This is a genomic window from Nocardia sp. NPDC060255 (assembly GCF_042727395.1).
Classification (GTDB): Bacteria; Actinomycetota; Actinomycetes; order Mycobacteriales; family Mycobacteriaceae; genus Nocardia.
In genome coordinates this window covers 1-112,599 of record NZ_JBHXAU010000003.1, presented here as the reverse complement: position 1 = coordinate 112,599, position 112,599 = coordinate 1, and the positions used below count along the sequence as shown (strand labels likewise).

Sequence of the window (112,599 nt, the reverse complement as noted above, 5' to 3'; positions counted from 1 at the left end):
CGACAGCTCGCCGAGGTCGAGCGGAACGTCCGTACCACCGTCGGACTTGGTTTCGGAGGGAGGCAGCAGCACCAGCACGAGCGATAACGGTAATGCGCTGTGAACATCGCTCGGCCAGCGACTACCCTGTGCATCCGTGATCACCCGCCTCTCTCGCCTTTTCCTGCGTACCCTGCGCGACGATCCCGCCGACGCCGAGGTGCCCAGCCACAAACTGCTCGTCCGCGCCGGATACGTGCGGCGCATCGCGCCGGGCGTCTACTCCTGGCTGCCGCTCGGCCTGCGGGTGCTGCGCCGGGTGGAGAACGTGGTGCGCGAGGAGATGGACGCGATCGGCGCCCAGGAGATCTCGCTGCCCGCGCTGCTGCCGCGCGACCCGTACGAGACCACCAACCGCTGGACCGAGTACGGCGACAGCCTGTTCCGCCTGCAGGACCGCAAGGGCGCGGACTACCTGCTCGGCCCGACGCACGAGGAGCTGTTCGCGCTCACCGTGAAGGGCGAATACAACTCGTACAAGGACCTGCCGGTCACGCTGTACCAGATCCAGAACAAGTACCGCGACGAGGAACGGCCCCGCGCCGGCATCCTGCGCGGACGCGAATTCATCATGAAGGACTCCTACTCGTTCGACCTGAACGAGGACGGCCTGAAGGCGAGCTACGCCGCGCATCGCGAGGCCTATCAGCGGATCTTCGACCGGCTGCAGGTCAAGTACGTCATCGTGGCGGCCACGTCCGGCGCGATGGGCGGTAGCGCGTCCGAGGAGTTCCTCGCCGACAGCCCGGTCGGCGAGGACACCTATGTGCGCTGCCTCGAATCCGGCTACGCGGCCAACGTGGAGGCCGTGATCACGCCCGCGCCCGCGCCGCTGCCCCTCGAGGGACAGGCCGAGGCCGTCGTGCACGACACCCCGGACGCCCCCACCATCGCGACGCTGGTCGACTGGGCCAACAGTGCCGGGATCGCGGAGCAGTTCGGTCGTCCGGTGACCGCCGCCGACACCTTGAAGAACGTGATGGTGAAGCTGCACCACCCGGACGGCAAGTCCGAGATCGTCGGCATCGGCCTCCCCGGCGACCGCGAGGTCGATGACAAGCGCCTCGGTGCTTCGGTCGAACCCGCCGAGGTCGAGTTGCTCACCGAGGCCGACTTCGCCGCCAACCCGTTCCTGGTGAAGGGCTACATCGGTCCGAAGGCGTTGCAGGCCAACGGTGTTCGCTATCTGGTCGATCCGCGTGTGGTCACCGGCACCGCCTGGATCACCGGCGCGGACGCGAAGGGCAAGCATGTCGTCGGCCTCGTCGCAGGCCGTGACTTCACCCCCGACGGCACCATCGAGGCCGCCGAGGTCCGCGACGGCGATCCTTCGCCGGACGGTCGTGGCTCGCTGGTCGCGTCCCGCGGCATCGAGATCGGCCACATCTTCCAGCTCGGCCAGAAGTACACCGACGCGTTCGACGTCGACGTGCTCGGCGAGAACGGCAAGCCGGTGCGCCTGACCATGGGCTCCTACGGCGTCGGCGTCTCCCGCATGGTCGCGGTGATCGCCGAGCAGCAGCACGACGACAAGGGCCTGCGCTGGCCCGCCGAGGTCGCGCCCTACGACGTGCACGTCGTCATCGCGAACAAGGACGACGCCGCCCGCGCCGGTGCCGAGGAGGTCGTGGCCGGCCTCAACGCCCAAGGCCTCGACGTCCTCTTCGACGACCGCACCGCATCCCCGGGCGTGAAGTTCAAGGACGCCGAATTGCTCGGCATGCCACTGGTTCTCGTGGTCGGCCGCGGCTGGGCCGAGGGCAAGGTCGAACTCCGCGACCGCTTCACCGGCGCAGCCGACGAGATCCCCGCCGACTCGGCCGTCGCCGCCGTCGTCGCCAAGGTCCGCGGCTAGCCGCCAACCACTCTGCGCGGCCCCGATGGACTATCCATCGGGGCCGCACTGTTTGCCGGGTGTAACAGACCGGGGGACCTACGGTCGCGTAGGGGAGATTTGCTGTGTGAAGTACGACAGACCCGCTCCGGACTGCGATTACCCGCTGGTAAGTTAACGGCATGACGAGCACCGACGCGTTGTTGTTCAACCCGGCCACCTACGACCCGCAGCAGTTCGATGCCGAGACTCGGCGGCTGCTGCGCGCGACCATCGAGTGGTTCGAGTCGCGGGGTAAGCAGCAGCTGCTGGCCGATGATGCGGACGCGGTGTGGACGGCGGACTTCCTGGACTTCGTCGCGAAGGAGAAGCTGTTCGCGACCTTCCTGACCCCGGCCGCGTACGCCGACGGTGATGAGAACCGGCGCTGGGACGCGGCGCGCAACGCGGCGCTGTCGGAGATCTTCGGCTTCTACGGTCTGGCGTACTGGTACGCCGAGCAGGTGACCATCCTCGGCCTCGGCCCGATCTGGCAGAGCGAGAACAAGGAAGCCAAGCAGCGGGCGGCCGCGGACCTGGCCGACGGACAGGTGATGGCGTTCGGGCTGTCCGAGCGCGAGCACGGCGCCGACATCTACAACACCGACCTCGTGCTCACCCCGAGCGAGCCGGGCAGCGCCGACGCCGAGGCCGGAATCCTGTTCCGCGCCAACGGCGAGAAGTACTACATCGGCAACGGCAATGTGGCGAGCATGGTTTCGGTGTTCTCCCGGCGCGACGACATCGAGGGCGCGGACGGCTACGTCTGGTTCGCCGCGGACAGCAGGCACGAGAACTACCGGCTGCTCGGCAACGTGGTGCACCAGCAGATGTACGTCAGCACTTTCCGTTTGGAGAACTACCCGGTGCGCGCGCAGGACATCCTGCACACCGGACCCGAGGCGTTCTCGGCGGCGCTGAACACCGTCAACGTCGGCAAGTTCAACCTCTGCCACGGCGGCATCGGCATGGTCGAGCACTCCTTCTACGAGGCGATCACGCACGCCAACAACCGCATCCTCTACGGCAACCCGGTCACCGAGTTCCCGCACGTGCGAACGAATTTCGTCGACGCCTACGCCCGCATCGTGGCGATGAAGCTGTTCAGCGACCGCGCCGTGGACTACTTCCGCAGCGCGAGCCTGGAGGACCGGCGCTACCTGCTGTTCAACCCGATGACGAAGTCCAAGGTGACCTCCGAGGGCGAGACCGTGATGACGCTGCTGCTGGATGTGCTGGCGGCCAAGGGCTTCGAGAAGAACACCTACTTCGCCGAGGTGGCCCGGCTGATCAACACGCTGCCCCGGCTCGAGGGCACCGTGCACGTGAACGTCGGGCAGATCCTGAAGTTCATGCCGAACTACCTGTTCAACCCGAAGGACTACCCGGAGATCGGCACCCGCCAGGATGCCGCCGACGACGAGTTCTTCTGGCAGCAGGGCCCGGCGCGCGGCGCGGGCAAGGTGCAGTTCGCCGACTGGACCCCCGCCTACCAGCAGCACGCCGACATCCCGAACGTCGGTCGCTTCTTCGAGCAGGCCCAGGCGCTGCGCACGCTGCTGAGCACCGCCGCCCCGAGTGCTGATCAGCAGAAGGACCTGGACTTCATGCTGACCATCGGCCACCTGTTCTCCCTGGTGGTCTACGGCCAGTTGATCCTGGAGCAGGCGGCGATCACCGGCCTGGATCGCGATCTGCTCGACCAGATCTTCGACTTCCAGATCCGCGACTTCAACGCCTACGCCACCGCGCTGTACGGCAAGCCGACCGCCACCCCTGACCAACAGGGTTGGGCCGCTTCGGCTTTGCGTCCGCCGGTCGCCGACCGTCCTCGTTTCGACCGCGTGTGGGCCGAGGTCGCGTCCTACGACGGTGCGTACGCGATGCGCCCGTAGCCATCGACGCGAAAAGGCCGGTCCCGCAGCGGGACCGGCCTTTTGTGCGTAGTGGGTCAGGCTTTGCCCGGAAAGGCGATCGTCGGTGGGTTGGTGCCCAGGATCGACTGCCAAGTGGCAAGCCGCACAGCACTTTCCGTCAATGCCTCGACGCCCATCCGCCGGACGGGTTCGGAGTCACCACGTTCGACCACCGAACGCCACGCGACGGCGGTATCGGTTTCGACCGTCGCGGCCAGGTGCGCGGCCGGAATCGGGTCGTTGACCGGAAACGGGACCGTGTAGGCGGCGTCCGACGGCGGCGCGGTGACACCGGCGGCCGTTAGGGCGTCGATCGTGGCGTCCCGGCGGGCGCGGTGCGCAGCGGTGTTCTCGGCGACAAGGCGACCACGTTCCGGCGAGGCGTACGCGGCGATCACCCCGTAGGCATACACCGCCCCGTATTCGGCACGCAGCGCATCGAGCAGCGCTTGACGTTCGGCATCGGTCATGCGAGCAACACTCCTGCCTGAACGGCGCACGCCGCGCTGATCGAGGCGAGCAACCCCGCCCGATAGCCGGACTGACTGTGTGCCAGCTCGGCGGCCGACTGCTGCGATTTGGTGAGCTGAGCGCGCAGCACCTCGACCGACGGCGGCGGGCTGGGCGGAATCGCCGTCCCGGATGCCACCGCGGACGGTCCGGAAGCCTGCCCGGGCCCGTTCGTCCTGGTGCGATGGACCGGCTTGGTGCCGTCACCGTAAACGCCGATCAGCCGATCGACCTCGGCCTTCAAAGCGTCTGCGTGCGCGGTCCTTTCGGTCGCGATCGCGGTCAACGCACTGTGCCGCTGCGGTGCCAACGCGATGGCCGCGGTCGCCGCCGCGGCATCGGTGCGGGCTTGAACCTCTTGGGCGGCAAGCGGATCCGGCTCGTACACCGTGTCATCGCTGCAACCGGTCACCGCGCCGAGCGCGAGCACGCCGACCGCGCCGCCACCGGCGAGCCGTAACATGCCGCGACGGTCCATGGCGAACCGGGAAGCGTGCCGGTCGGAGGGGATGCCGGAGGTGCACAGGACGATCGGCTGCGCGGGAAGGCGGATGGGCACGGCACCATCGTGCCAGATTCGCGAGGCGCCCCTGGACCAGGCATAGACGTGGCGCGCGTAGTGCCTGCCCGTTGGTCCTTTACACTCTCTGGGCGCGTTACGCTAGACCTTCGGTAGAAAATTCCCACCGCTAGCGACTGCTTGCAGGTCGCTCGAAACAACACAGCGTGCGACTGCTTGCAGGTCGCTCGAAACGACACCGCCGTGACAACTGAACCAGGAGCCGCCCCATATGCCGATGCCGACCGAGGAAAGGCTGAGCCAGCTGGTAGCTGGACTCGTCGAACGCCGAGGATTCGACCTCGAGGGCGTCGAGATCTCGACGACCGGCAAGCATGCGGACGCGCAGGCTCGATTGAAGGTGACCGTCGACAGCGACGGCCCTTCCGATTTGGACACCATCGCCACTCTCAGCACCGAACTTTCGGAGTTGCTGGACGAGGCAGGCGATTTCGGCGAGACGCCGTATCTGCTGGAAGTCACCACACCGGGCGTGGACCGTCCGCTCACCGCCGACCGGCACTGGCGTCGCGCGCGCGGGCGCAAGGTGCGCGTCCACCTACGCGAGGGTGCGCAGGCTCCCGAACCGGGCGGCTCGGCGAAGTTCGAGGCGAGGGTGGGTGAGCTGAGCGGCGATACAGTTGCCCTGGTACTCGGCGGCAAGCACAAACCCCACGTGGTGCAGGTCTCGCTCGCAGATATCGCGGAGGCCGTAGTGCAAGTGGAATTCTCCAAGCCGGGCGCCAAGGAATTGGAACTCGCCGGGGGCATCATCCCCGGCCGCCCGGTACCTGGCCAGCAAGATGATGAGCCGGCGGTCGACGCCGCGGATGTTCGAGGATCAACACCATTACTACCCGAATCAGTAACAGCGTCCGATTCGCCGACCGAAGGGATCGTGGAATGAACATCGAAATCGAAGCCCTGCGCGCGATCGTCGCCGACAAGGGGATCTCGATCGAGACCGTGATCTCCGCGATCGAGTCGGCGCTGCTCACCGCATACCGGCACACCGAGGGCCATCAGCCCAACGCGCGCATCGACATCAACCAGAAGACCGGCACGGTCCGGGTGATGGCGCGCGAGCTGGACGCCGACGGCAACATGGTCTCCGAATGGGACGACACCCCAGAGGGTTTCGGCCGGATCGCGGCGACCACCGCCCGCCAGGTGGTGCTGCAGCGACTGCGCGACGCCGAGAACGAGAAGTCCTTCGGCGAGTTCTCCACGCACGAGGGCGACATCGTCGGCGGCGTGGTGCAACGCGATGCCAGAGCCAACGCCCGCGGCACCATCGTGGTCCGCATCGGCAGCGAGATCAACGGCGCCGAGGGTCTGATCCCGCCCGCCGAGCAGGTGCCCGGTGAGACCTACGAGCACGGCGACCGGATCAAGTGCTACGTCGTCGGCGTCTCGCGTGGCCCGCGTGGCCCGCAGATCACCCTCTCGCGCACCCACCCCAACCTGGTGCGCCGGCTGTTCGCCCTCGAGGTACCCGAAATCGCCGACGGCTCTGTCGAAATCGTCGCGGTGGCCCGCGAGGCCGGGCACCGCTCCAAGATCGCGGTGCGCAGCACCGTGTCCGGCGTCAACGCCAAGGGCGCCTGCATCGGCCCGATGGGGCAGCGGGTGCGCAACGTGATGAGCGAACTGGCCGGCGAGAAGATCGACATCATCGATTACGCGGAGGATCCGGCGACGTTCGTCGGCAATGCGCTGTCGCCGTCGAAAGTGGTGTCGGTCACCATCGTCGATCCCGAGGCGCGCGCCGCGCGGGTCGTGGTGCCGGACTTCCAGCTATCGCTGGCCATCGGCAAGGAGGGGCAGAACGCCCGCCTGGCCGCCCGGCTGACCGGCTGGCGGATCGATATCCGCAGCGACGCCGCCCCGGACATGGGCGGCGGCTCGGTGCGGACGGAGGCGCACCGGAGTTGACCGGAACCGACGCGGCACACCGTCCGTTGGATGTCCCGAGTCGGGAATCGGACCGTCGGGATGACATGTTGGTAACTTCCGCAGGGGAGCGGTTCGTTGATCCGACCGGGTCGGCGGTAGAGTGGACACAGGTTCAGCACGCGCAACCGATTCGGACCTGTATCGGGTGCCGGAAGCGCGAGTTGGCCGCCGATCTGTTGCGGATCGTCGCACGGGAAACGGATACCGGAAACGGTCCGCCTTCCGTCACGATCCTTCCCGATCCGCGGCGCAGACTTCCCGGACGGGGTGCCTGGTTGCACCCCGTCTCGGCTTGTCTGACCGCGGCAGAACGGCGCCGAGCATTCGGCAGAGCACTAAGAGTGTCCGGAAATCTGGATATCTCAGCCCTGGAGCAGTACCTCGAGAACAGGCACGAGCACTCATGAGCACACCGTGAAGCACCAACGATGAACGTCCATCGGAGATAACCCGAGGTCGTGCGGGCCCCGTCCCTGAACAACGGGTGCACCTGCTCGACCTCTCAGTGAGGAGAGCAGTGGCAGGCAAGGCCCGCGTGCACGAGTTGGCCAAAGAACTCGGTGTCACCAGCAAGGAACTACTCGCACAGCTCAAGGAGCAGGGCGAGTTCGTGAAGTCGGCGTCCTCGACGGTGGAAGCACCCGTCGCGCGCCGGCTGCGTGAGTCGTTCGCATCCAAATCAGCCCCCGCGAACGGCACCAAGTCGGGATCACGCCCCGGCCCGTCCTCGTCGGCCCGTCCGGCCGCGAAGCCCGCAGGAAACGGTCCCCGTCCGGGGCCGCGTCCGCCGGCTCCCGCGCCCGCCCCGGCAGCGGCGGCTCAGCAGGAAACCGTCCGCGAAGCCCCGCGGACCAGCGAGGGACCGGCCGTGAAGCCGGGACCCGCAGCACGTCCGACCCCGGCTCCGGCCCCCAAGCCCGCCGCCGCCCAGGAAGTCGCACCGGCACCCGCCGCGGCGGCGTCTACCGAGGCGACCGCGAGCGCCGCGCCCGCGGCACCGGCCGGGCCGCGCCCGACGCCGAACGCCGCGCGTCCGGGTCAGCAGCAGCAGCGTCCCGGTGCTCCGGCACAGGGTTCGCCGCGTCCCGGTGGTTCGGGTCCGCGTCCGGGGCCGAAGACCCCGCGCGTCGGCAACAATCCTTATTCGTCGGCTCCCGAGCGTCCCGCGCCGCGTCCGGCCCCCGGTCAGGGTGGCCCGCGTCCGGGTCCGGCCCAGGGCGGTCCCCGTCCGGGTCCGGCTCAGGGTTCGCCCCGTCCGGGTACTCCGGCACAGGGTGGCTCGCGTCCGGCTCCCGGCCAGGGCGGTCCCCGTCCCGGCGGTCCGCGGCCGAGCCCCGGCTCGATGCCGCCTCGTCCTAACCCGGGTGCGATGCCGTCTCGTGCGGCACGTCCGGGCGGTGCCGGTGGACCCGGTGCCGGTCGTCCGGGTGGTCCCGGCGGTCGTCCCGGCGGCGGTGGCGGCGCGGGTCGTCCCGGTGGCGGCGGCGGTGGCGGTGGCTACCGCGGCGGCGGCGCTCCCGGTGGTGGCGCGGGTGCCGGCACGGGTGCGCCCGGTGCCGGTGGCGCTCCCGGTGGTTTCCGCGGTCGCCCCGGTGGCGGTGGCGGCGGTCGTCCGGGTGGTCCCGGTGGTCGTGGCGGAGCGGCCGGCGCGTTCGGTCGTCCCGGTGGCGCACCGCGTCGTGGCCGTAAGTCGAAGCGGGCGAAGCGCGCCGAGTACGAGAGCATGCAAGCGCCCGCCATCGGCGGCGTCCGGCTGCCTCGTGGCAACGGCGAGATCATCCGTCTCGCCCGCGGCGCCTCGCTCTCGGACTTCGCGGAGAAGATCGACGCGAACCCGGCTGCCTTGGTACAAGCCTTGTTCAACCTCGGCGAAATGGTCACCGCGACCCAGTCGGTGAACGACGAGACCCTCGAGCTGCTCGGCAGCGAGATGAACTACGTCGTGCACGTGGTCAGCCCGGAGGACGAGGACCGCGAGCTGCTGGAATCGTTCGACCTGACCTACGGCGAAGACGCGGGCGGCGAAGACGATCTCGAGCAGCGTCCGCCGGTGGTGACCGTCATGGGTCACGTCGACCACGGTAAGACCCGACTGCTGGACACGATCCGTAAGGCCAACGTCCGTGAGGGCGAGGCCGGCGGCATCACCCAGCACATCGGTGCCTACCAGGTGATGACCCACCTCGGCGAGAACGACCGCCTGATCACCTTCATCGACACCCCGGGTCACGAGGCGTTCACCGCCATGCGTGCCCGTGGTGCGAAGGCCACCGATATCGCGATCCTGGTGGTCGCCGCCGACGACGGCGTCATGCCGCAGACGGTGGAGGCGATCAACCACGCGCAGGCGGCCGACGTGCCGATCGTGGTGGCGGTCAACAAGATCGACAAGGAAGGCGCGAACCCGGACAAGATCCGGCAGCAGCTGACCGAATACAACCTGGTGGCCGAGGAATACGGTGGCGACACCATGTTCGTCGACATCTCCGCGCGGGAGAACATCAACATCGATGCGCTCCTCGAGGCCGTCCTGCTCACCGCGGACGCGGCGCTGGACCTGCGGGCGAACCCGGACATGGACGCGCAGGGTGTGGCCATCGAGGCGCACCTCGACCGCGGCCGTGGCCCGGTGGCGACCGTGCTCATCCAGCGCGGCACGCTGCGCGTCGGCGACTCGATCGTGGCGGGCGACGCCTACGGTCGCGTCCGGCGCATGGTCGACGAGCACGGCGAGGATGTCATCGCGGCGCTGCCGTCGCGGCCGGTCCAGGTCATCGGCTTCACGTCGGTGCCCGGTGCCGGTGACAACCTGCTGGTTGTCGACGAGGACCGGATCGCTCGCCAGATCGCCGACCGCCGCAACGCACGCAAGCGCAACGCGCTGGCCGCACGCAGCCGCAAGCGGATCAGCCTGGAAGATCTGGATGCCGCACTGAAGGAGACTTCGGAGCTCAACCTGATCCTCAAGGGCGACAACTCGGGTACCGTCGAGGCCCTCGAAGAGGCGCTGCTCGGTATCCAGATCGACGACGAGGTGCGCCTGCGGGTCATCGACCGCGGTGTCGGTGGTGTCACCGAGACCAACGTCAACCTGGCGTCGGCGTCGAACGCGATCATCATCGGGTTCAACGTCCGGGCCGAGGGCAAGGCCACCGAGCTGGCCAACCGCGAAGGCGTGGACATCCGGTACTACTCGGTGATCTACCAGGCCATCGACGAGATCGAGAAGGCCCTCAAGGGCATGCTCAAGCCGATCTACGAAGAGGTCGACCTGGGCCGGGCGGAGATCCGCGCGATCTTCCGTTCGTCGAAGGTCGGCAACATCGCCGGCTGCATGGTGCTCGAGGGTTCGGTCAAGCGCAACGCCAAGGCGCGCTTGCTCCGCGACAACGTGGTGGTCGCCGAGACGGTCACGATCTCTTCCTTGAAGCGGGAAAAGGACGACGTCACCGAGGTCCGTGAGGGCTTCGAATGCGGTTTGACGTTGACCTACAACGACATCAAGGAAGGCGACATCATCCAGGCCTACGAGCTGCGCGAGAAGCCGCGCGACTGAGTTCACTCGCCGCACGTCACGCCGGGTACCCGCCCGGCGTGACGTGCGGGATGAGTTCTCGAAAGCTCGGGCCTGTTCGACACAAAGAGGTGCGTAGTTGTTCCTGGGGGCACTCGAGTTCGACCTCCTGCTCGGAGACGTGCACTCGCTCAAAGAGAAGCGTTCGGTGATCCGGCCCATCCTGGCCGAATTGCAGCGCTTCGGGGTGAGTGCCGCCGAGGGCGGAGAGCAAGACCGCCATCGTCGTTCACTGCTGGGGGTGGCCCTGGTCAGTTCCGGTATGGATCACCTGACCGAGGTGCTCGACCGCTGTGAGCGGCACGTCGCGGCACGTCCGGAGTTACAGTTGCTGGCAGTGCGCCGCAGGATCTTCGGACCCGAAGACTAACTATCTAGTGAGGAAGGTTCAGCCATGGTGGATCAAGCCAGGGCACGCCGACTCGCCAAGCGGATCTCCTCGATCGTGGCCACCGCGATCGAGTACGAGATCAAGGATCCGCGGCTGGGTTTCGTGACCATCACCGACGCCAAGGTCACCGGCGATCTGCGCGACGCGACGGTGTACTACACGGTGCTCGGCGAAACCCTGGACGCCGAACCGGACTATCCGGGCGCGGCCGCGGGCCTGGAGAAGGCCAAGGGGGTGCTGCGCTCGAAGGTGGGTGCGGGCACCGGCGTGAAGTTCACGCCGACCCTGGCGTTCGTGCTCGACAAGGTGCCCGAGGTAGCCAAGGACATGGAAGAGCTACTGGCCAGAGCCAAGGCCGCGGACGAAGAGGTGGCGAAGGTGGCCGCCAACGCCAGGCACGCCGGCGACGCCGACCCGTACAAGGTCGAACGCGACGACGCAGAGTGACATGCGGTAGACGATGACGACAATGCGGGACGCGGTCGACCTCGAATCTGCCGTCGAGGCGTTGAACGCCGCCCGTTCGGTCACCATCGTCTGCCATGTACAACCGGACGCCGACACCGTCGGCAGCGGTCTCGCGCTGGCGTTGATCCTGCATCGGCGCGGGGTGCCGGTGTGGGTATCGTTCGCCGAACCGGCCGAGCTGCCCGAATCGATGCGGTCGCTGCCGGGTGTGCATCACCTGGTGGCGCCGGCCGACGTGCCCGCCGAGGTCGACCTGCTGATCGCGGTCGATTGCGGTAGCGCCGGACGGCTCGGTGCGCTGGTCGATCGAATGGCCGGGGCGGCAAAGACTTTGGTGATCGATCACCATCGCTCCAATGATCGGTTCGGCACGATCAATGTCGTCGACGCCGGTGCGGAATCGACGACCAGCCTGATCGTGCGGTTGCTCGACGTGTGGGGCGTGGCGATCGATCCCGAAGTGGCGCATTGCCTTTACGCCGGTCTGGTGACCGACACCGGCTCGTTCCGGTGGGTCCGGCCCGGTACCCACGAGCTGGCCGAGCGGCTGTTGGCCACCGGCATCGACGGCGCCGAGATCGCCAGGGCGCTGCTGGACACCCATCCGTTCGGGTGGCTGACCATGCTGTCCCGGGTGCTCGGCACCGCGCAGCTCGTGCCGGGGGTGCGCGGCGGCATCGGGCTGGTGTACGCGTTCGTGCGGCTCGATGACATCGCCGGGGTGAGTTCGGAAGAGGCGGAGAGTGTTATCGACATCGTCCGCACCACCTCGGAGGCGGGGATTGCTGCGGTGTTCAAGGAATCCAGTGCCGGAGGGGACCGGTGGACGGTGTCGCTGCGTGCGCGCGACAGTCGGCCGGGGGCGGATGACGGGGTGGACGTAGCGGAGATCGCGGCCGCGCTCGGGGGTGGCGGGCATCGGTTCGCCGCCGGGTATACGGCCTACGGGGCTGCGGACGAGCTTGTTGCTACCTTGCTGGCCGCGCTGGGTTGAGTGCTATCCGCATCCACACGATCGGCTCTGCGTGCACGTCACGGCGGCTTGGCGTCCGGCGGCATATCGCTGACGCCGCGCGTCCGCCTAAGCGATCTGCGAACAGCGACGGGGTGTGTGAAGTCGCTGGTCTGTCGGTGCCGCATGGCAGGGTAGCGGGAGTAGTCGCTGTCCGGCTTGCGGTGCCGAGGCACGATGATCGCGACCCGGCCGCTGTGCCGGGCCGGCGACCTGTTCGCGTGGGATGCGTTGTGGTGAGGGAGGTTTCATGAGCGGCACGGTGTCGACCGAGGGCGACCCGGCGGAGGGTGCTGCGCCGTCGACGGTTGCCACCGGTAACGCCGGCCTGGCGGCCGAGGCCGGGCCGGGACGGATACTCCGGCTCGCGGTGCCGACCCTCGGCGTGCTCGTCGCCGAGCCGATCTATCTACTGTTCGACCTCGCCGTGGTCGGGCGGCTCGGCGCGCTCGCGCTGGCCGGGCTCGCGGTGGGCGGATTGATTCTGGCGCAAACGAGTTCGCAGTTGACGTTCCTGTCCTACGGCACCACCGCGCGGGCCGCGCGCAGGCACGGTGCGGGCGACGAGCGCGGTGCGGTGGCGGAGGGTGTGCAGGCGACCTGGCTGTCCGTCGTGGTCGGCCTGCTGATTCTGCTGCTGGTTCAGCTCTTCGCGGTGCCATTGACCAGCGCGATCGCCGGTGGTGGCGACATCGCCGCCGAGGCGCGCGACTGGGTTCGGATCGCGCTGTTCGGGGTGCCGCTGATCCTGATCTCCATGGCGGGCAACGGGTGGATGCGCGGGGTACAGGAAACTCGTCGTCCGCTCATCTATGTCGTTGCCGGGCTCGGTGTTTCGGGTGTGCTGTGTCCGGTGCTGGTGCACGGGCTGCTCGGTGCGCCACGATTGGAGTTGCCCGGCTCCGCCGTCGCGAACGTGGCCGGTCAGCTGGTGATGGCCGGATTGTTCCTGAATGCTCTGGTGCGTGAGCGGGTTTCGCTCGCCCCACACTGGTCGGTGATGCGCGCGCAACTGGTCCTCGGCCGGGACCTGATTGTCCGCAGCCTCGCGTTCCAGGCCTGCTTCGTCTCCGCCGCCGCGGTTGCCGCTCGGTTCGGCGCCGCGTCGGTCGCCGCGCATCAACTGGTGCTGCAGCTCTGGAATTTCCTTGCGTTGACCCTGGATGCGCTCGCCATCGCCGCGCAGACCCTGGTCGGCGCGGCCCTCGGCGCGGGTGACGCACCCGGTGCCCGCGCGCTGGCCCGTCGTGTCACCGGCTGGTCCGAGATCTTCGCCCTCGGACTTGCCGCGTGCTTCGCCGCGGGCGCGGGACTGATCCCGAAACTGTTCACCGACGACCCCGCTGTGTTGGACCGCACCCACGTCACGTGGTGGTTCTTCGTGTGCATCATCCCGGTGGCAGGCATCGTGTTCGCCCTCGACGGCGTCCTGCTCGGCGCGGGTGACGCCGCCTACCTGCGCACCACCACGCTCGGTTCGGCCCTGCTCGGCTTCCTCCCGGCCATCTGGCTGTCGCTGGTCTTCGACTGGGGGATCGCCGGAATCTGGTCCGGCCTGGTCGCTTTCATGCTCCTCCGCCTGGTCGCCGTTTCCTGGCGAGCCTGGTCCGGCCGGTGGGCTCGCGTCGGCGCGGAGGTCCCCGGACACCTTCGAAGCTCCGGATAACTGACGAAACCCCGGACAGCGCCCGGGGTTTCGTGTGCAGCGAATCAGCTGTTGGTCAGGAAGCACTGGTCGTTCGGCAACGACTCGATCGTCGCGGCGGGCACCGTCACCTTGGCGCAGGCCAGCGTCGGGTACGAGCTCGGCGTATCGGAGCCGAGCGGGAAGTCGGCGCAGTAGGTGAGGGCCAGATGCTCGCCCGCGGCCAGCTGGCGGGTCAACGTGAAATCGGCGGGTGCGGGCTGCCTGGGGGACAGGATGTTCTGCCGCGGGTCGCCGTCGACCAGCAGCGTGCACTGCACGGTGCCGCCGATCAGGTCGGTGCTGATCCGGCTCGGCGTCGCGGTGAGGGTCTCCCCGGCTACCCGCAACGATGCGGTACTCGGCGGACTGATGGTTGCCCCGGCCAGACCTGGAACGGTGAGGCAGGCTGCCGCAGCCGATGATGCCACGACAATCCCTCGGAATGTGTTGCGTGCGATCATGTTCGAACAACATAGTGGGTCGTGCGCGCAGATTTGCGCGGGTTGCCTGTTCCGAGATAAATGCCTCATTGCAGTTTGGCCGAGCTCTTGATGGTTACTCGCAGCTGCGACGAACTCTCGTCGGCGGGCGACGCGCGGCGGGGTGGCGGGCGCGGATCGGGTCGGGTGTGCCAAGGTAGGTGTGGTGATACCCAAGTTGATGGCGGTGAGCGACATTCACGTCGGGCACCAGGGGAATCGGCCGGTGGTCGAGCAGATTCATGCCGACTCGCCGGAGGACTGGCTGATCGTGGCCGGGGACGTGGGGGAGAAGACCGACGACATCCGGTGGGCGCTCGAGCTGCTGCGCGGCCGGTTCGCCAAGGTGATCTGGGTGCCCGGCAACCACGAGCTGTGGACGACGGCGAAGGACCCGGTGCAGATGACCGGCGTCGCGCGCTACGACTACCTCGTGTCGATCTGCCGGGATCTGGACGTGCTGACCCCGGAGGATCCGTTCCCGGTGTGGGAGGGCGCGGGCGCCGAGCAGCACGGCGGCGCGGTGACGGTGGCCCCGCTGTTCCTGCTGTACGACTACTCGTTCCTGCCGAAGGGCGCCACCACCAAGGCGGAGGGGCTCGCCATCGCGCGGGACCGCAACGTGGTGGCCACCGACGAATACCTGCTCTCCTCGGACCCCTACCTCACCCGTGATGCCTGGTGCCATGCCCGCGTGCAGGTCACCAAGCGCAAGCTGGATGCGCTGCCGGAAGGCACGCCGCTGGTGCTGATCAACCATTTCCCGATGGTCCGCCAGCCCACCGACGTGCTGTTCTATCCCGAGTTCGCGCTCTGGTGCGGCACCGAACTGACCGCTGACTGGCACACCCGCTACAACGTGCTCTGCTCGGTCTACGGCCACCTGCACATCCCGCGCACCTCGCACTACGACGGCGTCCGCTTCGAAGAGGTCTCCCTCGGCTACCCCCGCGAATGGCAACGCCGCGGCCTCCCCGAACGCCTCCTGCGCCAAATCCTCCCCGCCCCGGAGTACCCGCCCGGCTCCCTGAACGACTGGGGAGGCCACTTCAAGGTCACCCCCGAAATGGAAGCCGCCGCCGCCGAGATGCGCGCCAAAGCCGAGCGGCGCCGCGGGGTCTGATCAAGCAGCGCCTTGGCAGGGGCGTGCGCGTTTCGTCTAGGCTCGTCGTCAATGATCGAGACAATTTTGCCCGCGGGTGTCGCGTCGGCTGAGCTGCTGGAGTATCCGGAGGACCTGAAGGCGCATCCGGCGGAGGAGCATCTCATCGCGAAGGCGGTGGAGAAGCGGCGCCGGGACTTCATCGGGGCCAGGCATTGCGCGCGGCTGGCGCTGGCCGAACTCGGTGAGCCGCCGGTGGCGATCGGCAAGGGCGAGCGCGGCGCGCCGATCTGGCCGCGCGGGATCGTCGGCAGCATGACGCACTGCGACGGATATCGGGCCGCGGCGCTGGGGCACAAGATGCGCTTCCGCTCGATCGGGATCGACGCCGAGCCGCATGCGGCGCTGCCCGAGGGTGTGCTGGATTCGGTGAGTCTGCCGCCGGAGCGGGAGTGGTTGAACACCACCTACTCCGGGCTGCACCTGGACCGGTTGCTGTTCTGCGCCAAGGAAGCCACCTTCAAGGCGTGGTGGCCGCTGACCGATCGCTGGCTCGGCTTCGAGGACGCGCACATCACCTTCGAGATCGAGGACAGCACCGAGCGGTCCGGCCACGGCACCTTCCACAGCGAGCTGCTGGTGCCGGGGCAGACCAATGACGGTGGGGTGCCGCTGGTTTCGTTCGACGGCCGGTGGCGGATCGCCGACGGGTTCATTCTCACCGCGATCGTGCACGTCTGATGGACGGTCTCGGCGGATTGCTGATCGTCGACAAGGGCAGTGGCATGACCAGCCACGACGTCGTCGCGAAGTGCCGGAAGCTGCTGCACACCAAGAAGGTCGGGCACGCGGGCACGCTCGACCCGATGGCGACCGGTGTGCTCGTGCTCGGCGTGGAACGGGCCACCAAACTACTCGGCCTGCTCACCCTGACCACCAAGGCGTACACCGCGACCATCCGCCTCGGCCAGGCCACCACCACCGACGACGCCGAGGGCGAGGTGCTCGCGACCGCTCCGGCCCTGCAGCTCGCGGATGCCGAAATCGCCGCGCACACAGCGAAACTCACCGGCGACATCGAGCAGGTGCCCGCGACCGTGAGCGCGATCAAGGTGAACGGCGAACGCGCCTACGCCCGGCACCGCGCGGGCGAAGAAGTGCAGCTGGCCGCCCGCCCGGTCACCGTGTCCCGCTTCGACATCCTCGCCCGCCGCGACGTCGCCGACGGCGAATTCGTCGACCTGGACGTGATCGTCGAATGCACCTCCGGCACCTACGTCCGCGCCCTGGCCCGCGACCTCGGCGCCGCCCTCGGCGTCGGCGGCCACCTGACGGCCTTGCGCCGCACCAGAGTCGGCCCGTTCACCCTCGAACACGCCCGCACCCTAGCCGAATTGGCGACAGCCGCCGACTCCGCCGCCCCCATGCTCAGCCTCGACATGGACGAGGCGGTACGAACCGCGTTCCCGCACAGGGAGATCGACGAATCCCAGGTCGACGACCTCCGCAACGGCCGCTGGCTCGACCCCATCGGCCTCCCCGGCATCTACGCCGCCCTAGCCCCCGACGGCCGAGCCATCGCGCTACTCCAGGAAACCGGCAAACGAGCCGCCTCCGTCATGGTCGTCCGCCCGTCGAACCTGTAGGCACCGTCGCGCATCGAGTCGAGTCAAATGGTTGCTATCGAAGATCAATCAGCGACCATATGACTCTATGCGTCTAGTGGGCCGTAGGTGCACGCTGCGCAGGGTGGGCTATGGCGTTGTTCCGGGTGGGAGAGTGCGGCGCGTCTGTGCTGGGCGTCCGCCGTCAACTGGGGAACTGAGCTTGATCGTGCAAAATCTGTTGCAGCACCGCGTTGTTCGACCGGACGGGTGGTGGTTTCGTGCATTAGTGGGAATGGGCCGTTGCTCGTGCGCACGCGTTCGGTGTCGTTGGCGATGATCGGGAGTGAAGTCACTGTCGGCAATTGTGGGTCGGGGCATGCGGTCGGATCGGATAGAGCGGTGACTACTGCGGGGTGGCAGTTGGTGGGAAGTCGGGGCCGAGGATGGGCTGTAGGGCGCCGAGTAGTGAGCCGATGCTTATGGCGAGGAGTTCGGGGCGGGAATAGTGGTGGTTTTCCAGCCATTCGACGGTCAGTATGCGCACGAAGGTGAGCCAGCTCATCAGGATCGAGGAGACCTGGGTTCGGGTGGTTCCTTCGACGCCGAGGGCATCGAGGAGGCGACGGCGCAGCTCGCCGAGTTCGCCGGCGATGATGGCCTGGATGGTGGGATCGCCCGCGAGGACTCGGTTTGCCGCGAGCACCCTGTTGGCGTTGGCCTCGAAGTAGTCGAAGTGGGTGTTGAGCCCGGCGGTCAGTTGCTCGGCGAGCGGGCTGTCGTTGTCGAGTGGCGTGGCGACCAATAGTTGTTCTGCCGCCTGCTCGTAGACCCCGGCGAAGAGGTCGCGCTTGCTCGGGAAATGGCGGTAGAGCAGGGCCCTCGACACTCCGGCTGCCGCGGCGACGTCCTCCATCAGTACCGCGTCGTAGGCGCGCTCGGCGAATAGTCGCGCGCCAGCTTCCAGCAGCACCTGACGGCGCTCGTCGGGGGACAGGCGGCGGCGAGTGCTCATCCCGAAAACTTTAGTTGACGTCTGTCTACTAAGCATCGTAGGGTCTTTTAGTAGACAAACGTCAACTTGCGCGCGGCAGCTGGTTGGAGTGGCGAATTCGCTGTCCGCCAGTAGGATTCGTCGCACACTGCGGAGGGGCAGCATGGCAACCGCACTCAAATGGCTTTCCATGACAATGGGTGTCGCCTGCGTCGCGATCGGCATCTTCCACCTGGCGGCGGGCATCGACGGCATCCCCGACATGGGCGACTCCGGCGTCACCGCCGACAGTCAAACCCGCTTCTTCGGCGCCATCTTCCTCGGCTACGGCGTCGCCTGGATCTGGGCGGGCCGCCAATCTCCGATCCCGTCCACCGTCATCCGCTGGCTCGCGGCCATCTTCCTGCTCGGCGCCGTCGGCCGCTTCATCTCCGTGGCCGTCTACGGCTGGCCGCACTGGTTCCAAATCGTCCTCACCGCCATCGAAGTAGTTCTCCCGCCGATCTACTTCTGGCTCGCCACTGCCGACGAAAAGCGCACCGCCACAACCCCGATGGCCGCCGGAACCACCGGCTGAGTCCCGCGGCGCGAGCGGTTCGGCGCCTGCGCGGTCGGCCAGCCGACTGCGCTGAACGGGCCCGGCGTTCGCGAAGTGCGGTTAGGGCGTCGGTCACGTCCCACTCGCGCGTCCGATGACAGCTGTGCTGCTGGGCGGCAACGGAATCCGTACAGTGTGGATTGGCCGTTCGAAGGGGCGGCAGTGGGAGGCAGTGGCAATGGGTGAACGACCGGTCGACACGTTCGAGCTGTGGGATCGGGACGGAGACGGGCTCGTCTCGGTCGCCGACATCACCGAGGGCATCCGGTCGCTCGGCCTCGAGGTCGATGACGAGGCCGTGGAACGAATGGTCGCCGCCGCCGACACCAACGGCGACTTCCTCGTCTCCCGAGTGGAATTCGATGCCGCGCTGGTCGGCGGCCGCATCGAGGTCACCGATGCCGACGCCGCCTTCAAGGTCTTCGACACCAACCAGGACGGCCGCATCTCCGTCGAAGAACTCGAATCCCTCATCCGCCACGTCGGCGAAGGCCGCATCGACGAACCCGCCGCCGACCTCCTGTCCGCCGCCGACGAAGACAACGACGGCTACCTCTCCCTCCCCGAATTCCGCACCCTCCTGACCTTCCTCTCCCGCTGACCGTCATCGAACGGGACATAGCGGCGGCGACACGCCGATTCGCCCGCCCTCATCTCCCGTTGGGCGATGGTGGGGTGTGCGTCGTCGTGGGATCGCTTGGCCGCCAGGTGAATCGGTTCGCCGAACGGGACGTGGTGGCGGCGACATGCCGGTAGCCGCGCCCTCATGTCCCGTTGGCGAGGTTCAGGGCTCGGTGGGTATGGAGAGCTGGGTGGTTCGGTCGGCGGCTATGGCGCGGACGGCGTCCTGCATGTGGTCGGTCAGTAGCTTGCGGGCGCGGGCGGCGGGGCCGGAGCCGATGGCGGTGCGCAGGTCGACGTGCTCGCGGGCTTGGTCGGTCAAGTCCGGGTTTGTTGTTTGCAAGGCGCCCAGGCACATTCGGGTCTCGATCAGTAGAGTGCGGGCGGCGCGGGCCAGGCGGGGACTGCCTGCGCTGTCTACCAGCGCGACGTGGAAAGCCTGGTCGGCGTCGGAAAGTCCAGCGGCGTCGCCTATTTCGGCGGCCGCGCACATCTGGGTGACGCTGTCGGCGAGTGCCGCGTAGGCGATCTCGCGGCGGCCGTCCAGGATCAGTTCCAGCGCACCGCCTTCGATGGCGGTCCTGGCCTGGTAGATGTCGACGACGTCGTCGATGGTGAGGTCGATGACGAAGATGCCGCGGTGGCGAATGCTGTGCAGCAGGCCCTCGGACACGAGTCGCTGCATCGCCTCGCGCACCGGCCCGCGCGACACGTCGAAGCGGGCCGCGAGGTCGGCCTCGCCGAGCTGGTCGCCCGGCGCGAAGCTGCCGCGCATGATCGCCTCGCGGAGCCGATCGGCGATCACCTCGGCCGTCGATTGTCTACTGACCGGCTCGATCTCAACGAGCGGCATGCGCGTGCCTTTCTGTGAACAGGGTGCCGAGGGCCGGGCAGGTCGCGGCGACGCCGGCCAGCCGCAGCCCCGCCCAGATGGTGACCTGGTTGGCGGTCAGTACCGGCTTGCCGAGGGCCGCCTCGAGTTCCGGCAGCACGGCAAGCGTATGCATGGCGGTATCGGGGATGAGCAGCGCCTCGGCCTCGGGGTGATCGTTGGCGATGGCCAGCTGCCGAACCTGGTCGGCGTCCAAGGTGCCGACCTCGGCGGCGGTGTCGATCCCCGCGCTGCGCATCGAGACCACCCGGATCCCGGCGTCGGCGAGGAATTCGACGAACAGTTCCGCGACGTCGTCGGGATAGCTGGCCGCGATGGCGACGGTGTGCACGCCGAGCGCGCGCACCGCGTCGACGAACGCGAGGCTGGTGCTGGTCGCGGGCACACCCGCGGCCGCGGCCAGCGCGTCGACCTGGTCACGCGCGCCGCGCGGCCCGTAGACGAAACTGCCTGAGGTGCAGGCCCATACGACGGCCTCGGGCGCATGCGGTGCGAGCAGTTCGGCCCCGTGTCGCAGCTTGTCCGGGCTGCCCAGGTCCAGCAGTTCGGGGATGGCGTGTAGATCGGTGCCATAAATATGCGCCACCGGCAGGCCCGCGCCGAGCGCGGCGGCGGCCAGCGGGTAGTCGTCCTCGGCCGCGTGATCCGGGTAGATGAAACCGATGGTGGGTGTCCGCATGTGTTGTTCTCCCGATCAGAAGACGTTCAGTAGCCACTTGCCCGGCCCCATCATCGGCAGCTTCATCCGGCCGAGGCAGGCCCACATGGTGAGCTGGTTCGCGGTGAGCACGGGTTTGCCGAGTGCCTGTTCCAGCGGCTCGATGACGTCGTAGGTTGGCAGGTTGGTACAGCTGACGAAAATGGCTTGGGCGGCCGGATCATCGGCGCCGACGATGCGTTCGGCGATGGTGCGGTAGTTGACTTTCCAGATGCCGCCGCCCAGCCCGAGATGGTCGGAGCGGATGACGCTGCAGCCCGCTTCGCCGAGGAAGTCGTGCAGCTTGTTGGTCAGGATCTCGTCGTACGGGGTGAGCACCGAGACCCGGCTGATGTCGAGATGCCGGATCGCCTCGATCAGCGCACCCGAGGTGGTGACCGCGTCCAAAGCCCCTGCCGCACAGATTGTTTCGCGCAACGATCGCTCATACTCAAGGCCCTTGATGAAGCTGCCCGAAGTACACAGGTAGGCAACCACTTCCGGTTCCACGTGCAGCACGTCGCGCGTCGCGGTGGTCAAATGCGCGGGGTTGGAGACCAGTTCGGCCATCGCCAAGGAGACCGGAACCGGTTCGTACGGCGTTCGGGCCAGATGGAGGCTGACCTCCATCGGCGCCCAACGCCAGAGCTCACGTTCGAGCGCGAGGTCGAACGGAGCGATGATGCCGATGCCCCGTTGTGCGACGGGGCCCTCGATATCCGGGAAGCTGAGTTCCACTACGGCCCCTCTCGCACTCAGCCGGGCAGACCTCCGAGCGGAGTCGGATTGTTGACAATCATACGATGCGATCTTAGTGTGTCAATGTGGAAACGGGCCCCATTGTCACCGTCCTGCACAGTGACCGCGTGCCCGAGGCGGAGCTGCTGGCCGCCGTGTCAGCTCGGGCGACTGTGCGCTACACCGAGGCCGCCGGTCTCGCGGTGGCGCTGCGCGGTGCCGACGTGCTGTTCGTCTACGACTTTTTGACCCGCGCGATCCCCGGCGCGTGGCCATCGGCCGACCGCCTGCAATGGTTGCACATGGGATCGACCGGGGTGGACCCGGCGATGTTCCCCGAACTGCGGGCCAGCGACGTCGTCGTCACCAACACGCGTGGCCTATTCGATACGGCCATCGCGGAATACGTGCTCGGGCAGATCCTCGGTTTCGCCAAGGACCTGCCCGGATCGCTGCGCAGGCAGCTGCGCCACGAGTGGGAGCATCGCGAGAACGAACGGGTCGCGGGCAGCACGGTTCTCATCGTCGGCACCGGCTCGATCGGACGTGCCATCGCGCGACTGCTGCGCGCGGCCGGGATGAACATTCGCGCGGTCGGGCGCCGAATGCGCTCGGCCGACCCCGATTTCGGCACGGTGGGCACCGACCTGCACGCCGAGCTACCGATGGCCGACTATGTGGTGGCGATCGCCCCGCTGACGCCGCAGACCCGGAACATGTTCGGTACCAGCGAATTCGCCGCGATGAAGCCGCACGCGAGGTTTGTCAACGTGGGCCGCGGGGAACTCGTAGTTACCGACGATCTGGTCGCCGCACTCGGCGCCGGATCGATCGCGGGGGCGGCGCTCGATGTGGTCGACCCCGAGCCGCTGCCGCCCGGCCATCCGCTGTGGGATCTGCCGAATGTGTCGATCACACCGCACAATTCGGGCGATTTCCGCGGCTGGCGGACCGATATCGTCACCGCGTTCGCCGAGAACTTCGACAACTGGATCACCGGCCGGCCATTACAGAACGTGGTCGACAAGGAGCTGGGGTACGTGCCCGGCTGAAGGAGCCCGTCTCATGAGCGAGCGTCAGCGAGCGAATCAACAACACAGCGCCCCGCGGGGCATGACGGAACCGAGCGCCAGCGAGGTGCAGGCATGAGCTACCCCGACATCACCATTCCCACCGATCCGGCGGCGATGACCGCCGTCCAGCTGGTCTCGGCGTACGCGGCGGGCGCGCTGTCCCCGGTCGAGGCGACCGAGGCCGTCCTCGACGCCATCGCGACCCGCGATCCGGACGTGAACGCGTACTGCCTGGTCGACCCCGACCGGGCGCTGGTGCAGGCGAAAGAGGCTGAGGCGCGCTGGCATTCGGGCCACGCCCGCGGGCTGCTCGACGGCGTGCCGATCTCTATCAAGGACATCTTCCTCACCGAGGGCTGGCCGACCAGGCGCGGATCCACCTCGGTGGATCCTGCCGGCCCGTGGACGGTGGACAGCCCGGTCGCGGCCCGGCTGCGCGAGGACGGCATGGTGTTCCTCGGCAAGACGACGACGCCCGAGATCGCTTGGAAGGCCGTCACGGACAGCTCGCTGACCGGCATCACTCGGAACCCGGTTGACCCGACGACGACGGCGGGTGGCTCCTCCGGCGGGAGCGCGGCCGCTGTCGCGGGCGGTATGGGCCCCGTCTCGGTGGGCACCGACGGTGGTGGCAGCATCCGTATTCCGGCATCCTTCTGCGGCATCGTCGGTTTCAAGCCCACGCACGGCCGGATCCCGCTGTACCCGGCGAGCCCGTTCGGTCCACTCGCACATGCCGGGCCGATGACGCGAACCGTCGAGGACGCCGCGCTACTGATGGACATCCTGTCCCTGCCCGACCCTCGCGACCCGACCAGCCTCGCCCCGACCCTTACGACCTTCCGCGGACAGGTGGTGCGCGAGGTCCGCGGCCTCACCGTCGCCTACTCACCGACACTCGGCTATGCCACAGTTGATCCCGAGGTCGCCGAACTCGTCGATGCGGCCGTACAGCAGCTAGCCGACGCCGAATTACGCGTAGTCGCAGCCGATCCCGGCTTCACCGATCCCCGCGAGGCCTTCGAACTATTGTGGGCCGCGGGTGCCGCCACCATGCTGTCGAAGTTCCCCGAGGGTTCGCGCGAACGAGTAGATCCAGCACTACGCGAGGTCTGGGCCCAAGGCGACGCCATCCGCGCCGTCGACTACCTCCACGCCCGCAACGTAGCCGCCGAAATCGGAATCACCATGGGCGCCTTCCACACCGCCTACGACGTCCTCATCACCCCGACAATGCCGATCACCGCCTTCGAAGCGGGCCACAACGTCCCACCCGGCAGTGGCCAGACAACCTGGCCCCAATGGACCCCATTCACCTACCCGTTCAACATGACTCAGCAACCAGCCATCAGCATCCCCGTCGGCACCACGAAAGACGGCCTCCCCGTTGGCATGCAAATCATCGGCCCCCGCCACTCCGACGACCTGGTCCTCGCCGTTGCCCGCTACGCCGAACACATACTGACCCCGTAACCGACCGAAGGCGCCCTTCACCCGCCCACACGGGTTGAAGGGCGCCTTCGGCCGGGGTGCGGTTAGGCGCGGGCGAAGGCGAGAGTTTCGCCGGACACTCCGTGTAGCCAGAGGTCGTTGCAGGCGGTGGCGATGTCGGCCAGGCCCTCTTCGATGGTGGCGAAGACGTTGCCGGGGACCCAGCCCATGTCGCCGTTGATGAGTAAGTTGTTGCGGCCGTAGAAGATTGCGAGGTCGGTGGCGCCCTGGTCGTGGTGGGCGGTTGAGCCGGGGTCGTAGCCGTAGGCGGGGTTGCCGATCTCCCAGGGTTCGAAGTCGAAGAGGCAGACGTCGCCGGGGATGGGGGTGACGGTTGGGTTTTCGCGGTGAGGAGCCGCGGTGAGGCGGGGGACCAGGGTGTACACCTCGTTGCGGGCGTACTTGGCGTGGAAGGCGTCCCCTTCCTGGGGGAGCGCGTCCCACACTGCGGCGCAGGTGTGCGGTGCTTCCGTGTCGAGTAGCCGGGCGCGGCAGGTGACGGCGGCCTTGGTCAGGGTGATGGTGATGTAGCGGGCCATCGGTTTCTGCTTTCTGGTCGTCGGTCGGGGTGGGCAGAGCTACGGGGGTCAGAGTTCGGCCAGTACTTCGGTCCAGATCGCGAGCGCGTCCTCGATCTGAGTATCGGTCACGATCAGCGGCGGGATCATTCGCACCACGTTCATGTGCGCGCCGCAGGTGAGCAGCAGCAGCCCCTTCTCGACCGCGCGCCGTTGCGCGGCACTCGCCGTCTCGGTGTCGGGTTCGCCTGTCGCGGTGGTGAATTCGGCACCGGCCAGCAGCCCGAGGCCGCGTACGTCACCGATCGCCTTGGTGGCACTCGCCTTCAGCCCGTTCAGCAGTTGCTCTCCGCGTGCCGCCGCGTTGTCCACCAGATGCTCGGATTCGATGACCTCGAGCGTCGCCACCGCCGCCGCACAGGCCACGGCATTGCCACCATAGGTGCCGCCCTGCGAGCCGGGCCAGGCCTTCGCCATCAGTTCGCGGGAGGCCGCGATACCGGACAGCGGGAACCCGCTGGCGAGCCCCTTCGCGATGGTGATGATGTCCGGCCGCACCTCGAAGTGCTGATGCCCGAAGAACTTTCCGGTCCGCCCGAAGCCGGTCTGGATCTCGTCGATGACGAGCAGGATGCCGTGCCGATCGGCTCGTTCGCGCAGCCCACGGAAGAACGCGGTGTTGCCCGGAATGTATCCACCTTCGCCGAGCATCGGCTCGACCACGAACGCGGCGGTTTCGGCGGGCGAGGTGATGGTGGCGAAGAGGTAGTCGAGCTCGCGCAGCGCGAACGTGGTCGCCTCTTCTTCGGTCCAGCCGTAGCGGTAAGCGGTCGGGAAGGGGGCAACGTGCACACCGGACATCAGCGGACTGAATCCGGCCGAGAATCGGGTGCCCGAGGTCGTCATGGTCGCCGCCGCGACGGTGCGGCCGTGGAAACCGCCGTGGAAGACCACCACATTCGGCCGTCCGGTCGCCTGGCGGGCCAGCCGCAGCGCCGCCTCGATCGCCTCGCTGCCGGAGTTGGCGAAGAACAGCGTGTCCAAGCCGTCCGGCAGCACCGTGCCGAGGCGTTCGATGAGCTGCAGCATCGGCCGGTGCATGACGGTGGTGTATTGCCCGTGAATCAGGCTCGCCACCTGGGCCTGCGCCGCCGCGACCACGTGCGGATGGCAGTGGCCCGTGCTGGTCACGCCGATGCCCGCGGTGAAGTCGAGGTAGCGGCGCCCGTCGGTGCCGTAGAGGTAGCAGCCGGATCCGTGGTCGACGGTCACCGGGGTGGCCTGCCGCAGAACGGGCGAAAGTTCGGTCATGGTGATCCGCCTCTCGGAAAGTGGTGCGCTCGCAACATCCGCAGATTGTCTATTGTCGGATTGTTGACAATATGCATAACATGGCGACAGAGGCCGCAGCAATAGCCCGCGGCCCGCGTCCGGTAGCGAAAGGAGGCCCGCGCCGATGCTCACCGAGACCTTGTCCGCCGCGGAGCGAGCCGTAATCGACACTGTGCCAACGGGTTTGTACATCGACGGCCAGTGGTGCGAGACGAACGCCGAGCTGCCCGTCCACGATCCGGCCACCGGCCAACCGCTGTGCGCGGTCGCCGACGCGAGCTCGCGGGACGGACTCGATGCGTTGGCCGCGGCACACGCGGCCCAATCGGCTTGGGCGGCGACACCGCCCAGGGCGCGCGCCGATGTCCTCATGCGCGCACACCACGCGCTACTCGACGACACCGACCGGCTCGCGCTGATCATGACACTCGAAATGGGCAAGCCGCTCACCGAGGCACGCGGCGAAATCGCCTATGCAGCAGAGTTTTTCCGCTGGTTCGCCGAAGAGGCGGTCCGTCTCGACGGCGGCTACCTGCCCGCGCCGACCGGTGGCGCCCGGTTCCTGGTGACCAAACAGCCGGTGGGCCCAAGCCTCCTGATCACGCCGTGGAACTTCCCGATGGCCATGGGCGCCCGCAAAATCGCGCCCGCCCTGGCAGCCGGATGTACCTCTGTCGTGAAACCCGCTGAGCAGACACCCTTGTCGATGCTCGCGCTGGCCGACCTGCTCGATCGGGTCGGGGTACCGCGCGGGGTCGTCAACGTGCTCACCACCGCCGACCCCGGCGCGCTGATGACACCACTCATCCTCGACACCCGCTCCCGCAAGCTGTCTTTCACCGGCTCGACCGCGGTCGGCAAGCGACTGCTCGAACAGTGCGCGCAGACAGTGATGCGCACCTCGATGGAGCTCGGCGGCAACGCCGCATTCATCGTGTTCGACGACGCGGACCTGGACGAGGCCGTCGAGGGCGCACTCGCGGCGAAGATGCGCAACATCGGCCAGGCCTGCACCGCCGCGAACCGAATCTTCGTGCAGCGCGCCATCATCGACGAGTTCTCGCCCCGCCTCGCCACCCGGATGGCCGCCTTGCCGATGGGCCGGGGCACCGAGCCGGGGATCGTCGTCGGTCCGCTCATCGACGCGGACGCGGTGACCAAGGTGACCGAACTGGTCGCCGACGCACGCCGCCGCGGCGCGCAGGTGCTGACCGGCGGCACCGCGATCGAGGGACCGGGCAACTTCTATCCCGCAACAGTGCTGACCGGCGTGCCCGACGACGCGGCGATGTGCCACACCGAAATCTTCGGCCCGGTCGCCTCGCTCGCCGTCTTCGACACCGAGGACGAGGTCGTCGCGCGCGCCAACAACACCCCGTACGGACTGGTCGGCTACGTCTTCACCGAGCACCTCCGCCGCGGCCTGCGGGTCTGCGAGGCCTTGGAAACCGGCATGGTCGGCCTCAACCAGGGCGTCGTGTCCAACCCCGCCGCCCCCTTCGGCGGCGTCAAAGAATCCGGGCTCGGCCGCGAGGGCGGAGCGATCGGCATCGACGAGTTCCTGGAGACCAAATACATCGGAGTGCGCCTGTGAACGACCCCCGCTACCGCATCGCGACGATTCCCGGCGACGGCATCGGCGTCGATGTCACCGCGGCGGCCGTCCTGGTGCTCGACACCGTGCTGCCCGGCATCGAGTGGACCGAATTCGATTGGTCCTGCGCGAATTACCTGCGCACCGGCCAGATGATGCCCCCGGACGGTCCCGATCTGCTGGCCGGTTTCGACGCGATCCTGCTCGGCGCCGTCGGCTTTCCCGGTGTGCCCGACCATGTTTCGCTGTGGGGGCTGCTGATCCCGTTGCGGCGCGCCTTCAGTCAGTACGTCAACCTCCGGCCGGTCCGATTGCTGCCCGGCACCGAGTCGGCATTGCGCGACCGGACCGCCGCGGACCTGGACATCCTCATCGTGCGGGAGAACTCCGAGGGCGAATACTCCGAGATCGGCGGCAAGCACAATCCCGGCCGGTACGACGAATTCGTGCTGCAGGAGTCGGTTTTCACCCGGGTCGGCTGCGAACGGATCATCCGGTACGCCTTCGAGCGCGCCCGCGAACGCGGCGGCCGCCTGTGCTCGGCCACCAAGTCGAACGGCCTCATCCACTCGATGCCGTACTGGGACAGCGTGTTCGACCAGATCGCCGTCGAATACCCCGACGTGCGGACCCGGCAGATGCACGTCGACGCGCTGGCCGCGGAGATCGTGCTGCACCCGGACCGCCTGGATGTGATCGTCGGCTCGAACTTGTTCGGCGACATCCTGTCCGACCTGGCCGCCGCGGTGACCGGCGGGCTCGGGCTGGCACCGTCGGGCAACATCAATCCCGAGGGCGCCGCGCCGTCGATGTTCGAGGCGGTACACGGCAGCGCCCCCGATATCGCCGGGCAGGGCATCGCCGACCCGGTCGCGCAGATTCTCGCGGGCGCGATGCTGCTCGAGCACCTCGGCGAACACACCGCGGCCGCAGCGGTCGACCGTGCCGTCTGTGACGTACTCGGCGCGGGCCACGTACTGACACCGGACCTGGGCGGCACTGCGACGACCACGGACCTCGCCACGGCAATCGCAAGTCGTGCAGCCGAATTGGTAGGCGCGATAGGTGCCGATTCGCACTGATGCTCGCGCCTGACGCGAGCCGCATGGCGGTGCGCCGCACACTCGAGCGATGAGCCGCCCGACTATGCGGTAAGTCGAATGGTCAGGCGAGGTGCCCCGTCCTCACGCGGTGCGCCGCACCGTCAACCGATTAGCCGCCCCCGCAACCGGTGAGCCGCCCCCGTAACCGGTGAGCCGCCCCCTCAGCTGGTGCGCCGCACCCTCAGGTGGTGAGCCAGATCGCTTCGGCGGCGGGACTCCCCAGGTCAGTAGGCGTTTCAGCGGTCCCGATGCGAATCGCGATGGTACCCGCGAAGTCTCGGCGTTCCACCACGGTGATCGCGGTGTCCAACGCGATACCGACCGAGTCGAAGTACCGCAGCATGTCGGGATCCGAGTCGGAGATGCGCGCCACCCGGCCGGACTCGCCCGCGTGGAAGTCGCTGAGCTGCCGTGCCGGCGGGGTCGGCACCGCGCCGTCGACCGACGGGATCGGGTCGCCGTGCGGATCACGGTCGGGGTAGCCGAGTTTGGCGTCGATCCGGGCCATCAGCAGTTCGGAGACCGCGTGCTCGAGCACCTCGGCCTCGTCGTGCACCTCGTCCCACCCGTAGCCGAGCTCGTTCACCAGGAACGTCTCGATCAGCCGATGCCTGCGCACCATCGCGATCGCGGCCAGGCGCCCACCTTCGGTGAGGGTGATCGAGCCATACCGGGCGTGCTCGACCAGCCCTTGATCGGCGAGCTTGCGCACGGCCTCGGAGACGGTGGACGCGGACACCCCGATTCGCTCGGCGAGCAGCTTGGTCGACACCTTCTCCTGCGACCACTCCTGTGCGGTCCAGATCACCTTCAGATAGTCCTGGGCTACCGAGGAGAGCACGGGCGCGATCGTCGCGGTGCCGCCGGTGGCTTGTCTCGGCGCAGCAGCGTCGGCTAGCTCACGGCGGGTGGCGATGTCTCGTTTACCGGGCACATACTCGAGCTTAAGCACATGCCTCCCGAATGACACAGCTCGCCGCACAGTGGAACCAGGGATTCACCACCCGTACACAACACCGGAAGCGTTGCGTGACATCGCAGGCTTCGGTCGAACCCCGTTCAGCTGCGCGATATAAGCTGCCGACTGTGCAGAGATGGCGAGGTCTGGACGATGTGCCCGCGGACTGGGGCCGATGTGTGCTCACGATCGGCGTCTTCGACGGCGTGCACCGCGGTCACGCGCAGCTGATCAGCAGAGCGGTGAAATCGGCGGCCGCGCGCGGTGTTCCCGCGGTGCTGATGACCTTCGATCCGCATCCGATGGAGGTGGTGCGGCCCGGCTCGCATCCGGCGCAGCTGACCACGCTGACCCGGCGGGCGGAATTGGCCGAGGAATTGGGCATCGACGTGTTCTGCGTGATGCCTTTCACACAGGCTTTCATGAAGCTGACCCCCGCGCGCTACGTGCACGATCTGCTGGTCGAGCGGCTGCACGTGGTCGAGGTCGTGGTCGGCGACAACTTCACCTTCGGCAAGAAGGCCGCGGGCACCATCGACACCATGCGTGAGCTCGGCGGACGCTGGGGCTTCGAGGTCGACGGCGTGAAACTGCTCGGCGAACACGCGGTCACCTTCTCCTCCACCTACATCCGCGCCTGCGTCGACGCGGGCGACATGGCCGCCGCGGCCGAGGCGCTCGGCCGCCCGCATCGGGTCGAGGGCGTGGTGGTGCACGGCGACGGCCGCGGCCGCCAGCTCGGCTTCCCGACCGCGAACGTCGCGCCGCCGATGCACGCCGCGATCCCGGCCGACGGCGTGTACGCGGGCTGGTTCACGGTGCTCGGCCCCGGCCCGACCATCGGCACCGTCACGCCGGGTCAGCGGGCGATGGCCGCCATCTCGGTCGGCACCAACCCCACCTTCTCGGGCCGCGCCCGCACTGTCGAGGCGTATGTGCTCGACGGTGAGGCCGACCTCTACGGCCAGCACGTCGCGGTCGATTTCGTCGACCACGTGCGCGGTCAGCGCAAGTTCGATTCGATCGACGAACTCATCGAACACATGGGCCGCGACGTGGAGACCACGCGCAAGATCCTCGCCGCCGCGGACGACCGATAAACCTGCCGCGCCGATCCCTTTTGTCCGCTCGATAATTGGCTCGAATTCGGACAAAGCCCGGCCGATTCGGTCGGCAGAATCCGATCCGGTAAGGTAGATCCTCGGGTTTGCTGCGGTCCGCGGTGGCACCCGGCCCGGGTAACCGGAACTTCGAGCGCGGGACTGAAATAGGGAGTGGATGCCGCATGGCTCTGACCACTGAGCAGAAGTCGACGATTCTCAAGGAATACGGCCTGCACGAGAAGGACACCGGCTCGCCGGAGGCCCAGATCGCGCTGCTGTCCAAGCGGATCTCCGACCTCACCGAGCACCTGAAGGTGCACAAGCATGATCACCACACCCGGCACGGCCTGCTCGCGCTGATCGGTCGCCGTCGTCGGCTGTCGAAGTACCTGGCCGCCAACGACATCCAGCGCTACCGTTCGCTGATCGAGCGTCTCGGCCTGCGCCGCTGATAGCTCCACACGCCGGCTACCCGAGGTAGCCGGAGACCCGGCCAGCGGGGAGACGTACAATCTCCCCGTTGGCTATTCGTGTATGCGGGCCGCAGTCTTTTGCGTGGGCCCGAAATACGACGACATTGCACAGCCGTGAGCACCCGCCTGCGTGGCGTCGGTCTTCGGTAGTGGCCTCCCGGCAGGGCAGATACCGCCGGCGGGCTTCGATCGATGACCGCCTCCGCGTCGCCGTGATCCAAGGGGATTCGGCCGGGTGCACGTGCCGCAGCCAGGATGGTTGCCGCGCGTCCGTACCAGGTACGGCTGACGAAGAGCCGGATCGCGCCAGATGGCGCTCGATCCGGCGAAGACGAGAGGTTGAGAGCAGAGAATGACCGAAACAACAGAACGCAAGTCCTCGGCCGTAGAGGTCGAGCCCGGTGTGTTCGAATCCGTCGCGCTGATCGACAACGGCAGCTACGGCACCCGCACCGTCCGCTTCGAGACCGGCCGCCTGGCCCGTCAGGCCGCCGGCGCGGTCGTGGCCTACCTGGACGACGAGACCATGCTGCTGTCCGCGACCACCGCGGGCAAGCACCCGAAAGACCAGTTCGACTTCTTCCCGCTGACGGTCGATGTCGAAGAGCGCATGTACGCTGCGGGCCGCATCCCCGGCTCGTTCTTCCGTCGTGAGGGCCGTCCGTCCACCGACGCGATCCTGACCTGCCGCCTGATCGACCGTCCGCTGCGCCCGTCGTTCGTCGACGGCCTGCGCAACGAGATCCAGGTCGTCGTCACGATCATGAGCCTGGACCCGAACGACCTGTACGACGTCGTCGCGATCAACGCCGCGTCCGCGTCCACCCAGATCTCCGGTCTGCCGTTCTCCGGCCCCATCGGCGGCGTGCGGGTCGCGCTCATCGAGGGCCAGTGGGTCGCGTTCCCGACCGTGGAGCAGCTCGAGGGCGCCGTGTTCGACATGGTCGTCGCGGGCCGCGTGGTCGAGTCCGGTGACGTCGCGATCATGATGGTCGAGGCCGAGGCCACCCTGAAGGTCATCTCGCTGATCGACGGCGGCGCACAGGCGCCGACCGAGGCTGTCGTGGCCGAGGGCCTGGAGGCCGCCAAGCCGTTCATCGCCCGTCTGTGCAAGGCACAGCAGGATCTGGCCGAGCTGGCCGCCAAGCCGGTCGGCGAGTTCCCGCTGTTCCCGCCGTACCAGGCCGATGTCTACGAGGCCGTCGAGGGCACCGCCAAGCGTGAGCTGGGCGAGGCGCTCGGCATCGCCGACAAGCAGGAGCGCGAAGCGAAGATCGACGAGATCAAGCTCGACGTGCTGTCCCGCCTGGGCGACGACTTCGTCGGCCGGGAGAAGGAACTGGGTGCCGCGTTCCGCTCGGTCACCAAGAAGCTGGTGCGCCAGCGCATCCTGACCGACGGCTTCCGCATCGACGGCCGCGGTCTCGCGGACATCCGTGCGCTGTCCGCGGAGGTCGCCGTTATCCCGCGCGCCCACGGTTCCGCGCTGTTCGAGCGTGGCGAGACCCAGATCCTGGGCGTCACCACCCTCGACATGGTGAAGATGGCCCAGCAGGTCGACTCGCTCGGCCCGGAGACCAGCAAGCGCTACATGCACCACTACAACTTCCCGCCGTACTCGACCGGTGAGACCGGCCGCGTCGGTTCGCCGAAGCGTCGCGAGATCGGCCACGGCGCGCTCGCCGAGCGGGCCCTGATGCCGGTGCTGCCGAGCCAGGAAGAGTTCCCGTACGCCATCCGTCAGGTGTCGGAGGCGTTGTCCTCCAACGGTTCCACCTCGATGGGCTCGGTCTGCGCCTCGACCCTGTCGCTGCTGAACGCCGGTGTGCCGCTGCGGGCGCCGGTCGCCGGCATCGCGATGGGCCTGGTGTCCGACACGATCAAGAACGACAAGGGTGAGGACGAGGTGCGCTACGTCGCCCTCACCGACATCCTCGGCGCCGAAGATGCCTTCGGCGACATGGACTTCAAGGTCGCCGGTACTCGCGAGTTCGTCACCGCGCTGCAACTCGACACCAAGCTGGACGGCATCCCCTCGCAGGTGCTTGCCGGTGCGCTGAGCCAGGCGTACGACGCACGCACCGCCATCCTGGAGGTCATGGCCGAGGCCATCGACACCCCGGACGAGATGAGCCAGTACGCGCCGCGCGTCACCGCGATCAAGATCCCGGTCGACAAGATCGGCGAGGTGATCGGGCCCAAGGGCAAGGTGATCAACCAGATCACCGAGGAGACCGGCGCCAACATCTCCATCGAGGACGACGGCACGGTTTACGTCGGTGCGACCAATGGCCCCGCGGCGCAGGCAGCGATCGACATGATCAACGCCATCGCGAACCCGCAGCTGCCGAAGGTCGGCGAGCGCTTCCTGGGCACGGTCGTCAAGACGACCGCCTTCGGCGCGTTCGTCTCGCTGCTGCCCGGCCGCGACGGCCTGGTGCACATCTCCAAGCTCGGCAACGGCAAGCGCGTCGCCAAGGTCGAAGATGTGGTGAACGTCGGCGACAAGCTGCGCGTCGAGATCGCCGATATCGACAACCGCGGCAAGATTTCGCTGGTCCCGGTCGAGGAGAACGCCGAAGAGCCGGCCGAAGCCGAGACCGTTGATGCGGGCGCGGCAGCGACCGAGTAGTACTTGTCTTTGTGACGACGAAGAAGACGACAGCCCCTCTGCTCCGACGCGAGCAGGGGGGTTCGTCACTGGAGCTGCGAGCCAACATGATCGATCCCGGCGTACAACGCACCGTGCTACCCGGCGGGCTGCGTGTGGTGACCGAGCATGTCCCCGGCGTGCGCTCGGCCTCGATCGGCGTCTGGGTGGGTGTCGGCTCGCGCGACGAAGGCCCCACCGTCGCCGGTGCGGCGCACTTCCTCGAACACCTGCTGTTCAAGGCGACCCCGACGCGCACGGCACTGGATATCGCACAGGCGATGGACGCTGTCGGCGGCGAGCTCAACGCGTTCACCGCGAAGGAGCAGACCTGCTACTACGCGCACGTGCTCGACGAGGACCTGCCGCTGGCCGTGGACATGGTCTCCGACGTGGTGCTCAACGGGCTGTGCCGGGCCGAGGACGTCGACCTGGAACGTCAGGTGGTGCTCGAGGAGATCGCCATGCGCGACGACGATCCCGAGGACCTGGTCGGCGACGCGTTCCTGTCCGCGCTGTTCGGTGACCATCCGATCGGGCGGCCGGTGATCGGTTCCATCGAATCCATCGAGTCGATGCACGCGGCGCAGCTGCGCGGCTTCCATTCGCGGCGGTACCGGCCGGACCGGATGGTCGTCGCGGTCGCGGGCAATGTCGAACACGATCACACGGTGGAACTGGTGCACCGCGCGTTCGAGAATCGGCTCGATCCCGCGGCCACCCCGGCCAAGCGGCGCGAGGGCCGGTTTCGGCCCGCCAGCGAGCCGGAGCTGCACTGGAGCCACCGCGACAGTGAACAGGCGCATCTGGCGTTCGGCGTGCGGGCCTTCGGGCGGCATGAAGGGGAGCGGCGCTGGCCGCTCTCGGTGCTCAACACCGTGGTCGGTGGCGGGCTGAGTTCCCGGCTGTTCCAACGGATTCGGGAGGAGCGCGGGCTGGCGTACTCGGTGTACTCCAGTGTGGACACCTTCGCCGATACCGGCGCGTTCTCGGTGTACATCGGCTGCCAGCCGGAAAACCTCGGCAAGGTGGCTACTTTGGCGCGTGGCGTGCTCGAAGAGGTTGCGGCGAACGGCATTACGGATGCCGAATGTGCTCGCGCCAAGGGATCGTTGCGTGGTGGGCTGGTGCTCGGCCTGGAGGATTCCGCGTCGCGGATGAACCGCATCGGGCGCAGTGAGCTCAGCTACGGCAATCACCGCAGCGTCTCGGAGACGTTGGCGCGGATCGACGCGGTCACTACCGACGAGGTCTGCGCCATCGCGAATACGCTGCTGTCGCGGCCGTTCGCGGCGTCGATTGCCGGGCCGTATCAGCGAACTCGCGAACTGCCCGCCGCGGTGCGCAGGCTCGTCGAGGGCTGACGCATCAGTTCTCTGCGCTGAAATTCGCTGGGGCGCACGGCGTTACGGATGCGCACCCGCGAATTTCAGTGCGGCTCAGGCGTCGCTGGCGCGGTTGGCGTTGTCGACCACCGAGGCGAGCAGGCCGGGCAGGGCGGTTTCGACGTCCGCGGCGCGCAGGCGCTGCCAGATCTGGCCGTCCACGATCACCCGCTCGATCACGCCCGCCTCGCGCAGGATCTTGAAGTGATGCGTCGCGGTCGACTTGTTGATCACCTCGTAGAGCTCGTTGCAGCGGACCGCGGTGCCCGCGTTGCTCAGGCGGCGCACCATCTCCAGGCGGATGGGGTCCTGGATCGCGCCGAGCACGGTGGACAGCGGGGCCACCGGCGGGGCCTCGGCCGCCGCCTCCTTAGCTTCGGTCATGATCTACCTCACTCCGGGGTTTGATGATCGTCATACTAACTGTACTGTCGTACGAGGTTCGATCATTATCAAACTTACCTGATCGGAGTTTCGATGGCAGCGACGATAGCGGTGCCCGCCGCTGACGAGCGGACATCACAACGCTGGGCCTACGGGCTCATCTTGGCTGCGGGTGGGGTCGCGCTGGGGGTTTCCGGGGTACCTGCCCCGCTGTATGGCATGTATCAGAAGGAGTGGCACTTCTCGCCGCTGACCACGACCTTCGTGTTCGCGGTGTACGCGTTCGCAGCCCTCGGCGCGGTGCTGGTGTCCGGCAAGATCTCCGATGTGGTCGGGCGCAAGCCGGTGCTGCTCGGTGCGTTTGTGACGATGATCGCCGGGCTTGCGGTGTTCCTGCTGGCCGACAACGTGGTGATGTTGCTGATAGCGCGCGCGTTGCACGGCTTCGCGGTCGGTGCGACGGTGGTCGCCGGTGCGGCGGCGCTGCTGGATCTGCGGCCCAAGCACGGCGCGCGGTCCGGTCAGCTCACCGGTGTCGCGTTCAATATCGGTATGGCCGTGGCTATTCTGGGTTCGGCGCTGCTCGCGCAGTACGCGCCGCATCCACTGCGCACGCCGTACGTCGTCATCACCGTCGTGTGCCTGCTGATCGGTATCGGCGTCATCGCGCTGGAGGAGCCGCACACCGGTCGAATCCCCGGTCGCATCCGGATCGCGAAACCGTCTGTGCCGTCGGAGATTCGGGGCGACTTCTGGTTCTCCGCGCTCGGCGTGATGGCGGCCTGGTCGGTGCTCGGCGTGCTGCTGTCGCTCTACCCGTCGCTCGCCTCGGCCGAAACCGGTATCCACAACTTGGTTTTCGGCGGCGCGGTAGTCGCGTCGACCGCACTGGCCGGCGCTACCTCGCAGCTGTTCGCGACCAAGATCCCGGCCCGGCGCGCGGCCATCGGCGGCGACACCGGCATGGCGGTGGCGCTGTTGCTCACGGTGCCCGCGTTGCACACCGGTAACTGGGTCGTGGTGTTGCTGGCCGGTGTGCTGCTCGGCGCCACCTTCGGGCTCGGCTTCGGCGGTTCGCTGCGCCACCTGTCCGAGGTTGTGCCGCAACACAAGCGGGGCGAAACCATGTCGGCGTACTACCTGCTCGCCTACACCGCGATGGCGCTGCCGACCATCCTGGCCGGTTGGGCCGCCACCACCTGGGGCCTGAGCACGGTGTTCCCCTGGTTCGTCGTGGTCGTCTCGCTGGCCTGCCTGAGCGCCGCCGGACTCGGATTGCGCAGCACCCGCGCGGCCGCCGAACAGGGCGCCTGAGCACGGATTGGCATTTTCCGCCGCCGATCGGCTAAAGTTTTCAACGCATCACGGAGTCACCCGGGATGCGCACGCGGATGTAGCGCAGTGGTAGCGCATCACCTTGCCAAGGTGAGGGTCGCGGGTTCAAATCCCGTCATCCGCTCTTATTTCAGCACTGGTCTGGTCATTCGGATCAGTAGTTCTGCGAGGTGCCTGCCGAATCTTCCCCGCGGCACCGAACTTCCGAAGCGGCGGCCTCGTGGCTGCGAGTTCCGTTCCGCCGCAAGGCGACTCAGCGCGCGAAGTCGGGGGCCGAAATTCGATGCGTGTTGGCCACCAGGATGTCGGTCGTCCGGTCGATCCAATCGCTGATCGCCTGCAGTTCCGCGGGGGAGTACCTGGACATCAGTTCCGTCATCTCCGCGCCGAACGGGACGAACACCGCGGCCAATAGCGCGTCGACCCGCTCGTTGGGCACGAGCTCGACGAGGACCTTGCGTCTGTCCTGCGGATCACGGGTGCGCTTCGCGTAACCGGCCTTCTCCAGCCGATCCACCAGGCCGGTCACCGCGCCGGTGGTCAAGCCGGTGTGCTCGGCGATGGTTCCCGCGGGCACCGGGCCGAGGATGCGCAGCGTGTCCATGCACTTGCGCTCGACCGCGCTGAGACCGAGCAGCTTGCCGGTCGCGGCATGGAAGTTCACCATGGCCGATGCGAATTCGCGGCCGAGCAGGGTCGGGTCCGGGGCTTCCGCTGGTGGTACCTCTTGCGTCATGTCACCAACTTACCTTAGTCTCTCGTTATCTTAGAAACTAAGATGATTATCGACTGAGATATTCTGAAGAGATGGGTGGGCTGCATGGATGGCGCGATCGAGAAGCGGAAGAAGGCACGGTGGCTGCTGCTGACGGTCGCGAACGCGGCCATCGATCTGTTCCTGCCGACGGTGGTGTTCGCGCTGCTCGCGCCGACCGGGTTGCCCGCCGCGATCCGCTTGTCCATCGGCGGGACATTGCTGGCCGCCAAGGCCATCGGCGGTGGACTGCAGGCCGGCGAATTCCGGTGGCGATTCGCCATTGTCCTGACCGCGGTGTCCACCGCGGTGCTCGTCGGGTGCTACCTCGGCGGGCTGGGGGACACGATGAGCATGGTGGTGGGTGCGGTTGTCGCCGGGCTGATCGTCATCGGCGATCTCCTGCGAACCCGGTTGCGGGGCAGTGGAACACGCCCGGTCGACCGGTTCGCGGTGTTGGTGCTTGCCGAAGTCGTGGCCGGTGTCGTGTTGACCTCGATCAGCGGCGATGCGCGATTTGTGCTGGCCCGCAGTTCGCTGTACATCGCGGTCGGTGGGATCGTCGTGCTCGCCAGTACCTGGACGGATCATCCGTTCATGCGGGACGCACTCAAACCCGTTGCCGCGAAGGGGGATCCGCTGCGGGCCGCGGGATTCGACCGAACGTGGTCGAAGTCGGCGCGGTTTCGGATGATCTACCGGTTCGTCACCGCGACATTGGGTTCGGTGTTGCTGGCCGACGCGATATTGCGGGTCGTGGTGATCTACAGTTACCCGCCCGACGAGGCAGGGGAGTCGTCGCTGGTGTCCGGTCTGCCGTTGATTGTGCTGGTCGGGTTGTGGCTCTTCATCAATCGCACCTTCGTGGTGCCTCGGGCCGAGCGGTTGCTCGATCTGGAAATGGCTCAGGCGCAGCGGATGCCGGATGCCGAGCTCAGCGCAGGGTGATCGGGCGCGGTACTCCGGCGGGTGGTGTCGCGGTGTGGATCATCGCGGGCACCCGCAGTGCTCCGTCATCGAAAGCCTTACGGATACGGTCGGTTTCGGTTGTCGGGTCGCGGAGTAGGTCGCTCAGGGTGTCCATTTCGGTAATCGTTTCTGCCGCGACTTCGGTGGAGAGGTCGAGTGGTCCCCAGAGGTCCCAGAGGATCATCTCGTGCTTGTTCAGTGCGGCGAGATCGAGCACGAGGTTGTGCAGCAGGTAGGGCCAGCCGCGCAGGAATGGTGCGGGCTGGTCGGGGGAGACGACGCAGCGGGCCGGGTCGGATTCGCCGTTGCGGCAACGGGTCCAGGCGTCGGCGGCGACGAGGAAGCGGTCCTTCGGGACGTCGAGCACGTCCAGGGGTGCGCCATCGGTGGGATCCTGATAGCCGGGCGGGAACTGTGGGTCCATGAGTCGCCAACGGCGCTGCCCGGCATCCCAGACTTCGGCGATTGTGTGGTCCACCGCCCAGCCCGGCATCAGGTACGTGGCGAAACCGGTGCGGCTCCGGGCCGGAATCCCGTGCTGGCGGGCCATGGCGACGAACAGCAGTGTGAAGTCCCGGCAGCACCCGACCACCCGCTCGGTCGGCGCGCGTTCCGCGTCGAGCGGTGCCGGATTCAGGTCGTGGAGCCTGGCGAAGATGTCCTCGGCATAGCGGAGGTCGATCTCCTCGCGTCGCTGCGGGGCGAAACCGTGCTCGGTGATGTCGCCGTTGCCCCAGAAGTGGAACACCAGCCCGGCGGCGACCTCGCGCAGTGCTGCCGGGTCAGGGTCGAGCGCGGCGACCCACTCCGCGAACGTGCCTGGATCGGTGAACGTGCTCTGCGTCGTGTACCAGCTGATATCGGGTTCGGTGCTGTTCATGGACGTGGCCCTCCGGTCGAAGTGGTGACCACCTACGTCTATGGCCTGACACGGTGTCAGAGTCAACGAATCTGCCGGAGTTCCCCGACCGCTCAGTCGGCGAGCATGCCCGCGACCGCGCGCGCACTGCCCCACGAGAGGCTGACGCCCAGCCCGTCGTGGCCGTAGTTGTGCACGACCCTGGACTCGCCGATCCGTTCTTCGTCGACCCTGGCCTCCGTGCGGCCCGGCCGGAGACCGACCTCGTGGCCGACCACCTCCGCATCGGCGAGCTTCGGCTCGACCGCGATGCAGCGGCGCAGAATCTGGTCGGCCACTTCGGGATCGGGGTCCAGACTCCACTGCCCGCGCTGCCGCACGCCGCCGAGGATCAGGCGATCGCCGTGCGGGAAGAAGCCCGCCCACTCACACTCGCCGCCGATCTCGACATAGAAGTCGACGAGGCCGGGATTGCGCACGATCACATGCTGTCCGCGCACCGGTTGCACGGCCTCGTCGTCGGCGAGTTTGCCCGCCGCCACGCCGGTGCAGTTCACCACGACCGGTGCGGCGGCCGCGGCCTCGGCGAGGTCGCGCACCGTCCGCTGCTCGATCTCGACGTGCTGCGCCGCCAGCCGTTGGGTCAGGTACCGCAGGTAGCGCGGCAGATCGATGAGCGGTGCCGTGCACCAGAAGCCGAACAGCATGCCATCGGGCAGTTCGTCCGGGGCGCACATGTCCACGTCGACGAAATCGTGCACCCAAGAAGGCGGTTCGGGCCAGGAGCTCGAAACCTGAAGTCCGCGTTCGAAATGCAACCCGGACGCGGGATCGTCGGCCAGCCGCGAGAATTCGTCGAACGTGACCCGGCTCCACGCCGAATCCCTTGGCGTAGTGCCAGGCCCCCACAACCCACTGGCCACCGCCGAGGTCGTCCGCTCCGGCAACCGCTCCGCCCAAACCCGGACCCGATGACCTTCCTCCGCCAGGCACACCGCAGTGGTCAGCCCGATAACGCCCGCCCCGAGTACCAACACATCATTAGCCATATTCGGACGGTACTCACGAATCCCGTTCTCCGGCTTGGAAAGAACGAATGAGCACGGCTCGAGACCCGAGTAGTAGCCGCACGTGTCCATCGGCTACGTGCAGGATGCCGGCGGTCACGAATCGCCTTGACGTTCAGTCGCTTCGGCGGCGCCGGTGATATTGCGGACCATACCGCCGAAGACGACCTCGTGGAACGGGGAGATCGCCTTCCAGTACGCATGCCCGGACAGACCACGCGGCTCGAAGACCGCCCGTTGCCGATACATCGTGCCGCCGCCCGGCTCAGGCTCCGCGGACAGTTCCAGCCAAGCATCTCCCGGCACTCGCATCTCCGCACGCAACCGAAGCAGTCGCGGCCGCTCGATATGTTCGACCCGCCACCAGTCCAGCGCCTCACCAGCCCGCAGCCGGTGCGGATCACGCCGCCCCCGCCGCAGTCCGGCGCCGCCCGCGAGCCGATCGATCCAGCCACGGATCGACCAGGCCAGCGGGAACGAATACCAGCCGTGCTCGCCGCCGATGGCTTCGATGACCTGCCAGACGGTTTCCGGTGCGGCGTCGGTGTGTCGTTCGCGGACATCCTGATACAGCGTGCCGCCGGACCAGTCCGGGTCGCTGGGCAGCGGATCCGACGGCGCACCCGGAGTGTCGGCGTCGGACCAGCGCGTCGGCACATCGAAGTCGCGGATCTTGGCGAGCGCGAGTTCCACCGCACGCTCGAAGCCGGTCAGCCCTTCCGGTGGGTCCGGGATGTACTCGGCGATGTCGTGGTCGCCGCAGACGACCTCGTGCACCAGCGACTCGATCAACGGCACGGCGATCGCCCGCGGCACCGGGGTGACCAGGTTGACCCACTGTGCCGACAACCACGGCGTCAGCACCGGGACCGGCACCACCGCGCGCCGCGGCAGCTTGGCGATCACCGAGTACCTGCGCAGCATGTCGAGGTAGGTCAGGACGTCGGGCCCGCCGATATCGAAGGAACGGTTCACCTGTGGTCCGAGTGCGCCTGCGTGCGTCAGGTAATGGAGCACGTCGCGGATCGCGATCGGCTGTATGCGGTTGTGCACCCAGCGTGGCGTGATCATCGCGGGTAGTCGTTCGGACAGGTAGCGCAGCATCTCGAAGCTCGCCGAGCCGGATCCGATGATCACCGCGGCACGAAACTCGACGGTGGGAACGCCGGAGCCGAGCAGGATTTCGCCGACCTCGGCCCGGGAGGACAGATGCGGCGACAGCCGCTCACCCTTCGGGATGATGCCGCCCAGATAGACGATCCTGGACAGCCCGGCCGTCAAAGTCGCGGTCGCCACGATGCGCGCCGCGCGGCGATCGATGTCGACGAAGTCGCGTTGCGTCAAGGAATGAACCAGGTAATAGAGGACTTCCTGGTTTTCCAGCGCGGCGGTCACTGTCGTCGGATCGGTGACATCACCCGTGACGATCTCGACGTCGTCGTGCCACGGCACCTCGTCGAGCTTGCCCGGGTTGCGCACCATCACCCGCACCGAGTGGCCGGCGGCCACGAGTTCCGGGACCAATCGTCCGCCGATGTAGCCGGTCGCGCCGAACACCACACATTTCATGGACAGCCTCCGAGTCGCGGTGCGCTGGGACAGTCCGGTGCGCGGACCGCTGAGTGCCGCACGTTTGCTGCACCCTTTCTACCGGACGGGAGCGGTACGGCCGTGGATCAGTCGCCGGGGGCGTCGGTCTCGTGCAGTACCCGCCAGCTGTAGCGAGGCGGGCTGGACTCGGTGGTCAGCACCGCCGTCGTCCAGCGGTCGGCGTGCTTTCCGGAGAAGTGGTGTCGTTCCATGAAGCGAACAACGGTCACCTTGCCCTCGGTGAACAGCACCTCTACCTCGGAGATCTCGATATCGAGGCCGGGCCGGGAATGGCGCGCGCGGCGCAGTCCCGACAGCAGCTCGGAACGACTCAACCGTGCGCCGGACGTGGTCACCATGGACATCGTGTCGTGCTGGGTCGCGGCGAATCGTTCCAGGATGTCCGGTTCCGCGTCGGTCCCCAGCCAGGTGGCGAGCAGCGCGTGCACGGCCTCGACCTCGGCGACCGGGTCGAGCGAATCGGAAGCAGACATGTCCGCAGACTACTCGAGCGAGCCGTCCGAGTAGCCCAGCGACGCGGCCGCCCGCTGTCCGTATTGGGCCACTCGGCGCCTACGCGTCGCACTCGGCAATAGCGCCGCTGCCACGCATGGATAGAGGACATTTGAAAGCGTTTGGGGCGCAGCGATAGCCGATCTTGTCCGGTAGTCGACGGGCGGCAATGCGGCTACCATGCGCTAATGCGATGGGGGAGGTTGGGCGACCGACTGCACCGCGCGGCGTTGCTGCTCGCGGTGCTGGTGGCGGTTGTCTGCGGCCTCGGTATCGCAGCGCTCACCTGGTGGCTGCTGTGGCTGGCGCTCGGGGCCAAGGCCGAGACGCCGAATCAGCTGGACCTCACCAAGATCGCGTTGGCGGTCGCCGCGGGCGTCGGCGCCGCGGTCGCCCTGGTGGTGGCCTACCGGCGGCAGCGCGACCTCGAACGCGGGCGCTTCGCCGAACTGTTCGGGGCGGCCTCGCGGCAACTGGGCGATGCCGATGTGGCGGTGCGGATCGCCGGGGTCTACGCGATGACCGGGATCGCCGACGAGTTCCGTTCGCCGAGCCGCCGCCAGCAGTGCGTCGACGTGCTCTGCGCCTACCTGCGACTGCCCTACGACCCGGTCGCCGGCGCGAATCACCTTGTCTCGCAGGCGGAGACGGTGGACGAGTCCGGCCTGAAGGTCGAACGGGTCTATCAGTTCCGGCAGAACGATCGGGAGGTGCGCCGCACCATCGTGCAGGTGATCGCCGATCATCTGCAGCGCTCGGCCGACACCTCCTGGTCGGATTGCGAATTCACCTTCAACAACGCCGTCCTCGAACGCGCGGACTTCCGGCACGCGGTGTTCACCGGGCGCAACATCTCGTTCGCCCGCGCGGTGTTCATCGGCCGCACCACCTTCGAGCACGCGATCTTCGCGGGTCCGCACGTCACGTTCCGCGACGCGGTCTTCGAAGACGGTCCCGTGCTGTTCGAGCACGCGCAGTTCGGTTCGACCCGACCGGAGAAGGCCGAACGTGCCAGTTACGGCACCACTTTCGACGGCGCGACGTTCGACGGTTCGGTGTCGTTCGAGAAGGCCAGCTTCGTCGGGGCGCGAACGACTTTCAACGGCGTGCGAACCAACGGTGCGCGAACATCGTTCCAGGACACGAAGTTCCACGCCGAACTCACGTCGTTCGAGCGTGCGACCCTGGACGGTCAGCACCTCGCCTTCACCGGTGCCGACCTCACCAGCCCGCGAATCACCTTCGCGGGCGCCCAGTTCGAAGCGGGCACCGTCGACTTCGACGACACCCGCATCGGCGCACCCGCGCGCATGCGCAACCGCGGCACCCGCGAAACCGACTTCAGCCGAGCCGAATTCCACGGCACGACCACCTTCACTGGCACCACCTTCGCCGGCCGCGCCGTCGATTTCACCGAGGGCGACTTCTTCGGCGACATCTCCTTCGTCGACGCGCGCTTCACCGCAGGCGAAGTCACCTTCGATCGCCCGCGGGCCTGGGTCGGTACCCATTTCGACTGGGACGACATCCCGACTCGTAAGCCGGGCAACGTGAAGCCCAACCCGTGGCCGCCGGAGTTACTCGCCGACTGACGGATTATCCGTTCGCCCTGAATACACACCGCGACAGTCGAATAGCAACTGGAAAGCGATCAGCCGGTCTATCCGTAAATTCCCACCGAACTCGACCGGAGTGGGAGATGGCGAGGGGCGGCATCCGGATGGACGCCGCCCCAAGGTTTATCAGCTCGGCCAACCGCCGTACGGAACGGTGATCAATTCCATGAAGTGCCCGTTGGGATCCAGGAAGTAGACGCCGCGGCCGCCGTCATTGTGGTTGATCTCATTGACGCCCTGCTGACGTGGGTCGGCCCAGTGGTCCAGCTGGTAGCGCTGGATCTTGGCGTAGGCCACGTCGAATTCGGGTTCGGAGATCAGGAAGGCGTAGTGCTGCGGCGCGATTTCGGTGACGTGCGGTGGCACGTTCGCGAAATCGAAAGTCACCGAGTTATCCAGTGGCAGCGGAATGAATGGGCCCCATTCGGGGCCGAGTTCCGTGCCGAGGATGTCTGACCAGAATTCTGCGGTTACTCGACTATCGCGGCAACCGACAATGGTGTGATTGAACTGTACTGACAGGGGATTTCTCCTTGTGCCGTGACGGTCCCGACCCCGGGCTCGGTACAAGGCGGCCAACGGGAGCACCGTCACAGTCATCGACGCTAGCAAACGTCCCATGGATTTCGCCACTATCCAGTGACGCAGACCATGTTTCGGCTCAGCGGGGCAGGCGCAGCACCGCGCGATAGCCGCGCTCGGTGGTCGGCCCGGATTCGAAACTGCCGCCGAGCAGTTCGGCCCGTTCGGCGAGGCCGACCAGTCCGTGTCGCGAGCTGGGCAGCGACACCGCGGGACGGGTCGGCTCGGTGTTGGTGACGGTGACGCCGAAGTGGTCGCTGTCGTGCCACAGCGACACCGTCGCGGTCGCGCCGGGCGCGTGCTTGCGGACGTTGGTGAGCGCCTCCTGCACCGTCCGATAGATGGTGCGCTGGCCGGGCGCGGCCAGTTCGTCGGGCAGTTCGCCGCGCAGTTCGACCTGAATACCGCTGGAGTCGAGCAGCTTTCGCAGGTCGGCGAGCGTCGGCTGCGGCGTGAGCTCGGTGCTCTGGCCGCCCGCGGCGCGCAGCAGCGTGACCATGTGGCGGAGCTCGTCCAAGGTGTCGACACTGAGCCGGCGGATGGTGCGCGCGGCCTCGGCGGCGTCGGGATCGGTGGCCGCGACCTGGAGTGCGCCCGCGCGCACGGCGATCAAACTGACCTGATGCGCGACCACGTCGTGCATTTCGCGGCCGATCTGCGCGCGTTCGCGGGCCAGCACCGCCTGCGCGTGCAGTTGCCGTTCGTGGTCGCGTGCCTCCTCGATCTCGACCAACCGGGCGGACAGGTCTCGGCGGGTCCGCACCAACTGGCCGAGCAGCACCGGGGCACCCGCCCAGGCCAGCGAGTACGCGAACGTGACGAGCGAGCCGCGCTGGTCGAGGGCATGCCCGGGTGGCCACGGGGCGGACGCGGCGATCGAGGTGGCGAGTACTGAACCCCACAGCAGCGGGCGATTGCTGGTGCGTTGGGCCAGGGTGTACAGCGCGATCGCCGGGGCGGCGAGGTTGGCAAGCATCCAGCTCGCGGGCAGCGTCAACGCGAAGGCGAGCAACGGGTAGCGGCGGCGCAGCAGCAAAGCGGCGCACGCGATACCACCTGCGATCAACTCGACGCGAGAGTTGTCCTCGCCGTCGACGAGCACATCGGCGACGGCCACCGCGACCAGCGCGAGGTCGATCAGCCACGGCGGAAGCCGGTTCACGGCAGGATTCCGGCCCGCTGCGCGAGCAACGCCGCTTGCACGCGGCTGGTCACCCGCAATTTGGTGAAGATCCCGCTGACATGGTCCTTCACCGTGCCGACACTCAGGTGGATCCGCTGACCGATCTCGGCATTCGACAGGCCGGTGGCGATCAGCACGAGCACCGCGCGTTCCCGCTCGGTCAGCCGCTCGACCCGCGCGGCGTCGGCGTCGATCTCCGCCGTGGTGGCGGGCTCGGCGTTGCGCAGCAGGGTGGCCGACACTTTCGGCGACAGCACGACACCGCCCGACGCGAGGGTGCGCGTCAGCTGGGCGAGCTGCTCGGGCTCGGTGTCCTTGAGCACGAAACCCGCTGCGCCGGAACGTAATGCGGACAGAATGTAGTCGTCGGTGTCGAACGTCGTCAGCATCGCCACCACCGGCGGGTCCGGCAGCGCGCGCAGCAGCCGCAGCACGGTCAGGCCGTCGACGTCGGGCATCCTGATATCCAGCAGCACCACGTCCGGCCGCGTCGTCTCGACCGCCGACAGCGCCGCCGACCCGGTCGCCGTAGCCACCACCTCGATGTCGGCGGCCGCATTCAAGATCAACTCGAACCCGGAGCGCACCAGCGCCTCGTCGTCGACGACCACCACCCGGATCACCCGCCACACCTCCAACACATTCGCCGTTTCCGCACGTGAGCCTAGATCCGGCAGGTAAGCCAACCTGTCGGCGAGGCGGTCGGACGGCCGATCGGCGGGGATGATCCAGCCAACCGGCGGGTCACCGGCCGCCGATGAGCGGAGGCGGACCGGACGCGTGCCGGATACCGGATAGATCAAGCTTTGTCGACGCTGAACGTATGGGACACAACGGACTTCCGGCATCCGGCGGTGTCGGTCAGCCGACTGAGGTCGATGGTGATGACGGCGAGGTGCGAGTTGATGGGCACACGCGGACCGGTGATGCGGTGCGGATTGGCGAGGCAGCGGGGGCGGGTGACGTTGAGCGGGCGGGTGGCACCGTGCGGGTTGATGACGCAGCGCGTACTGGTCATGCCGCGCTGACGGCTGCTGTGATGCAGGCCGATGATGCAATGCGAATCGATGATGTGGTGCGCGCCAGCGATGCGGCACGGGCCGGTGATGCGGTGCTGACCGATGCCGCAACGCTGTCCGGCCCTGCAATACGGAGCGGTAATGCACGGGTCGGCGATCCGGTGCGGAGGGGTAATGCTGTGCTCGCCGGTGACACCGAGCAGGTTGTCGACGTGGCGCGTACCGGCGACGCCGTGCTGACATGTGTTGCAACGCCGTCCGGCGCTGCAGTGCGGAGCGATGATGCGGCGGGGGTTGGTGATGCGGTGCGTCCCGGCGACGCAGTGCGTATTGGTCATGCTGCGCTGATTGGTGCTGCAACGGGGGCCGACGCTGCGATGCGGGCCGATGGTGTGGCGCGGGCCAGCGATGCGGCACGGGCCGGTGATGCAGTGCTGACCGGTGCCGCCATGCTGTCCGGCCCTGCAATACGGACCGATGATGCACGGCTCGGTGATCCGGTGCGGAGTGTGCTCACCGGTGACGCCGAGCAGGTTGTCGACGTGGCGCGTACCGGCGACGCCGTGCTGACAGGTGTTGCCGCGCGGGCCGGCGCTGCAGTGCGGAGCGATGACGCGGTGGGGGTTGGTGATGCGGTGCGTCTCGGCGACGCAGTGCGTACTGGTCATGCTGCGCTGATTGGTGCTGCGATGCGGGCCGATGATGTGGCGCGGGCCAGCGACGCGGCGCGGGGCGATGACGCCGTGCGGGCCGGTGATGTAGTGCGTTCCGGGGCGCGGTTGCTCGGCGTGGATCTTGCGCGTGGGCTTGCGGTGCTCGGGATGTATGCGGCGCATGTGGGGCCGAATCCGGATGAGGGTGGGGTGATCGGGTTCGTGATGGAGGTGACGCATGGGCGGTCGTCGGCGTTGTTCGCGTTCCTTGCGGGGTTTTCGATTCTGCTGATCACGGGGCGGCGGGTGCCGAGGATGGGGCAGGCCGGTCGGCAGGCTCGGGTGAAGATATTGATCCGGGCGGGCATCTTGCTGGTGGTGGGTACCGCGTTGACCGCGTCCGGGACGAAGGTCGAGGTGATCCTGGCCTACTACGGGTTGTACTTCCTGCTGGCGTTGCCGCTGGCTCGGTTGCGCGCCGGCACGTTGGCCGTGCTCGCGGCGGTGAGTGCGGTGGTGTTGCCGCAGATTGTGTTTGCGGTGATCGCGACGGATTCCGGCTGGACCGCGGCCGTCAATCGGTTCGATCCGCTGGCGTGGCTGAGTGGGCGCGGCGATCCGAGCTCGAGCAGCAACGGGTTGGTCGGGCTGCTGCTCAACGGTAGTTATCCGGCACTCTGCTGGCTGCCGTTCGTGCTCGCGGGTATGGCGGTCGCTCGACTCGACTTGTCCGCCAACGTGATTCGCGTTCGTCTGGCGGTGACTGGCATCGGCCTGGCGGCGCTCGGTTACGGCGGCTCCGCGCTGGCCCTGCATCTCGCGCCCGGTGTGTCGGCGCGGCCCGAAATCATGTACGCGCCGTGGTGGTCCGACATGGCCGAGGATCCGTCCGGCTGGCGATACCTGCTGGTGGCGATGCCGCACAGCGAAACCACGTTGTCGATCATCGCGAACACAGGTGTCGCCCTCACGGTGCTCGTCGCCTGCCTGGCCGCATGCGCCGAATCCCAGCGGTTCCAACGGCTGGCCACGCCACTGATCGCAGTCGGCAGCATGTCATTGACCGCCTACGTATTCCACGTATTCGCGATCGCAGTGCTCGGCTTCGACGTCCTCCCCGCCGGTTCGCTCCCCGTCCTGCTGAGCCTGAGCGCAATCATCATGATGTTCGCCTACTGCTGGACCCGCTTCTTCCCCCGCGGCCCCCTCGAATGGGTGCTGTACCGCGCAACATCCGTCGCCGACCGCGTGCGATAGCCACGCTCAGCGTCGTCGGGGCCCACTCGCCCGTCACACACGAATTCACAGCCCACGTACGAACCTGTCGGCCGCATCCACCCCCACTGAGCCAAGCCACGCGCCCCGAGCGCACGCCGCGCGCGAATTGTCGAGCTGCGCATGGAACTGCCAGCTATGTCGTGCGCGGCAGGCCAGCATGGGCGCGGCTGGCTGTTTCGTGCGGGCAGCGAGCTTGTGCGTGGCGGTACGAGTACTGAAACGTAGCTTTGCCGGTCGCGGTAGGTGCAGCCCCGCGCGCGAATTGGTGGCTGCGTGCGGAATTGCTGACTGTTTTGTGCGCGGCAGGCCAGCATGGGCGCGGCTGGCTGTTTCGTGCGCGGCAGCGAGCATGTGCGTGGCGGTACGAGTACTGGATCGTAGCTTTGCGGGTCGCGATGGGTGCGCTCCGCGCGCGAAGTGGTGGATTGCGTGCGGAATTGCTGGCTGTTTCGTGCGGGCAGCGAGCTTGTGCGTGGCGGTACGAGTACTGGAACGTAGCTTTGCGGGTCGCGGTAAGTGCAGCCCCGCGCGCGAATTGGTGGGCTGCGTGCGGAATTGCTGACTGTTTTGTGCGCGGCAGGCCAGCATAGGCGCGGCTGGCTGTTTCGTGCGCGGCAGCGAGGATGTGCGTGGCGGTACGGGTACTGGATCGCAGCTTTGCCGGTCGCGGTGGGTGCAGCCCCGCGCGCGAATTGTCGAGCTGCGCATGGAACTGCCAGCTATGTCGTGCGCGGCAGGCCAGCATGGGCGCGGCTGGCTGTTTCGTGCGAGGGCAGCGAGGATGTGCGTGGCGGTACGGGTACTGGATCGTAGTTTTGCCGGTCGCGGTGGGTGCAGCCCCGCGCGTGAATTGGTGGGCTGCGTGCGGAATTGCTGGCTGTTTCGTGCGCGGCAGCTGAAGTTGAGGGCGAGGGCGGGTGATCTCTGTGCCTGGGACAGTGTGGACGGTAGCGTCGGCGGAATGAAGATTCGTGGGGCGGTCCTGGAGCGGATCGCGGCGCCCGTGCCGTTCGCCGAGTCGGCGCCGATCAGTGTCGGTGAGTTGGAGCTCGGGGAGCCGGGGGCGGGGGAGCTGCTGGTTCGGATCGAGGCGGCGGGGCTGTGTCATTCGGACCTGTCGGTGGTCGACGGGAATCGGGTGCGGCCGGTGCCGATGCTGCTCGGTCACGAGGCGGCGGGGCGCGTCGAGGGGATCGGGCCGGGCGGCAGCGATCTCGCGATCGGGCAGCGCGTGGTGATGACCTTCCTGCCGCGTTGCGGCGAATGCGCGGGCTGCGCCACCGATGGGCGGACGCCGTGCGTGCCGGGCAGTGTCGCAAACAACGCGGGTGAATTGCTGGGCGGTGGGCGGCGGCTGAGCCGGGACGGCGCGGAGGTGCACCACCATCTCGGCGTGTCCGCCTTCGCGACGCATGCGGTGGTGGACCGCAGGTCGGTGGTTCCGGTGGACGACGACGTGCCGCCCGAGGTGGCGGCTGTCCTCGGGTGCGCTGTCTTGACCGGCGGTGGCGCACTGTTGAATTCGGCCAAGCCGGGGCCGGGGGATCGGATCATGGTGGTCGGGCTCGGCGGTGTCGGCATGGCAGCGGTACTGGTCGCGGTGTCATTGGCGGCCGATGGTCACGAGGTAATCGCCGTCGACACCGTTCCGGAAAAGCTCACCCTGGCAAAGGAATTGGGCGCGACTGCGGCCTACGCCCCGGCGCAGGTGGCCGAGTTGGGTGTCCAGGCGGAGATCGTTGTCGAGGCCGCAGGCAACATTCGCGCCTTCGAAACCGCCGTAGCCGCGACAGCTCCCGGCGGCACCACGGTCACCGTCGGCCTGCCCGCCCCCGATGCTCGCGCCAGCATCTCCCCGCTCGCCCTTGTCGCACAAGGCCGTTCGATCATCGGCAGCTATCTGGGCTCGGCAGTCCCGGCCCGCGACATTCCCACCTACGTCCGAATGTGGCGTGAGGGCCGCCTCCCCGTCGAACGCCTGGTCTCCGCCCACATCGGCCTCGACGAAATCAACCACGCCATGGACGAACTCGCCGCAGGCCACGCCCTCCGCCAGGTGATCGTCTTCGACTGACGACAGCCGCCACCGCGACCGACACCTGGTCAACCAACGCCGAGTACCCGTACCGCGGCACGTCGCTAACGCTCAGCTGCAGCAAGCGCCGCGAACGGATTTGCATGCCGCGCGCAGATTTGCCGATTGTTTCGTGCGCGGCGGGCGGAAACATGCGCGCGGTGAGCTTGGGGCCGGTGCGTCACCGCGTCAACGAAACGCTGTAGCGGGCAGGCAAACTCGCCTTGGGTCGCGCATGTGACAGGCATTCAGCCTTCGACTGACGAGAGGCGCGCGGATTCGTGTGGCGCGCGCGGATTAGTCGACTATTTCGTGCGCGGCGGGCGGGAAGGTGCGCGCGACGGACGTGGTCCGGCGCATCGACCACATCGACGAAACGCTTTAGCAGACAGGTGATCTCGTCGTGGGAACGCCCTATAACCTGTGATCGGCCTTCGACTAATGAGGAGCGCTCGGGCCCGCGCGCGGATTCGTGTGGTGCGCGTGGATTTGCCTCCTGTTTCGTGCGCGGCGGGCCGGAAGGTACGCGCGGCGGGTATGGGGCGGGCGCGTCGCCAACGTCTACGAAACGCGTTGGTAGGCAGTTGAACTTGCCGTGGATCAGGCGCTGCGACAGGCGATCGGCCTTTGACTGGTAGGTGCGCACAGTCCCGCGCGGATTCGTGTGGTGCGCGTAGATTTGCCTACTGCTCCGTGCGCGGCAGGTGGGAAGGTGCGCGGTGGTCAGTGTGTCGGTGCGTCCATGGCGTCGACGAAACGTTGGAGTAGGCGGGCGAATTCGCTGCGTTCGGTGGCGGTCCAGTCGGACATGGCGGCGGCCATGGCGGTGCGGCGGCCGGTGCTGGCGGCGGTGATGGCCTGCTGGCCGTTGTTGGTGAGGCGGAGGACGGCGCGGCGGCCGTCTTGTTGGTCGGCGACTCGTTCCAGTAGGCCGTGCGAAACAGCCTGGGCGACAAGACGACTGGCTCGTGGCTGGTCAACGCCCAGGGTGGGGGCCAGGGTGCTGACGGTGGGGGATTCGGTGGCGGCGACGGCGTCGAGGACTTGGTGCAGGGCGATCGGGAACGGGGAGTCGCCGGCGAGTGCCCCTCGGGTCTGTCTGCGCCGGATCCGGACCATCGCCGCTTCGACGGCCTCGGTGATCGCGTCGTGCTCGTGCATCGGGTCTCCTATCGTGCGCTCTTCCATCCGCCAGAGTTTCATGTAATAGTACATGTAGTTGTTGATATACATGCTTTGGAGGACATCATGGCCGTTCGACGCCACATCGGTTACTGGCTCGTCGAGCTCGATCGACTGATCACCGAGCGCTTCGACGAGGACCTCGCCGCCTGCGAACTGAGCCGCAGGCACTGGCAGATCCTGCACTCGCTCTCGGACGGTCCGCAGCAGGCGAGCGAGCTGCACGCCGCGCTCGACACTTTCCTGAACGGTCAGTCGGAGTGGGAGACCGAACTGGCCGCGGTCGCCGCCCGGGGGTTGGTGGTCGACGAGTCGGGCACGCTCTCGCTGACCGACGCGGGCCGAGAGGTCCACGATCAGGCGTGGATTCGGATCGGCGCGCGGCGCAGGCAGATGACCGAGGGCGTCACCGACGAGCAGTTCGCCGAGACCATGCGGGTGCTGGAAAAGATGGCCGCGAATATGGCTGGCGCCGAGCCGGTCGGGTAGGTAACCTGATCTGGTCAGAGTAGTCAAAATGGTCGAAACGGGTGATCAGATGGCTAGAAAGCGATCGGAGCGGCCGGATGTCGCATGGCCCCTTGCCGACGCGAAGGCCAGATTGTCCGAGTTGATCGACACGGTGGATCGGGAGGGACCGCAGGTGATCAGCAAGCACGGGCGTGAAGTCGCCGTCGTCGTAGCCATCGATGAATGGCGACGCCGGAACGCGCGGCAGGGGAGCCTGGCCGAATTCTTCGCCGACTCGCCACTACGGGATTCCGGTCTAGTGGTCGAGCGTGACAGAACGGATCCGCAGCACCGCGACGTGACCCTGTGATGGCGCTGGAGGTCGAGCCCGCAGGCTATCTCCTGGACACCAACGCCGTCTCGGAGTGGATCAAGCCGCGACCCGACCCCGGCCTGATCGGCTGGTTGCACGAAGCGGACGAGGAACGAATGTTCCTGAGCGTCATCACGATCGGCGAGATCCGCCACGGCGTCGATCGGTTGTCCGACGGACGGAAGAAGGCTCGCCTGACCACGTGGCTGACGGATCAGGTCGCCGACAGATTCGACGAGCGACTACTGTCAGTGGATTTCGGCGTCGCACAGGCGTGGGGGCGCGTCCGCGCCCGAGCCGAAGGTATCGGCCAGCGCGTAGAAGCTGTGGACGCCCTCATCGCCGCGACAGCCGAAGCGCACGGACTCGCCGTTGTCACGCGCAACCGCAGGGACTTCCGCGGGACCGGGGTGCCGCTACTGTGCCCGTGGGCTGAATAGCTATGCGCGGGTGAGGGACTCGGTCACCACCTCGATGTAGTCGGCGGTTCGACTGATCAACAAGGAATGACCGCCCTCGGTAAAGGTGCGGAAATCGCAGCCGGGATGCAGGTCGCGCAGGCGCCCGGTGTGGGTGGTGGTGATCAGCGGATCGTCGTCCGCGCGGAAGATCAGGGTGGGGCCGTCCCCGGCGGGACCCCGGAGGAGTTCATCGACACCCTCGGCGAGCTCGAGCAACAGACGAGACGAATTGGCGGCACCGGCGCTCCCGCCCGCGTCGGTGGCCGTCACCACCTGCTCGATCCAGAACTCGGCTTCCTCGGAGTCCGGCCAGGTGCTCCGCAACGCGGTACGAATCGCCTCCTGCGTCTCCGGCCACGGCGTCGCCAAGGTGGTCTCGACCCGCATCCGCAACCGATCGACATCCTCCGGTCCGTACAACCCGGTGCTCGACAAGGTAAGCGACCGAACCCGATCCGGCGCACGACGTGAAAGGAGCTCCGCATACATGCCACCCGCCGACTGACCGACCACATGGGCCCGATCGATCCCCTCCGCATCGAGCACCGCGACAAAACCGTCGACCAACTCGGCACAGGACCCGACACTCGACGGGTAGTCGGGCGCGATCGTGCGGAACCGCGGCACCAACGCATCCGCCAAATCCAGCCAGCCGATACCGATCCCCGACCCGCCGCTGAGCAGCAACACCGGATCGCCGGTGCCGCCCGCGTAGTACTGCCAATCATGCTGCCCGGCAGCAAGTTTCTTGCGTTCGTGCTGTCGTAGGAAGATCGCTGCCCGTTCCCGAATCGAAGTCACGCCCGCGACGGTAGGGGAGAGATCACCCGCGCGCAAACATGCGCATGTAGCAATGTGAATCACAGAGGTCAGCGGACCGCCGCCCCGGCACGGTCGATAGGCTGACACCGACAAAAGCGGAAAGAGGAGGTGCGGTGACCATACGGGTCGGAGTGCTCGGAGCACGCGGCAAAGTCGGACAGGCCATCATCGCGGCGGTAGACGCGGCGGCCGATCTGGAACTGGTCGCCGCCGTCGACAAGGACGATTCGCTCGACGCGTTCACCGCGGCGAACACGCAGGTCGTCGTGGACTTCACCCACCCGGACGTGGTGATGGGTAACCTGAAGTTCCTGGTGCAGAACGGCATCCACGCGGTGGTCGGCACCACCGGCTTCGACGCCGCCCGCCTCGACGAGGTACGCGGCTGGCTCACCGACCGCCCCGGCACCGGCGTGCTGATCGCACCGAACTTCGCCATCGGCGCGGTGCTGTCCATGCGTTTCGCCGAACAGGCCGCCCGGTTCTTCGACTCGGTCGAGGTGATCGAACTGCACCACCCGAACAAGGCCGATGCACCCTCCGGCACCGCCTACCGCACCGCGGGCTTGATCGCCGCCGCCCGCGACAAGGCGGGCGTCGGCCGTAGCCCCGACGCCACCACCACCGAACTGGACGGTGCCCGCGGCGCGGATGTCGACGGCGTGCGGGTGCACTCGGTGCGGCTGGCCGGACTGGTCGCCCATCAAGAGGTGCTGTTCGGCACCCAGGGCGAAACCCTCACCATCCGGCACGACTCCATCGACCGATCCTCCTTCGCGCCCGGCGTGCTGCTCGGCGTGCGCGAGATCGCCAACCGCCCCGGCCTCACCGTCGGGCTCGACCCCTTCCTCGACCTGTGAACGAGGTGCGGGCGTGAACGCCGCGGGATCGGCTGCGGACGGGGCCAAGCAGAACCGGGAAGTCGTCAAGGTCGTTGCGTTCCTCGCGGTCCTGGTCCTCGTGCTCGGCTTCTACTTCCTGCTCCTCGGCCGAATCGCGTTCAGCCTCATCGGCACCGGCAATGTCGCCGCCATCCTCATCGGCATCGGCGTGCTGATCCTGCCGTTCGTCGGCGTCTGGGTGGTCGCCGCCACCGTGCGCGCGGCCCTGGCCCACCAGCGCCTGGCCCGCCGCATCCACGAGGAGGGCCGCGAACTCGACACCTCCGAGCTACCGCACCGCCCCTCCGGCCGCATCGAACGCGACGCGGCCGACGAACTCTTCGCCCAGGTCAAAACCGAATGGGAAGCAGACCCCGACAACTGGCGCGTCTCCTACCGCCTGGCCCGCGCCTACGACTACGCCGGCGACCGCACCCGCGCCCGCGCCACCATGCGCCGCGCGGTCGCACTGGAAAAACTCGAACGGGATCAAGCAGGGTAGAACCTGCCCGTTGCACAATTCGGAACGGTCCCATCGATATTGACCGACACGCCGTCGCCGACGACAACTCGACACGGCGATAGCCGATTTCTACTACGCACTAGACCCGGCCCTGGCCGAATCGACCGGGGTAAGCGCCGGAAGGTGAGTGAATTCGCTCTCATCGGAGGATATTTCGCCGAGCAAGCACGCATTGCGTACTGGACGGCCTGCGTCGACCGCGCACCGCATCACGCACACTAAGCTCGTCCCGTGACGCAGTTGCTGATCATCCACCACACCCCGTCCCCGCACATGCAGGCCATGTTCGAGGCGGTGGTCTCCGGCGCGACCGACCCGGAGATCGAGGGAGTGCAGGTCGTGCGCCGCGCGGCCCTCGCCGTCACGGCCTCGGATGTGTTGGCCGCCAACGGATATCTGCTCGGCAGCCCTGCCAACCTCGGCTACATGTCCGGCGCACTCAAGCACGCCTTCGACACGTTCTACTATCCTTGTCTCGACTCGACCACCGGTCGGCCCTTCGGTTTCTACTTGCACGGCAACGAAGGCACCGAGGGCGCCGAACGGGGTGTGGAACGCGTCACCACCGGCCTCGGCTGGCAACAGGCGGCCGCACCGGTGATCGTGTCGGGACCGCCGACGAAGGACGACATCCAGCGCTGCTGGGAGCTCGGTGCGACCATTGCCGCGCAACTAATGGGCGACTGACAGTTTTTGTCCCCGAAATAGCTGGCAGTGACAATCTCTGCCGGAAGCGATTTGGGGTCGGCCCCGATTTCTGGTGTCTGACCATTCGGTGCTTCGGCCCGGCATACTGACAGAACGTTGTTGCGGTGGGGATGTGACGAGTTTGCTCGGGAATGGAGATTTCAGGTGACGTTGGCCGAAGGGGGCAATAACGCACCGCGCCGGATCGGAGTGGTCGAAGACCACGAATCAGTAGCGATCGGACTGGCCGCCATGCTTGCGCCGGAACCCGATCTCGACCTGGTGTTGACCGCGGGCACGGTACCGGAGTTATTGGCTGCCGCTCAGGATCTACCGCAACTGGATCTGGTCGTGCTCGACCTGCGTTTGGCCGACGGGTCGACGCCCGAAGACAACGTGCGTGCGCTGCGCGATCGCGGCATCGAGGTGCTGATCTTCACCGGCGCGGACAACGCGTTCCTGGTGCGGTCCGCCGCGCGGGCCGGGGTGCTCGGCGTGGTGCGCAAATCCGAGGACGTGCAGACCGTGGTCGCGGCCGTGCGCCGCGCGGGTTCCGGCGAACAGGTGGTGACCACCGACTGGGCCGCCGCCATCGACGGCGACCCGCAGCTGTCCGACGTCGGGCTCAGTCCGCGTCAGGAAGAGGTGCTCACGCTGTATGCGTCTGGTGAGAAGGCTTCTCGGGTGGCGCGTTTGACCGGCCTGTCCGAACAGACGGTCAACGACTACCTCGGCCGCATCCGGCAGAAGTACGCCGACGCGGGACGCCCGGCGCCGACCAAGACCGACCTGTACAAGCGGGCAGTGGAGGACGGGTGGCTTCCGGTGCCCGAGCGGCATCCACGCGGATGAACGAGCGCAGCGAGGCGCGGTCATGATCGCGTCCAGCATGCTGGACACCACCGCTGCTCCCGTGTCGCTCGATCACATCGCACCGAGCCGTTGGCGCAGGGGAGCCGCTCCGGTGTCCAAGAAGAGTGGGTACGAGGGCGCGTCCGATCGAATTCTGCGTCGCTTCGGGTTGGCGATCGGGATCGCCGGGGTGATCGTCGCGGTGGTCGAGCTGCCGGAGATCGCGGACCAGAGCCGGCTTATCGCGGGCGGTTGGACGGTCCTCACGGTGGTGCTGGCTTTCGGGCTGTTCCCGGTGCTGGCCGCGGTGTCGATCGCGTCGAGCAGGCAGCTCATCCAGCTGGTGTCCGGTGCGGCGGCGGTGAGCTTTCTCGCGGCGATGGCCGTGATCCCGTTCGCGTATCCGGATCCGGTGCCGCAGACCTCCTCGGTGTGGCTGTATCGCGTGCTCGCGCTCGGTGTGCTCGCGGCGGTGCTGGCGTGGCGTCCGGTCTATGCGGTCGTCTATCTCGTGATCGGTGCCGCGCTGTCGGCGTTCGCCAACGCTTTCGTGCTGCCCGACGCGACGCCCGTGGTGTGGGCCGGTGACTTCGTTCGCGCAGCCGGTTTGTGTGCACTGTTCCTCTGGTGCGCGATCTACGCCAAAGCTGCTGCGGATCGAGTGGATCGGGAGTCGGCGATCGAGAGCAGGCGCGCGGCGGCGGTGGCCGGTGCCGCGGCCCGCGACCGCGAACGGGCGCGATTCGCCGCGCTGATCCACGACGCGGTGCTGTCCACCCTGTTGGACGCGTCCCGGGCGGGTACCGATTCGCCGGTGCTGCGCCGGCAAGCCGAGCGGACGCTCGAGCAGCTCGACGAATGCCGCGTCGGCGACGTGGAACCGAACCGGCTGGACGCGCAGTCCGCCACCGGGTTCCTGCGTTCGGCCGTGCACGAAGTCAACCCCGGTATCCGGTTCACCGCCCGGCGCTGGTCCGGCTTCGACGACCTCCGGCTGCCGGTGGACGCGGCGGGCACCATCGCCGCGGCACTCACCGAGGCGGTGCGCAACAGTTTGCGCCACGCCACCGTGCCGGGCCGTGAGGTGCAGCGCACCGTCACGGTAACCATCAGCGCGGGCGGCATCCGGGTCGTATTCCGTGATGACGGTGCGGGTTTCGAGATGGGGCAGGTGCCCGCCGATCGCCTCGGCATCTCGGTCAGCATTCTCGGCCGGATGCGGCAGCTGGCCGGCGGCGCGGGCTTCGTGGAATCCCAACCGGGCGAGGGCACCACGGTGACCTTGGTGTGGGGCAGCGATGGCTGACACCGATACCGAATTCGGGCTCCGCGATCTGCTCGGCCTGCGGGACCCGGCGGCCGGGCTGTTCCTGCTCATCCTGCAGGCGACCATCGTGCTGTACATGGTCCGCAACTTCGGCGATTCGCCGCTGATCGCGGCGGTGGCCGCGCTGGTGCTGCTGGCCGCGGCCGGGGTACTGGTGCTGGTGATCCCGGTCGATCCGCTGCCGTTGCCCGCGACGATATTCATCGCCGCCTCCGGACCGCTGGCGACCGCGCTCACCTCGTTCGATGTCGAGCACGGTTGGTCGAGGCAGGTGTGGACCGCGTTCGCGTCGTCGTATGTGCTCGCGGTGCTCGTGCTGCGCGGCCGGTTGGGCGCGGCCTGGCTCGGGGTCTGTGGTGTCGCGGTCGTGATCGCGGCCGTCGGCGTGGTGAACGGCCTGAGCGGCGGCGTGATCGCCGGATCGATCGTGCCGATCTCCACGGTGGCCGGCGTCTCGCTCTTCGCGGTGATCATGCGACCCACCCAGCGCTCGCTGCGGTTGCTGCGAGAGGAGTCGACGATGCGCGCCGCCGCCGAGGCCACCATGGCCGCGGAGAACGGCGAACGCAACCGGCAGCTGGCCCGCCTCGACAAGGTGGCCAGGCCCATCCTGGAACGCATCGCCGACGGTGTCGAACTCACCGCCACCGAACGCGAACAATGCCGCCTGCTGGAGGCCGAACTACGCGATGGCCTGCGTGCCCCGCAACTGGTCACCGACGAACTCAGCAGCGCCGCCCGCGGCGCCCGCAGCCGCGGCGTCGAGGTGGTCCTCCTCGACGACGGCGGCTTCGCCGGGGTCCCCCGCTGGGTCCGCCAACAGGTAATCGAGGCCGCCACAAAGGAATTGGACGCCGCCAACGCAGGCTCGGTCACCGTCCGCGTCCTCCCGATGGGCCGCCGCATCCTCGCCACGGTTCTCGCCAACGCCCCCCATCAGGACCGCCGCACCGAGATAGACGCCGCAGGCAGCATCAAAGTCTCCACCTAGGGATCAACCGAAGCCCATCCGTCGACGCGCACAGTTCGCGAGCGGGACATGACGGCGGCGAATGTCGAGTGGCGCCGCCATCATGTCCCGGTGGGCGGGTGTCAATGTCGGACCCTCGTGGCATTGTGCGGGTATGCGGAAGGTCAGTGTTGGGGTGGCGCGGCGGGTTGCGCTGGCGGCGCAGGGGTTTGCGGCGCGGAAGCCGGTGCGGACGACCCGGCGGTCGGTGCTCGGGGTGGTCGAGAAAACGCAACTGTTGCAGTTGGATTCGGTGTCGGCGGTGGTGCGGGCGCATTATGCGCCGGTGTTCAGCCGGATCGGGGCCTACGATCGGGCGCTGCTGGACGAGGCGGCGTGGAGTCACAATGCCCGGCGGCCGCGGCGGCTGGTGGAGTATTGGGCGCACGAGGCGGCATTGATCCCGGTCGAGGATTGGCCGCTGATGCGATGGCGGATGACGCAATTCGAGAACGGCCGATGGGCCGGTGTGCGCAAGGTGGTGGAGCGCAATCCCACCCTGGGCAACGACATCCTGGATGTGTTCGCCGAGGTCGGTGCGTGTACGGCCGGTGAGGTGGAGCGGCATCTGGAACTGGACAAGCCGCGCGCCAAGGGCTCCTGGTGGAATCTCAGCGACACCAAGATGATCTGCGAGCAGCTGTTCGCCGCCGGCGCACTCTCGGTGGACAAGCGCGTCAGTTTCGCGCGGCATTACGACCTCGCCGAGCGCGTGATCCCGCCGGACATCTTGGCGCGCACCGTTTCCGAGGAGGACGCGGTGCGCGAACTGGTGCTCCGCGCGGCCACCGCCCACGGCATCGGCACCGAAACCGACCTGCGCGACTACTACCGACTACATCGTCGCCAAACCGAACCCGCCATCGCCGACCTCGTCGACGCGGGCGAACTCCTCCCGGTCGAGGTCGAGGGCTGGGACAAACCGGCGTACCTGCGCGCGGGCACGCCCATCCCGCGCCGCGTCGAAGGCGCCGCCCTGCTGTGCCCGTTCGACCCGCTGATCTTCTTCCGCGCCCGCACCGAACGCCTCTTCGACTTCCACTACCGCATCGAGATCTACACCCCGGAACCCAAACGGGTACACGGCTATTACGTTTTCCCGTTCCTGCTCAACGGTGAACTGGTCGGCCGCGTCGACCTACGCGCCGAGCGCGCCGCAGGCCGCCTCTCCGTCCCCGCAGCCTTCGCTGAGCCCGGCTACGACACCCCCGGAACCGCGCACGCCCTAACAGAAGCATTGCGCGACATGGCCGACTGGCTCGAACTGGACAAGGTCGTCATCGGCTCTCGCGGAAACCTCGCTCCGCTGTTGTAACTCATCAACCGCTACTGCCAAGATCTGCACCCACTCTCGGGATCTGCACCGACTTCGGGCGTCCATAGTGGGTGCAGATCCCGAGAAAAAGTGCGGCTGTCGATCAGACGTCCCGCTTCTGCCCGTACCCGCGCATCTGGTCGCGCAGCGCTCCCGAAACCGCACCGGACAACCACGAATTCAGCGACTGATTGCTCTGCGCGGCCGCCTCTTCCGCCTTCGACTTCAACGTTTCGACCAGTCGCAGGGTGACTCGGCTGATATCGCCGGTCATTTCCTCGAAGGTCGCGTGGTCGTCGGCGGACGACTGCTTGCGCAGGTCGACCTTGGCCTCGGTGCCGTCGAAGGAGAGGTGCACCGTGCGGTCACCCAGTTCGGTGTTGAGCTCGGTGGCGAGTTCGGACAGCGCGGCAAGTAGCACCAGCCGGGCCGAGCTCTCGGTCGCCGCGGCCAGCGCCGCCGCGGTGGCCTGGGTCTTTTCGTCGCCGAGGGCGGCGGCCGCGATCAGGTCCTCGCGCAGGCGGGCGGTGTACTTGTTCAGATCCATGACATCAGTGTGACGCCATTTTTGATGTCACGCAAGGACGCGAATGACATCATGATCGCGCGGTAGCTGACCGCGCACCCGACCGGCCGGTCCATTCAGTGGCGACGGTGTCGAGGGCGTTCCGCCGACCGGGTAGCCTTTCTGACCATGACGAACGGTGAATCGACGGCAACCCACGGAGCGAGCGTGGAGCCCGAGGGCGGCAGCGTGCGTAACCGCGGCGTGGCAGCGAGCACCGCGAGTCCGACCGAGCTGCGTGCGTCCGGCACGGTGGGTGTCGCGATGGTGACCCCGTTCAGTGCCGACGGCAAGCTCGACATCGATGCCGGTGTCGCGCTGGCCGCCCGCCTGGTGGATCGAGGCGTCGACCTACTCGCCATCTCCGGCACCACCGGCGAGTCGCCGACCACCAGCGAGCAGGAAAAGGCGGACCTGCTCCGCGCCGTCGTCGACGCCGTCGGCGACCGCGCCACCGTGATCGCGGGCGCGGGCACCTACGACACCGCGCATTCCATCGAACTCGCCCGCAACGCCCAGCGCGCGGGCGCACACGGCCTGCTGGTGGTGACGCCGTACTACTCGCGTCCCTCGCAGGAGGGCCTGCTCGCGCACTTCACCGCGGTCGCCGACGCCACCGACCTGCCGGTCACCCTCTACGACATTCCGCCGCGCTCGGTGGTGCCGATCGCCAGCGACACCATCCGCCGGCTGGCCGAGCACCCGCGCATCGTCGCGGTGAAGGACGCCAAGGGCGACATGAACGCGGGTGCCGACCTGATCGCGAACACCGGCCTGGCCTTCTACTCCGGCGACGACACGCTGAACCTGCCGTGGCTGTCGATCGGCGCGACCGGATTCATCAGCGTCATCGGACATCTCGTGCCCGAACGGTTGCGCGAGTTGCTTACTGCTTACACCTCCGGCGCGGTGGCACGCGCCAGAGAGATCAACGCGGCCCTGGTGCCGTTGAACTCGGCAATGTTCCGTTTGGGCGGTGTCGCGATGAGCAAAGGCGGCCTCCGTCTGCTCGGGATCGATGCGGGTGAACCGCGATTGCCGCAGTTGATGCCGAATCCTGAACAACTCGAGCTCCTTGCCGCTGATCTACGGGCGGCGGGGGTGCTCGGATGAGAGAGCGGAGCGAGCGAATCACCACACAGCAGAGCGAGCTAAATACCCAGAGCGCCGAGCGCGTCACGGCTAGCGAGGTACGGGCATGACAGAGCCTGTCGCACGTCGTCCCCGCAGAACCGCGTCCCGCGCCGCGGGAGCACCGCCGCCTGTTCCGGCCGAACGGCCTGCGCGCATCGAGAAGCCGAAAGTCGCGGCGCAGCCCGAGGTTTCGGTGCAGTCCGACGTGACCGCACCGGCTGAGCAGCCTGCGAAGACCTCGCAGCCGAGGAAGGCCACCGCGGCGAAGAAGTCCGCGCCCGCGAAGAAGTCGGCCCCGCGCGCCGAGGCGCCGCAAAACGGCCAGCAGGCACGGAAATCCGGCCGTGGCCGCCAGCAGTCCGGCCGTGGCCGGGCCGAACAGTCTGCGCCCCAACAGGATCCGCGTGCCGCATCCCTCGCGCACGAGCGATTGGGCGCCCCGCCTAAGCTCCCCAAGAACGGCCTGCGCATCTTCGCGCTCGGCGGCATCGGCGAAATCGGCCGCAACATGACCGTTTTCGAGTACGGCGGCAAGCTGCTCATCGTCGACTGTGGCGTGCTGTTCCCCGAGGACCAGCAGCCCGGCGTCGACCTGATCCTGCCCGACTTCCGGCCCATCGAGCACCGGATCAACGATGTCGTCGCGGTCGTGCTCACGCACGGTCACGAGGATCACATCGGCGCCATCCCGTTCCTGCTGCGGCTGCGCGCCGACATCCCGGTGGTCGGCTCCAAGTTCACCCTCGCGCTGGTCGCGGCGAAGTGCCGCGAGCACCGCCAGCAGCCGAAGCTGATCGAGGTCATCGAGGGCCAGCACACCGAACACGGCCCGTTCGACTGCGAGTACTTCGCGGTCAACCACTCCATCCCGGACGCGCTGGCCGTCGCCATCCGCACCCCGGCGGGCGTCGTGCTGCACACCGGTGACATCAAGCTCGACCAGCTGCCCCTCGATGGTCGCCTCACCGATCTGGCCGGTTTCTCCCGGCTCGGCGACGAGGGCGTCGACCTGTTCCTGGTGGACTCCACCAATGCCGAGGTGCCCGGCTTCGTCACGCCGGAACGCGAAATCGGCGGCGTGCTCGACACGGTGATCGGCAAGGCCCGCAACCGGGTGATCGTCGCCTCGTTCGCCAGCCACGTGCATCGCATCCAGCAGGTCGTCGACGTCGCCCAGAAGTACAACAGGCGAATCTGTTTCGTCGGCCGCTCGATGGTCCGCAACATGCAGATCGCGCAGGACCTCGGCTACCTGACGGTGCCGGAGAGCGTGGTCGTCGACCTCGACCAGGCCGCGACGCTGCCCGGCGATCGACTGGTGCTGATCTCGACCGGTTCGCAGGGCGAGCCGCTGTCGGCGCTGTCCAGGATGGCCCGCGGCGATCACCGCCAGATCAACATCCGCGAGGACGATCTCGTGGTGCTGGCCTCCTCGCTCATCCCCGGCAACGAGAACTCGGTGTTCGCGGTGGTGAACGGCCTGGCCAGGCTCGGCGCCACGGTGATCACCCAGCAGAACGCCAAGGTGCACGTCTCCGGGCACGCGTCCGCGGGCGAGCTGCTGTACCTGTACAACGCGGTGCGGCCCACCAATGCCATGCCGGTGCACGGCGAATGGCGGCACCTGCGCGCCAATGCCGCGCTCGCCATCGCGACCGGTGTGCCGGAGGACCGGGTCATGCTCGCCGAGGACGGCGTCGTGGTCGACCTGGTCGACGGCATCGCCTCGATCGTCGGGCGGGTGCCGGTCGGGCACGTGTACGTCGACGGCCTGTCGGTCGGTGACGTCGGCGAGTCGACGCTGTCGGATCGTCTGGTGCTCGGCGAGGGTGGTTTCATCTCGATCACCGTCGCGATCGACGAGACCACCGGTAAGGCGGTGAGTGCGCCGGAGGTCAGCGGACGCGGCTTCTCCGACGATCCGTCGGCGCTCACCGTCGCGGCCGAACTGGTCGAGGCGGAGTTGCAGCGGCTGGCCACGGAGGGTGTCACCGACATCCACCGGATCGCGCAGAGCGTGCGGCGCGTCGTCGGCCGCTGGGTCGCCGACACCTACCGTCGCCGCCCGATGATCGTGCCGACGGTGATCGGCGTCTGATCGACGGATACTGAAAAGCGCCGGGAGCCAATGGCTTCCGGCGCTTTTTCGTAGCTGCCAGTGGCTCGGTACGCATCGTCGACCAAGCTGCGGCGTGGGTCGGCGCACCGGCAAGGGGGCTCTCGCAGTACCTGTATCACCAGGCTCTCCCAGACGTCCAGCATGCCTGTCAACGTGGTGTCGGCGAATTCTTCCACGACACAAGGGGCAGAGATCTATGAAGGACAACCAATTCACCACTCACACAGAACTTTTCGATCTGAGTGGGAAGTACGCCCTTGTCACTGGCGGCACCAGGGGGATCGGGATGATGATCGCGCGCGGCCTGCTCCAGGCGGGCGCCCGCGTCGTCATCAGCTCACGCAACGCGGACACGTGCACGGAGGCACAACGTCTACTGTCCGAGTTCGGCGACGTTCGAGCGATCCCTGCCGACTTGTCCAGGCACGACGAGTGTCAGCGCCTCGCTGATCTTGTCGAGGCCGACTCGGAACGCCTGGACATCCTCGTCAACAACGCGGGAGCGATGTGGCGCGAGCCGCTGGCGACGTTCCCGGACGAGGCCTGGGACTCAGTGCTCGACCTCAACCTCAAGTCGCCGTTCTGGCTGACGCAGGCGCTGCTCCCCGCACTTCGCAAGGCGGGCACCGCCGATGATCCCGCGCGAATCATCAATATCGGCAGTATCGCCGCCGTCCACGTCGCCCAGTCGCCCAACTACTCGTACGCCAGCAGCAAAGCGGCACTCCATCAGCTCACCAGAGTGCTTGCCAGAGAGCTGGGCCCACAGCACGTGACGGTGAACGCGGTAGCACCGGGAGTGTTCCCGTCGCAGATGATGGCGTCCACGCTCGATGCCGTCGGCGACACGATCGCGGCGGCGGCCCCGCTGCGCCGGCTCGGCCGCGACGACGACATGGCGGGTATCGCCGTGTTTCTCGCCAGCCGGGCCGGGTCCTACCTCACGGGCACCATCATCCCGGTAGACGGCGGCATCGCGACGACCGCATCGGGTACCCCCTAGGCGCCGGCGCGAGGTTTTGCCAGCGGACACGGCGATCGGCGGCTGCTCGACGGATACCGGAAAGCGCCGGGAGCCAATGGCTTCCGGCGCTTTCGTCGCTGCTAGCTCATTCCTGGCAGGCCGCGGATTCGATCTTCGCGCTCTTGACGATGTTGCAGGCGAAGGTGTGATCGACCTTCCATTCGCCGCCCTCGGAGACGAAGGAGACGAACGCGTCGTCGACCGGGCTGCCGTTGATGGTGACCTTGGCGTCGGCCTTCAGCTTGCCGTCGCTGGGGTCGTTCACCTTGGTGATCTCGACCTTGACGCCCTGCTTCTTGGCGGCGTCGACCAGGTTGGCGACCAGGTACGGATCCTGTTCCGCCGCTTGGATCCAGCTGATCTTCTCCTTGTTCGGCACTGCGGGATCGAACGCCTTGGTCAGGCGGTCGTTCAGCTGCTGTGTCGACGGCTTCGCCAGCACCGGCGAGGACGGCGTGGTCGGCGCGGAGCCGGTTTCCTTGTCGCCCTTGTCACTTCCGCCCTGGAGCTCGCCGGGCTTGGTGTCGGCGTTGGCGGTGGTGCTCGGCGACGAGGACGCCTTGTCGCCGGAGGCGCACGCGGTGAGTGTGCACGCGGCGGCGGTCAGCACGACGGCCACGGCGGTCCGGAAAGTGCGGTGTTTCACGATGTTTCCCCTGAATCGATTCGCGGACATCAGCCGTGGTTGGACGTGCAGTTCCAGTGCACGATGTAGGCGTCGGAGGAGTTGTTCGCCCGCGCCTTGCTCTGTGCGCCGCTGCGCGAGGCCGCGTAGCCCCAGCTGTAAGAGCCGGTGCGGCTGGAATAGGCTACCGCCCCACAGCCATTGGCGAACCAGACCACCGTCTCGCAGTCGTCGGCCCCGCAGCTGCGGATCGCGCGCGCCTGCGCCGCCCCCGAATCGGGGTAGTCGTAGGAGTAGCCGATCAGTCCGGTAGAGGTGGACAACGCGATCGCACCGTAGTTGTACGCCTTGGCTTGTGCGACAGGCGCGCTGATAGCCAGCGCGCAACCGGCGGCGGCCACGATGGCTGCACCAGTAACAAACTTCTTCACAGGGAATTTGCCCTTCTTGTAATTAGGCCCACGACCCGATGGACCGAGTGACAAGGTACATAGCGAACACCCATTGCGCTACCCAAGAATTCGGGGCTTCGGGTGTCGCAACTGGAGACAATCGCGCACCTTTTCCCGTGCCGCAGACGCACTCACTCGCGATTCGGTATTCGAGAACCAGAAGGTGTGGGGGGATGGGCTGGTCGGTATGTTCAGAGGGTGAGCATCGCGCAGCGGGAACGTCAGAAGCTCGTCGAGACGATGACGGCCGTCGGGCCGGAGGCGCCGACGCTCTGTGGGACGTGGACGGTCCGGGACCTCGCCGCGCATCTGGTGGTTCGGGAGCGGCGCATCGACGCCGCGCCGGGCATCATGTTGCCGCCGTTCGCCGGGTATCTCGAACGCGTGCAGGCGAAGGTGGCCGGCCAGCCGTTTCCCGAGCTGCTGGAACAGGTCCGGACCGGGCCGCCGTGGTGGTCGCCGCTGCGCCCGGTCGACGCGCTGGCGAATCTGACCGAGATGTTCGTGCACCACGAGGACGTGCGCCGCGGCAGCCCCGGCTGGATGCCGCGCGAGATCTCGCAGGCCGACGAGGACAAGTACTGGTCGCTGGTCAGCAAGATGGCGCGCCGGTCCTACCGGAAATCACCGGTCACGGTCGTGTTGGAGTCGCTGGACGGCAAACGGGCCGTTGTTCGTTCGCGGCCGGGCGACGAGGTGACGTTGACCGGCGCGCCGTCGGAGCTGCTGCTGCACGCGTTCGGTCGCGACGAGGTCCGCATCGAGACCACGGGTGAACCCGACGCCGTCAGCACGGTATTGGGTCTCGACCGCTCCGTTTGACCGCTTCTTCGCAGACCTGCCTGATTCCTGGGCCTTGGGCGAAGACTCGTTTGCCGGGGGAAATCAGACCCGACCGGTCGGGTCCGACACGCAGGATCAGCGGCTGGGGGCGCGCGACCCGGATCCCTGGCGACCTGGGCATCTGCACAGTTCGGCACTCCTGAGACGGGCGATACCAGTGTTGCGGATGGTCTGGAAGGGGCGTTTGCGGCTAGCCTGGGTCCATGGCAGGTAAGTCCCGCAGCACCACGACTACTCGGGCGCGGGCGGGATCGGCGCGGGGCAGGACCACGGCGGCTCGGTCCCGCGCGGCGACGCCCCGCACCACGGCGACCACGCCCCGCACCACGACGACTCCGCGCGGCCGCCGCCCAGCGGCCCGCAGGCCGGTTCGGCGCAAGTCGAACACCGCGCCGCTCGCGGTGCTGACTCGCGGCATCAGCAGCGGCTGGAACATGCTCGCGCGCGGCCTCGGCGCCACCACCCGGACCCTGAGCAAGGCCGGCGAGATCGAGCACGGCCACCGTCGCGACGGTATCGCGCTGGCCCTCATCGCGTTGAGCGCGGTGATCGCCGCCGCCGTGTGGCTGTCGGCGGGTGGGCCGGTGGGGCACTGGGTGGGCGAAGCCATCCGGGCCGTGTCCGGGTCGGCGTCGGCCGGGCTGCCGTTCGTCGCCACCGCGATCGCGGTCATTCTCATGCGCACCGAGGCACATCCGGAGATCCGGCCGCGGCTGGTGCTCGGCGGACTGCTGGTCGGTCTGCCGATTCTCGGACTGTGGCATGTCATCGCGGGAGCGCCGACCGATCCGCACGGCCGTTCGCGCGCCGCGGGTTTCGTCGGTTTCGTAGTGGGCGGGCCGCTCACCAACGGCCTCACCGCCTGGCTGTCGGTGCCGATCCTGTTGCTGGCCATCGTCTTCGGCGTGCTGCTGCTCACCGGCACCACGGTCCGCGAGGTGCCCGCCCGGCTGCGCGAGTACTTCGGCACCGGCAGCGGCGGCGACGAATACGGTGAATACGACGGCGAATTCGGCTACGACCCGGCCAAGTACGACGCCGACGGGTTCCCGCTGCACTCCGCCAAGGCGAAGCGGCGCGGCCGCACGCCCGTGGAGAACTATCCCGCCGACGAATTCGGCGATCCCGACGCGGTGACCGAGGTGATCGGCGAGCCGCCGCTGCAGGACGCCAAGCCGATCGCGACGGAAGAGCCTGCCGCCAAGCCGAAACCGAAGAAGCAGCGCCCGGTGGCGAAGGTTGAGGACCAGACCCCGCCGCCGCCGAAGCAGCTCGAGTTCGTCGCCGACCGGGAGGTCGAGGGCGACTACGTGCTGCCGCCGATGTCGCTGCTGACCGACGGCGATCCGCCCAAGAAGCGCAGTGCCGCCAACGAATCGATGATCGAGGCGATCACCGAGGTGCTGGTGCAGTTCAAGATCGACGCGGCCGTCACCGGTTTCGTGCGCGGCCCGACGGTCACCCGCTACGAGGTGGAGCTCGGACCCGGCGTGAAGGTCGAGAAGATCACCGCGCTGGCCCGCAATATCGCGTATGCCGTTGCCACCGAGAACGTTCGGCTGCTCGCCCCGATCCCCGGCAAGTCCGCCGTCGGCATCGAGGTGCCCAACTCCGACCGCGAACTGGTCCGGCTCGCCGACGTGCTCAAGGCGCCGTCGACCCGGAACGACCACCATCCGTTGGTGATCGGGCTCGGCAAGAACATCGAGGGCGATTACCTCGCCGCGAACCTGGCCAAGATGCCGCACCTGCTGGTCGCCGGCTCCACCGGTTCGGGTAAGTCGAGTTTCGTGAATTCGATGCTGGTCTCGCTGCTGCACCGGGCCACCCCGGACGAGGTCAGGATGATCCTGATCGACCCGAAAATGGTGGAACTCACCCCGTACGAGGGCATTCCGCACCTGATCACGCCCATCATCACCCAGCCGAAGAAGGCGGCCGCCGCGCTGACCTGGCTGGTGGAGGAGATGGAGCAGCGCTATCAGGACATGCAGGCCAACAAGGTTCGCCACATCGACGACTTCAACAAGAAGGTCAAGTCCGGCGCGATCACCGCGCCGCTGGGCAGCGAACGGGTGTACCGCCCCTACCCGTACATCCTCGCCATCGTCGACGAGCTCGCCGACCTGATGATGACCGCGCCCCGCGACGTCGAGGACGCGATCGTGCGGATCACCCAAAAGGCCCGCGCCGCAGGCATTCACCTGGTGCTGGCCACCCAGCGCCCGTCGGTCGACGTGGTCACCGGCCTGATCAAGACCAACGTGCCGTCCCGATTGGCCTTCGCCACTTCGTCGTTGACCGACTCGCGCGTCATCCTGGACCAACCCGGCGCCGAGAAACTGATCGGCATGGGCGACGGCCTGTTCCTGCCGATGGGCGCGAACAAGCCGACCCGCCTGCAGGGCGCGTTCATCAGCGACGAGGAAATCCACGCCGTCGTCGACTTCGCCAAGAACCAGGCCGAGCCCGAATACCAAGAGGGCGTCACCGCCGCCAAACAGGGCGAGAAGAAAGACGTCGACCCCGACATCGGCGACGACCTCGACGTCTTCATCCAAGCCGTCGAACTCGTCGTCACCTCCCAATTCGGTTCCACCTCAATGCTGCAACGCAAACTCCGCGTCGGCTTCGCCAAAGCGGGCCGTCTCATGGACCTCATGGAAACCCGCGGCGTAGTCGGCCCCAGCGAAGGCTCCAAAGCCCGCGACGTCCTCATCAAGCCCGACGAGCTGGACGGTTTGCTGTGGACCATCCGCGGCGGCGGGGACGAGCCACCCCCGGAGGAGACCGACTAGGCCGCCACGGTCGCACAGCTATTCTGGCCGCAATGTCACGTGCTCCTGGAGCTCAGACTCATCGGTGGGATCGCCCGTGAAACGAAATCTTTTGCGGCCGTCCCACTGCGATGTCGTCGGATCGAGCTGGCCGGCGAAGGCCAGCGCCATCGACTGCGTTCCGGTCGGAACAGGCCAAGTGCTGCGACAGGTCAGCGTGCTCGGCCGACTGAGGCCGCCGTTCAACTGGCAGTTCATGATTCGTTTTCCGTTCGGGCGGAAGTCCACGCTGACGAACTGGAATCCGTCACTGGTCCGGGTGAGGCCACCTACCCACACCGAACCCTGGCGTGATTCCAGGATCCAGTTGCCCGACAGATCCGAATCGGCGGACTGCTGGACGCGCTCGCTGTAGTCGCGCTCGCCGTTGGTGCCGATCGGGCGTTGGAACACCTGATCAGACTTGTTCGGATCGCTCAGATCGCGCAGTCGTAACGTTGGAACGGCGGCACCAGACGGTTGTACGGCGACCACGGAAGCCGCGTCGAAATCCTGCCACCGACTACCCGAGTAAGTGAGTTGTGTGGGATCGAGTTGGTCGAGAACGGTCAGCGGTGATCCGCTGAGATTCCGGAGGCGCGGTACGCCGTGCGTATCCACCATCACCGTCGTTCCTGCTTGGAGAATCGCAGGGGAGGACTCGAATTGGCCGTTGCGGTATACGTGATACCGAACCATCGTGTCGGCCGTCAGCACGACGGACGTCAGTTCGCGAAGGTAGTCATCGAGGTTGTCCGCCTCGAGCTTTGCGCCTCTCGCCCAGCGCAGTGTCTGATCGAGCTCGAGGGTCGCGGCGACAAGGGTGGCGGCATTCACATCATTCTGAAAGTGACTGATCATTTCATCACCTCCACCGATCGGTTGCTTCGGCTTCCCGCCGTACAGTGCGGCCTCATCCCCGGTGGGTCGCGACCGCCACCGCACCGTGGGCGGGGTCACCGCGACGAATCCGGCACTGGCCGGCCTGTTCGGCAGCACCGGCCCGACGCCCATCTCGCTGGCAGGCACGAGCTGGACTGTGTCCTGCGAACGTGTCCAATGTGCATAGCCGAGTACATGTTTCGTGATCAGCCAGCCGACCAGCACGAGAATGATCAACGCGGCGGCGGCTCCACCGAAGATGGCCTTGCGCGACGCCTGCCACAAGGATGGGATTCTCCGATGGTGTGGCGGCCGCACATCGTCGGCCTCGATCCCGTTCAGCGCGGCGGAATCCATCACTACCGCCGCGCTCACTTGGGGTGGTTGTCACCACCTGCCTTCGAGCTGCTGGTAGGCCTATTTTGTGGCCACTCTTGCTCGATCGTGGTGAGCGCGAGTTTGACGGCCACGTCCTCGGGCTCGAACCAAGCGATCACCCCCTCGATCAGCGCTTCGCGACCGTCACTGCCGAACCTCCCGCACACCCGAACCAGTCCGCCCAGGTCGAGTTTCGGATTGATACCGACGCCGACCTCCGCGTACTGCCTGATGTACTTCGGCATCATCCGGACAAAGTTCTGTCTGCCCAAAACCTGCTGCAGGTCATCGATCTCCGAAAGGGCAAGCGCGATCTTCCGTACGGCGGCGTCGGTCAACAGTTCGTCTCTGGATATGTCGAGTTCCGCCGCTCGGCGTTCGGCCGAGAACTCATCCGGTTCAACGGGTTCCATCGTCGCGGCACCGGAATCCGCAGTGCCCGAGCGAGATGCGTCGTGCAACAGTCGCGATTTGAGAATCTGATACACCCGCGACTCGCGCGAATCGGGTCTGATGATTGTCGAGTGGTCACCCTCCAGTGTGCCGCCCTCGCGGAACACGAATCTGGCCGACGCGCGTTTGACAATGTTGTCCGACGCACCGGCGTAGGCCTCGATCGGTATGGGCACGCTGTTCGCCGATGTCTCGGTAGCATTCACGACCCTGTTGACGATGACCTGTTGTGTCTCGAGGATTTGCTCGGCGATCGGCCGAAGTTCGAGTTCCTGATCGTTTCGAATAAGCCGGCCGAGGAGACGTCGCCACGTGAGCGCGAATTCGGACCCCGAATTGGGCGTGGCAAACATCAGGACGCGCCGGACCCGCTGCAGTTCAATGCCTTTGCCGGCATCGAGCTGTTGGGCCAGGTACCGCTGCACAATCAGTCCGCCCTGACTGTGCGCGGCGAAGATGATCGGCTGATCTGCCGGGATCTCCTCGGCAATGATGGTACCCAGGTATTCCGCGACGGTGTTGAAGTCTGGCACGCGTCGTCTGGGGTCCGGCTCGAGAATCCGGGAGGGGTAGTCGAAGTTGATAACGCGGACCCGATCGGCCAGATCTGGATCACCCTCGATGAGCTTCATCAAAGGTTCCCAGGCATCCTCGCCGGACCGTATGCCGTGTACTAGTACCAATGCAACCTGCGCTGCCAAATTGGTCGCCTCATTAGTAGTGGCCGGTTGAAGCCCTATCGCACGGTTATCGTACGGCACGACCGCTGATCGAAGGTTGGTGTGCCCGGAGGGATTTGAACCTCCGACCTCCCGCTTCGTAGGCAGTCGCTCTCCCCGCTGAGCTACGGGCACGCGGCCCCGTACGGGGGCCGGAAGCAGGGCGCCTTCGGCGAGATTCGAACAGCATCCACACCAACGCCTATCCGTCTTGAACTGCACTTTTCTGCCGAAATTGAGGTGATTCGACGTCGTCGCCGTCGAAACGGTGAATCGTCATGAACCTCCGGGCTCTCGAAGTGTGTGGCGGTCGGCTGGTTGAACTTGGTCGCTGGTCGGTACGTCGGCGAGGATCCAGCCATTTGTGCGTGTTGCGGTGTGGCCTGCCTTCTTGCCATAGCCGCGGCAACCTTCGCGGCCCGGGCCGCCGAGGCGAACACCGATGCGTGGAGCTATACCTGCGACACGCTCCCGGAATTCTCGGGAGCCGTCACCGCTACCGGGCACTGCACCGCGCACGGCGGCGCACCCAAGTCCGGGAAGATCAAGCAGGGGTTCACGATCAAAAATCAAAACGGCAGTAACGGATTCGAATGCAACGAGACAGGCGGTGAAGCCACACTCCCTGCCAAGGTCCACGGAAACAGCTGCAATGGGGCACCCATGTGATCCGGCTGCCGAGCCGGATAACGGCTACAGCGACGTCGATCCTCCCCGGCAGCCACGCTGCGACTCCGCGAAGTCAATCGACCATGGGTTTGGCAATGTAGAACGGCGCATACGAGCCGGTATGCCACACAGCATCAGGCCAACCCAGATGCACCTGGGTGGTGATCACAGAGCCCTGTTCAGGTCCACCGGACAGAAATGCCTCCAGATCGCCAACGATCTCGACGAGATCCTCCGCCAGCGCTGACGTCTCGCGCGTGACCGCCACATGGATCACAACCTCACCGGGCCGAGGTTCGACCGCCATGCCGACAACCTCACGACCGAGGAGACCCAACGCAGCCTGACTGACCGCGAGAAGCAAATAGTTCCGACGCAGCAGCGCGTCTCTCTCGTCCGGAGTCAAGTCCGGGTTGTAGTACTGCGAACCGGGATACGCCACCCCGACCACGATATCCGGACCGATCGACCAACCCCACCCGCCACCACCATGACGATCTACGGCTGGAAGTGCTGGTCCCCAAACGAACGTCCGGAAATCTATGCCGCGACCCGCGCGATTCCAACCGGCTGCGGGACGTGACGAACACACGCCTTCAGCGGGCAGGCATGATGCCTGACATGGTCATCGAAACCCCGGACGGTGAGCAGTTTCGGTTTCTCATCGAGGCAGCTTTCACCGTCACAGGTCGCGGGACCGCTGTCGTTGGATACGTAGAGTCCGGCGTAACGTCCGTCGGCGATCGGCTGCATCTAGTGCGAGCCGACGGCCGACTAGGGCCGTCGGATATCTGCTGGGCCATAGAGGCCGTGATCAACGCCGGGCAGCAACCGGATCAGCCCGCGCCGATCGGTCTGGTCTTCCGAACGCTTAGAAAATCGGACTTCGAGCCTGGCGATGTCATCGTCGGTGATGTCGAGGGGTCGTAGCCGCAGCCCTCTTGACATCCGCTATGCCGCGGAGCGCGCGTTTCGGGCGGATAGTGGCCGGCCTCGGACTGGACTGGCCCTCAACGCTTCTGAAACATCCGGATCTGCCGATTACCGTGCGTGTGCGGACACTGTAGTTAACCCACTTCGCAGACATGCCTGCGATCAAAGGTTCAATGAGGTCGCGGGCCCCTGTGCGTGTTCTCGGCTGCTCGAGCTTCGGTCTTGTTGAAACGTGTTTGGCACCGACCTGTTCGGCACGACACCGAGCGGCTGATCACCTGCTCAACGACCCCGGGGGAGTGGCTGGGTCGGGTGGCCAGGTGTTCAGGAAATCGGTGATCAGCGGGTTGGTATCGGACGCGCGGGTTGCCAGGACGACGCGGACCGGGTCGATGCCTTCGATGGGCACGGTGGTCAGTTCGGGGCGCAGTTGGGGTCGCCGGTCGCCGGCAGCCAGGATCAGTACGGTCCGCTCTTCGGCGACGAGGTCTAGCTTGTCTTCGAACGATTCGTAGCCGATCGGCGCGCTGCGAGCCGGAACGCCATCCGGGCGGGGCTCCAGGCGGGCGAAGTCGCTCCATTGCGGGACCGCGTTCGGGCATTGCGGGAGAACTTCGTCGCCGAGGTCGTCGACGGTCACCGACTCCTTTCCGGCTAGGCGGTGGTCTATGGGGACGACCAGGACCCGTGGCTCGGCCCAGAGCTGAGTGAGCCGCAGGCGGTCGGTGGGGAAGGGCAGTGGGGCACGGGCGACCAGGGCGTCCACGCGGCGGTCGGGGAGGGCGTTGGCGTCGTTCCAGTCCAGGTGGCGAGTTCGGATGCGGGCCTTGGGGTTTCGGTGCCGCAGCTGGCGCACAGCGTGCGTGATCACCAGGTCCTCGACGTAGCCGATGGTGAACTCGGGTGGGGTCGCGGCGTCGCGGGCGGTGCGCTCGGCACGATGCGCTGCTTGGAGCAGAGCCTGAGCCTGCGGCAGAAAAGCGCGACCGGCTTCGGTGAGCCGGCTGCCCTGCGGGGTGCGGTCGAACAGGCGCACGCCCAGATGTTGTTCCAGGCGCTGGATCTGGCGGCTCAGCGATGGCTGCGCGACGTGCAGCACCGCGGCGGCGCGGCCGAAGTTGGCGTGCTCCGCAACGACCGTGAAGTAGCCGACAAGCCGCATATCGAGGTCCGATCCGGGAACGCGCACGCTTCGAGCGTACCGACATGCAGTGCGTGCATGACGGGTTGCAGGTCAGGTCTTGGACGCCGTCGCGGGTCCGGGACTTGAATCGAGACATGGGAAAATATGACGGAAAGCGCGCCCTCGTCACCGGCGGCAGCAGCGGAATCGGACTGTCGATCGCACGTCTGCTGGCCGCCGATGGCGCTCGGGTAATGGTCACCGGACGCAACAAAGCCGCACTCGAAACGGCGAGCAAAGAGGGGCTGATCGCGGTTCGCAGCGACGCCACCGCACAAGCCGACATCGACGCCCTGGCGGGGAAGGTTGAGGAGACGTTCGGTCAACTGGACGCGGTGTTCCTCAATGCGGGCATCCCTGACAACGCCTCGTTCGAGGCGACGACCGAGCAGACATACGACGCCATCTTCGCGACCAACACCAAAGGGCCCTACTTCACCTTGCAGCGGCTGCTTCCGCTGCTCGCCGAGGGCAGCGGCGTGGTGTTGACCACCTCGGTCGCGGACGAACTGGGGCTGCCGGACCATAGTGTCTACTCGGCGAGCAAGGCGGCCCTGCGGTCGATGGCGCGAACCTGGGCTCGCGAACTGCTGTCGCGCGGTATACGTGTCAATGCCGTGAGCCCGGGGCCGATCGACACAGGCATTCTGCACAAAAGCCTGCCCGCTGAAGTAGCGGAGGAAATGTCGGCGGGTTTCGCCGCACAGATTCCGATGCTGCGCATAGGGACCCCGGAGGAGGTCGCGCGGGCCGCCATTTTCCTCGCCTTCGACGCGACCTACACCACCGGCGCCGAGCTCGCGGTCGACGGTGGCGGCACCCAGTTGTGACACCGCCGTTCAGGACGAGGCGGTATTCAAGTTCGACGGATGGGCGCGATCCGGTACATCTCCCGAATCCCTCATGCCGCGACCCGCCCGGTTCGGAGCGGCCAGCGCGGGTCGGTGGAAGATCAACGGGCAGAGATCATCTCAGCGCAGGAAACGCACGATATTGCCGAATATCGATCGATCCGAGGACCACTCGGCAACACCGGCTAACTGCGGCGCCTCCTCACCAACAGCTATGGCGGCGGCCGAACACGCTGATCGAAGCGGCCGGTTTCGCGATTTTCGAGCGGCGGAGCCATGATGGCCGTGAAAATGGCAGTGGCCCAACCGATCTCGATGTCAGGAGACCTCATGGTCGAGTATGTCAACCCGAACTACCCTGTCCCTGCTTACCGGTATCGCGTCTACTTCCGTGGCAGCGACGGCGAGAGTGAACTGCTCTGCTCGGGCGTGAGCGGCCTCGAATTGGGTGTCGAGACGATCGAGTACAAGGACGGGCTCGGCAACTGGTTCCAGATGCCCGGCCAGTCGCAAGCCGTCAACGTGACCCTGCAGCGCGGCGTACTCCGCAAGGACGGTCCGCTGTACCCGTGGCTGATGTCGGTCAGCGAGAACGCCGTGGATAAACGAGATCTCACGATCAGCCTGTCAGACGAGTCCGGTGCGACACCTCTGGTCACCTGGAACATCAGCGACGCTTTCCCCGTCAAGCTGACCGCGCCGAGTTTCGACTCCAGTTCCAACGAGGTCGCCATCGAGGAAGTGTCGCTGCTCGCTCTCCGCGTCACCCGTGGGGTCGGTTCGGCGGCGGCCTTGACGCACCAGCAGCTGCTGGGAGCGATCGGTCGGGAAGCCGAGTATGTCGCGGACAAGCAGGCGGGTCAGGCATCTAAGGCGCTCGAAGAACTCGCCCGCGCCTACGCCCTCACCCGGCGCATCGAAATCAGCAAGGAGAACACGACCATCATTGATGGCGCAGGCGAAGCGATAACGATCGAAGCTCGTTGACGCTTGTCGCTAAGGCACAGTCGGGCGGCAGGTTCTGCCCGACTGCGCCTTAGCGACGCGACTGAACGTCTTGCTATGCCGACTATGCAGCCAACAACCATTACCACCGATGCGATTGCCGAAAGCCATCTCATCGTGATTCCCCCTGCGCTGCAATTGGTCTCGATCCTTGCCCCCGATGATGTGTTCAGTCTGATCGAAGGGACAATCGCCAGCAAGCCCCGAACAACTGGGGAGCGGGCGGCGAATCGCTCGATCGCACTTACCAGTACGACGGCATGTTCTTGCACGTCGCACGGCCGGAGTGCGCCTACTGTGGGGGGCTGTCAAATGCGCGTTTCTCGATCGCGTGGAACAGCTCTTGGCGGACACCGTCCCCGGGCCTGCTACCAAGCTGATCCCCAGCGTCGGCAACGAAATCGGCATGGGTGCAACGCTGCTCACACCCAGGCCGGGTCTCGCCGAGCACACGGTCGAAGAACTGGTCACACTTCTGAGCCGGTTCTCCCGACCGTTCCTGATCACCGAGGACCAAGGACGCGCGGCCACCGACCTCACCTCCTGTGGCCAGCCCTACTGGCCGCTGCCACCCGATCGATGGTCGCCACTCAGCTCGGCCAAGGCAGTCCACTGTCGCCCGATCTGGCCGAACAGCTGGTGACCCAGAGCATCAACGCGGCAAGCCAGCCACTGGCCCAGGGTGCGCGCCTGGACAAGATCATCGACCGGGTCGCCGTACCCGGCGGAAACACCGCGGCCGCCATCGAAGCCGGCAGCCACGATCTGACGACAGCATGGCGGACGGACTTCGGAGCGACCGCCGACAATGAGCGTGGCAAGCCTCTACCTGCGTTGTGACTGCAAGGGCGCCCGACAGTGTGAGATCGGCTGTCTCCCAGCGTCGTTCGCTCATGACGATTGCGTGACAGGGTAGCGTTCGAACATCATGCGCCCTCTCGACGCCCCCGAGCGCGGGGAACTGCTGACCATGGATGTCGTTGCGCACTTGGCGACGATCGACTCGGACGGGTATCCGCACGTCACGCCGATCTGGTTTGTCTGGGAAGGCGGAAGCTTCTATCTGACCAGTGATCCGGGTCGCCCGCACCTGAGCCGAATCATGCGAAATCCCAAGGTCGGACTCGTGATCGACGTAGAGGCTGCGCTACGCGCCGACGGGGAACGGCCGAACAAACAGGTCCGGGTAATCGGTGATGCCACGGTCTCCCTTGATCCGGATGGGATATGGACCCAACGCATCCGAGCGAAGTACATCGATGGCTCGATCGCACCCGACGCGGTTGAGCGGCCTCCGGACCGGGAGAGAAAACTCATCACAGTCACCCCGCGCAAGATCACTACCGTCGCCAGTATCTGAAGACGAAGAACGCACCCGTGTTTCGGCCTTGCCACGCCGAGCAGTCGACGAATACGCCAGCGATAGAGCGGAAATCGATATGGTCGGCCGCGTGGATTTCACCGGATCGCTGGCGGAGTTGATCGAGGGCCTGATCGTGCAGCGCGAGCGGCGCGCCAGGCTGATGCCGGACCTTTATGCGCCGCCCACCTACCCCAATCCCGGCGCGTGCGAGTCAGACCTTGCCGCCGCTGAAGAACGCATCGGTCGCCCGCTCGACCCGATCCATCGGCGACTGCTCGAAGTCGCGGACGGCTGGAAAGAATACGACGGCAACCGGAACCTGCTGGGAACCAGGGATATTGGTCTTTCCGGCACGTGGCGTTCGGCGATCGAGATGATCGAGATTTACCACACCGAAGGTGCGGAGGCGATGTTCGGTTGGCCGACCGATATCGCCGACGTCGTGCCGCTGTGCGAATACTCCCATTCCACCGCGTTCGTCATCAGGTCGCAGCACAGGACTGTAGATAGATTCTGCGGCTGGGATAGCTGCCGCATTGACGCCTAGGTCGGCGGGCCGCCCGGATCGATCTGGTCGACCATGTCGCTTGGATACAGCCAGACGAGTCGCTTGCCCGGAAACATCTTCTCGCGCAGCGGAACCCATAGCATCCCTACTCGATGATCGAGGCTATCGCGCACGAGTCGCGCGGCGAGCAGCGTCATCCCGGCGAATTGATGTGCAGCGGCACCCTGCCGGGCGGCAGCGGTAGGGAACTGGGATGCTGGCTGTCACGGGCGACGAACTGCGCCTGGAATCGAAGGTATCGGCGTCATCGAACACCACATCGACTAGCAGTGAGGCATCCGTGAAAATCGATCAGGTTTCCGACTCCGTCTACGTGGTAGCCGGAACGAATGTCAACTGGGCGTTGGTCAGTGACGGCACGGCGGTCACCGTTATCGACGCGGGCTACCCTGCCGACACCGCCGATGTGCTCGACTCGGTCGCCCAGATAGGCCATCAACTCACCGACATCGCCGCCGTGCTGATCACCCACGCGCACCTCGACCACATCGGCGCGATTCCCACCCTCGTCGAACGTGTCGGCATGCCTGTCTACACCGGCGCCGAGGAGGTTCGGCACGCCAAACGTGAATACCTGCAACAGATCACCCCCGCGGGCATGATCAAGCAACTGGCCACCCGTCGTGGCCGCCGCTGGGTCGCCCACACGCTGGGCGCGATCCGCGGCAACATCGGCATGACCGTCCCGACAGCGACAACCGGCGAACCCGCCGTACTGGCAGCGCTGCCCGGCAAGCTCGTCGCGATACCGAGCCCCGGCCACACCACCGGTCATACCGCCTACCTCCTGCCCGCAGAAGGTGTCTTGTTCTCCGGTGACGCACTCGTCACCGGACACCCCCTGCTCGAACACACCGGACCGCAACTGTTGCCGACCGTGTTCAACTACGACGAAGCTCGCACCCGCACTACGGCCGTGGATCTGGGGAACCAGCCTGTGCGCACGTTGGTACCTGGCCACGGCCTGCCGATGACTGTCGAGGGCGACCAACTCGCACGTGCCCTACGCGCAGGTCGCCCTTGATGATCGCCCCGAATTCCGGCCGGAATTCTACGGCCGCTGCGCTCACGAACCCTTCCGGAATATCAAATAGAACGTCGCGAACACAAGGACGATTCCGACGTTCACCAACAGCCTCGCCCAGAACTGGTGCCGGAAGATCAGCACGTCCACGCCGACCACGACAGCCACCAGCGCGAGCACGTAGAGCACGATAACCGCCGGTCTGCCCATATGTTCTTTCTACTCCGTATGGGCAGAGCCGATAGGCATGCCTCAGTGATCGCTACCATCATTGTGGTAGCCACCATCCAAGTGATAACCACCCGCTACCAGGTCTGACTGATGGGACGCTTCCCAAGGCCCTGGAGCAGCTTGGGCCGCGGCCGAAGCCACCACCAGCGCCGCGCCGATCGCCGATATCCCGGCAAGAAGTCGCGTCACTACTTGCATGGCACTCTCACTTTCACTTCTCAGAGGTCGTGATCACGTCGATCACAGACGATCACCATCCACGCCCAGCCCACCTCTCCTGGGCACTCCTACAGCCAACCCGTCGGCACTGCGACGCACGAGACCCGAATCGCTTCGACAATCGTCCTGTCGGATTGACGCCCAGAGCATCACTGAGCTCTCCATTACCTGTTGCGGGAGTACGACTTCCATGCATCTCAAGGCGTCAGCGGTTTGCGCCTGGGAATCACCCGGCGGCGAGCGATGCGCCAGCCCTCAGCCGTGCGGCAAATCGTGTCTTCGTAGGTGACACTGCCGGTCGTACCATCGGCGTTCACAGCCAACCCCTTGGATACCGCCTGCACTTCGTCCACCTCGACGGCGGTAATCACGATATTGGTGACGTGGTGCGCGAGCGGGTTACGATCCCCGAGCTGGATCGCCATGTCACAGAGCGCAATTCGCCCCCGAACCACCCCGCGGCCGAACTCGGTCATGTCATAAACAATATCGTCGGCAAGCACCTCGGCCATCCGGTCGAAGGCACCGGCATCGCTGAGGTGACCATGCAATGCGATCACCTCGTGGATCGACATCCGGTCCGCAATCGAGATCGACACCAAGCCAGTCTCACATGACCGGAAATCTACCGCCACGCAATTTCCGACCCCACCCATCGCCGTCACCGCACGATGCCGGTCGGCAGCGAGCTCGACTGCGGCTGAGCCATGATTCGGCAGTAATGGTGCGCTCGGAAGGATTCGAACCTTCAACCCCCTGGCTCGTAACCAAGTGCTCTCTCCGTTGAGCTACGAACGCGTTGCTCGCGTACGCGAGCTGGTTCCCTCGGGGCGGTTCGAACAGCATCCACACAAACGCCTACCCGTCGTGAACTGCAGCTTTCCGCTGAAATCGGGATGATTCGACGTCGCGGGCGTCATCGAAATGGCGAATCGTCATGAACCTCCGGGCTGTCGAAAGAGGTGGTGGTCGACTGGTCGATCCTGGTCGTAGGTTCGGTCCGTCGGCGGATTCCCGGGTCTCAGCGCTGCGCGTGGTTCGATGACGCGCACCCGCGCGTTCTGAGCATCGGCCGGGAACCGAGCGACGCCTCGTCGGACGACCTGGCGCGGATCCTCGGACATCTCCGGCGAACCGGAGCATGGTCCCGGGACCAATACCGACGCGCCGCGCCTCGCGCCGACGGATACGCCGATGGCCAGGGCCTTCGCGCGATACTGAGATACGTGCCCATCTCAATACGGGAGTTGGCGGAACAGGTCGTCGCCTCTGGCTCTGAAGTCCTCGCGCTGCATCAACCGACCGTGGAGACCTATCGGGTCAACGCAAGTGCTACGGACACATGCAGCCAATCGGTTAGCGCCGAAGTTCGAGTGGCCCCATGGACTCCGGTCGATGCGTTGCGACGATCACGAAGACTTGCTCGCATGTTTGGCTATGAGCAGTCGTAACGGTAGGTGTACGGGTAGTAGGGGCAGGTGCGGCAGTCGAAGATGTAGATACCGCCGCCGTCTCCGAGGCTTAGGCCGTGGGGACTGACCTTGTCGGCGAAAGCGGGGTTTCTGAAGTCCATCTCGGTATCGGTGGCGGGGCGGTCTTCCAGCGGTAGCCAGATACGCCATGCATCACCGTTGAACTCCGTGCTGTTGATGGTGAGCAGGTGGTCCATCGGTTCATCGCATCCGGGACAGTTCGGCCAGTCCGGAGGCTGTGTCCAGGTCGGGTAGCCACCGACTTTCACGCCGCTGGACTCCGCCAGATCCTGCTCGTAATCCCATCCCGTCGTCTCGTAGAGCTGATCGAAGCGATCTTCTAGGGATTTGAACAGTTCCCGAGGCGTATCGCCCCTGGGATAGTCGACGACCCGCTCCGGATGAAGAACGCAAGGGTTCGGCAGATAGTCGGGCTGTGCATCGCGCGGGCGGGGCGGTTGTGGATGGTCATCGCCGCATCGAGAGCTGTTGCGCCAGTACAGTTGCGGTCGCGGCGCAAAACTCCGCAGATGGATGAAGGGGCACCACAACACTTGCAGCAGATCAGCTTCGGTCGGAAACGGCAATTCCGGGATGTCGTCAGCGAACAACTGCAGGACCGGCACGAATGGTGCCCCATCCGGGGTGGCCTGCCCCCAGGGAAGATGGCCTCTGTCCAGCCGGTTCTCGTGCATGTCGAAGCAACGAGGCCACGGTTCCCACTGCGGCCACAACAGCGGCCCACCCAGCGAACTGTCCCGCAGACCTGGTCGACCTGGTCGGGGATGTAACCGCACCGCCTCTCGTCGAAACGCAACAAGTTCGGGAAACAAGGCCTCTACATCGACCGGCCGTGGCGGAGTTGTACGCACCATCCACGAAGAGTACGAACCCGCCACCGGCGCCGTCCACCAAACCCACGGCGGCCCAGCCATTACCGAGCAGTTGCTGCGCTGACCCCGGGTGTAGCCAACACCAGATCAACGTGGTACCCGAACGCCGGTTTAGCTGGCGACGTATCAACATGTCGGCTTGCCAGCATTGTCTAACTCACTGACCGTGGCAGTCCCCGACTCACATGGGAATCTCGTCTACGCCAGCCACGTCGGCACCGGATTCAGCGCCGCAGCACTCGCTATTTGGAGTGCCGCGGCCAGGATGATGCGGTCCATGGCCCTTTTGCCGACACAGTAGGCAGGTTACCGACGGTGGGGTCGCTGGGTTCGCCGCCGCCAGCGGCCGACAGATCGTGACGGCGTCCTTGGTAGCAGCCAACGCCTTCTCCCGCCGACCCAGGTTCGCGCTATAGCGATCAGCAGTGCGACGAGACAGGTCAGCGCGCCGATGATCGCGACCCACCGGGTCAGCGGGTTCTGCGAACCGGCGGGTGGCGCCGCCGTCTGCACCGCATGCGCCTCTGCGTCGACCGGCCGATCCGGTAGCTGTGCGGTGAGCGCGGCGAGCGGATCGATGAGCCCGAAACCGACCCGCTCGTCGCGCCCGGAACCCGTCACGTGCGCCGTGCGAGTGATCCGGTCGATCACCTCGCGCGCGGTGAGCGTTGGAAAGCGGGACCGGACGAGCGCGGCGAGCCCCGCGACGTACGCGCTGGCGAAGCTCGTGCCGATCAAGATCACCTTTTGGGCGTTTCCTCGGGTGTCTGGTCGGGGCGTTCGAGCTTGCTGTTGTCGAAGCTGTGTGCGCGGCGCCGCTGCGCACGGTTCGACGGCCGAATGTCGAAGACCGTCCGCTGGCTCCGTGGTACCGGCGAAGGAACCATCAACCGAAAGGAACTCTCGTCATGAGTACCTCGATCTCCGACCTCGACTGTCTTGTCGGTACCTGGCGGGTGTCCGGCGGCGCCGAGGGCACCACGACCTACGCGTGGCTCGACGGCCGCGCGTTCTTGTCCCAGCGCGTGGACATGGACCACGATGGGCACCACGTCTCCGGACTCGAAGTCATCGGCCACGAACGGCCGTTCGACGGTGAGGCGAGTGAGGCGGTCACGTCACGCTTCTACTCGAGCGACGGCGAAACGCTCGACTACGAGTATGAACTCGACGGCGACGTGCTGACGATCTGGGGTGGCCGTAAGGGCTCGCCGGCGTACTGCCGGACCACGCTCAGCGCCGACGGCAACACGCTGTCCGGCGCGTGGGTGTGGCCCGGTGGCGGTTACGAGGCGACGATGACACGTGTCGGTGGATAGCGGGAGGATGGAGCCGTGAAGTACATCCTGCTGGCCTACACCAACACGGCGGACTGGGCGTCGGTCGACTACTCGAGTCCCGAGTTCGCCGCGATGTGCAAGTTCTACGAAGAGCTCGGTGCCGAGCTGACCGAGTCCGGCGAGTTGGTCACGACGATGGGGCTCGCCGATCCGTCGTTGACCTGGACCGTGCGGAAATCGGCTTCGGGTCCGGTCGCCAGCGACGGGCCGTACGCCGAGGTGAAGGAGGTCCTTGCGAGCTTCTCGGTCGTCGACGTCGACTCCCACGACCGCGCGATGGCAATCGCCGCACGGGTCGCCGACAACACCGGCGACACGGTCGAGGTCCGGCCGCTACCCGACGGACCGCCGCCCGACCTGTGATCGCCCGGGAGATCGAGGACCTGCTGCGCGACCTGGCGCCGCAGGTCCTCGGTGCGCTCGTCCGCCGGTACGGGCACTTCGACCTTGCCGAGGACGCGGTACAGGAGGCCTTGCTTGCGGCGACGACACAGTGGCCCCCGTTGCCGGACGAACCACGCACCTGGCTGATCCGGGTGGCCTCGCGGAAATTGATCGACCTGCTGCGCAGCGAGCAGGCCCGCCGTGAGCGGGAGGAAGTGCCGGTTGCACCGTCCGGACCCGTTCCGGCACAGGATGATTCGTTGATCCTGCTGTTCATGTGCTGCCATCCCGCGTTGCCGCGCACCGGTCAGATCGCGCTCACCCTGCGCGCGGTCGGCGGCCTCACGACGGGAGAGATCGCCCGCGCGCTGTTCGCGCCCGAAGCGACGATGGGGCAGCGGATCAGCCGGGCCAAGAAGACGATCAAGCAGTGCGGCGTGTCGTTCGCGATGCCGGCCGAGCACGCCGAACGCCTCGACGCCGTGCTGCAGGTGCTGTACCTGATCTTCAACGAGGGCTACACGAGCACCTCGGGGCCGGTGCTTGCGCGGGTCGAATTGTCGACCGAGGCCGTCAGACTCGCCCGGATGCTGCACCGCAGCCTGCCCGGCGACGGCGAGGTTGCCGGCCTGCTCGCGCTGATGCTGCTGACCGACGCCCGCCGTGCCGCGCGGACCGGGCCAGGTGACATGCTGATTCCGATGGCCGAGCAGGACCGGACGTTGTGGGACCGCGCGCAGATCGCCGAAGGGGCTGCGCTGGTAACTGCCGCGATGTCACGAAACAAGCCCGGTCCCTACCAGATTCAGGCAGCGATCGCGGCAGTCCACGACGAGGCGCCGACACCGGACGCGACCGACTGGGAGCAGATTCTCGCGCTCTACACCTTGCTCGACCAGATGTCGGACAATCCGATGGTGACGCTGAATCGTGTTGTCGCCCTGGCGATGGCACGTGGCGTGCCCACCGGGCTCACGTTGCTCGAGCAACTGCGGACCGACCGGATCCTTGCCGAGCATCATCGTTTCGCCGCAGTCGAAGCGCATCTCGCGGAACTCGCAGGCGATCTGGAACTGGCCGCCGAGCAATACCGTTCGGCAGCACATAGGACACTGAGCGAACCCGAGCGGCGCTATCTCGTCACGAAGGCAGCGCGGCTCGAATCATGACCCGCGGGCCTGAGCGGACTCGATCAGCTTGAACACCATCGCGATGCCGGCGGCGCGCGAGCCCGGCCCCTTGGTGACCTTGCTCCTCAATCGCACTGTCGCGAACGTGGATTCGATCGGATTCGTCGTGCGCAGGTGTACCCAATGGTCGGCCGGGTAGTTGTAGAATTCCAGCAGCACATCGGCGTCGTCGACGACCTTCGCCACGGCTTTGGGGAACTTCGCGCCGTAGTCTCGCTCGAACGCCTTGATCGCCGTGCGGGCCATGTCTGCGTCCTCGGCGTTGTAGATCTCCTTCCTCGCCGCGAGTGCGCCCGGATGCGCCGACTTCGGCAGCGCCGCAAGAACATTGCCCTGTTTGTGCCACCAGCAACGCTGCTCCTTCGTGGCGGGGAACACCTCGCGCAGCGCCTTCCAGAACCCCCAGCGCGCCGTCGCCGACGGCCAGGACCGGGGCACGCATGCCACGGCGGCGGGCATCGCGCAGCAGATCCGCCCACGACTCACTCGACTCTCGGAACCCGTCGGTCAAGGCGACGAGCTCCTTGCGGCCGTCGGCGCGCACCCCGATCATCACCAGTAGGCAGAGTTTCTCCTGCTCCGGGCGTATCTTCAGGTGGATGCCGTCGACCCACAGGTGCACGTAGTCCACACTCGACAGATCCCGCTGCCCGAAAGCGCGGGCCTCGTCCTGCCACTGCGCGGTCAACCGGGTGATCGAGGAGGTCGACAGGCCCGCGCCGGTGCCCAGGAACTGCTCGAGCGCGGGCGCGAAGTCACCCGAGGACAATCCGTGCAGGTATAGCAGCGGCAACACCTCGCTCATCTGCGGCGACTTCCGTGCCACGCTGGCAGGATCGCCGAGGAGAACCGCTTGCGCTCACCGGTTTCGATGTCCGTTCGCTTGTCGTTCACCCGCGGCGCCCTCACCTCGACCGCGCCCGCCCTGGTCACCACGGTCCGCGCGGCTCGTGGTAACCGTCACGCACCACCAACCGGTGGCCGTTCTCGTCGACCTGGCCGGCGAACTGCTCGACCTACGCCGCAACCTCGGCCTGCAACGCCGCCGCCAGCATCTGCCGCGCACCATCACGCACGATCTCACCGAGCAGCGACCGAAACCCGGCAGCACCGCCATTGGGCTCCTCGCCACCTTGGACTACCTTGAGCATCGGGACGTACCTTCCCACCCGGCGTTGGCGCGCCAGGCTGATCAAAACCGTTGATTTCTAGATCATCCGGGAAGGTACTCCCTCCCCGGTCATCCACAGGTTTTGATCATGGCTCTCAGGAAGCCGTTAGGCCGCCTTGCTTTTCAAGCATGGCGTAGAGGACGTCGCAGTGCGTCGGGCCAGGTAGATGAGGGCGACGTTGTGTTTCTTGCTTTCGGAGCGTTTTTCGGTCGCAGTAGGTGCGGCTGGCCGAGTCGTGTAGTGCGGCGCTCTCGGAACTCCTCCTCGCGTCCTAGCCAGGTGCCAGATTGCGTCGGGGACCATGCGACCGGGCTGTTGGCCATCGCTGGGCTATGTCCAGCTCCCCAGTGATCTTGGTGAATGCTCCCCATTTGATTTCGACTGTACCGTTGTTCAGGTGGGCGGCGGTCGCCTCGATATCGTTCGGTATCAAGAAAGTTCATGTCGGGGGAGCGTGTGTCGATCGATGATTCCTTGAAGAGAAGTTCTCGAAACGAGATACGTGGCAACGGCGTACGCCGTTGCAGCGGTCGGACGAGGTTGTGCATGGACAACCTCTTGAGTTTGCGGGACATCCCGCCTCTAGGTCGTTTCCCTGTTCGCTGCTGAATCGATGGCGTGTGCGCCCGACCTGAGGGGTTGAAACCTTCAGGGCTGCAAAGCTATTCGGGCTGTAATGACCAGCGTTGTCGTAGGTTGATCGGCAACCTCTTGCCTCCTGTTGAATTGGAGCATTGCTGCTTGATGGAAATATGAAGTAAGACACCGAGAGCTGTAACAGTGACGTCGTCGACGTCGTCTAATTCAGCTGAATCTGGTTCCGTCAGGAATTGGTCTGCCCGTGTTGTCGCGGCTTGCCTCGTGGCTGGTCGTCGATGGGCTCGTTATTGGGGAGTTTGATGAGTACTCACCGTCGGGGTGCCGCGCTGCGCTGGTTGCCCTCCTATTTACATGGTCTGAGCAGGATTGCGTGGGCGGCTGTATTGGTTGCCGCGCTGATTGCCACATTGGTACAGGTGGTTGTGTCGCCGGAGGCTGCCGCCGCACCGAAGCCGAAGAACTCGCACGATGTTCCGCTGATGTTGTCGAAGGCCGTTCCGAAGCCCCCACCAGCTAATGGACCAGCGGAGCCGGAGGCCGATTTCACACCGTTGCTCGCTGGCGGTGCAGCCGCAGCTCCGGCGAAGGGCGGCTTCGATCCGAAGACGTCGAAAGAGTCAGGGCGGTCAGAGGATTCGGTCGAGTTCACCAACGTCAATGGCACCAAGACGTTGGTGCTGTCGCAGGTACCGGTCAGTGTGCGTAACAGCAAAGGCGGCTGGGATCCGATCGACACCCGGCTCGTAGAGCAGAAGGATTCCAAGCGAGTCGCTGCCGCCCGCACCACCATTGGAATCGACCTGGCCGAGCTCGCCAACGACCCGAACTTGGTGCGGGTCAACCAGAACGGCACACCGCTCACCCTCGAGTTGAAGAGTGCGGGCAAGGCCAGCCGCAAGGTCGCTGGATCGACAGCCACGTATTCTGACGCGTTGCCGAACACTGACGTGACCTATGAAGTGTCTGCGGATGCGATCAAAGAATCGATCATTCTCAAGTCCGCTTCTGCTGTGGGCGAAGGGCGTTGGGTTTTCAAGTTGAATACCGGTGCGCTGACGCCGAAGGTGGACGGTAAGTCCGTCACGATCAGCGACAAGGCAGGCAAGGTGGTCGCCGCACTGCCCCCGATCAAGGTCTGGGACTCGTCAGGTAGCGAGAAGGACAAGAAGCCCTCGGCCCGTACCGGCGGTACTTACACCTTGACCCGTGACGGTGAAGCATGGCAGCTCACGGTAGCTGTCGACAAGAAATGGTTGTCAGACTCTGCCCGCAAGTTCCCGGTGGTGGTCGACCCGACCTACACCTTCGGTTTCGGTCAGCAAGCCGAGGCCATCGCGTATTTGAAAGGCGGGGCCCCGTGCGCGGCAGCGGACGACTGCGGCATCCGAACCGGCAACGCAAGGTCAGTGCTGGGGCAGGATGCCCTGTGGCGCTCAGCAATTCGCTACGACCTCGCACCACTGGCGGGCAAGACCATCACCGGCGCGCGCATGGACCTGAAACTGGCGACCCCGCTGACCGAGATGAAGCTCCCCTCCAAGGTGACCCTGTATCAGCCCACCACCCCCTTGAGCTATGCCGCGATCGGCCCGGAGCTGGCCTCGGCCAGCATCGGTGAATCGGGCTCGTTGACGGCACCCGCACTGACCGCCTACCTCGGTGATCGTGTCAAAGCCACAGACAAGAACACCTGGTTCATGCTCGGTGGCGCTGAGGGCACCACGTACACCTACAAACAACTACAAGCCGCGTTGGTCGTCGACTACGGTGACGGCACCAACCCGACCGACCCCACTCCGGGTCCACAAGTGAATATGATTGCACCGGTGCCGGATTCGGTGATCGCAACCGATCAACCGACGCTCGAGGTGAGCGCGGCAGCGTCCGGTACCAAGTACTGCTTCAAAATCTCCACCGGCTTCGACGGCCGCTCGGGCAGCGTGGTCGACTCCGGCTGTCTGAACACACCGAAGTGGACGGTCCCTCAGTACGTGCTCCACGACGGTGCCCGCTATAGCTGGACCGTAGCGACCGTGGCATCCGGTGCGACAACACCGACGCCCTCGAAGTGGGTGGGTAACTTTACCGTCGATAAGCGCATCGGTAATGCGGGGCCCGCGCCGACCGAGAAGGTCGGACCGGTCACCGTCAACCTGTTCAACGGCAACGCCAAGACCGAGGCCGCAGGTCCAGTGTTCGAGGCAGTCGGTGGTGCCGCCGGGGTGACGTTCTCCTACAACTCGCGACAGGGTGGAGAAGGGCATGGTGTGCGGGCGTCGTATTTCAACGACGCTGATCACAACGGTGGCGCGGATACGACGCCGGTACTGGTGCGCGACGAAGCTCAGGTGAACCTGGACTGGGGAAACATCTGGAGCAACGTGCCCGAGAACTCTCCGTTCAAGGAAGATCCGATGCCGGCCGCGCTGGATAAGCAGTGGTTCGTCGTGCGGTGGGAAGGTTACTTCCGGGCTCCGGTGACCGGTGACTTCAGCTTCGCGGGTTCCCATGTCGACGGCGCGAAAATCTGGATCGACGACAAGACCGTCTACGACAATCCGAATCCGGCTGCGGTCGGCACCGAGTTCTCCAAAGCTACTGCCAAGAAGGACACCGATGTGTCGCTGACCGCGGGGCAGCGGGTGCCGATCAAGGTCGAGTTGTATCACCGTTCGACCGAGAAACCGAAGATGGTGTTGTGGGCCAAGAGCACCACTGGTGCGAGTGCCTCGCGGACCCACAACTGGAATCCGCAGATCGTGACAACGGATTGGTTGTTCGCCCAGGACCCCTTGCCGTTGCCGGGTGGGTGGACGTTGGGGTTGATGGGCAGTGAGTACGTCGCGGCCGAGATGCTCGACGGCTCGGTAGTGCTCACCGACGCCTCGGGCGGAAAACACGGCTGGACCAAGGCCTCGGCCGGTGGATATTCCCCGCCGAAGGATGAGGACGGTGTGCTCGCTGTCGATGCCGGTGGCCGGATCTCGGTCACCAAAGACGGTGTGGTGTCGACATTCAACGTCGACGGCACCCTGGCAGAGGTGTCGAAGGTGGCCGACAGCAAAAAGCTTGCGTCACTGCAGTACGTCTACCGCGGCACACCGAGCCGGCTGACCGAGATCAAGGACCCGGTCTCGCTCCGAACACACACCCTCTACTACAACACCGACAACAGCAACAACTGCTACGGCGGGACATCGTTGCCGCCGGGGGCGTACTCGGCGCCACCACAGAAGCTGTGCCGAATAAAGTACTGGGACGGCACCGAAACCCGGCTGTGGTACATCGTTGGTGCTCTGGGGCGGATCGAGAATCCCGGTGCCGAAATCCGGGACTACAGCTACCTGAACCTGGCAGCTGCGAAACTCGACTACGACCAGGCAGGTAATAACGCCGAGAAAAAGCAGAAGGCTTTGGACGCTGTCGGGTCGCTGGACGAGGTCCGTGACAGTTTGGCTGTGGACTGGCGGGCAACGCTGCCGTCCTACAATTTGAACGCCGAACGCTATCTGATCGAGTACGACGCGTTCCAGGACAACCCTGAAATACCCCGGCCCCCGCATTCTCGGGCGGTCAAAATCACTGCACCTAAATGGGACGGCAGTGACATGGGGTTCCGGCAGACGTACGGCTACCGCTACGACATCGCCCGCAAGACCGCCTATGTCGACATCGCTGGCATCGACAAGGTGGGTGTTCGGACCACGACCTGGGACGATGCCGGCCGCCAGCTCACCTCGACGGACGCCGTCGGAGACACTGTCCGTGCCGAATGGAATGCCAAAGACAAACAGACTGCCAAGATCGACGCGACCGGTCGGCGCTCGACATTGATCTATGACCACGCCGATCGCCCGACAGACGAGTATGGTCCGGCACCTGCGGATTGCTTCGACGGGCAATTGCCCAAGCCCGAGTGCGCGCAGACCGTGCCGCACGTCAGCAAGGGGTATGACGAGAACCTGGTCGGGCTGGAGTCCGCGTTCTACGACAACCGGTTCTTGGCAGACGTCCCGAAGGAGTGGGGCACCGGTGTCGGCGCCGCTGATGGCACCCTGAAACGTAACTGGGGTTCGACTCCGCCGGTCGCGAACACTGACGGGTGGTCGGGCCGGTTCATGGGTGAGGTCAAGTTCCCTGAAGCCGGTGAGTACACGCTCGGGTTCACCGTCGTCGACGGAGTCCGGTTGTGGATCGATGACCTGTTGATCGTCGACAGCTGGACCGACAAAGCGGCCACCACCGTCACCGGCAAATACGCCAACACCACACCAGGTGGTTGGCATCGTGTCCGGGTCGACTACTACAACCGCAGCGGCACCACCGGTGCACTCGATTTCGTCTGGACACCACCAGGTTCCGGTAGCGCAGTGACCGTGCCAGGCCAGAACCTCCAGCCCCGTTACGGGTTGAAGACAAGCAACATCAGCCACAACGGTTCAGACCGCGCACCCTCGAAAAAGGTATCGACCGAGTTTTCAGACCCGACAAACGGGATCGACCCGGTGTTCGGTCTGGCCGTTTCGACCACCGGCGACCCGGGCGGAATCAACCTGACCGGCCGCAAGTTGTTCGAGAAGCCCGGCCAAGGGTTCCTGCGGCAACTCGCAGCCAACCTGCCGGCCGGCGACCTCGCCAACCCCGAAAAGCGAGGCACCTCGGTCTACTACGGAGACAACGAATCCCGCGCTAATCCGTGTGAGGCCGGCTCCGCAGCCGTCTATCAGGGCGGCCGGGTGAAAACAGCCACCGGAGCCAAGAACTCGAGTGGAGCGGCGAATGTCATCGAGACGGTGTACGACGCTCACGGCTCGATGGTTGCCACCCGTACCAACAACGAACCTTGGTCGTGTGTCAGTTATGACGCCCGCGGACGCATTGTCAAGAAGTCGTTTCCGGCGATGGGTGACCAACCGGCACGGACCGTCACATATGACCATGCTGTCGGCGGTGACCCGCTGAAGAAAAAGGTCAGCGACGCAAGTGGTTCCTCCACAACTGTCGTCGATCTCCTGCAGCGGTTGGTGTCCTACACCGACGCCAACGGCGCTACTACCGCCACTGGCTATGACCGAGCCGGTCGGAAGATCAGCGAGACCAGCACAATCAAGAACGCGAGTTCGACTGTGAACTATGCCTGGGACGACGCCTTCAGGTTGACCCAGGTCAAGCTCGACGGCACTGTAGTCGCAACTCCCGCTTACGCTGCTGGTGTGCTGGGGGGTGTCGCCTACGGCAATGGATCGAACCTTGCGCTCTCCTACAACGACGCGGGCTCGTCGGCCGCCCTTGCCTGGAAGGTGTCCGGATCCGAGGTCACCAGCACGGTAACCCGCTCGCAAGACCAACGCATCATCGACGAAAAGGTCACCGACACAGCCAATTCTGGCAAGACCTATGACTACGGCTATACCTACGACGGTGTGGGACGCCTGATCGGGGCCAACGTGCCGTTCCATCAGTTGACTTACCGTTTCGATGGCGACAACAGCTGTGGGCCGAACAAGAAGGCGGGATCGAACACCAACCGCACCTCCTTCTCCGACATCTTCAACGGCGCCCCCGCAGTCACCACCAACTACTGCTACGACGACGCCGACCGCCTCCTGTCCACCACAGGCGCTACCAACCTGTCGTTCGCCTACGACAGCTATGGCAACGCAACCAAGGTCGGCACCGACACCCTCGGCTACGACTCCACTCTGCGGCACGTATCCACCAGTACGACCGCTGGCCGCACCGTTACCTACACTCGCGAGGTCGATGACCGCATCGTGGCGCGGACGGTGAAGGACGGTAGCAAACCTGCAGAAGTCACCCGTTACGGTTTCACCTCGGACAAAGGTGGCCCCGATCTGATCCTCGATAGCTCGAGCAACCTTCGCCAACGAGTACTGAAACTGCCTGGTGGGTCGGTACTTACCAAGAACTACACCAATACCGGCGTCAACTGGTCCTACCCCAACATTCACGGCGATATCCTGTTCACCGCCGATGGGGCCGCTGTCCGAACCGGTGCCATCCGTTTGTATGACCCATATGGCCAAAACATCGACCCGGCCACCGGCGCCATCGGCGATATCCCCCTACCCGCCACCGCCGAAGGTGGCATGGACTTCGGGTGGCTCGGCCAAAACACCGTCCCGGTCGAGCACGTCGGCAGCCAGCAAGCACAGGAAATGGGCCTACGCACCTACATGCCCATCCTTGGTCGGTTCCTGCAGGTAGACCCAGTCCTCGGCGGATCTGCAAACAGCTACGACTATGTCAACGCTGACCCCGTCAACAGCTTCGACCTTGCGGGCACGACGGCCCAAGAAGATATCGAGCATGTGATACAGGCTGTAGTGTCCGCAGTCGCTGAAATCGGCGCGATGATCGGCGAAATATTCGGTGCTCAACCATCCGGCAGCGAGCGAGGTGACGAAATTGGCCGGTCACGGATCGAATTCGGCAACGGCAGCTACTACGAGACGTTGCGGTTCGGCGAACACTTGCACCTGGATCCCGGGTTGGTAGGAAAAATCAAACCCGGGTTGGATTTACAAACCGGATTACTCGGCCTTATGTTTATGAACGATATGCCGGTTCCGGTGAAACTAGCTGGCTTTCTAGTCGGAGTCCAAGTCGCCGTAATTATGCTAGGCAGAAACGACGACGGTTCCTCGGACCTATATAGAATCCCGGGGTACCCTTTCTGGGTGCCGGTTTTTGGCGGCGGCAAGATATACCAGTGAGGCGGTCGACGAAGGGGCTCGTCTTCCCGACGGTGCGCTCGCACGCCGCGACCCAGTTTGTGCAGCATCAATGAGTGTCGGCTCTCGAAAGAGCACTGGACGCCGAGTGTCATCGACTACCGGCAGTGCCCGCTCCTGTCATGAGCGGGCACTGCCGAGGTTTGATCGGCGGTCCGGCGGTGGGTCATTGATTGTCGTCGTCTGGCGTTCTCGTGCTGTATCGCCGACGTCACCTAGTCCCATACATAGTGCTAGTCTTATTGGCATCATGTTGTGGCATATTGATCAGGCGTCGAGGGTGTCGCTGCAAGACCAGATTGGCGGCGTGCGTCTGGCGTGCGGCCACCACGGGGGAGTTGGTGGTCAACGAACAGCTAGCTCCCGCAACAAAATTGGCGCACGCACTGGCTGTCGATCGCACTACCGTGCTGGTCGCGTGTCGGCGCCTACGAGAGGAGGGGATCGTGGATTTTCGACGCGACGCGACGCTGTGTCTGGGTCCCTGCGACGCACCCATCTCGGCGCCGGTGGAGCAGGCCGTGCGCCAGCTGATCGAGTCCGCACGTGCCAGTGGTTACAGCAAGGCCGAGGTGCTCGGCTTGATCGAGGAGTTGATGTGATGTCCGCTGCGGTGGTCTATACGTGCCGCGTCACCAATTGGGCGATGTTGTGGTTTGACATCTCCCTTCTAGTTCTCTGGACCTGCCTTCTTTGGGCGACAGGTTCCGGGGTGGTGGAGTTTCTGCTCACCGCGCTCATGATCATCGCGCTGGTGAAGGTGACAGTGCAGGCCAGTCAACGCGTCAGCGCCGGGCCTGGTGGCCTGGCGGTGCATTTCGGTGCTTTCGGCTTCCCCCGCGTCACCATTGCCCCAGCCGCTATCGCCCGCGCCGAGATCATCGATTTGCAGGACTCGTTTTGGAGTGGTCGGGGTACGTTCTGGAAGCGGAGACGCGGATGGTTCCTGACCCCGGCTTTGGGGCCTGCGCTGCGTTTGACCTTGTCCAGCGGTCGAAGGGTCACCGTCTCGATGCCCGAACCCGCGGCCGCGCTGGAGGCGATGGGTATCGCACCGTGCGCGTCGTCTGTTCCTGCCCGAGATGCCTGATTCGCTTTGCGCGCTGGGAGGTGGTGCGCCGTCGGTGGCGTCGGACGGCCAACTCGGTATCAACGGAGTCAGCAGTTCACGACGTGGGAAACTCGGCGTAGATGCTGTAGCCGCGCGGGGAGCACGGACCCGACACTTGCAGTGCTATTGCTGAGTCCGGATACCGGTGTTGCGTGGTGAGGCGCCGCGGAGTTGGAGTGCGGTGCGGATGGTGGTTTGTGCTACGCCGAGGCGTTTGCAGATTTGAACGCTCGTAGAAGGACTGCAGCGCATCGTGCGGATTCGCACCAAACACACCGGCCGACTACGACCCGGCGCGACTCAGCGAACCAGCCGAGCGGCAGCTGTCCGAGGCGGTGGGACTTTGATGAGGTGCCATCGCTGGTGCTTGCGCCACGCCGCTGACATCGCCGCGTCCCGTCAATAGTGCTAGGCTTATTAGCATCATGCTGTGGTATCTCGATCAGGCCTCCCGGGCGTCGCTGCAAGACCAGATCGCGGCGTGCGTCCGACGTGCGGTCATCACGGGGGAACTGGTGATCAACGAACAGCTGCCGCCTGCAACGGAATTAGGGCAGGCGCTGTCTGTCGATCGCAATACCGTGCTCGCCGCGTATCGGCGGCTGCGGGAGGAAGGGGTCGTGGACTTCCGGCGCGGGCGTGGCGTGCGGGTCACTGCGGCTGCTCCTACCTCGGCGCCGGTGGAGCAGGCGGTGCGCCAGCTGATCGAGTCCGCACGCGCGAATGGTTACAGCAAGGCCGAGGTGCTCGGCATGATCGAGGAGTTGATGTGACGCCCGCCGCGACGGTCTTCACCTGCCACGTCACCAATTAGCCGAGGTCTGCAACGGGGCCAGATCGACGAACCGGGCACTGTTGGGGGTGTCGAGGATTCGGCGTCGCTCCAGTGCGGTGAGCTTGTTGACCGGATCCGCCACCGGGACCGCTACGACCCCGGCCGCTGGTGCGGCCCGCGGTCGCCCCGTGCCCCCTTGACATTGACGGTCGGCACGATTCGCGCGGCCAGATCACAACCGCACCAACACTCGCGGAATCACCGCTGCGGACGAGCGCAACCAAACGACTCTCGAAGCGGCACAATGCAGTCTCGAATTGACGAACATCGCAGCCGAGCGCGCGCTTTGGCGGGGCTATGGCAGTTGTGGGTTGCTGTCGTCGTCGGTTTTGGCGATGCGGATGATGTGCAGGATGCGGCCGACTTCTCCGGGGTATCGGCGGGAGGTGATGTCGACTGTTTGCCATCCGGTGTCGGTGTTGGCTCGGATGCGGGCTCGGGTGGTCATTTCGATTGTGGGGCAGGCTGATTCGAGCAGGGCTTGGGTCCGCCTGAGTGCGGGCCAGGAGTCGGGGTGGATGAGGGCGGGGTCGCCGTCGCGCTGCCAGTCGATCCAGGTGGGCACCTTGCCGATCCAGGACGAGATGGTCGGTGGGCTCGATCGTGCGCCGAAGGCGAGCAGCGCCGCGGCGGGTCCGTCGGTGATGTCTTCGTTGGTAAGGCGCAGTGTTTCGAACGGGCCGACGACTGGAGGGTCGATGTCGGTGACGTCGTGGGTGAGGGCGCGGACTCCGACGTGGCGTTCGTCGTTGCGTCCGCGTGCCATGATCTGCCAGTATGTTCCCTCGGCGAGATTCGAACTCGCACCTCCCGGAATCTAGGTCCGGTGCCTCTACCGATTGGGCTACGAGGGATCGGGTTTCGTATCCGTGGGTGGAGTCGAACCACCGGCCTGCACCTTCGGAGGGTGCCGCTCTTCCACTGAGCTACACGGATTTGAAACACGGGTGGCAGCAGGAGGATTCGAACCTCCGGTGGTGAATACACCTGATTTACAGTCAGGCCCCTTCGGCCGCTCGGGCATACTGCCGTGATCGTCGCTATGGAGTTGTGGAGCACGGACGGCGGGACTCGAACCCACAACCGGCGGCTTTGGAGGTCGCTGCTCTTCCCATTGAGCTACGTCCGTATACACGAAAAAGGGGTCACCCCTTGGCGTTCGCCGCGGAGTGACCCCTTGCTCGGGTCTGTGAAAGACACGGGTCAGGGGCCGCTCCGGACGGTCAGCCGTCGATAGCTGACCGTCGATAGCACGACGTCGGCGCGCGACCGCCAGGCACCAGTGCGCGACCACTGTCGCTGCTGGGTCCCGGTCATCGTCTTCGCCTTCCTGGTGGGTGTGCCTACTGTGGTACCGACGTTAACATCCGAATTTCCAGATGGGAACTGAATTTCCGGGTTCAGAAGGTTCGGTTGGATGCCCGTGCGATCGTGAACCCGGCGCCGGTGCTGTCGTTCGTGCAGGTCACCCCGGCCTCGGTGGAGTCACAGGTGAACGGTCCGACGGTGAGCACCCCGCCGTACGGCAGTATCCGACCGCCGCCACGACTGCCGCCATCGATCGGCGCGCCGACGAACACACCCTGGTTCAAGCACCGTGCCCCTGAGTGCACGCCGACGGTGAGCGCGCTCGCCTGTGGATTCTTGCTCCAGCAGTCCTTGAACTCCGCGGGCGCGGGCGCGGTGGGCCCTTGACAGCCGACCTGAGCGTTGTCGTCGATCGGCTGGTCGAGGATCGCGCACAGGAACGATCCACTCGGTGACTGGAAGTAGTACCCCATCTGCTGCCGGTACTGCGCCGGATCGACCGGACCGGACACTGGTGGCCGAGTCGCGGTGGCGGCCGAGGAGGTTGTCGGAGTCGGCGCCGCCGGGGAGCTTGCCGCGGCCGAAATCGGCACCACCGAGGTGGACGTCGGTGTGGCCGGCCCCTCGTTGTCATTGCCACACCCGGCCAGCAACGCCAGCGCGACGGAGCACGGCACCACAGCGATACGAGCTCCTGGGATTTGCATGACGGCATTCTGTCGTGCGACACCGAGCTTTCGGTCAGGACGCGTCGTTCCGCGTGTCGCCCCGCCATCGTCCCAGGTGACGATCAGTTCTTGCGCGCCTGCAAGGTGTAGCTGAGCGGCAGCCGCTCCGGATGTGCGGTGAGATGCCACTCACCCCCGTCGCCGAGCGTCATCTGCCCGGGCAGCGCCTCCCAGGGCACGCTCCGATGCTCGGCCAGCCCGGTGATCGACAGGCCTGCGTTCAGCAGCGCGGTCACCAGGTCGCCGAAACCGTGGTTCCATTCGTGGGTTGTCGTCTGTTCGAACTCGGCGTCGTTCTCGACATAGGTGCCGCCGTCGGAAAACACCATCGGCTCAGGCGTTTCGAAGTACGGGTAACCGAGAACCATTCGGTCCGTGTGGGTTTCATCGGTCGCCCACAGCACCGGATGACCCTCTCGAATGAACAGCCGCCCGCCGGGCCGCAACAATCCGGCGACGGTCCGCGCCCAGCGCTCGACGCTCGGAAGCCAGCACAGCGCACCGATTCCGGTATACACCAGGTCGAATTGCGCAGCGCCGAGCGCGGATACCGCGTCGTAAACGTCCGACTCGACGAAATCGATACGCGCATCGGTCTTTTCGGCGAGCAACCGAGCCTGCTCCAGCGACGCGGGCGAGAAGTCCAACCCGGTCATGGTGGCGCCGAGCCGGGCCAGCGAGAGCGTGTCGGTGCCGATGTGGCATTGCAGGTGCACCCCGCGCAGCCCGCTGATGTCGCCGAGCAGCGGCTGATCGAATCGCACCACCTCGCTGAGAAAGTCCGGTTCCGCGAGGAATCGGTGCACCGCGTAGTCGCGCGACGCGGCGTGCACGGGTGCGCGCTCGTCCCAGTTGGCCCGGTTGAGGTGGAGGTAGTCGTCGGTCACGGTCGCCACTCTGGCATGGCGGCTGCGGTGAGCGCATGTGAAATTATGGTCAGCAACCACCCCGCTAGCCGACAAGAACGGACAAATCGGGCATGATGAACGCCATGACCTTCGCTATCGATCGACGCACCGCATGCAGGTAACCGCTGTCGAGTGGGTGATCACCATCGTGGTGATCCTCGGCTTGTTCGTCTTCGACTTCTTCGCCCATGTCCGCACGCCGCACGAACCGACCTTCCGGGAGTCCGGCTTCTGGTCCGCCGTCTACATCGGAATCGCCCTGGCCTTCGGCGGTTTCGTCGCCTGGCGGTGGGGTTCGACGTTCGCGGGGGAGTACTACGCGGGCTTCGTCACCGAGAAGGCGCTCTCGGTGGACAACCTGTTCGTCTTCCTCATCATCATGTCCACCTTCGCGGTACCGCGGATGTACCAGCAGAAGGCGCTGCTGATCGGCATCGTGATCGCGCTGGTGATGCGCGGCGCGTTCATCGCCGTCGGCGCGGCCGCGATCAACGCGTTCAGCTGGGTGTTCTATCTTTTCGGCGCCTTCCTCATCTACACGGCGGCCAAGCTGATCAAGGAGAGCGGCCACGAGGCCGAGCATGAGGAGAAGCGCGACAGTCGAGTCGTCGCGCTGGCCAAACGGCTGCTGCCGACCACCGACAGCTACGACGGCGACAAGCTGGTCACCCGCGTCGACGGACGTCGCGTGGTGACCCCGCTGCTGCTCGCCTTGCTGGCGATCGGCTTCGCCGACCTGCTGTTCGCCCTGGATTCGATCCCGGCGATCTACGGTCTGACGAACGAGCCGTACCTGGTATTCACCGCAAACGCGTTCGCGCTCATGGGTTTACGGCAGTTGTACTTCTTGATCGGCGGACTCCTCGATCGTCTGGTCTACCTGTCCTACGGTCTGTCGGCGATCCTCGCGTTCATCGGCGTGAAGCTGGTGCTGCACGCGTTGCACGAGAACACATTGCCGTTCATCAACGGCGGCGAGCATGTCAGCGTGCCGGAAATCTCCACCGGGGTATCGCTCGGGGTGATCCTCGGCATCTTGGTCATCGCGACGGTCGCCAGCCTGCTGCGCACCCGCAAGAACTGAGCGGGGCGAACTCAGAACACCCGGTTGCTGTCCGGCGCGATCTCGAACCCGTGCCCGTCTTCGTCGTTGCTGCAGATGACGCTGAAAGTCTCGGCCCGACAGGTGAATCCGTGCGCGCGCAGGGTGGATCCGGCGGGCAGCACCGGTCCGACACCGGTGCCGAACTCGCCCGCGGGCCCGGTGTAGAAACCCTGGTTCACGCAGAGATATCCGGCGTCCTGGCCGACCGCGACCGCGGCGGCCGTCGGATCGGTGCTCCAGCATTTCTGCATGTGCGGCGGCGCGGGACCGGTCGCGCCCTGACAACCGGCGGTGCGCCGAGGCTGGCCGGTCGGCTGGTCGAGGATGCCGCAGGTGAGCTGCCGGTCCGCCGTCTGGAAGTAATAGCCGTCGGCATTCCGGTACAGCACCGGGTCGGCCATGCCGGGCTGGGTCAGCGGACGGGCCGAGGAGGAAGTTGCTGGGTCCGATTTGTCCGGAACGCCCAGGTACGCATACAACAGGCCAGCGGTGGCAGCCGTCGACGCGAAAACCGCTACGTATGTGCGCATGGCCGCGAGTCTGCCGTGTGGCATAGGGGGTATGTCCGTATCACGCACGGTGTGTCGCCGCAAGTTAGCTGACTTCGACTAACTATCCGAGCTCGCCGCCTGATTCCCCGCAGGAAGAACCGGTAAAAGGGGAATCAGGACGGCGAGCCGGTGGCACGTTTCAGGACGCGAAAGCGCCGAGGATCGGCAGCCATTCGACGACGCGCACGTCATCGATCAGCTGCTCCTTCCCGAATGGATCCATCGCGAGCAGCGCGTGCAACGCATCGATGTTCTCGGCCTGGAACAGCAGCAATGCCCCGGACCCGTCCGGGTACGGCCCGCTGGTCAGCAGCGCGCCGGCCGCGAGCTGATCGGCTAGCCAGCCGCGGTGCGCCGGGCGATGGGTGTCCCGGCCCGGAACCGTGGCCTCGGAGTAGGTGTAATGAACGGCGAAGATCGGCACGACGAATCGCTTCCTGTCAGAGAGTAAGCAGCATCCGAGTATTGCCGAGCGTGTTCGGCTTCACGTAGCTCAGGTCCAGGAACTCCGCGACACCGGTGTCATAGGACCGGCACATCTCCGCATACACCTCGGCCGTCACCGGCGTCCCCTCGATCTCCGCGAATCCGTGCCGCGCGAAGAAATCCACCTCGAAGGTCAGCACGAACACCCGCCGCAGCTCCAGCTCGCGGGCCACCGCGATCAAATGCTCCACCACGACCCGGCCGACGCCGCTGCCCTTGACATCCGGATGCACCGCCACCGTGCGCACCTCGCCGAGATCGGCCCACAGCACATGCAGCGCACCACAGCCGACCACTCGGCCGTCGAGCTCGGCCACCCAGAATTCCTGCACCGCTTCATACAGCGTTACCAGGTTTTTTTCCAGCAGTATCCGGCCGGCGTAGACATCGACGAGGCGTTTGATCTCGGGCACGTCGGAGGTTCGCGCGCGTCGGACGACCAGTGCGGTGCTGTGCGCGCCATTAGGCACGCTGGGATGCGCGTCGCTGGTCGAACCACCTAGTGGTCCCCGAGAGTTCATGGGGTGCAGAGTAGTCGGGTGGGTTACCGATAGGCTTAACGTGTGCCACACATCCAGTCGTCCCGCTCGCCGCATAATGCCGGGCAGTGGGTCCGGCATGACGCGCGCCGGGTAGGCGCCGGTCATCGTCATGCCGCGCGTTGTCTGGAGTGTTCATGAGTGCCCAGCCGGAAGAGATCGAGCGACGCTGGTCCGCGGCCAGTCCGATCCGCTCCGGCATCGTCGCGCCGCACGCCGAACCCGTCGTGCCGCTGATGAATATCGCGAACATCCTGACCATGCTGCGCATCGCGCTGGTCCCGCTGTTCGTGGTCGCGCTGTTCGTCGACGGCGGGCACGAGCCGGTCTGGCGGATCGTCGCGGCCGCGCTGTTCGGCATCGCCGCGATCACCGATCGATTCGACGGGCAACTCGCGCGCAAATACGGTCTGGTCACCGATTTCGGCAAGCTCGCCGATCCCATCGCGGACAAGGCGCTGATCGGTTCCGCGGTGATCGGTTTGTCCGTGCTGGGCGATCTGGCCTGGTGGATCACCCTGGTCATCTGCGGCCGCGAGATCGGCGTGACGCTGCTGCGCCTGGCCGTGGTGCGCCGCGGCGTGATTCCCGCCGGACGCGGCGGCAAGCTGAAAACCCTTGTGCAGTCCCTCGCCATCGCGGTTCTGCTGCTGCCGCTGGGCGGCTGGCTCGCCTCGGCGGGCATGGTGCTGATGTATGTGGCCGTCGCGCTCACCGTGCTCACCGGCCTCGACTATGTCGGCCAGGCGCTGCGGGTGTGGTTCGCGGGCGGGCCGGGCCGAACGCGCGGCGCATGACGGCGACCGCCGCGGTGTCGACCGACCCGTTACTCGCGGGCGTGCCCGCCGCCGACCTGGTGCACGCGCTGACCGCGGCGGGCCAGACCGTCGCCACCGCCGAATCCCTCACCGCCGGGCTGTTATCCGCGACCATCGCCGGTGTGCCCGGCGCCAGCGCGGTGCTGCGCGGCGGCCTCGTGGTGTACGCCACAGACCTCAAACACAGCCTCGGCGGCGTCAGCGATGAAGTATTGAAGACGGAAGGTCCGGTCGCCGCCAGCACCGCCGAACAGCTTGCGGTCGGCGCTCGAACGAATTGCGGGGCAGACTGGGGAGTAGCGCTGACCGGTGTCGCCGGGCCCGATTCGCAGGATGGGCATGCGGTGGGCACCGTCTTCCTCGGTCTGGCCGGTCCGGGGCACACCGAGGTGATGCGGTTGAAACTCCTCGGGGACCGGTGGACGATCAGGATCAGTGCGACGCACATCGCCGTGCGCGAGTTACTGCGATGTGTACGACGGCCGGACCCGAGTCCGGCCGGGCAGGGCGGGCAAGGCGAGTGATTTCCGCCGGGCGGGAACCAACCGGCCCTTGTCCGACGTTGTGCCAGAAAGAACGGCGTGCGTGGCACTCGTGAGTGTCATGCAGGTCCCCTGACAGGGAGCGAAGGAGAACGAGATGACGCTGCTGCGAGAGGCCATCGGGGACAGTCTGCGGCGTGCTCGTCTCGCCCAGAGCCGGACCCTGCGCGAGGTGTCCACCTCGGCGCGCGTGAGCCTGGGCTATCTCTCCGAGGTCGAGCGGGGCCGCAAAGAAGCCTCCAGTGAGTTACTGGCCGCCATTTGCGCGGCCCTCGATGTGCCGCTGTCCCGGGTGCTCTGGGATGTGAGCACGATCATGGCCGGTGCCGACGGCCTGCCCACGCGTACCCCGGCCGATGCCGCGGCCGCACCGCTGCCGGTCGAGGCGGAGCAGTCCGCCGAGGCCGCGCCCGCCGCGGACGCACCCGCCGCCGAGCCCGCGCTCGCACCCGCGAGTGCCAGTCTGTCGGTGGCCGGCTCGGGCGGACGTCCGCTGCCGCTGGCCATGGACACCCGAATCGTCATTCCCGCACCCAAGGCCGACATGCTGGTCCTGGTGAAGGGCATGTGACACCCAGCAAAAGGTGGCTGCCGCGGCAACGCTGCGGACCGGCGCCCGAAGCGGATAGATTCTCACTAGGCGTCGGTTGGGCCGGGTATACCCGGCCCAACGGCCGCATGGTGGAGGATAGGCACATATCGAGTGCGTGACGGTCGCGCACTGGAGCCGCGTCGAGGGCGCGGCACGTCAGATGGAGGCGGGATCAATCGATGGCTAATCCGTTCGTCAAGGCCTGGAAATACCTGATGGCCCTCTTCGATTCGAAGATCGAGGAGCACGCGGATCCGAAGGTCCAGATTCAGCAGGCTATCGAGGAAGCTCAGCGCCAGCATCAGGCCCTTTCACAGCAGGCCGCATCGGTCATCGGCAACCAGCGTCAGCTGGAGATGAAGCTGAACCGGCAGCTCGACGAGGTCGAGAAGCTCAATGCCAACGCGCGCCAGGCGGTCACGCTGGCCGACCAGGCGGCGAACGCCGGCGATACCGAGAAGGCAATCCAGTACACCAACGCCGCCGAGGCGTTCGCCGCACAGCTGGTCACCGCAGAGCAGTCGGTCGAGGACCTCAAGGTGCTGCACGACCAGTCGCTGCAGGCGGCCACCCAGGCCAAGAAGGCGGTCGAGCAGAACGCGATGCTGTTGCAGCAGAAGGTCGCCGAGCGCACCAAGCTGCTCAGCCAGCTGGAGCAGGCCAAGATGCAGGAGCAGGTCTCCGCATCGCTGCAGCAGATGGATTCGACGCTGTCGGCGCCGGGCAGCACGCCGAGCCTGGACGCGGTGCGTGAGAAGATCGAGCGCCGCTACGCCAACGCGCTCGGTTCCGCCGAGCTCGCGCAGAACACCGTGCAGGGCCGCATGCTGGAGGTGCAGCAGGCCAGCATCCAGATGGCCGGGCACAGCAAGCTCGAGCAGATCCGCGCGTCGATGCGCGGCGATCAGCTGCCCGCGGGTGGCGCGGCCCAGCCCGCCGTCAATCCCGCACCGGCCCAGGCCAATCCGGCGCAGCCGCAGATGAACAAGGGCCAGGCCGCACAGCAGTAACGGTTGGCCGCTCGGCGAGGACTTTGTCGGTGGTAGGTGGTTCACTGGCAAGCACTGCACGGGTACCCGGCGGGCCGGCCGTCGGCCGCGTCGGGACCGTGCTGGTCCGATCCGCGCTACCAGTGGGAGAGATGGCATGACTCGGGATAAGGCGCTTCCGGGCCGCAGGCGCGATGCGGCGATCGTCCGGGCGCAAGCCGCGCTCGCTCCACAACCGGGAAGCCTGCCCGACAGTTTGCGCGAGGTCGGCGAGCACGCACTGGTCACCGTGCGCCGCTGGGCCGATCCGCGAGAGCGGGAACTGCGCCGTCGGCGCCGAGCCCGCCGCCGCAGCTTTCAGCTCGGCACCGCCTCCGGCATCACCACCGCGGGAGCGGTCGGACTCGTCGTCTTGACTGCCCCCGCTTGGATTGTCGTAGTGATCGGCGGCGGCGCGGTCGCACTGGTCACCGGCACCGCGCTCAGCGCCCGCCGCTACCTGCGGCTGCGCAACACCCCGCTGCCGCAGGCCACCTTCATCCCGCGCAAGCAGCCGCCCCTGTGGTCTCGTGCCCGCGGACCCATCGCTCGACTGGTCCGCGCCGAACGAGCCCTGCACGGCCTCGGCGCCCAGATCGCCCGCGGCAACCGCCTGCCCGACGACGAGCTCACCGACATGCTCGAAACCGCAGACTCCGGCTCCGCTGCCCTGCACGCCCTCGCCGCCGACATCACCGCCATGGAACAGGCCCTCGGCGCCATGGGCCGCACCAAATCCCCTGCGGCAGTGGGCCTTACCGACAACCTCCAGTTCGCCCTCGGGCGCCTCGATACCGGCGTCGAGGAATACGAACAGGTCGTCGCGGCCGCAGGCCGCATCCTCGCCGTCCCCGAAAGCGCCGTGCTACGCCACAATTTCGACGCGATCGTCGCCGACCTCCGCCACGCCGCCGACCGCCTGGACGGCTGGGCCCAGGCCCTCACCGAGGTCGCCGACCAGCAGGTGCCGCTCGGGCAGCCGGGCCAGCACTGAGGGGCGGGTCGCTCGCCGAGGTCGCCGGTCAGGCAGGCCCGGACTGCGGGCGCTGAATACCGCACTACTGCAACCACTTCCGCCGGTTCGGCGGCCTTCTGCTCAGGGTCTCCGTGGTCGAATCATGTTGCGTGTGATTACCTTCGGCGCCTCAGCCGACGTGCCAGCAGCAGGATGAGAACTGGGAGCGCGAGGAAGGCTGCCCGCAGCACAAGAAATGCTGCGGCAGTGATGGTTTCGGTGTGTGGCTCAGTCGCGCGTTGCGGTGCTGCGTATGGCGGACCTGGATACTGTTTCGTCAGGTACAGGGGCGCGGACTTTTCCGGTGTCGCGGAGGGCGGGTCCGGGCGCTGGCTCGTCGGAGCGGTGTTGTGCAGTGGGGTGCACGGATGCGGACACCACGGCACCGAGTACTCGGGCGTCGGCGAGGCCTCGTTCATCGCTTCATCGTCGTTGTTCGACGGACACCGCTGTATCAGTCGAACAATCGACAAGCGCGGCGTCCGTGAACCGTGGCGCCCTACCGGTTCAACGCAGCGTGTCCTTGCGGCGTAGTTCTTCCGCCCGGGCGCGCAGTGCGGCATTCACCAGTTCGCGGCCCTCGGCCATCAGGTCGAGCACCTCCCAGGAGGCTTTACGGGCGGCGCCGCCGACGATTCCGGCGATCGCTCCGCCGTGGCGACGGGCCGCCGCGGCGAGTTCCTGTGCGAGTTCGTTTTCCATCAGGCACCGACCGTCACGTGGGATTCAGTGAATGAGTGTGTGCCGAACATGGTGTGTACATAAGCCGACCATCCCTTCCTGACTGCGGCTATCCGGAAAGCTGCGCGCAAGATCAGAGTACAACCGTACACTGACCGACGGCGCGGCCGGGAGAGCGCAAAACCCAAGCCTTTCGCGAAGCGTAATAGGCGACGGGTCCGACCGGAACACCAACTTTGCCCGGGCCGTACTGTTCGCCCGTGACACATCGCCCGGTCCGAGGCCGATTTCGCCGACCGGGCGTTTGGTGCCGAGCACGCCGGGTAGTTGCCTGCATGTAGCTGATCGGCCGGATTCCATCTCTGGGATCGGGAACATTCACTACAAGGGCAGGAGCAGTCAGATGCTTGATATTGCCTACCGAAAATCCGCGATCGACCAGGACACGCAACGGCTGGATATCAGCAGATACCTGGCCTGGGGCAACGTCGATGATCCGGTCCGCCGCTCGCGGCAATCGCAGCGAATCGCCGAGGATCTCGACCAGTCCGAGCACAAGGCAAGTGCCTGAAGCACTCTCATCGAACGCAACGCGGAGGAATCGAATCATGACCGGAATGCTGGAAGAACTCATCGGAAGCGCGGTGTACGCCCCGGACGGCGACAAGATCGGCAAGGTCAAGCGGATCTACGTCGACAACACCTCCGGCGCACCGACCTGGGTGTCGGTGACCACCGGCATGTTCAGCGGTGACTCGCTGGTCCCGTTGGCCGGCGCACAGCTGCGGCACGACCCGGAGGCCCTGCAGGTGCGCGTCGAGAAGGAGGAGGTGAAGACCGCGCCGCACCTCGAGCACGACGGTCTGATCAGCCCCGAAGCCGAGCGTGAACTGTTCGACCACTACCACATCGACCCGAACCGGGCCGGCATGGAAATGGGCGGCAAGCAGCAGATGCGCGGTGGTCGCCGCCCCGACGACCAGGGCATGGTGCGCTCCGAGGAGCGCCTGGCGGTCAACAAGCAGAACGAGGAAGTCGGCCATGCCCGCCTGCACAAGTATGTGGTGACCGAGGAGCAGACCGTCACCGTGCCGACCACCCACGAGGAGGTCCGGATCGAGCGCGAGCCGATCACCGACCGCTCGCGGGTAGGTCGCGCCGACATCGGTGAGCAGGAAGCCGAGGTCACGCTGCATGAGGAGCGCGTCACTGTGCAGAAGGAAACGGTGCCGGTCGAGCGCGTCCGCCTCGCCGTCGACGAGGTCCAAGACGAGCAGACCGTGTCCGACACGGTCCGCAAGGAGCGGATCGAGACCGAGGGCGTAGACAACGACCGCCGCACCCCGCGCGGCAAGTAACTCAGTTCCTCGGCTGATATCACTGGGTGAGGATCGGGCCAACCTGATCCTCACCCAGAAATCTGCCACCCGCGGCACAAGTCGGCCAATCATCCAGGGCGGCAACGACCTCGATGGCGCGGTCGCTGTTCGGCGTCGATCAGAATCCCGGCTCCGGGCGGCGGAAGCGATGCGCGAGTGTTGCTACGTCGCGGTATCGGGTGATGCGTTGAACGGTTGAATATGCTGGGCCGCTTGGTTTTACGGTGGGGCGAGCGGGGTGCAGGGTGGGGTCGTGGCGGAGGATGCGGACCTCGAGGTCGACGGTTTCCGGGGCGAGGGCGGCGCCGAATTGTGCGGCGAGGGTAAGCCGCAGAACGCGCAGCCGATCGAGGGCATCGACTTGCCTGCCCGCCCGGTAGAGGGCCAGCGCGTGCAGTCGGGCGAGCGGCTCGTGCAATGGGTGTTCGCCCGCCAAAATGCTCATCTCCCTGAGGCATTCGACGCCGGAGCCGAGTCGCAGCGCGGCCGCCAATCCGGTGACGGTCAGTTCCAGCCGCCACGCGTCCAGCCGCGCGGCCTCCACTGCCGCGTACGGCGCCCACAGCAGGTCGGCCAGCGCGGGGCCGCGCCAGAGCCGCCGCGCCTGGTCGGCGGCCGAGCCGACCTCGGCGTATCGACCGGCGCGCTGCGCGGCCTGCAGTCGATCCGCGATGGATTCGGCGGCGAGCAGGTCGCCGACGACCATCGTCGTCCGGTAGCCCGCCGGAGTGCGCAGGATTGTCCCGCCGTGCGCGCCCAGTGCCGTCCGCAACCGCGACACGACAACGCGCAATCGTTCGACGGGACGCGACAATTCACCGTCACCCCACAGGTCGGCGGCAAGTCGCCGATCGGGGACAGGCACCCCGCCCGCGAGGGCCAGCCGGACCAGCACCGCCCGCTCCAGCGGACGGTCGACCCCGATCGTCCCCGCCCCGTCGGTGACCGACACCGGCCCGAGAATGCGCACCTGCGCGTACCCGGGGCCGGGTGCCCGGGTCGAGTAGACAATGCCTTGCGGCACGGTCATTTTCGCTCCTCCCGATGGTTCGATGGCGCGGGGCCGACGAGCGTGACCCCGTAGTGCGCGAATTCGGCCTCGACCTCCGCGTCCGAGGGTCGCGGGGTGCCGGCGGGCGGCAGCACGAGTTCGGTGGCCGTGGTGCCGAACGTCCGATGTGCTCGCTCCACACCCGCCGGGGTGTAGTGGTGCAGCACGCGGGCCGTGGCGGTGTGCACCGCGAACCCGTGCGGAATACCGCGCGGCAGCCACACCGAGGTACCGGGTCCGGCGTGGATACGCGCCAGCCCGCGATGCACGGTCAACTCGCCGTCGAGGACGAAGCACAGTTCGTCCTCCCGCGAATGCAGATGAACCGGCGGCTCGTCACCCTGCGGCAGCACGACCTCGGCCAGCGACAGCACCCCGCCGGTGGTTTCGGCGCGTTGATGCCAGATCATCAGGCACCCGAACGCCCATTCGGCGATCGGTTGATGCGGCCCGAGTTCGTGACGCTGTTCCGGCAAGTGAAGCTCCTCGATTCGATGACCCGCTGTGAACCATGCTCGATCCGCCGAGCCGAGAAGGGAAACACCGATCGGCTGTCGGATCTACAATCCGGAGTTGTGGATGTGGAACTGCGGCACCTGCGTGCTTTCCACGCACTGGCCACCGAGCTGAATTTCACCCGGGCGGCGGCGCGGCTGCACCTGACCCAGCAGGCGTTGAGCAATCAGATCAAGCAGCTCGAAACACGTATCGGCGCCACCCTTTTCCAGCGCAACAGCCGTCAGGTCACGCTCACCGACGCGGGCCGGACGCTGCTGGCCAGGGTGCCCGACATCCTGGACACCGTTGGTTCGGCGATCGCCGACACCCGCGACACGGAGTCCGGGCAGCGCACCGAGTTGATCGTCGGCATCCGCGGCGTCACCGGCCTGGACATCGCGCCCCGGGTGTTGCGTGCCTTCGCGGCCGAGTTCCCGCACGTCGCGGTGACCGTCGGCAAGGTCGAATTCGACGATTCGAGCGCGGGCCTGCTGGCCGGTGCGGCGGATGTCGGATTGATCTGGCTGCCTGCGCCGGACGGTCTCGACGTGACGCCGCTGCTGGCGGAGGAGCGGATCGCGCTGCTTCCCGCCGATCACCCGTTCGCCGCCGACGCCGCGGTCGCGCCCGAGAAACTGGCCGTCCAGCCGTTCGCGTGGTGGACCGACAACCGCGATGTGTTCGCGCGCGACTTCATGACGCTGGCCGACTATCGCGACGGCCCGGCGCTCATCGGCGCCGAGGTGGCCACGTTGGAAGACCTGCTGGCCGCGGTGGGCAGCGGGCAGGCGGTCGCGGTCTCGGTCGCCTCCGTCTCTCGCTTCTTCCCCTGGTCCGGCGTGATCACCCGGCCATTGGCCGATGTTCCGCCCGCGGTGCTGGCCGTCGCCTGCCGGGCGGGCGACACTCGTCCGCTGGTGGCCGCGTTCATTCGGACCGCGATCAAGGTCGGCGCCGAACTGGCCGCCGAGGGTGCGGCGACCGAGTCGCCGGGTACTACTCACGACGGGTAGGTAGTCAGGGTTCACCCTGATCTTCACCCGGATATCGCTGCTGACCTGGTGATTTATCGTCGCTCAGCTGTCAGAGTGGAACCTGTCGGATCGTGGGAGAGCGGTTCGCAGAGACTCTCGGAGGCTGGCACATGTTGTGGAAGATTATCGGCGTCGTCGCGGTTGTCTGGATCGCGCTGGCCATCATCGGTGCGCTGATCAAGGGCCTGTTCCCGATCCTGGTGATCAGCGCCATCGTGTTCGGGCTGTACCTGCTGTACAAGGCGGTGTCGGGCTCGGATTCCACGGTCAGCAAGCTGTAGCTCCCGCCAGCGGAGCTTCCGCGCGCCGGGTAGCGCTGCGGAGCCGTGCGGGCGGTAGTCGGACGGATCCAGGTGTGGCCGGGATGCCACCGGGAGGCGCGAGCGAAGTCGCGAACCGTCCGACCAGGGGCCGTGCGCTCCCCGATGAGGGGAAAGCGCACGGCCCCTTAGTCTTGCCTGAACACGCGAAATAGCGACAGAGAGGCAGGCAGTTGGTAGAGCGGCTTTCGGAGGAGTGGCAGCGCGGATTGGTGATTGTCGCGCATCCCGATGACATCGAGTACGGCGCTGCCGCGGCCGTCGCCCGTTGGACGGGGCAGGGCAAGGACATTCGTTACGTCCTGGTCACCAGCGGTGAGGCGGGAATCGCCGGATTGCCGCCCGCGGAATCGGGTCCGGTGCGTGAGGGCGAGGAGATTGCCTCCGCTAAAGCTGTTGGTGTGCACCAGGTGGAGTTCCTCGGCTATCCCGACGGGCGGGTCGAGGAGTCCTTGCCGCTGCGCCGCGACCTGGCTGCCGCGATCCGCCGGCATCAACCAGAACTGGTGGTGCTCTTCAACTTCGGCGATACCTGGGCCCCCGGCTATGCCAACAGCGCCGATCACCGCGCCGTCGGCCGTGCGGCGCTGGACGCTATTTCCGACGCGGGCAACGAGTGGATCTTCCCCGAGCTCACCGAGAAGCCGTGGTCGCCGAAGTGGGCAGCGGTGATGGGCCCCAGGGTAACTCACGCCGTCGACGTCTCCGCGAACATCGAGCAGGCCCGGGCGTCGTTGGCCGAGCATCGGCGCTACCTGGAGGTGATCAGCTCGGAACCGGTGGAAGAGCAGGTTCGTGCCATCGTGGAGAGGGCGACCGGCCCGATCGAGGGCTTCCCGGCCGAGCATGCCGTCGGCTTCGAGCTCTACTACTTCAGCTGAGATCCGTTGGCGCCCAGTCGAACCGTTGGTGTCGGGTCACCAACGGTGCGGGAACTGGCGCAGTCGCGTTATTCCGACACCAGTTGAACCGCCCCGACTTTCTGGCCGCTTCCTTCTTTGTGGAGGATGTGGGCTATGCCCAAGCGTTATCCGATCGAGCAGCGTGAGCGTGCGGTGAA

At 66.5% G+C, this 112,599-nt stretch carries 113 protein-coding genes, 7 tRNA genes and 1 pseudogene (1 of these 121 only partly in view); 70 read left to right on the top strand and 51 right to left on the bottom strand.

Annotated features, from left to right (window positions below; all coding sequences use genetic code 11):
* Nucleotides 1–78, bottom strand: the 5' end (the start) of a protein-coding gene (yaaA, locus tag ACFWF1_RS08800; protein WP_379284595.1) for a peroxide stress protein YaaA. It extends 666 nt beyond the left edge of the window; 78 of the gene's 744 nt are visible here — the first part of the coding sequence; its start codon is at nt 76–78; its stop codon lies off the left edge, out of view.
* 58 nt (nt 79–136) lie between these two features.
* On the opposite strand from yaaA, the gene ACFWF1_RS08795 reads away from it, so the two are divergent.
* The gene (locus ACFWF1_RS08795) at nt 137–1,894 is read left to right on the top strand and encodes a proline--tRNA ligase (RefSeq protein WP_379284594.1); all 1,758 of its coding nucleotides are present in this window, start codon (nt 137–139) and stop codon (nt 1,892–1,894) included.
* 161 nt (nt 1,895–2,055) lie between these two features.
* Nucleotides 2,056–3,807 (top strand): acyl-CoA dehydrogenase family protein, encoded by a 1,752-nt coding sequence (locus tag ACFWF1_RS08790; protein WP_379284593.1) that lies wholly within the window; start codon nt 2,056–2,058, stop codon nt 3,805–3,807.
* Between the two features lie 56 nt (nt 3,808–3,863).
* Here the strand turns inward: ACFWF1_RS08790 and ACFWF1_RS08785 are convergent, their stop codons facing one another.
* Both ACFWF1_RS08785 and ACFWF1_RS08780 read right to left on the bottom strand, forming a co-directional pair.
* The gene (locus ACFWF1_RS08785) at nt 3,864–4,298 is read right to left on the bottom strand and encodes a ferritin-like domain-containing protein (RefSeq protein ID WP_379284592.1); all 435 of its coding nucleotides are present in this window, start codon (nt 4,296–4,298) and stop codon (nt 3,864–3,866) included.
* On the bottom strand, nt 4,295–4,897 hold the full coding sequence (locus tag ACFWF1_RS08780; RefSeq protein WP_379284591.1) for a hypothetical protein: 603 nt from the start codon (nt 4,895–4,897) through the stop codon (nt 4,295–4,297). Before ACFWF1_RS08780 ends, ACFWF1_RS08785 begins: the two co-directional genes overlap by 4 nt.
* Nucleotides 4,898–5,129: 232 nt before the next feature.
* Between ACFWF1_RS08780 and rimP the strand changes: the two genes are divergently transcribed.
* The 8 genes from rimP to ACFWF1_RS08740 all read left to right on the top strand — a co-directional run bounded on the left by rimP (nt 5,130) and on the right by ACFWF1_RS08740 (nt 13,964).
* Nucleotides 5,130–5,804, top strand: coding sequence for a ribosome maturation factor RimP (gene rimP, locus ACFWF1_RS08775; protein ID WP_379284590.1), 675 nt, complete (start codon nt 5,130–5,132; stop codon nt 5,802–5,804).
* Nucleotides 5,801–6,832 (top strand): transcription termination factor NusA, encoded by a 1,032-nt coding sequence (gene nusA / locus ACFWF1_RS08770; protein ID WP_150405716.1) that lies wholly within the window; start codon nt 5,801–5,803, stop codon nt 6,830–6,832. Before rimP ends, nusA begins: the two co-directional genes overlap by 4 nt.
* 68 nt (nt 6,833–6,900) lie before the next feature.
* Nucleotides 6,901–7,260: a YlxR family protein gene (locus tag ACFWF1_RS08765; RefSeq protein WP_379284857.1), complete on the top strand. Its 360-nt coding sequence runs from the start codon at nt 6,901–6,903 to the stop codon at nt 7,258–7,260.
* 110 nt (nt 7,261–7,370) lie between these two features.
* Nucleotides 7,371–10,409 (top strand): translation initiation factor IF-2, encoded by a 3,039-nt coding sequence (gene infB, locus ACFWF1_RS08760; RefSeq protein WP_379284589.1) that lies wholly within the window; start codon nt 7,371–7,373, stop codon nt 10,407–10,409.
* Nucleotides 10,410–10,506: 97 nt separating this feature from the next.
* Nucleotides 10,507–10,797, top strand: a complete 291-nt coding sequence (locus ACFWF1_RS08755) for a DUF503 domain-containing protein (protein ID WP_357378586.1) — start codon at nt 10,507–10,509, stop codon at nt 10,795–10,797.
* A 24-nt stretch (nt 10,798–10,821) separates the two neighbouring features.
* Nucleotides 10,822–11,265, top strand: coding sequence for a 30S ribosome-binding factor RbfA (gene rbfA / locus ACFWF1_RS08750; protein WP_379284588.1), 444 nt, complete (start codon nt 10,822–10,824; stop codon nt 11,263–11,265).
* Nucleotides 11,266–11,278: 13 nt separating this feature from the next.
* The gene (locus tag ACFWF1_RS08745) at nt 11,279–12,280 is read left to right on the top strand and encodes a bifunctional oligoribonuclease/PAP phosphatase NrnA (protein ID WP_379284587.1); all 1,002 of its coding nucleotides are present in this window, start codon (nt 11,279–11,281) and stop codon (nt 12,278–12,280) included.
* Between the two features lie 268 nt (nt 12,281–12,548).
* Nucleotides 12,549–13,964, top strand: coding sequence for an MATE family efflux transporter (locus tag ACFWF1_RS08740; RefSeq protein WP_379284586.1), 1,416 nt, complete (start codon nt 12,549–12,551; stop codon nt 13,962–13,964).
* A gap of 44 nt (nt 13,965–14,008) precedes the next feature.
* On the opposite strand, the gene ACFWF1_RS08735 is transcribed toward ACFWF1_RS08740, so the two are convergent.
* On the bottom strand, nt 14,009–14,413 hold the full coding sequence (locus ACFWF1_RS08735; RefSeq protein WP_379284585.1) for a hypothetical protein: 405 nt from the start codon (nt 14,411–14,413) through the stop codon (nt 14,009–14,011).
* Nucleotides 14,414–14,630: 217 nt separating this feature from the next.
* Between ACFWF1_RS08735 and ACFWF1_RS08730 the strand changes: the two genes are divergently transcribed.
* The 3 genes from ACFWF1_RS08730 to truB are packed head-to-tail and all read left to right on the top strand — an operon-like array spanning nt 14,631 to nt 17,212.
* The gene (locus tag ACFWF1_RS08730; protein ID WP_379284584.1) at nt 14,631–15,587 is read left to right on the top strand and encodes a metallophosphoesterase family protein; all 957 of its coding nucleotides are present in this window, start codon (nt 14,631–14,633) and stop codon (nt 15,585–15,587) included.
* Between the two features lie 51 nt (nt 15,588–15,638).
* The gene (gene npt / locus ACFWF1_RS08725) at nt 15,639–16,307 is read left to right on the top strand and encodes a 4'-phosphopantetheinyl transferase Npt (RefSeq protein WP_379284583.1); all 669 of its coding nucleotides are present in this window, start codon (nt 15,639–15,641) and stop codon (nt 16,305–16,307) included.
* Nucleotides 16,307–17,212, top strand: coding sequence for a tRNA pseudouridine(55) synthase TruB (truB, locus tag ACFWF1_RS08720; RefSeq protein WP_379284582.1), 906 nt, complete (start codon nt 16,307–16,309; stop codon nt 17,210–17,212). Before npt ends, truB begins: the two co-directional genes overlap by 1 nt.
* Before the next feature lie 364 nt (nt 17,213–17,576).
* Here the strand turns inward: truB and ACFWF1_RS08715 are convergent, their stop codons facing one another.
* Nucleotides 17,577–18,185, bottom strand: coding sequence for a TetR/AcrR family transcriptional regulator (locus ACFWF1_RS08715; protein WP_379284581.1), 609 nt, complete (start codon nt 18,183–18,185; stop codon nt 17,577–17,579).
* A gap of 142 nt (nt 18,186–18,327) precedes the next feature.
* Here ACFWF1_RS08715 and ACFWF1_RS08710 point away from each other — a divergent pair, with 142 nt between their 5' ends.
* The gene (locus ACFWF1_RS08710) at nt 18,328–18,741 is read left to right on the top strand and encodes a DUF4345 domain-containing protein (RefSeq protein ID WP_379284580.1); all 414 of its coding nucleotides are present in this window, start codon (nt 18,328–18,330) and stop codon (nt 18,739–18,741) included.
* 199 nt (nt 18,742–18,940) lie between these two features.
* Nucleotides 18,941–19,363 carry an EF-hand domain-containing protein gene (locus ACFWF1_RS08705; RefSeq protein ID WP_379284579.1) on the top strand — a complete coding sequence of 141 codons (423 nt, stop codon included), beginning with the start codon at nt 18,941–18,943 and terminating at the stop codon, nt 19,361–19,363.
* 183 nt (nt 19,364–19,546) lie between these two features.
* Here the strand turns inward: ACFWF1_RS08705 and ACFWF1_RS08700 are convergent, their stop codons facing one another.
* Genes ACFWF1_RS08700 through ACFWF1_RS08690 form a run of 3 tightly spaced genes read right to left on the bottom strand, consistent with a single transcriptional unit; the run spans nt 19,547 to nt 21,710 of the window.
* Entirely contained in the window at nt 19,547–20,236 is a 690-nt protein-coding gene (locus ACFWF1_RS08700) for a GntR family transcriptional regulator (protein ID WP_379284578.1), read from the bottom strand.
* On the bottom strand, nt 20,223–20,954 hold the full coding sequence (locus ACFWF1_RS08695; RefSeq protein WP_379284577.1) for a maleate cis-trans isomerase: 732 nt from the start codon (nt 20,952–20,954) through the stop codon (nt 20,223–20,225). The genes ACFWF1_RS08700 and ACFWF1_RS08695 overlap by 14 nt, the downstream gene beginning before the upstream one ends.
* A 15-nt stretch (nt 20,955–20,969) precedes the next feature.
* Entirely contained in the window at nt 20,970–21,710 is a 741-nt protein-coding gene (locus ACFWF1_RS08690; protein WP_357378607.1) for an Asp/Glu/hydantoin racemase, read from the bottom strand.
* An 86-nt stretch (nt 21,711–21,796) separates the two neighbouring features.
* Here ACFWF1_RS08690 and ACFWF1_RS08685 point away from each other — a divergent pair, with 86 nt between their 5' ends.
* Both ACFWF1_RS08685 and ACFWF1_RS08680 read left to right on the top strand, forming a co-directional pair.
* Complete coding sequence (locus ACFWF1_RS08685; RefSeq protein ID WP_379284576.1) at nt 21,797–22,762, top strand: D-2-hydroxyacid dehydrogenase; 966 nt, start codon at nt 21,797–21,799, stop codon at nt 22,760–22,762.
* A gap of 93 nt (nt 22,763–22,855) precedes the next feature.
* On the top strand, nt 22,856–24,256 hold the full coding sequence (locus tag ACFWF1_RS08680; RefSeq protein WP_379284575.1) for an amidase: 1,401 nt from the start codon (nt 22,856–22,858) through the stop codon (nt 24,254–24,256).
* A 62-nt stretch (nt 24,257–24,318) separates the two neighbouring features.
* Here ACFWF1_RS08680 and ACFWF1_RS08675 read toward each other — a convergent pair whose 3' ends face one another.
* Together ACFWF1_RS08675 and ACFWF1_RS08670 are read right to left on the bottom strand one after the other, a co-directional pair.
* Complete coding sequence (locus ACFWF1_RS08675; RefSeq protein WP_379284574.1) at nt 24,319–24,813, bottom strand: DUF3830 family protein; 495 nt, start codon at nt 24,811–24,813, stop codon at nt 24,319–24,321.
* Between the two features lie 48 nt (nt 24,814–24,861).
* Entirely contained in the window at nt 24,862–26,103 is a 1,242-nt protein-coding gene (locus ACFWF1_RS08670) for an aspartate aminotransferase family protein (protein ID WP_379284573.1), read from the bottom strand.
* Nucleotides 26,104–26,248: 145 nt separating this feature from the next.
* Here ACFWF1_RS08670 and ACFWF1_RS08665 point away from each other — a divergent pair, with 145 nt between their 5' ends.
* Together ACFWF1_RS08665 and ACFWF1_RS08660 are read left to right on the top strand one after the other, a co-directional pair.
* A complete protein-coding gene (locus ACFWF1_RS08665; RefSeq protein ID WP_379284572.1) occupies nt 26,249–27,718 on the top strand; it encodes an NAD-dependent succinate-semialdehyde dehydrogenase in 1,470 nt (489 codons plus the stop codon).
* Nucleotides 27,715–28,800 carry a tartrate dehydrogenase gene (locus ACFWF1_RS08660; protein WP_379284571.1) on the top strand — a complete coding sequence of 362 codons (1,086 nt, stop codon included), beginning with the start codon at nt 27,715–27,717 and terminating at the stop codon, nt 28,798–28,800. The genes ACFWF1_RS08665 and ACFWF1_RS08660 overlap by 4 nt, the downstream gene beginning before the upstream one ends.
* 202 nt (nt 28,801–29,002) lie before the next feature.
* Here the strand turns inward: ACFWF1_RS08660 and ACFWF1_RS08655 are convergent, their stop codons facing one another.
* On the bottom strand, nt 29,003–29,671 hold the full coding sequence (locus ACFWF1_RS08655; protein ID WP_379284856.1) for a metal-dependent transcriptional regulator: 669 nt from the start codon (nt 29,669–29,671) through the stop codon (nt 29,003–29,005).
* Between the two features lie 236 nt (nt 29,672–29,907).
* Between ACFWF1_RS08655 and ACFWF1_RS08650 the strand changes: the two genes are divergently transcribed.
* From ACFWF1_RS08650 to ACFWF1_RS08635, 4 genes are all read left to right on the top strand, one after another.
* Nucleotides 29,908–30,879, top strand: coding sequence for a bifunctional riboflavin kinase/FAD synthetase (locus ACFWF1_RS08650; RefSeq protein ID WP_379284570.1), 972 nt, complete (start codon nt 29,908–29,910; stop codon nt 30,877–30,879).
* 185 nt (nt 30,880–31,064) lie between these two features.
* Nucleotides 31,065–31,334, top strand: coding sequence for a 30S ribosomal protein S15 (rpsO, locus tag ACFWF1_RS08645; protein ID WP_357378623.1), 270 nt, complete (start codon nt 31,065–31,067; stop codon nt 31,332–31,334).
* A gap of 373 nt (nt 31,335–31,707) precedes the next feature.
* Entirely contained in the window at nt 31,708–33,987 is a 2,280-nt protein-coding gene (locus ACFWF1_RS08640) for a polyribonucleotide nucleotidyltransferase (RefSeq protein WP_379284569.1), read from the top strand.
* An 86-nt stretch (nt 33,988–34,073) separates the two neighbouring features.
* Nucleotides 34,074–35,369 carry a M16 family metallopeptidase gene (locus ACFWF1_RS08635; protein ID WP_379284568.1) on the top strand — a complete coding sequence of 432 codons (1,296 nt, stop codon included), beginning with the start codon at nt 34,074–34,076 and terminating at the stop codon, nt 35,367–35,369.
* A 75-nt stretch (nt 35,370–35,444) separates the two neighbouring features.
* Here ACFWF1_RS08635 and ACFWF1_RS08630 read toward each other — a convergent pair whose 3' ends face one another.
* Nucleotides 35,445–35,774, bottom strand: coding sequence for an ArsR/SmtB family transcription factor (locus ACFWF1_RS08630; protein WP_379284567.1), 330 nt, complete (start codon nt 35,772–35,774; stop codon nt 35,445–35,447).
* A gap of 93 nt (nt 35,775–35,867) precedes the next feature.
* Between ACFWF1_RS08630 and ACFWF1_RS08625 the strand changes: the two genes are divergently transcribed.
* A complete protein-coding gene (locus ACFWF1_RS08625) occupies nt 35,868–37,088 on the top strand; it encodes an MFS transporter (RefSeq protein ID WP_379284566.1) in 1,221 nt (406 codons plus the stop codon).
* A 73-nt stretch (nt 37,089–37,161) separates the two neighbouring features.
* Nucleotides 37,162–37,233, top strand: a tRNA-Gly gene (locus tag ACFWF1_RS08620).
* A gap of 129 nt (nt 37,234–37,362) precedes the next feature.
* Here ACFWF1_RS08620 and ACFWF1_RS08615 read toward each other — a convergent pair.
* Nucleotides 37,363–37,845, bottom strand: a complete 483-nt coding sequence (locus ACFWF1_RS08615; protein ID WP_379284565.1) for a MarR family winged helix-turn-helix transcriptional regulator — start codon at nt 37,843–37,845, stop codon at nt 37,363–37,365.
* An 84-nt stretch (nt 37,846–37,929) separates the two neighbouring features.
* On the opposite strand from ACFWF1_RS08615, the gene ACFWF1_RS08610 reads away from it, so the two are divergent.
* The gene (locus tag ACFWF1_RS08610) at nt 37,930–38,811 is read left to right on the top strand and encodes a VC0807 family protein (protein WP_379284564.1); all 882 of its coding nucleotides are present in this window, start codon (nt 37,930–37,932) and stop codon (nt 38,809–38,811) included.
* Here ACFWF1_RS08610 and ACFWF1_RS08605 read toward each other — a convergent pair.
* The 4 genes from ACFWF1_RS08605 to ACFWF1_RS08590 all read right to left on the bottom strand — a co-directional run bounded on the left by ACFWF1_RS08605 (nt 38,798) and on the right by ACFWF1_RS08590 (nt 42,842).
* A complete protein-coding gene (locus ACFWF1_RS08605) occupies nt 38,798–39,712 on the bottom strand; it encodes a transglutaminase-like domain-containing protein (protein WP_379284562.1) in 915 nt (304 codons plus the stop codon). The genes ACFWF1_RS08610 and ACFWF1_RS08605 overlap by 14 nt on opposite strands.
* Nucleotides 39,713–39,804: 92 nt before the next feature.
* Nucleotides 39,805–40,740, bottom strand: coding sequence for an FAD-dependent oxidoreductase (locus tag ACFWF1_RS08600; protein WP_379284560.1), 936 nt, complete (start codon nt 40,738–40,740; stop codon nt 39,805–39,807).
* A gap of 114 nt (nt 40,741–40,854) precedes the next feature.
* Nucleotides 40,855–42,327, bottom strand: a complete 1,473-nt coding sequence (locus ACFWF1_RS08595; RefSeq protein WP_379284558.1) for an SDR family oxidoreductase — start codon at nt 42,325–42,327, stop codon at nt 40,855–40,857.
* 107 nt (nt 42,328–42,434) lie between these two features.
* Complete coding sequence (locus ACFWF1_RS08590) at nt 42,435–42,842, bottom strand: hypothetical protein (protein ID WP_379284557.1); 408 nt, start codon at nt 42,840–42,842, stop codon at nt 42,435–42,437.
* Between the two features lie 207 nt (nt 42,843–43,049).
* Between ACFWF1_RS08590 and ACFWF1_RS08585 the strand changes: the two genes are divergently transcribed.
* Complete coding sequence (locus ACFWF1_RS08585) at nt 43,050–44,453, top strand: pentapeptide repeat-containing protein (protein WP_379284556.1); 1,404 nt, start codon at nt 43,050–43,052, stop codon at nt 44,451–44,453.
* Between the two features lie 150 nt (nt 44,454–44,603).
* On the opposite strand, the gene ACFWF1_RS08580 is transcribed toward ACFWF1_RS08585, so the two are convergent.
* The 4 genes from ACFWF1_RS08580 to ACFWF1_RS08565 all read right to left on the bottom strand — a co-directional run bounded on the left by ACFWF1_RS08580 (nt 44,604) and on the right by ACFWF1_RS08565 (nt 47,929).
* Complete coding sequence (locus ACFWF1_RS08580; RefSeq protein WP_379284855.1) at nt 44,604–44,999, bottom strand: VOC family protein; 396 nt, start codon at nt 44,997–44,999, stop codon at nt 44,604–44,606.
* A 139-nt stretch (nt 45,000–45,138) separates the two neighbouring features.
* Entirely contained in the window at nt 45,139–46,221 is a 1,083-nt protein-coding gene (locus ACFWF1_RS08575) for a sensor histidine kinase (protein ID WP_379284555.1), read from the bottom strand.
* Entirely contained in the window at nt 46,218–47,045 is an 828-nt protein-coding gene (locus ACFWF1_RS08570; RefSeq protein ID WP_379284554.1) for a response regulator, read from the bottom strand. Before ACFWF1_RS08570 ends, ACFWF1_RS08575 begins: the two co-directional genes overlap by 4 nt.
* Nucleotides 47,042–47,929 carry a hypothetical protein gene (locus ACFWF1_RS08565; protein WP_379284553.1) on the bottom strand — a complete coding sequence of 296 codons (888 nt, stop codon included), beginning with the start codon at nt 47,927–47,929 and terminating at the stop codon, nt 47,042–47,044. Before ACFWF1_RS08565 ends, ACFWF1_RS08570 begins: the two co-directional genes overlap by 4 nt.
* Nucleotides 47,930–47,950: 21 nt before the next feature.
* Here ACFWF1_RS08565 and ACFWF1_RS08560 point away from each other — a divergent pair, with 21 nt between their 5' ends.
* A complete protein-coding gene (locus ACFWF1_RS08560; RefSeq protein ID WP_379284552.1) occupies nt 47,951–49,171 on the top strand; it encodes a DUF418 domain-containing protein in 1,221 nt (406 codons plus the stop codon).
* 982 nt (nt 49,172–50,153) lie between these two features.
* Nucleotides 50,154–51,266 (top strand): alcohol dehydrogenase catalytic domain-containing protein, encoded by a 1,113-nt coding sequence (locus ACFWF1_RS08555; RefSeq protein WP_379284550.1) that lies wholly within the window; start codon nt 50,154–50,156, stop codon nt 51,264–51,266.
* A 723-nt stretch (nt 51,267–51,989) separates the two neighbouring features.
* Here the strand turns inward: ACFWF1_RS08555 and ACFWF1_RS08550 are convergent.
* Nucleotides 51,990–52,499 carry a MarR family winged helix-turn-helix transcriptional regulator gene (locus tag ACFWF1_RS08550; protein WP_379322163.1) on the bottom strand — a complete coding sequence of 170 codons (510 nt, stop codon included), beginning with the start codon at nt 52,497–52,499 and terminating at the stop codon, nt 51,990–51,992.
* A gap of 15 nt (nt 52,500–52,514) precedes the next feature.
* On the opposite strand from ACFWF1_RS08550, the gene ACFWF1_RS08545 reads away from it, so the two are divergent.
* The 3 genes from ACFWF1_RS08545 to ACFWF1_RS08535 are packed head-to-tail and all read left to right on the top strand — an operon-like array spanning nt 52,515 to nt 53,711.
* The gene (locus tag ACFWF1_RS08545) at nt 52,515–52,937 is read left to right on the top strand and encodes a MarR family winged helix-turn-helix transcriptional regulator (protein ID WP_379284548.1); all 423 of its coding nucleotides are present in this window, start codon (nt 52,515–52,517) and stop codon (nt 52,935–52,937) included.
* A 49-nt stretch (nt 52,938–52,986) separates the two neighbouring features.
* On the top strand, nt 52,987–53,268 hold the full coding sequence (locus ACFWF1_RS08540) for a type II toxin-antitoxin system Phd/YefM family antitoxin (RefSeq protein WP_379284547.1): 282 nt from the start codon (nt 52,987–52,989) through the stop codon (nt 53,266–53,268).
* Entirely contained in the window at nt 53,268–53,711 is a 444-nt protein-coding gene (locus tag ACFWF1_RS08535; RefSeq protein WP_379284546.1) for a type II toxin-antitoxin system VapC family toxin, read from the top strand. The genes ACFWF1_RS08540 and ACFWF1_RS08535 overlap by 1 nt, the downstream gene beginning before the upstream one ends.
* Here ACFWF1_RS08535 and ACFWF1_RS08530 read toward each other — a convergent pair whose 3' ends face one another.
* Nucleotides 53,712–54,533: an alpha/beta fold hydrolase gene (locus ACFWF1_RS08530; protein ID WP_379284544.1), complete on the bottom strand. Its 822-nt coding sequence runs from the start codon at nt 54,531–54,533 to the stop codon at nt 53,712–53,714.
* A 134-nt stretch (nt 54,534–54,667) separates the two neighbouring features.
* Here ACFWF1_RS08530 and dapB point away from each other — a divergent pair, with 134 nt between their 5' ends.
* The 7 genes from dapB to ACFWF1_RS08495 all read left to right on the top strand — a co-directional run bounded on the left by dapB (nt 54,668) and on the right by ACFWF1_RS08495 (nt 61,148).
* Nucleotides 54,668–55,414, top strand: a complete 747-nt coding sequence (gene dapB / locus ACFWF1_RS08525) for a 4-hydroxy-tetrahydrodipicolinate reductase (protein ID WP_379284543.1) — start codon at nt 54,668–54,670, stop codon at nt 55,412–55,414.
* Nucleotides 55,415–55,427: 13 nt separating this feature from the next.
* Nucleotides 55,428–55,937, top strand: coding sequence for a hypothetical protein (locus ACFWF1_RS08520; protein WP_379284542.1), 510 nt, complete (start codon nt 55,428–55,430; stop codon nt 55,935–55,937).
* 252 nt (nt 55,938–56,189) lie between these two features.
* Entirely contained in the window at nt 56,190–56,645 is a 456-nt protein-coding gene (locus tag ACFWF1_RS08515) for a flavodoxin family protein (RefSeq protein WP_379284541.1), read from the top strand.
* A 165-nt stretch (nt 56,646–56,810) separates the two neighbouring features.
* Entirely contained in the window at nt 56,811–57,497 is a 687-nt protein-coding gene (locus tag ACFWF1_RS08510; protein ID WP_150405770.1) for a response regulator, read from the top strand.
* A gap of 22 nt (nt 57,498–57,519) precedes the next feature.
* Entirely contained in the window at nt 57,520–58,803 is a 1,284-nt protein-coding gene (locus tag ACFWF1_RS08505) for an ATP-binding protein (protein ID WP_379284540.1), read from the top strand.
* A complete protein-coding gene (locus ACFWF1_RS08500) occupies nt 58,796–59,815 on the top strand; it encodes a hypothetical protein (protein WP_379284539.1) in 1,020 nt (339 codons plus the stop codon). The genes ACFWF1_RS08505 and ACFWF1_RS08500 overlap by 8 nt, the downstream gene beginning before the upstream one ends.
* A 133-nt stretch (nt 59,816–59,948) precedes the next feature.
* Complete coding sequence (locus tag ACFWF1_RS08495) at nt 59,949–61,148, top strand: winged helix-turn-helix domain-containing protein (protein ID WP_379284538.1); 1,200 nt, start codon at nt 59,949–59,951, stop codon at nt 61,146–61,148.
* Between the two features lie 103 nt (nt 61,149–61,251).
* Here ACFWF1_RS08495 and ACFWF1_RS08490 read toward each other — a convergent pair whose 3' ends face one another.
* On the bottom strand, nt 61,252–61,695 hold the full coding sequence (locus tag ACFWF1_RS08490; protein ID WP_379284536.1) for a hypothetical protein: 444 nt from the start codon (nt 61,693–61,695) through the stop codon (nt 61,252–61,254).
* Between the two features lie 282 nt (nt 61,696–61,977).
* On the opposite strand from ACFWF1_RS08490, the gene dapA reads away from it, so the two are divergent.
* The 3 genes from dapA (at nt 61,978) to ACFWF1_RS08475 (ending at nt 65,969) form a co-directional block, all read left to right on the top strand.
* A complete protein-coding gene (gene dapA, locus ACFWF1_RS08485; RefSeq protein ID WP_379284854.1) occupies nt 61,978–62,826 on the top strand; it encodes a 4-hydroxy-tetrahydrodipicolinate synthase in 849 nt (282 codons plus the stop codon).
* A gap of 85 nt (nt 62,827–62,911) precedes the next feature.
* Nucleotides 62,912–64,945, top strand: coding sequence for a ribonuclease J (locus tag ACFWF1_RS08480; RefSeq protein WP_379284535.1), 2,034 nt, complete (start codon nt 62,912–62,914; stop codon nt 64,943–64,945).
* 217 nt (nt 64,946–65,162) lie between these two features.
* Complete coding sequence (locus ACFWF1_RS08475; protein WP_379284534.1) at nt 65,163–65,969, top strand: SDR family oxidoreductase; 807 nt, start codon at nt 65,163–65,165, stop codon at nt 65,967–65,969.
* 106 nt (nt 65,970–66,075) lie between these two features.
* Here ACFWF1_RS08475 and ACFWF1_RS08470 read toward each other — a convergent pair whose 3' ends face one another.
* Together ACFWF1_RS08470 and ACFWF1_RS08465 are read right to left on the bottom strand one after the other, a co-directional pair.
* On the bottom strand, nt 66,076–66,636 hold the full coding sequence (locus ACFWF1_RS08470; RefSeq protein ID WP_379284533.1) for a hypothetical protein: 561 nt from the start codon (nt 66,634–66,636) through the stop codon (nt 66,076–66,078).
* A 29-nt stretch (nt 66,637–66,665) separates the two neighbouring features.
* Nucleotides 66,666–67,046 carry a DUF4189 domain-containing protein gene (locus ACFWF1_RS08465; protein ID WP_379284532.1) on the bottom strand — a complete coding sequence of 127 codons (381 nt, stop codon included), beginning with the start codon at nt 67,044–67,046 and terminating at the stop codon, nt 66,666–66,668.
* Nucleotides 67,047–67,265: 219 nt separating this feature from the next.
* On the opposite strand from ACFWF1_RS08465, the gene ACFWF1_RS08460 reads away from it, so the two are divergent.
* Together ACFWF1_RS08460 and ACFWF1_RS08455 are read left to right on the top strand one after the other, a co-directional pair.
* On the top strand, nt 67,266–67,889 hold the full coding sequence (locus ACFWF1_RS08460; RefSeq protein ID WP_379284531.1) for a TIGR03085 family metal-binding protein: 624 nt from the start codon (nt 67,266–67,268) through the stop codon (nt 67,887–67,889).
* Between the two features lie 224 nt (nt 67,890–68,113).
* On the top strand, nt 68,114–70,708 hold the full coding sequence (locus ACFWF1_RS08455) for a DNA translocase FtsK (protein WP_379284530.1): 2,595 nt from the start codon (nt 68,114–68,116) through the stop codon (nt 70,706–70,708).
* A gap of 18 nt (nt 70,709–70,726) precedes the next feature.
* Here ACFWF1_RS08455 and ACFWF1_RS08450 read toward each other — a convergent pair whose 3' ends face one another.
* The 4 genes from ACFWF1_RS08450 to ACFWF1_RS08435 form a co-directional block, all read right to left on the bottom strand.
* Nucleotides 70,727–71,983, bottom strand: a complete 1,257-nt coding sequence (locus ACFWF1_RS08450) for a DUF6777 domain-containing protein (RefSeq protein WP_379284529.1) — start codon at nt 71,981–71,983, stop codon at nt 70,727–70,729.
* Nucleotides 71,980–73,200: an alpha/beta fold hydrolase gene (locus ACFWF1_RS08445; protein ID WP_379284527.1), complete on the bottom strand. Its 1,221-nt coding sequence runs from the start codon at nt 73,198–73,200 to the stop codon at nt 71,980–71,982. The genes ACFWF1_RS08450 and ACFWF1_RS08445 overlap by 4 nt, the downstream gene beginning before the upstream one ends.
* A gap of 17 nt (nt 73,201–73,217) precedes the next feature.
* Nucleotides 73,218–73,293: transfer RNA gene (locus ACFWF1_RS08440), tRNA-Arg, on the bottom strand.
* Nucleotides 73,294–73,900: 607 nt separating this feature from the next.
* Nucleotides 73,901–74,269, bottom strand: a complete 369-nt coding sequence (locus ACFWF1_RS08435) for a hypothetical protein (protein ID WP_379284526.1) — start codon at nt 74,267–74,269, stop codon at nt 73,901–73,903.
* 179 nt (nt 74,270–74,448) lie between these two features.
* Here ACFWF1_RS08435 and ACFWF1_RS08430 point away from each other — a divergent pair, with 179 nt between their 5' ends.
* Nucleotides 74,449–74,757, top strand: a complete 309-nt coding sequence (locus ACFWF1_RS08430) for a hypothetical protein (protein ID WP_379284525.1) — start codon at nt 74,449–74,451, stop codon at nt 74,755–74,757.
* Nucleotides 74,758–75,034: 277 nt separating this feature from the next.
* Here the strand turns inward: ACFWF1_RS08430 and ACFWF1_RS08425 are convergent, their stop codons facing one another.
* The gene (locus ACFWF1_RS08425) at nt 75,035–75,922 is read right to left on the bottom strand and encodes a LysR family transcriptional regulator (RefSeq protein ID WP_379284853.1); all 888 of its coding nucleotides are present in this window, start codon (nt 75,920–75,922) and stop codon (nt 75,035–75,037) included.
* Nucleotides 75,923–76,038: 116 nt separating this feature from the next.
* Between ACFWF1_RS08425 and ACFWF1_RS08420 the strand changes: the two genes are divergently transcribed.
* The 6 genes from ACFWF1_RS08420 to ACFWF1_RS08395 all read left to right on the top strand — a co-directional run bounded on the left by ACFWF1_RS08420 (nt 76,039) and on the right by ACFWF1_RS08395 (nt 79,709).
* Complete coding sequence (locus ACFWF1_RS08420; RefSeq protein ID WP_379284524.1) at nt 76,039–76,773, top strand: SDR family oxidoreductase; 735 nt, start codon at nt 76,039–76,041, stop codon at nt 76,771–76,773.
* Nucleotides 76,774–77,124: 351 nt separating this feature from the next.
* Nucleotides 77,125–77,781, top strand: coding sequence for a phage tail protein (locus tag ACFWF1_RS08415; protein WP_379284523.1), 657 nt, complete (start codon nt 77,125–77,127; stop codon nt 77,779–77,781).
* Between the two features lie 349 nt (nt 77,782–78,130).
* Nucleotides 78,131–78,442: a hypothetical protein gene (locus ACFWF1_RS08410; protein ID WP_379284879.1), complete on the top strand. Its 312-nt coding sequence runs from the start codon at nt 78,131–78,133 to the stop codon at nt 78,440–78,442.
* Complete coding sequence (locus tag ACFWF1_RS08405; RefSeq protein WP_379284522.1) at nt 78,379–78,639, top strand: pyrroline-5-carboxylate reductase dimerization domain-containing protein; 261 nt, start codon at nt 78,379–78,381, stop codon at nt 78,637–78,639. Before ACFWF1_RS08410 ends, ACFWF1_RS08405 begins: the two co-directional genes overlap by 64 nt.
* Nucleotides 78,640–78,727: 88 nt before the next feature.
* Nucleotides 78,728–79,159: a pyridoxamine 5'-phosphate oxidase family protein gene (locus ACFWF1_RS08400; RefSeq protein WP_379284521.1), complete on the top strand. Its 432-nt coding sequence runs from the start codon at nt 78,728–78,730 to the stop codon at nt 79,157–79,159.
* A 91-nt stretch (nt 79,160–79,250) separates the two neighbouring features.
* Nucleotides 79,251–79,709: a hypothetical protein gene (locus ACFWF1_RS08395; RefSeq protein WP_379284520.1), complete on the top strand. Its 459-nt coding sequence runs from the start codon at nt 79,251–79,253 to the stop codon at nt 79,707–79,709.
* Here ACFWF1_RS08395 and ACFWF1_RS08390 read toward each other — a convergent pair.
* Nucleotides 79,706–79,867 (bottom strand): hypothetical protein, encoded by a 162-nt coding sequence (locus ACFWF1_RS08390; RefSeq protein ID WP_379284519.1) that lies wholly within the window; start codon nt 79,865–79,867, stop codon nt 79,706–79,708. The two genes, ACFWF1_RS08395 and ACFWF1_RS08390, sit on opposite strands and share 4 nt — an antisense overlap.
* 143 nt (nt 79,868–80,010) lie before the next feature.
* On the opposite strand from ACFWF1_RS08390, the gene ACFWF1_RS08385 reads away from it, so the two are divergent.
* A complete protein-coding gene (locus tag ACFWF1_RS08385; protein WP_379284518.1) occupies nt 80,011–80,754 on the top strand; it encodes an MBL fold metallo-hydrolase in 744 nt (247 codons plus the stop codon).
* 42 nt (nt 80,755–80,796) lie between these two features.
* On the opposite strand, the gene ACFWF1_RS08380 is transcribed toward ACFWF1_RS08385, so the two are convergent.
* The 5 genes from ACFWF1_RS08380 to ACFWF1_RS08360 all read right to left on the bottom strand — a co-directional run bounded on the left by ACFWF1_RS08380 (nt 80,797) and on the right by ACFWF1_RS08360 (nt 84,313).
* Nucleotides 80,797–80,964: a hypothetical protein gene (locus tag ACFWF1_RS08380; protein WP_379284517.1), complete on the bottom strand. Its 168-nt coding sequence runs from the start codon at nt 80,962–80,964 to the stop codon at nt 80,797–80,799.
* A 437-nt stretch (nt 80,965–81,401) separates the two neighbouring features.
* Entirely contained in the window at nt 81,402–81,803 is a 402-nt protein-coding gene (locus ACFWF1_RS08375; RefSeq protein WP_379284516.1) for a nuclear transport factor 2 family protein, read from the bottom strand.
* A 123-nt stretch (nt 81,804–81,926) separates the two neighbouring features.
* Nucleotides 81,927–82,002 (bottom strand) — tRNA-Arg (locus ACFWF1_RS08370).
* A 637-nt stretch (nt 82,003–82,639) separates the two neighbouring features.
* Entirely contained in the window at nt 82,640–83,551 is a 912-nt protein-coding gene (locus tag ACFWF1_RS08365; RefSeq protein WP_379284514.1) for a hypothetical protein, read from the bottom strand.
* Between the two features lie 324 nt (nt 83,552–83,875).
* Entirely contained in the window at nt 83,876–84,313 is a 438-nt protein-coding gene (locus ACFWF1_RS08360) for a S8 family serine peptidase (protein ID WP_379284513.1), read from the bottom strand.
* Nucleotides 84,314–84,477: 164 nt separating this feature from the next.
* On the opposite strand from ACFWF1_RS08360, the gene ACFWF1_RS08355 reads away from it, so the two are divergent.
* From ACFWF1_RS08355 to ACFWF1_RS08345, 3 genes are read left to right on the top strand one after another with little or no spacing between them, the layout of a single operon-like run.
* A complete protein-coding gene (locus ACFWF1_RS08355) occupies nt 84,478–84,888 on the top strand; it encodes a hypothetical protein (RefSeq protein ID WP_379284512.1) in 411 nt (136 codons plus the stop codon).
* Nucleotides 84,889–84,903: 15 nt separating this feature from the next.
* Nucleotides 84,904–85,272, top strand: coding sequence for a YciI family protein (locus ACFWF1_RS08350; protein ID WP_379284511.1), 369 nt, complete (start codon nt 84,904–84,906; stop codon nt 85,270–85,272).
* Nucleotides 85,269–86,462, top strand: a complete 1,194-nt coding sequence (locus ACFWF1_RS08345; protein WP_379284509.1) for an RNA polymerase sigma factor — start codon at nt 85,269–85,271, stop codon at nt 86,460–86,462. The genes ACFWF1_RS08350 and ACFWF1_RS08345 overlap by 4 nt, the downstream gene beginning before the upstream one ends.
* A gap of 3 nt (nt 86,463–86,465) precedes the next feature.
* On the opposite strand, the pseudogene ACFWF1_RS08340 reads toward ACFWF1_RS08345, so the two are convergent.
* Nucleotides 86,466–87,634 (bottom strand): annotated as a pseudogene (locus ACFWF1_RS08340) (IS256 family transposase); the annotation flags it as partial.
* A 920-nt stretch (nt 87,635–88,554) separates the two neighbouring features.
* Here ACFWF1_RS08340 and ACFWF1_RS08335 point away from each other — a divergent pair.
* From ACFWF1_RS08335 to ACFWF1_RS08320, 4 genes are all read left to right on the top strand, one after another.
* Nucleotides 88,555–94,992, top strand: a complete 6,438-nt coding sequence (locus tag ACFWF1_RS08335) for a PA14 domain-containing protein (RefSeq protein WP_379284508.1) — start codon at nt 88,555–88,557, stop codon at nt 94,990–94,992.
* A gap of 464 nt (nt 94,993–95,456) precedes the next feature.
* Complete coding sequence (locus ACFWF1_RS08330; protein WP_379284507.1) at nt 95,457–95,612, top strand: hypothetical protein; 156 nt, start codon at nt 95,457–95,459, stop codon at nt 95,610–95,612.
* A complete protein-coding gene (locus ACFWF1_RS08325; protein WP_379284506.1) occupies nt 95,612–96,100 on the top strand; it encodes a hypothetical protein in 489 nt (162 codons plus the stop codon). Before ACFWF1_RS08330 ends, ACFWF1_RS08325 begins: the two co-directional genes overlap by 1 nt.
* Before the next feature lie 446 nt (nt 96,101–96,546).
* Nucleotides 96,547–96,894 (top strand): GntR family transcriptional regulator, encoded by a 348-nt coding sequence (locus tag ACFWF1_RS08320; protein ID WP_379284505.1) that lies wholly within the window; start codon nt 96,547–96,549, stop codon nt 96,892–96,894.
* A gap of 357 nt (nt 96,895–97,251) precedes the next feature.
* Here ACFWF1_RS08320 and ACFWF1_RS08315 read toward each other — a convergent pair whose 3' ends face one another.
* From ACFWF1_RS08315 to ACFWF1_RS08285, 7 genes are all read right to left on the bottom strand, one after another.
* Entirely contained in the window at nt 97,252–97,722 is a 471-nt protein-coding gene (locus tag ACFWF1_RS08315) for a hypothetical protein (RefSeq protein WP_379284504.1), read from the bottom strand.
* A 14-nt stretch (nt 97,723–97,736) separates the two neighbouring features.
* Nucleotides 97,737–97,810: transfer RNA gene (locus tag ACFWF1_RS08310), tRNA-Leu, on the bottom strand.
* Between the two features lie 10 nt (nt 97,811–97,820).
* Nucleotides 97,821–97,892 (bottom strand) — tRNA-Arg (locus ACFWF1_RS08305).
* A gap of 12 nt (nt 97,893–97,904) precedes the next feature.
* Nucleotides 97,905–97,986 (bottom strand) — tRNA-Tyr (locus tag ACFWF1_RS08300).
* 26 nt (nt 97,987–98,012) lie between these two features.
* Nucleotides 98,013–98,085, bottom strand: a tRNA-Trp gene (locus ACFWF1_RS08295).
* A gap of 271 nt (nt 98,086–98,356) precedes the next feature.
* The gene (locus ACFWF1_RS08290) at nt 98,357–98,971 is read right to left on the bottom strand and encodes a hypothetical protein (RefSeq protein WP_379284503.1); all 615 of its coding nucleotides are present in this window, start codon (nt 98,969–98,971) and stop codon (nt 98,357–98,359) included.
* Nucleotides 98,972–99,054: 83 nt separating this feature from the next.
* The gene (locus tag ACFWF1_RS08285; RefSeq protein WP_379284502.1) at nt 99,055–99,879 is read right to left on the bottom strand and encodes a class I SAM-dependent methyltransferase; all 825 of its coding nucleotides are present in this window, start codon (nt 99,877–99,879) and stop codon (nt 99,055–99,057) included.
* Nucleotides 99,880–100,012: 133 nt separating this feature from the next.
* On the opposite strand from ACFWF1_RS08285, the gene ACFWF1_RS08280 reads away from it, so the two are divergent.
* Nucleotides 100,013–100,984, top strand: coding sequence for a TerC family protein (locus tag ACFWF1_RS08280; RefSeq protein WP_379284501.1), 972 nt, complete (start codon nt 100,013–100,015; stop codon nt 100,982–100,984).
* Nucleotides 100,985–100,995: 11 nt separating this feature from the next.
* Here the strand turns inward: ACFWF1_RS08280 and ACFWF1_RS08275 are convergent, their stop codons facing one another.
* The 3 genes from ACFWF1_RS08275 to ACFWF1_RS08265 all read right to left on the bottom strand — a co-directional run bounded on the left by ACFWF1_RS08275 (nt 100,996) and on the right by ACFWF1_RS08265 (nt 102,563).
* The gene (locus ACFWF1_RS08275; protein WP_379284499.1) at nt 100,996–101,535 is read right to left on the bottom strand and encodes a hypothetical protein; all 540 of its coding nucleotides are present in this window, start codon (nt 101,533–101,535) and stop codon (nt 100,996–100,998) included.
* Between the two features lie 160 nt (nt 101,536–101,695).
* Entirely contained in the window at nt 101,696–101,980 is a 285-nt protein-coding gene (locus tag ACFWF1_RS08270) for a YciI family protein (protein WP_379284498.1), read from the bottom strand.
* Nucleotides 101,981–101,996: 16 nt separating this feature from the next.
* On the bottom strand, nt 101,997–102,563 hold the full coding sequence (locus tag ACFWF1_RS08265) for an amino-acid N-acetyltransferase (protein ID WP_379284497.1): 567 nt from the start codon (nt 102,561–102,563) through the stop codon (nt 101,997–101,999).
* Nucleotides 102,564–102,718: 155 nt separating this feature from the next.
* Between ACFWF1_RS08265 and pgsA the strand changes: the two genes are divergently transcribed.
* From pgsA to ACFWF1_RS08240, 5 genes are all read left to right on the top strand, one after another.
* Nucleotides 102,719–103,378: a CDP-diacylglycerol--glycerol-3-phosphate 3-phosphatidyltransferase gene (gene pgsA, locus ACFWF1_RS08260; protein ID WP_379284495.1), complete on the top strand. Its 660-nt coding sequence runs from the start codon at nt 102,719–102,721 to the stop codon at nt 103,376–103,378.
* Entirely contained in the window at nt 103,375–103,923 is a 549-nt protein-coding gene (locus ACFWF1_RS08255; protein ID WP_379284494.1) for a CinA family protein, read from the top strand. Before pgsA ends, ACFWF1_RS08255 begins: the two co-directional genes overlap by 4 nt.
* 115 nt (nt 103,924–104,038) lie before the next feature.
* The gene (locus ACFWF1_RS08250) at nt 104,039–104,512 is read left to right on the top strand and encodes a helix-turn-helix domain-containing protein (protein ID WP_379284492.1); all 474 of its coding nucleotides are present in this window, start codon (nt 104,039–104,041) and stop codon (nt 104,510–104,512) included.
* 200 nt (nt 104,513–104,712) lie between these two features.
* Nucleotides 104,713–105,543 carry a PspA/IM30 family protein gene (locus ACFWF1_RS08245; protein WP_357378723.1) on the top strand — a complete coding sequence of 277 codons (831 nt, stop codon included), beginning with the start codon at nt 104,713–104,715 and terminating at the stop codon, nt 105,541–105,543.
* A gap of 136 nt (nt 105,544–105,679) precedes the next feature.
* Nucleotides 105,680–106,555 (top strand): hypothetical protein, encoded by an 876-nt coding sequence (locus ACFWF1_RS08240; RefSeq protein WP_379284491.1) that lies wholly within the window; start codon nt 105,680–105,682, stop codon nt 106,553–106,555.
* A 528-nt stretch (nt 106,556–107,083) separates the two neighbouring features.
* Here the strand turns inward: ACFWF1_RS08240 and ACFWF1_RS08235 are convergent.
* Nucleotides 107,084–107,278 carry a hypothetical protein gene (locus ACFWF1_RS08235; protein WP_150405801.1) on the bottom strand — a complete coding sequence of 65 codons (195 nt, stop codon included), beginning with the start codon at nt 107,276–107,278 and terminating at the stop codon, nt 107,084–107,086.
* Nucleotides 107,279–107,660: 382 nt separating this feature from the next.
* On the opposite strand from ACFWF1_RS08235, the gene ACFWF1_RS08230 reads away from it, so the two are divergent.
* Together ACFWF1_RS08230 and ACFWF1_RS08225 are read left to right on the top strand one after the other, a co-directional pair.
* Entirely contained in the window at nt 107,661–107,828 is a 168-nt protein-coding gene (locus tag ACFWF1_RS08230) for a hypothetical protein (RefSeq protein WP_357378729.1), read from the top strand.
* 37 nt (nt 107,829–107,865) lie between these two features.
* Complete coding sequence (locus tag ACFWF1_RS08225; protein WP_379284489.1) at nt 107,866–108,615, top strand: DUF2382 domain-containing protein; 750 nt, start codon at nt 107,866–107,868, stop codon at nt 108,613–108,615.
* Between the two features lie 139 nt (nt 108,616–108,754).
* Here the strand turns inward: ACFWF1_RS08225 and ACFWF1_RS08220 are convergent, their stop codons facing one another.
* Together ACFWF1_RS08220 and ACFWF1_RS08215 are read right to left on the bottom strand one after the other, a co-directional pair.
* Nucleotides 108,755–109,666 (bottom strand): BTAD domain-containing putative transcriptional regulator, encoded by a 912-nt coding sequence (locus ACFWF1_RS08220; RefSeq protein ID WP_379284488.1) that lies wholly within the window; start codon nt 109,664–109,666, stop codon nt 108,755–108,757.
* Complete coding sequence (locus ACFWF1_RS08215) at nt 109,663–110,163, bottom strand: cupin domain-containing protein (RefSeq protein ID WP_379284486.1); 501 nt, start codon at nt 110,161–110,163, stop codon at nt 109,663–109,665. Before ACFWF1_RS08215 ends, ACFWF1_RS08220 begins: the two co-directional genes overlap by 4 nt.
* A gap of 99 nt (nt 110,164–110,262) precedes the next feature.
* Between ACFWF1_RS08215 and ACFWF1_RS08210 the strand changes: the two genes are divergently transcribed.
* The 3 genes from ACFWF1_RS08210 to ACFWF1_RS08200 all read left to right on the top strand — a co-directional run bounded on the left by ACFWF1_RS08210 (nt 110,263) and on the right by ACFWF1_RS08200 (nt 112,420).
* Entirely contained in the window at nt 110,263–111,198 is a 936-nt protein-coding gene (locus ACFWF1_RS08210; RefSeq protein ID WP_379284485.1) for a LysR substrate-binding domain-containing protein, read from the top strand.
* 131 nt (nt 111,199–111,329) lie between these two features.
* Nucleotides 111,330–111,500 carry a hypothetical protein gene (locus tag ACFWF1_RS08205; RefSeq protein WP_379284483.1) on the top strand — a complete coding sequence of 57 codons (171 nt, stop codon included), beginning with the start codon at nt 111,330–111,332 and terminating at the stop codon, nt 111,498–111,500.
* A gap of 212 nt (nt 111,501–111,712) precedes the next feature.
* Nucleotides 111,713–112,420, top strand: a complete 708-nt coding sequence (locus tag ACFWF1_RS08200) for a PIG-L deacetylase family protein (protein ID WP_379284482.1) — start codon at nt 111,713–111,715, stop codon at nt 112,418–112,420.
* The last annotated feature ends 179 nt before the right edge of the window (nt 112,421–112,599 follow it).

Coding starts and splice junctions, on each gene's coding strand:
- ACFWF1_RS08790 (WP_379284593.1), top strand. CDS start 2,056: ATGACGAGCACCGACGCGTTGTTGTTCAACCCGGCCACCTACGACCCG.
- ACFWF1_RS08785 (WP_379284592.1), bottom strand. CDS start 4,298: ATGACCGATGCCGAACGTCAAGCGCTGCTCGATGCGCTGCGTGCCGAA.
- rimP (WP_379284590.1), top strand. CDS start 5,130: ATGCCGATGCCGACCGAGGAAAGGCTGAGCCAGCTGGTAGCTGGACTC.
- nusA (WP_150405716.1), top strand. CDS start 5,801: ATGAACATCGAAATCGAAGCCCTGCGCGCGATCGTCGCCGACAAGGGG.
- rbfA (WP_379284588.1), top strand. CDS start 10,822: ATGGTGGATCAAGCCAGGGCACGCCGACTCGCCAAGCGGATCTCCTCG.
- ACFWF1_RS08745 (WP_379284587.1), top strand. CDS start 11,279: ATGACGACAATGCGGGACGCGGTCGACCTCGAATCTGCCGTCGAGGCG.
- ACFWF1_RS08740 (WP_379284586.1), top strand. CDS start 12,549: ATGAGCGGCACGGTGTCGACCGAGGGCGACCCGGCGGAGGGTGCTGCG.
- npt (WP_379284583.1), top strand. CDS start 15,639: ATGATCGAGACAATTTTGCCCGCGGGTGTCGCGTCGGCTGAGCTGCTG.
- truB (WP_379284582.1), top strand. CDS start 16,307: ATGGACGGTCTCGGCGGATTGCTGATCGTCGACAAGGGCAGTGGCATG.
- ACFWF1_RS08715 (WP_379284581.1), bottom strand. CDS start 18,185: ATGAGCACTCGCCGCCGCCTGTCCCCCGACGAGCGCCGTCAGGTGCTG.
- ACFWF1_RS08710 (WP_379284580.1), top strand. CDS start 18,328: ATGGCAACCGCACTCAAATGGCTTTCCATGACAATGGGTGTCGCCTGC.
- ACFWF1_RS08705 (WP_379284579.1), top strand. CDS start 18,941: ATGGGTGAACGACCGGTCGACACGTTCGAGCTGTGGGATCGGGACGGA.
- ACFWF1_RS08700 (WP_379284578.1), bottom strand. CDS start 20,236: ATGCCGCTCGTTGAGATCGAGCCGGTCAGTAGACAATCGACGGCCGAG.
- ACFWF1_RS08695 (WP_379284577.1), bottom strand. CDS start 20,954: ATGCGGACACCCACCATCGGTTTCATCTACCCGGATCACGCGGCCGAG.
- ACFWF1_RS08680 (WP_379284575.1), top strand. CDS start 22,856: ATGAGCTACCCCGACATCACCATTCCCACCGATCCGGCGGCGATGACC.
- ACFWF1_RS08675 (WP_379284574.1), bottom strand. CDS start 24,813: ATGGCCCGCTACATCACCATCACCCTGACCAAGGCCGCCGTCACCTGC.
- ACFWF1_RS08670 (WP_379284573.1), bottom strand. CDS start 26,103: ATGACCGAACTTTCGCCCGTTCTGCGGCAGGCCACCCCGGTGACCGTC.
- ACFWF1_RS08665 (WP_379284572.1), top strand. CDS start 26,249: ATGCTCACCGAGACCTTGTCCGCCGCGGAGCGAGCCGTAATCGACACT.
- rpsO (WP_357378623.1), top strand. CDS start 31,065: ATGGCTCTGACCACTGAGCAGAAGTCGACGATTCTCAAGGAATACGGC.
- ACFWF1_RS08640 (WP_379284569.1), top strand. CDS start 31,708: ATGACCGAAACAACAGAACGCAAGTCCTCGGCCGTAGAGGTCGAGCCC.
- ACFWF1_RS08635 (WP_379284568.1), top strand. CDS start 34,074: ATGATCGATCCCGGCGTACAACGCACCGTGCTACCCGGCGGGCTGCGT.
- ACFWF1_RS08630 (WP_379284567.1), bottom strand. CDS start 35,774: ATGACCGAAGCTAAGGAGGCGGCGGCCGAGGCCCCGCCGGTGGCCCCG.
- ACFWF1_RS08625 (WP_379284566.1), top strand. CDS start 35,868: ATGGCAGCGACGATAGCGGTGCCCGCCGCTGACGAGCGGACATCACAA.
- ACFWF1_RS08615 (WP_379284565.1), bottom strand. CDS start 37,845: ATGACGCAAGAGGTACCACCAGCGGAAGCCCCGGACCCGACCCTGCTC.
- ACFWF1_RS08610 (WP_379284564.1), top strand. CDS start 37,930: ATGGATGGCGCGATCGAGAAGCGGAAGAAGGCACGGTGGCTGCTGCTG.
- ACFWF1_RS08605 (WP_379284562.1), bottom strand. CDS start 39,712: ATGAACAGCACCGAACCCGATATCAGCTGGTACACGACGCAGAGCACG.
- ACFWF1_RS08600 (WP_379284560.1), bottom strand. CDS start 40,740: ATGGCTAATGATGTGTTGGTACTCGGGGCGGGCGTTATCGGGCTGACC.
- ACFWF1_RS08595 (WP_379284558.1), bottom strand. CDS start 42,327: ATGAAATGTGTGGTGTTCGGCGCGACCGGCTACATCGGCGGACGATTG.
- ACFWF1_RS08590 (WP_379284557.1), bottom strand. CDS start 42,842: ATGTCTGCTTCCGATTCGCTCGACCCGGTCGCCGAGGTCGAGGCCGTG.
- ACFWF1_RS08585 (WP_379284556.1), top strand. CDS start 43,050: ATGCGATGGGGGAGGTTGGGCGACCGACTGCACCGCGCGGCGTTGCTG.
- ACFWF1_RS08565 (WP_379284553.1), bottom strand. CDS start 47,929: ATGACCAGTACGCACTGCGTCGCCGAGACGCACCGCATCACCAACCCC.
- ACFWF1_RS08560 (WP_379284552.1), top strand. CDS start 47,951: ATGCGGGCCGATGATGTGGCGCGGGCCAGCGACGCGGCGCGGGGCGAT.
- ACFWF1_RS08555 (WP_379284550.1), top strand. CDS start 50,154: ATGAAGATTCGTGGGGCGGTCCTGGAGCGGATCGCGGCGCCCGTGCCG.
- ACFWF1_RS08550 (WP_379322163.1), bottom strand. CDS start 52,499: ATGTATATCAACAACTACATGTACTATTACATGAAACTCTGGCGGATG.
- ACFWF1_RS08545 (WP_379284548.1), top strand. CDS start 52,515: ATGGCCGTTCGACGCCACATCGGTTACTGGCTCGTCGAGCTCGATCGA.
- ACFWF1_RS08540 (WP_379284547.1), top strand. CDS start 52,987: ATGGCTAGAAAGCGATCGGAGCGGCCGGATGTCGCATGGCCCCTTGCC.
- ACFWF1_RS08535 (WP_379284546.1), top strand. CDS start 53,268: ATGGCGCTGGAGGTCGAGCCCGCAGGCTATCTCCTGGACACCAACGCC.
- ACFWF1_RS08505 (WP_379284540.1), top strand. CDS start 57,520: ATGATCGCGTCCAGCATGCTGGACACCACCGCTGCTCCCGTGTCGCTC.
- ACFWF1_RS08500 (WP_379284539.1), top strand. CDS start 58,796: ATGGCTGACACCGATACCGAATTCGGGCTCCGCGATCTGCTCGGCCTG.
- ACFWF1_RS08495 (WP_379284538.1), top strand. CDS start 59,949: ATGCGGAAGGTCAGTGTTGGGGTGGCGCGGCGGGTTGCGCTGGCGGCG.
- ACFWF1_RS08490 (WP_379284536.1), bottom strand. CDS start 61,695: ATGGATCTGAACAAGTACACCGCCCGCCTGCGCGAGGACCTGATCGCG.
- dapA (WP_379284854.1), top strand. CDS start 61,978: ATGGTGACCCCGTTCAGTGCCGACGGCAAGCTCGACATCGATGCCGGT.
- ACFWF1_RS08480 (WP_379284535.1), top strand. CDS start 62,912: ATGACAGAGCCTGTCGCACGTCGTCCCCGCAGAACCGCGTCCCGCGCC.
- ACFWF1_RS08475 (WP_379284534.1), top strand. CDS start 65,163: ATGAAGGACAACCAATTCACCACTCACACAGAACTTTTCGATCTGAGT.
- ACFWF1_RS08455 (WP_379284530.1), top strand. CDS start 68,114: ATGGCAGGTAAGTCCCGCAGCACCACGACTACTCGGGCGCGGGCGGGA.
- ACFWF1_RS08430 (WP_379284525.1), top strand. CDS start 74,449: ATGGTCATCGAAACCCCGGACGGTGAGCAGTTTCGGTTTCTCATCGAG.
- ACFWF1_RS08425 (WP_379284853.1), bottom strand. CDS start 75,922: ATGCGGCTTGTCGGCTACTTCACGGTCGTTGCGGAGCACGCCAACTTC.
- ACFWF1_RS08420 (WP_379284524.1), top strand. CDS start 76,039: ATGGGAAAATATGACGGAAAGCGCGCCCTCGTCACCGGCGGCAGCAGC.
- ACFWF1_RS08415 (WP_379284523.1), top strand. CDS start 77,125: ATGGTCGAGTATGTCAACCCGAACTACCCTGTCCCTGCTTACCGGTAT.
- ACFWF1_RS08405 (WP_379284522.1), top strand. CDS start 78,379: ATGGTCGCCACTCAGCTCGGCCAAGGCAGTCCACTGTCGCCCGATCTG.
- ACFWF1_RS08400 (WP_379284521.1), top strand. CDS start 78,728: ATGCGCCCTCTCGACGCCCCCGAGCGCGGGGAACTGCTGACCATGGAT.
- ACFWF1_RS08390 (WP_379284519.1), bottom strand. CDS start 79,867: ATGACGCTGCTCGCCGCGCGACTCGTGCGCGATAGCCTCGATCATCGA.
- ACFWF1_RS08380 (WP_379284517.1), bottom strand. CDS start 80,964: ATGGGCAGACCGGCGGTTATCGTGCTCTACGTGCTCGCGCTGGTGGCT.
- ACFWF1_RS08365 (WP_379284514.1), bottom strand. CDS start 83,551: ATGGTGCGTACAACTCCGCCACGGCCGGTCGATGTAGAGGCCTTGTTT.
- ACFWF1_RS08355 (WP_379284512.1), top strand. CDS start 84,478: ATGAGTACCTCGATCTCCGACCTCGACTGTCTTGTCGGTACCTGGCGG.
- ACFWF1_RS08335 (WP_379284508.1), top strand. CDS start 88,555: ATGAGTACTCACCGTCGGGGTGCCGCGCTGCGCTGGTTGCCCTCCTAT.
- ACFWF1_RS08325 (WP_379284506.1), top strand. CDS start 95,612: ATGTCCGCTGCGGTGGTCTATACGTGCCGCGTCACCAATTGGGCGATG.
- ACFWF1_RS08320 (WP_379284505.1), top strand. CDS start 96,547: ATGCTGTGGTATCTCGATCAGGCCTCCCGGGCGTCGCTGCAAGACCAG.
- ACFWF1_RS08315 (WP_379284504.1), bottom strand. CDS start 97,722: ATGGCACGCGGACGCAACGACGAACGCCACGTCGGAGTCCGCGCCCTC.
- ACFWF1_RS08290 (WP_379284503.1), bottom strand. CDS start 98,971: ATGCAAATCCCAGGAGCTCGTATCGCTGTGGTGCCGTGCTCCGTCGCG.
- ACFWF1_RS08280 (WP_379284501.1), top strand. CDS start 100,013: ATGCAGGTAACCGCTGTCGAGTGGGTGATCACCATCGTGGTGATCCTC.
- ACFWF1_RS08275 (WP_379284499.1), bottom strand. CDS start 101,535: ATGCGCACATACGTAGCGGTTTTCGCGTCGACGGCTGCCACCGCTGGC.
- ACFWF1_RS08265 (WP_379284497.1), bottom strand. CDS start 102,563: ATGAACTCTCGGGGACCACTAGGTGGTTCGACCAGCGACGCGCATCCC.
- pgsA (WP_379284495.1), top strand. CDS start 102,719: ATGAGTGCCCAGCCGGAAGAGATCGAGCGACGCTGGTCCGCGGCCAGT.
- ACFWF1_RS08255 (WP_379284494.1), top strand. CDS start 103,375: ATGACGGCGACCGCCGCGGTGTCGACCGACCCGTTACTCGCGGGCGTG.
- ACFWF1_RS08250 (WP_379284492.1), top strand. CDS start 104,039: ATGACGCTGCTGCGAGAGGCCATCGGGGACAGTCTGCGGCGTGCTCGT.
- ACFWF1_RS08245 (WP_357378723.1), top strand. CDS start 104,713: ATGGCTAATCCGTTCGTCAAGGCCTGGAAATACCTGATGGCCCTCTTC.
- ACFWF1_RS08240 (WP_379284491.1), top strand. CDS start 105,680: ATGACTCGGGATAAGGCGCTTCCGGGCCGCAGGCGCGATGCGGCGATC.
- ACFWF1_RS08235 (WP_150405801.1), bottom strand. CDS start 107,278: ATGGAAAACGAACTCGCACAGGAACTCGCCGCGGCGGCCCGTCGCCAC.
- ACFWF1_RS08230 (WP_357378729.1), top strand. CDS start 107,661: ATGCTTGATATTGCCTACCGAAAATCCGCGATCGACCAGGACACGCAA.
- ACFWF1_RS08225 (WP_379284489.1), top strand. CDS start 107,866: ATGACCGGAATGCTGGAAGAACTCATCGGAAGCGCGGTGTACGCCCCG.
- ACFWF1_RS08220 (WP_379284488.1), bottom strand. CDS start 109,666: ATGACCGTGCCGCAAGGCATTGTCTACTCGACCCGGGCACCCGGCCCC.
- ACFWF1_RS08205 (WP_379284483.1), top strand. CDS start 111,330: ATGTTGTGGAAGATTATCGGCGTCGTCGCGGTTGTCTGGATCGCGCTG.